This window comes from Arthrobacter sp. OAP107 (assembly GCF_040546765.1).
Classification (GTDB): domain Bacteria; phylum Actinomycetota; class Actinomycetes; order Actinomycetales; family Micrococcaceae; genus Arthrobacter.
This window is the reverse complement of record NZ_JBEPOK010000001.1, coordinates 739,334-849,670: the sequence shown is the minus strand read 5'-3', so window position 1 is coordinate 849,670 and position 110,337 is coordinate 739,334. Positions and strand designations below refer to the sequence as shown.

The 110,337-nt window shown below is 66.8% G+C and carries 114 protein-coding genes and 2 pseudogenes (2 of these 116 only partly in view); 68 read left to right on the top strand and 48 right to left on the bottom strand.

The genetic code is table 11. The annotated features are described in order from the left end of the window. On the bottom strand, positions 1 to 1,113 hold the 5' portion of the coding sequence (locus tag ABIE00_RS03970; protein WP_354257005.1) for an MFS transporter. Its footprint begins 135 nt before the window's first position; 1,113 of the gene's 1,248 nt are visible here — the first part of the coding sequence; the start codon lies at positions 1,111 to 1,113; the stop codon falls past the left edge of the window. 73 nt (positions 1,114 to 1,186) lie between these two features. Here ABIE00_RS03970 and ABIE00_RS03965 point away from each other — a divergent pair, with 73 nt between their 5' ends. Beyond that, positions 1,187 to 2,104: a LysR family transcriptional regulator gene (locus ABIE00_RS03965; protein WP_354257002.1), complete on the top strand. Its 918-nt coding sequence runs from the start codon at positions 1,187 to 1,189 to the stop codon at positions 2,102 to 2,104. Here ABIE00_RS03965 and ABIE00_RS03960 read toward each other — a convergent pair. From ABIE00_RS03960 to ABIE00_RS03950, 3 genes are all read right to left on the bottom strand, one after another. Continuing rightward, positions 2,101 to 3,078, bottom strand: coding sequence for an IS481 family transposase (locus ABIE00_RS03960; RefSeq protein ID WP_354256999.1), 978 nt, complete (start codon positions 3,076 to 3,078; stop codon positions 2,101 to 2,103). The genes ABIE00_RS03965 and ABIE00_RS03960 overlap by 4 nt on opposite strands. A gap of 125 nt (positions 3,079 to 3,203) precedes the next feature. Further along, positions 3,204 to 3,686, bottom strand: coding sequence for a DUF3592 domain-containing protein (locus ABIE00_RS03955; protein ID WP_354256996.1), 483 nt, complete (start codon positions 3,684 to 3,686; stop codon positions 3,204 to 3,206). 10 nt (positions 3,687 to 3,696) lie between these two features. Then, entirely contained in the window at positions 3,697 to 4,494 is a 798-nt protein-coding gene (locus tag ABIE00_RS03950; protein ID WP_354256993.1) for a helix-turn-helix domain-containing protein, read from the bottom strand. Between the two features lie 65 nt (positions 4,495 to 4,559). Between ABIE00_RS03950 and ABIE00_RS03945 the strand changes: the two genes are divergently transcribed. Next, entirely contained in the window at positions 4,560 to 5,072 is a 513-nt protein-coding gene (locus tag ABIE00_RS03945) for a VOC family protein (protein WP_354256990.1), read from the top strand. 7 nt (positions 5,073 to 5,079) lie between these two features. Here ABIE00_RS03945 and ABIE00_RS03940 read toward each other — a convergent pair whose 3' ends face one another. Continuing rightward, a complete protein-coding gene (locus ABIE00_RS03940; RefSeq protein ID WP_354256987.1) occupies positions 5,080 to 7,428 on the bottom strand; it encodes a multicopper oxidase domain-containing protein in 2,349 nt (782 codons plus the stop codon). A 204-nt stretch (positions 7,429 to 7,632) separates the two neighbouring features. Further along, entirely contained in the window at positions 7,633 to 8,745 is a 1,113-nt protein-coding gene (locus tag ABIE00_RS03935) for an EAL domain-containing protein (protein WP_354256984.1), read from the bottom strand. Between the two features lie 145 nt (positions 8,746 to 8,890). On the opposite strand from ABIE00_RS03935, the gene ABIE00_RS03930 reads away from it, so the two are divergent. The 3 genes and pseudogenes from ABIE00_RS03930 to ABIE00_RS03920 all read left to right on the top strand — a co-directional run. Continuing rightward, a complete protein-coding gene (locus ABIE00_RS03930) occupies positions 8,891 to 9,292 on the top strand; it encodes a YidH family protein (protein ID WP_354256982.1) in 402 nt (133 codons plus the stop codon). Positions 9,293 to 9,295: 3 nt separating this feature from the next. Next, a complete protein-coding gene (locus ABIE00_RS03925; RefSeq protein WP_354256980.1) occupies positions 9,296 to 9,667 on the top strand; it encodes a DUF202 domain-containing protein in 372 nt (123 codons plus the stop codon). Between the two features lie 140 nt (positions 9,668 to 9,807). Beyond that, positions 9,808 to 10,164 (top strand): annotated as a pseudogene (locus ABIE00_RS03920) (response regulator transcription factor); the annotation flags it as partial. Here ABIE00_RS03920 and ABIE00_RS03915 read toward each other — a convergent pair. Both ABIE00_RS03915 and ABIE00_RS03910 read right to left on the bottom strand, forming a co-directional pair. Beyond that, on the bottom strand, positions 10,112 to 10,543 hold the full coding sequence (locus tag ABIE00_RS03915) for an Hpt domain-containing protein (protein ID WP_502914269.1): 432 nt from the start codon (positions 10,541 to 10,543) through the stop codon (positions 10,112 to 10,114). The pseudogene ABIE00_RS03920 and the gene ABIE00_RS03915 sit on opposite strands and share 53 nt — an antisense overlap. A 796-nt stretch (positions 10,544 to 11,339) precedes the next feature. Then, a complete protein-coding gene (locus ABIE00_RS03910) occupies positions 11,340 to 12,791 on the bottom strand; it encodes an MFS transporter (RefSeq protein ID WP_354256974.1) in 1,452 nt (483 codons plus the stop codon). 97 nt (positions 12,792 to 12,888) lie between these two features. Here ABIE00_RS03910 and ABIE00_RS03905 point away from each other — a divergent pair, with 97 nt between their 5' ends. Then, the gene (locus tag ABIE00_RS03905; RefSeq protein WP_331574605.1) at positions 12,889 to 13,266 is read left to right on the top strand and encodes a MarR family winged helix-turn-helix transcriptional regulator; all 378 of its coding nucleotides are present in this window, start codon (positions 12,889 to 12,891) and stop codon (positions 13,264 to 13,266) included. A gap of 32 nt (positions 13,267 to 13,298) precedes the next feature. Here ABIE00_RS03905 and ABIE00_RS03900 read toward each other — a convergent pair whose 3' ends face one another. Continuing rightward, positions 13,299 to 13,964: a class I SAM-dependent methyltransferase gene (locus ABIE00_RS03900; RefSeq protein ID WP_354256971.1), complete on the bottom strand. Its 666-nt coding sequence runs from the start codon at positions 13,962 to 13,964 to the stop codon at positions 13,299 to 13,301. 267 nt (positions 13,965 to 14,231) lie between these two features. On the opposite strand from ABIE00_RS03900, the gene ABIE00_RS03895 reads away from it, so the two are divergent. From ABIE00_RS03895 to ABIE00_RS03875, 5 genes are all read left to right on the top strand, one after another. Next, positions 14,232 to 14,837 (top strand): helix-turn-helix domain-containing protein, encoded by a 606-nt coding sequence (locus tag ABIE00_RS03895; RefSeq protein WP_354256969.1) that lies wholly within the window; start codon positions 14,232 to 14,234, stop codon positions 14,835 to 14,837. Continuing rightward, positions 14,830 to 15,570, top strand: coding sequence for a B3/B4 domain-containing protein (locus ABIE00_RS03890; RefSeq protein ID WP_354256966.1), 741 nt, complete (start codon positions 14,830 to 14,832; stop codon positions 15,568 to 15,570). Before ABIE00_RS03895 ends, ABIE00_RS03890 begins: the two co-directional genes overlap by 8 nt. A gap of 2 nt (positions 15,571 to 15,572) precedes the next feature. Then, on the top strand, positions 15,573 to 16,481 hold the full coding sequence (locus ABIE00_RS03885; RefSeq protein ID WP_502914195.1) for an EamA family transporter: 909 nt from the start codon (positions 15,573 to 15,575) through the stop codon (positions 16,479 to 16,481). A gap of 138 nt (positions 16,482 to 16,619) precedes the next feature. Beyond that, complete coding sequence (locus tag ABIE00_RS03880; RefSeq protein ID WP_354256963.1) at positions 16,620 to 17,192, top strand: alanyl-tRNA editing protein; 573 nt, start codon at positions 16,620 to 16,622, stop codon at positions 17,190 to 17,192. Positions 17,193 to 17,250: 58 nt separating this feature from the next. Further along, complete coding sequence (locus ABIE00_RS03875) at positions 17,251 to 17,418, top strand: VOC family protein (protein ID WP_354256961.1); 168 nt, start codon at positions 17,251 to 17,253, stop codon at positions 17,416 to 17,418. A gap of 240 nt (positions 17,419 to 17,658) precedes the next feature. Here the strand turns inward: ABIE00_RS03875 and ABIE00_RS03870 are convergent, their stop codons facing one another. The 9 genes from ABIE00_RS03870 to ABIE00_RS03830 all read right to left on the bottom strand — a co-directional run bounded on the left by ABIE00_RS03870 (position 17,659) and on the right by ABIE00_RS03830 (position 26,660). Beyond that, complete coding sequence (locus ABIE00_RS03870) at positions 17,659 to 17,988, bottom strand: response regulator transcription factor (protein ID WP_354256958.1); 330 nt, start codon at positions 17,986 to 17,988, stop codon at positions 17,659 to 17,661. Between the two features lie 353 nt (positions 17,989 to 18,341). Further along, entirely contained in the window at positions 18,342 to 18,644 is a 303-nt protein-coding gene (locus ABIE00_RS03865) for a hypothetical protein (protein ID WP_354256956.1), read from the bottom strand. A gap of 807 nt (positions 18,645 to 19,451) precedes the next feature. Further along, complete coding sequence (locus tag ABIE00_RS03860; RefSeq protein WP_354256953.1) at positions 19,452 to 20,312, bottom strand: DUF2382 domain-containing protein; 861 nt, start codon at positions 20,310 to 20,312, stop codon at positions 19,452 to 19,454. A gap of 693 nt (positions 20,313 to 21,005) precedes the next feature. After that, positions 21,006 to 21,452: an arsenate-mycothiol transferase ArsC gene (locus ABIE00_RS03855; RefSeq protein WP_354256951.1), complete on the bottom strand. Its 447-nt coding sequence runs from the start codon at positions 21,450 to 21,452 to the stop codon at positions 21,006 to 21,008. 81 nt (positions 21,453 to 21,533) lie between these two features. Continuing rightward, on the bottom strand, positions 21,534 to 22,862 hold the full coding sequence (locus ABIE00_RS03850; protein WP_354256948.1) for an FAD-dependent oxidoreductase: 1,329 nt from the start codon (positions 22,860 to 22,862) through the stop codon (positions 21,534 to 21,536). Positions 22,863 to 23,047: 185 nt separating this feature from the next. After that, positions 23,048 to 23,458 carry an arsenate reductase ArsC gene (locus tag ABIE00_RS03845; protein ID WP_331574219.1) on the bottom strand — a complete coding sequence of 137 codons (411 nt, stop codon included), beginning with the start codon at positions 23,456 to 23,458 and terminating at the stop codon, positions 23,048 to 23,050. Then, the gene (locus ABIE00_RS03840) at positions 23,455 to 24,168 is read right to left on the bottom strand and encodes an aquaporin (RefSeq protein WP_354256945.1); all 714 of its coding nucleotides are present in this window, start codon (positions 24,166 to 24,168) and stop codon (positions 23,455 to 23,457) included. The genes ABIE00_RS03845 and ABIE00_RS03840 overlap by 4 nt, the downstream gene beginning before the upstream one ends. Then, positions 24,165 to 24,515, bottom strand: a complete 351-nt coding sequence (locus ABIE00_RS03835) for a metalloregulator ArsR/SmtB family transcription factor (protein WP_354256943.1) — start codon at positions 24,513 to 24,515, stop codon at positions 24,165 to 24,167. Before ABIE00_RS03835 ends, ABIE00_RS03840 begins: the two co-directional genes overlap by 4 nt. A gap of 195 nt (positions 24,516 to 24,710) precedes the next feature. Then, positions 24,711 to 26,660, bottom strand: coding sequence for a prealbumin-like fold domain-containing protein (locus ABIE00_RS03830; RefSeq protein WP_354256940.1), 1,950 nt, complete (start codon positions 26,658 to 26,660; stop codon positions 24,711 to 24,713). Positions 26,661 to 27,464: 804 nt separating this feature from the next. Between ABIE00_RS03830 and ABIE00_RS03825 the strand changes: the two genes are divergently transcribed. Then, positions 27,465 to 28,373, top strand: coding sequence for a trypsin-like serine protease (locus ABIE00_RS03825; RefSeq protein ID WP_354256937.1), 909 nt, complete (start codon positions 27,465 to 27,467; stop codon positions 28,371 to 28,373). Between the two features lie 66 nt (positions 28,374 to 28,439). Here the strand turns inward: ABIE00_RS03825 and ABIE00_RS03820 are convergent, their stop codons facing one another. Then, positions 28,440 to 29,249, bottom strand: coding sequence for an SGNH/GDSL hydrolase family protein (locus tag ABIE00_RS03820; protein WP_354263262.1), 810 nt, complete (start codon positions 29,247 to 29,249; stop codon positions 28,440 to 28,442). Between the two features lie 370 nt (positions 29,250 to 29,619). Here ABIE00_RS03820 and ABIE00_RS03815 point away from each other — a divergent pair, with 370 nt between their 5' ends. Beyond that, positions 29,620 to 30,591, top strand: a complete 972-nt coding sequence (locus ABIE00_RS03815; RefSeq protein WP_354256935.1) for a hypothetical protein — start codon at positions 29,620 to 29,622, stop codon at positions 30,589 to 30,591. A gap of 65 nt (positions 30,592 to 30,656) precedes the next feature. Further along, positions 30,657 to 31,130: a hypothetical protein gene (locus tag ABIE00_RS03810; protein WP_354256932.1), complete on the top strand. Its 474-nt coding sequence runs from the start codon at positions 30,657 to 30,659 to the stop codon at positions 31,128 to 31,130. Between the two features lie 381 nt (positions 31,131 to 31,511). Here the strand turns inward: ABIE00_RS03810 and ABIE00_RS03805 are convergent, their stop codons facing one another. After that, on the bottom strand, positions 31,512 to 31,721 hold the full coding sequence (locus ABIE00_RS03805; protein ID WP_354256929.1) for a hypothetical protein: 210 nt from the start codon (positions 31,719 to 31,721) through the stop codon (positions 31,512 to 31,514). 189 nt (positions 31,722 to 31,910) lie between these two features. Here ABIE00_RS03805 and ABIE00_RS03800 point away from each other — a divergent pair. Continuing rightward, a pseudogene (locus ABIE00_RS03800) lies at positions 31,911 to 32,066 on the top strand (UDP-glucose 6-dehydrogenase); the annotation flags it as partial. Positions 32,067 to 32,135: 69 nt separating this feature from the next. On the opposite strand, the gene ABIE00_RS03795 reads toward ABIE00_RS03800, so the two are convergent. Next, the gene (locus tag ABIE00_RS03795; RefSeq protein ID WP_354256927.1) at positions 32,136 to 32,702 is read right to left on the bottom strand and encodes a hypothetical protein; all 567 of its coding nucleotides are present in this window, start codon (positions 32,700 to 32,702) and stop codon (positions 32,136 to 32,138) included. Positions 32,703 to 32,715: 13 nt separating this feature from the next. Then, a complete protein-coding gene (locus tag ABIE00_RS03790) occupies positions 32,716 to 34,407 on the bottom strand; it encodes a hypothetical protein (protein WP_354256924.1) in 1,692 nt (563 codons plus the stop codon). Between the two features lie 393 nt (positions 34,408 to 34,800). Between ABIE00_RS03790 and ABIE00_RS03785 the strand changes: the two genes are divergently transcribed. Further along, positions 34,801 to 36,063, top strand: a complete 1,263-nt coding sequence (locus ABIE00_RS03785) for a multicopper oxidase domain-containing protein (RefSeq protein WP_354256921.1) — start codon at positions 34,801 to 34,803, stop codon at positions 36,061 to 36,063. A 128-nt stretch (positions 36,064 to 36,191) separates the two neighbouring features. Then, the gene (locus ABIE00_RS03780) at positions 36,192 to 38,801 is read left to right on the top strand and encodes a bifunctional lysylphosphatidylglycerol flippase/synthetase MprF (protein WP_354256918.1); all 2,610 of its coding nucleotides are present in this window, start codon (positions 36,192 to 36,194) and stop codon (positions 38,799 to 38,801) included. Positions 38,802 to 38,807: 6 nt separating this feature from the next. Here the strand turns inward: ABIE00_RS03780 and ABIE00_RS03775 are convergent, their stop codons facing one another. Beyond that, the gene (locus ABIE00_RS03775; protein WP_354256915.1) at positions 38,808 to 39,542 is read right to left on the bottom strand and encodes an SDR family NAD(P)-dependent oxidoreductase; all 735 of its coding nucleotides are present in this window, start codon (positions 39,540 to 39,542) and stop codon (positions 38,808 to 38,810) included. A gap of 325 nt (positions 39,543 to 39,867) precedes the next feature. On the opposite strand from ABIE00_RS03775, the gene ABIE00_RS03770 reads away from it, so the two are divergent. The 4 genes from ABIE00_RS03770 to ABIE00_RS03755 all read left to right on the top strand — a co-directional run bounded on the left by ABIE00_RS03770 (position 39,868) and on the right by ABIE00_RS03755 (position 44,131). Continuing rightward, positions 39,868 to 40,908 carry an NAD(P)-dependent alcohol dehydrogenase gene (locus tag ABIE00_RS03770; protein ID WP_354256912.1) on the top strand — a complete coding sequence of 347 codons (1,041 nt, stop codon included), beginning with the start codon at positions 39,868 to 39,870 and terminating at the stop codon, positions 40,906 to 40,908. Between the two features lie 112 nt (positions 40,909 to 41,020). Next, positions 41,021 to 42,295, top strand: a complete 1,275-nt coding sequence (locus ABIE00_RS03765; RefSeq protein ID WP_502914194.1) for an MFS transporter — start codon at positions 41,021 to 41,023, stop codon at positions 42,293 to 42,295. Between the two features lie 210 nt (positions 42,296 to 42,505). Further along, complete coding sequence (locus tag ABIE00_RS03760) at positions 42,506 to 43,549, top strand: hypothetical protein (RefSeq protein ID WP_354256908.1); 1,044 nt, start codon at positions 42,506 to 42,508, stop codon at positions 43,547 to 43,549. A 411-nt stretch (positions 43,550 to 43,960) separates the two neighbouring features. Then, complete coding sequence (locus ABIE00_RS03755; protein WP_354256905.1) at positions 43,961 to 44,131, top strand: hypothetical protein; 171 nt, start codon at positions 43,961 to 43,963, stop codon at positions 44,129 to 44,131. A gap of 53 nt (positions 44,132 to 44,184) precedes the next feature. Here ABIE00_RS03755 and trxB read toward each other — a convergent pair whose 3' ends face one another. Continuing rightward, entirely contained in the window at positions 44,185 to 45,147 is a 963-nt protein-coding gene (gene trxB / locus ABIE00_RS03750; RefSeq protein WP_354263260.1) for a thioredoxin-disulfide reductase, read from the bottom strand. A gap of 152 nt (positions 45,148 to 45,299) precedes the next feature. Next, complete coding sequence (locus tag ABIE00_RS03745; protein WP_354256901.1) at positions 45,300 to 45,734, bottom strand: arsenate reductase ArsC; 435 nt, start codon at positions 45,732 to 45,734, stop codon at positions 45,300 to 45,302. 239 nt (positions 45,735 to 45,973) lie between these two features. Here ABIE00_RS03745 and ABIE00_RS03740 point away from each other — a divergent pair, with 239 nt between their 5' ends. Next, complete coding sequence (locus tag ABIE00_RS03740) at positions 45,974 to 46,621, top strand: GDSL-type esterase/lipase family protein (RefSeq protein WP_354256898.1); 648 nt, start codon at positions 45,974 to 45,976, stop codon at positions 46,619 to 46,621. 38 nt (positions 46,622 to 46,659) lie between these two features. Here the strand turns inward: ABIE00_RS03740 and ABIE00_RS03735 are convergent, their stop codons facing one another. Beyond that, positions 46,660 to 47,667 carry a LacI family DNA-binding transcriptional regulator gene (locus tag ABIE00_RS03735; protein ID WP_354256895.1) on the bottom strand — a complete coding sequence of 336 codons (1,008 nt, stop codon included), beginning with the start codon at positions 47,665 to 47,667 and terminating at the stop codon, positions 46,660 to 46,662. Positions 47,668 to 47,803: 136 nt separating this feature from the next. Here ABIE00_RS03735 and ABIE00_RS03730 point away from each other — a divergent pair, with 136 nt between their 5' ends. Further along, positions 47,804 to 49,270 carry a sugar porter family MFS transporter gene (locus tag ABIE00_RS03730; RefSeq protein ID WP_354256892.1) on the top strand — a complete coding sequence of 489 codons (1,467 nt, stop codon included), beginning with the start codon at positions 47,804 to 47,806 and terminating at the stop codon, positions 49,268 to 49,270. A 106-nt stretch (positions 49,271 to 49,376) separates the two neighbouring features. Here ABIE00_RS03730 and ABIE00_RS03725 read toward each other — a convergent pair whose 3' ends face one another. From ABIE00_RS03725 to ABIE00_RS03715, 3 genes are all read right to left on the bottom strand, one after another. Next, the gene (locus ABIE00_RS03725) at positions 49,377 to 49,787 is read right to left on the bottom strand and encodes a VOC family protein (RefSeq protein ID WP_354256890.1); all 411 of its coding nucleotides are present in this window, start codon (positions 49,785 to 49,787) and stop codon (positions 49,377 to 49,379) included. A 30-nt stretch (positions 49,788 to 49,817) separates the two neighbouring features. Then, the gene (locus ABIE00_RS03720) at positions 49,818 to 50,186 is read right to left on the bottom strand and encodes a VOC family protein (protein WP_354256887.1); all 369 of its coding nucleotides are present in this window, start codon (positions 50,184 to 50,186) and stop codon (positions 49,818 to 49,820) included. Between the two features lie 113 nt (positions 50,187 to 50,299). Then, positions 50,300 to 50,545: a hypothetical protein gene (locus ABIE00_RS03715; RefSeq protein ID WP_354256883.1), complete on the bottom strand. Its 246-nt coding sequence runs from the start codon at positions 50,543 to 50,545 to the stop codon at positions 50,300 to 50,302. 489 nt (positions 50,546 to 51,034) lie between these two features. On the opposite strand from ABIE00_RS03715, the gene ABIE00_RS03710 reads away from it, so the two are divergent. The 6 genes from ABIE00_RS03710 to ABIE00_RS03685 all read left to right on the top strand — a co-directional run bounded on the left by ABIE00_RS03710 (position 51,035) and on the right by ABIE00_RS03685 (position 54,085). Next, the gene (locus ABIE00_RS03710; RefSeq protein WP_354256880.1) at positions 51,035 to 51,406 is read left to right on the top strand and encodes a DUF7793 family protein; all 372 of its coding nucleotides are present in this window, start codon (positions 51,035 to 51,037) and stop codon (positions 51,404 to 51,406) included. 48 nt (positions 51,407 to 51,454) lie between these two features. After that, positions 51,455 to 51,955, top strand: a complete 501-nt coding sequence (locus tag ABIE00_RS03705; RefSeq protein WP_354256877.1) for a hypothetical protein — start codon at positions 51,455 to 51,457, stop codon at positions 51,953 to 51,955. Between the two features lie 156 nt (positions 51,956 to 52,111). Further along, on the top strand, positions 52,112 to 52,369 hold the full coding sequence (locus ABIE00_RS03700) for a hypothetical protein (RefSeq protein WP_354256874.1): 258 nt from the start codon (positions 52,112 to 52,114) through the stop codon (positions 52,367 to 52,369). Positions 52,370 to 52,371: 2 nt separating this feature from the next. Then, positions 52,372 to 52,809: a hypothetical protein gene (locus ABIE00_RS03695; protein WP_354256872.1), complete on the top strand. Its 438-nt coding sequence runs from the start codon at positions 52,372 to 52,374 to the stop codon at positions 52,807 to 52,809. A 170-nt stretch (positions 52,810 to 52,979) separates the two neighbouring features. Beyond that, on the top strand, positions 52,980 to 53,411 hold the full coding sequence (locus ABIE00_RS03690) for a response regulator transcription factor (RefSeq protein ID WP_354256869.1): 432 nt from the start codon (positions 52,980 to 52,982) through the stop codon (positions 53,409 to 53,411). 293 nt (positions 53,412 to 53,704) lie between these two features. After that, complete coding sequence (locus ABIE00_RS03685) at positions 53,705 to 54,085, top strand: VOC family protein (RefSeq protein ID WP_354256866.1); 381 nt, start codon at positions 53,705 to 53,707, stop codon at positions 54,083 to 54,085. 304 nt (positions 54,086 to 54,389) lie between these two features. Here the strand turns inward: ABIE00_RS03685 and ABIE00_RS03680 are convergent, their stop codons facing one another. Then, positions 54,390 to 54,965, bottom strand: a complete 576-nt coding sequence (locus ABIE00_RS03680; protein WP_354256863.1) for an ArsR/SmtB family transcription factor — start codon at positions 54,963 to 54,965, stop codon at positions 54,390 to 54,392. A gap of 334 nt (positions 54,966 to 55,299) precedes the next feature. Here ABIE00_RS03680 and ABIE00_RS03675 point away from each other — a divergent pair, with 334 nt between their 5' ends. Both ABIE00_RS03675 and ABIE00_RS03670 read left to right on the top strand, forming a co-directional pair. Next, positions 55,300 to 56,013, top strand: a complete 714-nt coding sequence (locus ABIE00_RS03675; RefSeq protein ID WP_354256860.1) for a GAF domain-containing protein — start codon at positions 55,300 to 55,302, stop codon at positions 56,011 to 56,013. A 223-nt stretch (positions 56,014 to 56,236) separates the two neighbouring features. Next, on the top strand, positions 56,237 to 56,392 hold the full coding sequence (locus tag ABIE00_RS03670) for a hypothetical protein (RefSeq protein WP_003802478.1): 156 nt from the start codon (positions 56,237 to 56,239) through the stop codon (positions 56,390 to 56,392). Between the two features lie 5 nt (positions 56,393 to 56,397). Here ABIE00_RS03670 and ABIE00_RS03665 read toward each other — a convergent pair whose 3' ends face one another. Both ABIE00_RS03665 and ABIE00_RS03660 read right to left on the bottom strand, forming a co-directional pair. Further along, a complete protein-coding gene (locus ABIE00_RS03665) occupies positions 56,398 to 57,861 on the bottom strand; it encodes a protein adenylyltransferase SelO (protein WP_354256856.1) in 1,464 nt (487 codons plus the stop codon). Between the two features lie 33 nt (positions 57,862 to 57,894). Continuing rightward, the gene (locus tag ABIE00_RS03660) at positions 57,895 to 58,641 is read right to left on the bottom strand and encodes a GAF and ANTAR domain-containing protein (protein ID WP_354256854.1); all 747 of its coding nucleotides are present in this window, start codon (positions 58,639 to 58,641) and stop codon (positions 57,895 to 57,897) included. A gap of 180 nt (positions 58,642 to 58,821) precedes the next feature. Here ABIE00_RS03660 and ABIE00_RS03655 point away from each other — a divergent pair, with 180 nt between their 5' ends. The 9 genes from ABIE00_RS03655 to ABIE00_RS03615 all read left to right on the top strand — a co-directional run bounded on the left by ABIE00_RS03655 (position 58,822) and on the right by ABIE00_RS03615 (position 64,829). Next, positions 58,822 to 59,706, top strand: a complete 885-nt coding sequence (locus ABIE00_RS03655) for a hypothetical protein (RefSeq protein WP_354256851.1) — start codon at positions 58,822 to 58,824, stop codon at positions 59,704 to 59,706. Next, on the top strand, positions 59,703 to 60,134 hold the full coding sequence (locus tag ABIE00_RS03650; protein ID WP_354256849.1) for a phage holin family protein: 432 nt from the start codon (positions 59,703 to 59,705) through the stop codon (positions 60,132 to 60,134). The genes ABIE00_RS03655 and ABIE00_RS03650 overlap by 4 nt, the downstream gene beginning before the upstream one ends. Continuing rightward, positions 60,131 to 60,772: a DUF3618 domain-containing protein gene (locus ABIE00_RS03645; protein WP_354256846.1), complete on the top strand. Its 642-nt coding sequence runs from the start codon at positions 60,131 to 60,133 to the stop codon at positions 60,770 to 60,772. The genes ABIE00_RS03650 and ABIE00_RS03645 overlap by 4 nt, the downstream gene beginning before the upstream one ends. Positions 60,773 to 61,069: 297 nt before the next feature. After that, entirely contained in the window at positions 61,070 to 61,831 is a 762-nt protein-coding gene (locus ABIE00_RS03640; RefSeq protein WP_354256843.1) for a GAF and ANTAR domain-containing protein, read from the top strand. 122 nt (positions 61,832 to 61,953) lie between these two features. Further along, positions 61,954 to 62,688, top strand: a complete 735-nt coding sequence (locus ABIE00_RS03635) for a GAF domain-containing protein (RefSeq protein WP_354256841.1) — start codon at positions 61,954 to 61,956, stop codon at positions 62,686 to 62,688. Further along, on the top strand, positions 62,685 to 62,912 hold the full coding sequence (locus ABIE00_RS03630) for a hypothetical protein (RefSeq protein WP_354256838.1): 228 nt from the start codon (positions 62,685 to 62,687) through the stop codon (positions 62,910 to 62,912). Before ABIE00_RS03635 ends, ABIE00_RS03630 begins: the two co-directional genes overlap by 4 nt. Before the next feature lie 126 nt (positions 62,913 to 63,038). Then, positions 63,039 to 63,647: a Rho termination factor N-terminal domain-containing protein gene (locus ABIE00_RS03625; RefSeq protein WP_354256836.1), complete on the top strand. Its 609-nt coding sequence runs from the start codon at positions 63,039 to 63,041 to the stop codon at positions 63,645 to 63,647. Beyond that, on the top strand, positions 63,634 to 64,062 hold the full coding sequence (locus tag ABIE00_RS03620; protein ID WP_354256834.1) for a hypothetical protein: 429 nt from the start codon (positions 63,634 to 63,636) through the stop codon (positions 64,060 to 64,062). The genes ABIE00_RS03625 and ABIE00_RS03620 overlap by 14 nt, the downstream gene beginning before the upstream one ends. Positions 64,063 to 64,154: 92 nt before the next feature. Further along, on the top strand, positions 64,155 to 64,829 hold the full coding sequence (locus ABIE00_RS03615) for a DUF6766 family protein (RefSeq protein ID WP_354256832.1): 675 nt from the start codon (positions 64,155 to 64,157) through the stop codon (positions 64,827 to 64,829). A 14-nt stretch (positions 64,830 to 64,843) separates the two neighbouring features. On the opposite strand, the gene ABIE00_RS03610 is transcribed toward ABIE00_RS03615, so the two are convergent. Next, entirely contained in the window at positions 64,844 to 65,131 is a 288-nt protein-coding gene (locus ABIE00_RS03610) for a DUF6221 family protein (protein ID WP_331575978.1), read from the bottom strand. A gap of 102 nt (positions 65,132 to 65,233) precedes the next feature. After that, entirely contained in the window at positions 65,234 to 65,797 is a 564-nt protein-coding gene (locus tag ABIE00_RS03605) for a universal stress protein (protein ID WP_354256829.1), read from the bottom strand. 94 nt (positions 65,798 to 65,891) lie between these two features. Here ABIE00_RS03605 and ABIE00_RS03600 point away from each other — a divergent pair, with 94 nt between their 5' ends. Further along, positions 65,892 to 66,374: a hypothetical protein gene (locus tag ABIE00_RS03600; RefSeq protein ID WP_354256827.1), complete on the top strand. Its 483-nt coding sequence runs from the start codon at positions 65,892 to 65,894 to the stop codon at positions 66,372 to 66,374. On the opposite strand, the gene ABIE00_RS03595 is transcribed toward ABIE00_RS03600, so the two are convergent. Further along, positions 66,311 to 67,243, bottom strand: coding sequence for an alkaline phosphatase family protein (locus ABIE00_RS03595; protein WP_354256824.1), 933 nt, complete (start codon positions 67,241 to 67,243; stop codon positions 66,311 to 66,313). The genes ABIE00_RS03600 and ABIE00_RS03595 overlap by 64 nt on opposite strands. A gap of 442 nt (positions 67,244 to 67,685) precedes the next feature. Here ABIE00_RS03595 and ABIE00_RS03590 point away from each other — a divergent pair, with 442 nt between their 5' ends. The 5 genes from ABIE00_RS03590 (at position 67,686) to ABIE00_RS03570 (ending at position 71,735) form a co-directional block, all read left to right on the top strand. After that, the gene (locus ABIE00_RS03590) at positions 67,686 to 68,309 is read left to right on the top strand and encodes an arsenate reductase/protein-tyrosine-phosphatase family protein (RefSeq protein WP_354256821.1); all 624 of its coding nucleotides are present in this window, start codon (positions 67,686 to 67,688) and stop codon (positions 68,307 to 68,309) included. 54 nt (positions 68,310 to 68,363) lie between these two features. Beyond that, a complete protein-coding gene (locus ABIE00_RS03585) occupies positions 68,364 to 69,461 on the top strand; it encodes an LCP family protein (protein WP_354256819.1) in 1,098 nt (365 codons plus the stop codon). Positions 69,462 to 69,485: 24 nt separating this feature from the next. Beyond that, positions 69,486 to 69,650 (top strand): hypothetical protein, encoded by a 165-nt coding sequence (locus ABIE00_RS03580; RefSeq protein ID WP_354256816.1) that lies wholly within the window; start codon positions 69,486 to 69,488, stop codon positions 69,648 to 69,650. Positions 69,651 to 69,994: 344 nt separating this feature from the next. Next, positions 69,995 to 70,753 carry a histidine phosphatase family protein gene (locus ABIE00_RS03575; protein WP_354263259.1) on the top strand — a complete coding sequence of 253 codons (759 nt, stop codon included), beginning with the start codon at positions 69,995 to 69,997 and terminating at the stop codon, positions 70,751 to 70,753. After that, positions 70,737 to 71,735: an ADP-dependent NAD(P)H-hydrate dehydratase gene (locus ABIE00_RS03570; protein WP_354256813.1), complete on the top strand. Its 999-nt coding sequence runs from the start codon at positions 70,737 to 70,739 to the stop codon at positions 71,733 to 71,735. The genes ABIE00_RS03575 and ABIE00_RS03570 overlap by 17 nt, the downstream gene beginning before the upstream one ends. Positions 71,736 to 71,764: 29 nt before the next feature. Here the strand turns inward: ABIE00_RS03570 and ABIE00_RS03565 are convergent, their stop codons facing one another. Further along, positions 71,765 to 73,183 (bottom strand): ABC transporter substrate-binding protein, encoded by a 1,419-nt coding sequence (locus ABIE00_RS03565; RefSeq protein WP_354256811.1) that lies wholly within the window; start codon positions 73,181 to 73,183, stop codon positions 71,765 to 71,767. A 588-nt stretch (positions 73,184 to 73,771) separates the two neighbouring features. Here ABIE00_RS03565 and ABIE00_RS03560 point away from each other — a divergent pair. Both ABIE00_RS03560 and ABIE00_RS03555 read left to right on the top strand, forming a co-directional pair. After that, entirely contained in the window at positions 73,772 to 74,194 is a 423-nt protein-coding gene (locus ABIE00_RS03560) for a hypothetical protein (RefSeq protein WP_354256808.1), read from the top strand. A 90-nt stretch (positions 74,195 to 74,284) separates the two neighbouring features. Then, complete coding sequence (locus ABIE00_RS03555; protein WP_354256805.1) at positions 74,285 to 74,701, top strand: CBS domain-containing protein; 417 nt, start codon at positions 74,285 to 74,287, stop codon at positions 74,699 to 74,701. On the opposite strand, the gene ABIE00_RS03550 is transcribed toward ABIE00_RS03555, so the two are convergent. Further along, on the bottom strand, positions 74,653 to 75,621 hold the full coding sequence (locus ABIE00_RS03550; RefSeq protein WP_354256802.1) for an FRG domain-containing protein: 969 nt from the start codon (positions 75,619 to 75,621) through the stop codon (positions 74,653 to 74,655). The genes ABIE00_RS03555 and ABIE00_RS03550 overlap by 49 nt on opposite strands. Positions 75,622 to 75,725: 104 nt before the next feature. Here ABIE00_RS03550 and ABIE00_RS03545 point away from each other — a divergent pair, with 104 nt between their 5' ends. From ABIE00_RS03545 to ctaD, 3 genes are all read left to right on the top strand, one after another. Further along, complete coding sequence (locus ABIE00_RS03545; protein WP_354256799.1) at positions 75,726 to 76,091, top strand: LuxR family transcriptional regulator; 366 nt, start codon at positions 75,726 to 75,728, stop codon at positions 76,089 to 76,091. Positions 76,092 to 76,173: 82 nt separating this feature from the next. Then, positions 76,174 to 76,638 (top strand): DUF4383 domain-containing protein, encoded by a 465-nt coding sequence (locus tag ABIE00_RS03540; RefSeq protein ID WP_354256796.1) that lies wholly within the window; start codon positions 76,174 to 76,176, stop codon positions 76,636 to 76,638. Positions 76,639 to 76,768: 130 nt separating this feature from the next. Then, on the top strand, positions 76,769 to 78,520 hold the full coding sequence (ctaD, locus tag ABIE00_RS03535) for an aa3-type cytochrome oxidase subunit I (RefSeq protein WP_354256793.1): 1,752 nt from the start codon (positions 76,769 to 76,771) through the stop codon (positions 78,518 to 78,520). A 109-nt stretch (positions 78,521 to 78,629) separates the two neighbouring features. Here the strand turns inward: ctaD and ABIE00_RS03530 are convergent, their stop codons facing one another. Both ABIE00_RS03530 and ABIE00_RS03525 read right to left on the bottom strand, forming a co-directional pair. Further along, positions 78,630 to 78,968, bottom strand: coding sequence for a hypothetical protein (locus tag ABIE00_RS03530; protein WP_354256790.1), 339 nt, complete (start codon positions 78,966 to 78,968; stop codon positions 78,630 to 78,632). Positions 78,969 to 79,201: 233 nt separating this feature from the next. Then, positions 79,202 to 79,384, bottom strand: a complete 183-nt coding sequence (locus tag ABIE00_RS03525) for a hypothetical protein (RefSeq protein WP_354256788.1) — start codon at positions 79,382 to 79,384, stop codon at positions 79,202 to 79,204. A 217-nt stretch (positions 79,385 to 79,601) separates the two neighbouring features. On the opposite strand from ABIE00_RS03525, the gene ABIE00_RS03520 reads away from it, so the two are divergent. The 3 genes from ABIE00_RS03520 (at position 79,602) to ABIE00_RS03510 (ending at position 85,544) form a co-directional block, all read left to right on the top strand. Next, on the top strand, positions 79,602 to 81,842 hold the full coding sequence (locus ABIE00_RS03520) for a S9 family peptidase (RefSeq protein ID WP_354256785.1): 2,241 nt from the start codon (positions 79,602 to 79,604) through the stop codon (positions 81,840 to 81,842). A 245-nt stretch (positions 81,843 to 82,087) separates the two neighbouring features. Next, positions 82,088 to 82,894, top strand: a complete 807-nt coding sequence (locus ABIE00_RS03515) for a peptidoglycan-binding protein (RefSeq protein WP_354256782.1) — start codon at positions 82,088 to 82,090, stop codon at positions 82,892 to 82,894. Positions 82,895 to 82,901: 7 nt separating this feature from the next. Beyond that, positions 82,902 to 85,544 carry a hypothetical protein gene (locus ABIE00_RS03510; RefSeq protein WP_354256779.1) on the top strand — a complete coding sequence of 881 codons (2,643 nt, stop codon included), beginning with the start codon at positions 82,902 to 82,904 and terminating at the stop codon, positions 85,542 to 85,544. Positions 85,545 to 85,546: 2 nt separating this feature from the next. Here the strand turns inward: ABIE00_RS03510 and ABIE00_RS03505 are convergent, their stop codons facing one another. Continuing rightward, on the bottom strand, positions 85,547 to 86,353 hold the full coding sequence (locus tag ABIE00_RS03505; protein ID WP_354263258.1) for a methyltransferase domain-containing protein: 807 nt from the start codon (positions 86,351 to 86,353) through the stop codon (positions 85,547 to 85,549). A 55-nt stretch (positions 86,354 to 86,408) separates the two neighbouring features. After that, positions 86,409 to 86,783, bottom strand: coding sequence for a DUF7793 family protein (locus ABIE00_RS03500; RefSeq protein ID WP_354256777.1), 375 nt, complete (start codon positions 86,781 to 86,783; stop codon positions 86,409 to 86,411). 134 nt (positions 86,784 to 86,917) lie between these two features. Here ABIE00_RS03500 and ABIE00_RS03495 point away from each other — a divergent pair, with 134 nt between their 5' ends. Then, positions 86,918 to 88,642, top strand: a complete 1,725-nt coding sequence (locus tag ABIE00_RS03495; protein WP_354256774.1) for an ATP-binding response regulator — start codon at positions 86,918 to 86,920, stop codon at positions 88,640 to 88,642. 145 nt (positions 88,643 to 88,787) lie between these two features. On the opposite strand, the gene ABIE00_RS03490 is transcribed toward ABIE00_RS03495, so the two are convergent. After that, positions 88,788 to 88,946, bottom strand: a complete 159-nt coding sequence (locus ABIE00_RS03490) for a hypothetical protein (RefSeq protein WP_331572277.1) — start codon at positions 88,944 to 88,946, stop codon at positions 88,788 to 88,790. Between the two features lie 213 nt (positions 88,947 to 89,159). On the opposite strand from ABIE00_RS03490, the gene ABIE00_RS03485 reads away from it, so the two are divergent. Genes ABIE00_RS03485 through ABIE00_RS03475 form a run of 3 tightly spaced genes read left to right on the top strand, consistent with a single transcriptional unit; the run spans position 89,160 to position 92,184 of the window. Continuing rightward, the gene (locus ABIE00_RS03485; RefSeq protein WP_354256771.1) at positions 89,160 to 90,227 is read left to right on the top strand and encodes a tetratricopeptide repeat protein; all 1,068 of its coding nucleotides are present in this window, start codon (positions 89,160 to 89,162) and stop codon (positions 90,225 to 90,227) included. Next, entirely contained in the window at positions 90,228 to 90,659 is a 432-nt protein-coding gene (locus tag ABIE00_RS03480) for a DUF7793 family protein (RefSeq protein ID WP_354256768.1), read from the top strand. Continuing rightward, the gene (locus ABIE00_RS03475; protein WP_354263257.1) at positions 90,649 to 92,184 is read left to right on the top strand and encodes a putative bifunctional diguanylate cyclase/phosphodiesterase; all 1,536 of its coding nucleotides are present in this window, start codon (positions 90,649 to 90,651) and stop codon (positions 92,182 to 92,184) included. The genes ABIE00_RS03480 and ABIE00_RS03475 overlap by 11 nt, the downstream gene beginning before the upstream one ends. A 71-nt stretch (positions 92,185 to 92,255) precedes the next feature. On the opposite strand, the gene ABIE00_RS03470 is transcribed toward ABIE00_RS03475, so the two are convergent. Beyond that, on the bottom strand, positions 92,256 to 93,410 hold the full coding sequence (locus tag ABIE00_RS03470; protein ID WP_354256765.1) for an acetate kinase: 1,155 nt from the start codon (positions 93,408 to 93,410) through the stop codon (positions 92,256 to 92,258). Between the two features lie 8 nt (positions 93,411 to 93,418). Beyond that, complete coding sequence (pta, locus tag ABIE00_RS03465; RefSeq protein WP_354256762.1) at positions 93,419 to 95,560, bottom strand: phosphate acetyltransferase; 2,142 nt, start codon at positions 95,558 to 95,560, stop codon at positions 93,419 to 93,421. 267 nt (positions 95,561 to 95,827) lie between these two features. Here pta and ABIE00_RS03460 point away from each other — a divergent pair, with 267 nt between their 5' ends. Genes ABIE00_RS03460 through paaK form a run of 4 tightly spaced genes read left to right on the top strand, consistent with a single transcriptional unit; the run spans position 95,828 to position 98,518 of the window. Further along, positions 95,828 to 96,124, top strand: a complete 297-nt coding sequence (locus ABIE00_RS03460; protein WP_354256759.1) for a hypothetical protein — start codon at positions 95,828 to 95,830, stop codon at positions 96,122 to 96,124. After that, complete coding sequence (locus ABIE00_RS03455) at positions 96,100 to 96,660, top strand: CPBP family intramembrane glutamic endopeptidase (protein ID WP_354256756.1); 561 nt, start codon at positions 96,100 to 96,102, stop codon at positions 96,658 to 96,660. The genes ABIE00_RS03460 and ABIE00_RS03455 overlap by 25 nt, the downstream gene beginning before the upstream one ends. Before the next feature lie 36 nt (positions 96,661 to 96,696). Then, positions 96,697 to 97,140: a hydroxyphenylacetyl-CoA thioesterase PaaI gene (paaI, locus tag ABIE00_RS03450; RefSeq protein WP_331572265.1), complete on the top strand. Its 444-nt coding sequence runs from the start codon at positions 96,697 to 96,699 to the stop codon at positions 97,138 to 97,140. 10 nt (positions 97,141 to 97,150) lie between these two features. After that, positions 97,151 to 98,518: a phenylacetate--CoA ligase PaaK gene (paaK, locus tag ABIE00_RS03445; RefSeq protein ID WP_354256753.1), complete on the top strand. Its 1,368-nt coding sequence runs from the start codon at positions 97,151 to 97,153 to the stop codon at positions 98,516 to 98,518. Between the two features lie 90 nt (positions 98,519 to 98,608). Here the strand turns inward: paaK and ABIE00_RS03440 are convergent, their stop codons facing one another. Beyond that, complete coding sequence (locus ABIE00_RS03440) at positions 98,609 to 100,798, bottom strand: multicopper oxidase family protein (protein ID WP_354256749.1); 2,190 nt, start codon at positions 100,796 to 100,798, stop codon at positions 98,609 to 98,611. Positions 100,799 to 101,117: 319 nt separating this feature from the next. Between ABIE00_RS03440 and ABIE00_RS03435 the strand changes: the two genes are divergently transcribed. Both ABIE00_RS03435 and ABIE00_RS03430 read left to right on the top strand, forming a co-directional pair. Beyond that, complete coding sequence (locus ABIE00_RS03435) at positions 101,118 to 101,732, top strand: TetR/AcrR family transcriptional regulator (protein WP_354256746.1); 615 nt, start codon at positions 101,118 to 101,120, stop codon at positions 101,730 to 101,732. 66 nt (positions 101,733 to 101,798) lie between these two features. Beyond that, a complete protein-coding gene (locus ABIE00_RS03430) occupies positions 101,799 to 102,632 on the top strand; it encodes a DUF427 domain-containing protein (RefSeq protein WP_354256743.1) in 834 nt (277 codons plus the stop codon). 134 nt (positions 102,633 to 102,766) lie between these two features. Here the strand turns inward: ABIE00_RS03430 and ABIE00_RS03425 are convergent, their stop codons facing one another. Together ABIE00_RS03425 and paaZ are read right to left on the bottom strand one after the other, a co-directional pair. Further along, complete coding sequence (locus ABIE00_RS03425; protein WP_331572255.1) at positions 102,767 to 103,174, bottom strand: VOC family protein; 408 nt, start codon at positions 103,172 to 103,174, stop codon at positions 102,767 to 102,769. A 193-nt stretch (positions 103,175 to 103,367) separates the two neighbouring features. Next, a complete protein-coding gene (gene paaZ / locus ABIE00_RS03420) occupies positions 103,368 to 105,479 on the bottom strand; it encodes a phenylacetic acid degradation bifunctional protein PaaZ (RefSeq protein ID WP_354256738.1) in 2,112 nt (703 codons plus the stop codon). Positions 105,480 to 105,616: 137 nt separating this feature from the next. On the opposite strand from paaZ, the gene ABIE00_RS03415 reads away from it, so the two are divergent. The 4 genes from ABIE00_RS03415 to ABIE00_RS03400 all read left to right on the top strand — a co-directional run bounded on the left by ABIE00_RS03415 (position 105,617) and on the right by ABIE00_RS03400 (position 108,770). After that, complete coding sequence (locus ABIE00_RS03415; RefSeq protein ID WP_354256735.1) at positions 105,617 to 106,042, top strand: PaaI family thioesterase; 426 nt, start codon at positions 105,617 to 105,619, stop codon at positions 106,040 to 106,042. A gap of 93 nt (positions 106,043 to 106,135) precedes the next feature. Next, the gene (locus tag ABIE00_RS03410; protein ID WP_354256732.1) at positions 106,136 to 106,885 is read left to right on the top strand and encodes an ABC transporter permease; all 750 of its coding nucleotides are present in this window, start codon (positions 106,136 to 106,138) and stop codon (positions 106,883 to 106,885) included. Positions 106,886 to 107,060: 175 nt separating this feature from the next. Next, complete coding sequence (locus ABIE00_RS03405; RefSeq protein ID WP_354256729.1) at positions 107,061 to 108,389, top strand: choice-of-anchor Q domain-containing protein; 1,329 nt, start codon at positions 107,061 to 107,063, stop codon at positions 108,387 to 108,389. Positions 108,390 to 108,473: 84 nt separating this feature from the next. Further along, complete coding sequence (locus ABIE00_RS03400; RefSeq protein ID WP_354256726.1) at positions 108,474 to 108,770, top strand: antibiotic biosynthesis monooxygenase family protein; 297 nt, start codon at positions 108,474 to 108,476, stop codon at positions 108,768 to 108,770. Between the two features lie 17 nt (positions 108,771 to 108,787). On the opposite strand, the gene ABIE00_RS03395 is transcribed toward ABIE00_RS03400, so the two are convergent. After that, positions 108,788 to 110,337: the 3' portion of a S1 family peptidase gene (locus ABIE00_RS03395; RefSeq protein WP_354256723.1), read on the bottom strand. It continues 634 nt past the right edge of the window; only the last 1,550 of its 2,184 coding nucleotides appear in the window; its start codon lies beyond the right edge, outside the window; the stop codon is at positions 108,788 to 108,790.

Sequence of the window (110,337 nt, the reverse complement as noted above, 5' to 3'; positions counted from 1 at the left end):
AGTGCCAAGCGGGATCCAGGCGGTGAGCAGTCCGACGGCGATCGGCGGCGCGCCGGTGGCCAGGTAGAAGAAGATGTAGAGCGCTGCGTTGACTGCGCCGCGGTTGCGGTTGGTGGTCACCATATCGATAGAGGCAGTGGCGCCGGCGTACGCAAGGCCGTTCCCGAGACCCGACAGAACAGCGCAAACCAGGGTGGGCACGATCGATCCGCCGCCGTCGAAAGCAAGGCCGATGAGGCCGACGGAGAGCGCACACAGTCCGGCCAGCTGCATCTTCACGGCGGACACACGCACGGCGAGCAGCTGCGTCAGCAACGAGCACATGAGCATCGCGGCCAGCACGCCTGCACTGACCACCGGACTGGTGATGCCGGCCGAACGCGCAAGGAGGGCTGGAATCACAGAGAGAAACAGAGTCATGGCGATCCAGGCGGCCGAGCCCGACGCCGCGGCCAGGACGAATCTGGTGCGGATCTCGCGCGGCACCTGCGGCCTCACGGGCCGCCAGGCACGAAGCGGCATGGTGGGGAACGACTCGATGCGCGAGGCCCTGACCCATCCGATGGCCAGCAACACGAGGAGCAGCACATACGGCGCGTACCGCGGGAACGGCGCATACTCTACGATGACGCCCGACGCCAAGGTACCTATCACGGAGCCGCCAACGAAGGCCACAGTGGCAATGACGGAGGCCCACGCCCGCCGCTCCGGCGCGGTCCGCTCGACAATGAGCGCCAAGCCGGCTGCGGTGGCCGCGGCGATGGACAGGCCCTGCGCCACGCGCGCGATGAGCAGCCAGGCCGGGCCGGTCGCGAAGAGAAAGCACAAAGCGCCGACCGCGGAGAAGGCAATGCACAGGAGGATGACGAAGCGCTTGCCCAGCGCGTCCGACGCCGGCCCGAACAACAGCAGCGCAGGAGCACTCACAGCGGCGAAGGTCGCGTAGATCAACGTCATGACCAGGTCGCTGAAGCCGAAGAGCTGCTGATAGACGGGATACATCGGAGTCGGGATATACGCCCCGGCAGTCACAACCACAAGCAGCCCGATCGCCGTAGCGATGTCCCTGTCCAGCGGTAGGGACTTGGCGCTGGCTGCGGGCTGAGGTGTCATTGCATCAGTCTTCAGCGCTGTCACCGTTGACCACAAGCGAAGATTTTCTCCCATTACTGTGTACGGTAATTTCATGATCGATTCGCGGCTAAGGGTGCTGCAGCTTGTGGCCCACCACGGCACCGTGACAGCCGCGGCAGAGGCGCTGAGCTACACACCCTCGGCGGTCTCGCACCAGCTGCGCCAGCTCGCCAACGACCTCGGAGTGCAGCTGCTCGTTGCCGAGGGACGGGGCATCCGGCTGACCGAGCAGGCGAAGGTTGTGCTGCGGCACGCCGAGATCCTCTTCGCCCAGGCTGAGCGGGCCTACGCCGACCTTGCGACCGACACTGCACGCGGCACGTTCACCCTCTGCGGGTTCTCGACCGCGGCGAACTACCTGCTGCCCCCGGCCGCTGCCGGGGTGCGCGACGCCTTTCCGGGGCTGGACGTCCGGGTGATCGAAGCCGAGCCGTCCCGCTGCACGAACCTGCTGCTGACGGGCGAAGCCGACCTCGCACTGCTCACGGCCACCACCGGCATCCCTGCCCTCACCGACCACCGGTTCGACCAGCGCCGCCTGCTCGATGACCCGCTCGATCTGGTCGTCCCCAAGGACCATCCCCTGGCGCACCGGGCCCGCGTCACGCTCGCCGACGCCGCCGAGGAATCGTGGATCGTCGGCCGGCCGGACGGCCCGTACCACCCGTTGCTGGTCTCCGCCTGCCTGGCAGCGGGATTCTCACCAAACATTGCCCACTACGCCGACGAATGGGACACCGGCCTGGCCCTGATCGCCTACGGATTTGGCGTGTGCCTGATACCCAGGATGGCGCGCATCCACGGCGACTGGGACGTGATCCGGCTGCCGTTGAGCGGCAAGACCCGGCCGTCCCGCCGCATCCTGAGCCTCACCAGGATGGGCGCCCGCGAACGGCCAACCATCAAGGCTGCGCTGGAGCTGATCGAAGCGAGGGTCGCATCGATGTTCGCACCGGAGTATGAGCCTTAGGTGTAATTCCCACTGAGGTTGTGAACGCGGCTGATGGGGGTCTTGCCGCCGATGCCGGTATGGGTTCTGTGGTGATTGTAGTGGTGGAGCCAGGCCTCGTAGGTGGCGGCGCGCTCGGTTTCTGAGGTGTAGGGCCTGGCGTAGGCCCATTCACTGGCGAGGGTCCGGTTGAAGCGTTCGACCTTGCCGTTAGTCTGCGGCCGGTAGGGGCGGGTCCGCCGGTGCTTGACGTGCGGGCCCAGGGCAGCTGCGAAGGCCCGGGAGCGGTAGCAGGATCCGTTATCGGTGAGCACGGCCTTGACGGTGATTCCGTGCGCGGCGAAGAACGCGACGGCCCGGATCCAGAAAGCGGCAGCGGTTTCCTTTTTCTCATCGCCGAGGATTTCTGAGTACGCCAGACGCGAATGGTCATCGACGGCGTGGTGCAGATACGCGTACCCGGTCCCGGCACGGCGGTTCCGCCGACCCCTGGCACGTCCCAAGGCGCGGTGTCCGCCGCCATCGGGGATTCGTCCGAGCTTCTTGATGTCCACGTGGACCAGATCCCCGGCGTTCTCGTGTTCATAGCGTTGCGGCGCCGGCTTTCGGACGGGCAGTCCGGTGCCCTGGTCCAGGCAGGCCAGCCTCGGCATCCGGTACCTGGCCAGAACCTTGCCCACGGTCGAGCGGGCCAGGTGAAGGTGGGCAGCGATCCGGTGCGGTCCCCAGCGGCGTGTGAAACGCAGCGCCACAATCCGTCGCTCAGTGCGCGCGGGCGTGCGGTTCGGGCTCCGTCGAGGCCGGGACGACGCATCAGCCATGCCATCCTCACCCAAGGCCCGGTAGCGGTCCACCCATTTCTTGGCCGTTGCCGGCGAGCACTGGAACCGCTCCGCGGCCCGGCGCAGCGTCCAGCCCTGCTCGATGACCAAACAAGCGAGTTTCCCCCTGGCCTTAGGTGTCAGGTCGGCATTGGCATGGGTAACGTAGGACACGAGGGCCTCCTGGCGTCGAGATGAGTGTGGTAACCCAAATCGATACCGGAGGCCCTCGCCCTTTACATCACGCCACGCTGTTCACAACGTCCCTGGGAATTACACTTAGGACCTTCCAACCGCGGCTAGCCAGCCTGGTTTCGGGGCCCCTTTCCTCGGTTCGAAAATACGAGGAGGAGAACGATGGGGATGAAAATCATCGTCAGGACAGTGCCAATTCCCCGGACGGTGACGCCGTCACTCTCATACCCCAGCACCATTGCATTGCCGGGGTCCTCCTCGCGGTACACCACCGTAACTTCAGCGCCGTCCGCAGGCTGCTGGCCATGGCCCACGGTGGCCGAGGTGACACGGTCCGTCCCGTCCGCGGACGTGTACCTGACCCTGATGTCCCGCTGCGAAGCCCTCCTGGCATCGTTGAAGTCAACAATCGTTCCGGTGGTGGGCACACCCGTCCGCGCGAGATCCTCATGGGCATCAGCCATCCGGGAACCGACACCAATCATCACCGGCCCCACCAAGACCAGGACAACGGCCAGCACCACCTGAACGGCGCGGCCCAGGAGTGTTTTGGGCTTGCGGTTTTCAGCCGGATCCGGGGAACTCATGGCGCCCATTCTAGGATCCGTCCCCGGCAACCGCCCGCCGGTATGTGCTTGGTGTGAAACCGAGATACTTCTGAAAGTCATTCGTCAGGTGCGCGTGGTCAGCGTAACCCAGCTCGGCAGCTATCGCTGCCAGATCCGCCGACGGATCCAGGCGGGCCCGCTCGGCAGCGTCCTGAAGCCTTCGACGGCGGATCAGCGCGGCCGGGCTGAGGCCTATGTACTTCTTTGCCACGCGCTGCAGGGTCCGCTGCGAAACCGCCAAGAGAGATGCCGCATCCTCCACCCGGACCACCGAGGCATCCGAACCGATGACATCCATCAGCCGGTTGGCCAGCAACGCTTCCCCGGACACTTCATGCCCTGCAAAACATGCCAGCCACCCCGCAAAGGCGTCCACTGCCCGCTCACGGCGGGTACCGCCGTCGTACGCGTTCATAACCTCCGCGACGGAACGGTGCAGCGCTTCCGCGGCCACAGCCGTTTCCGTGTCCTGCAGGCTGGCCGGACTGTCGGTGAACAGCGGCACGGCTGCCGGCCGCAGCAGCGCACCGACCGCCCAGCCCCGTCCGGCCAGGTCCCGGTGGGCGGCGCGGGTTGTGGGGCCGGAGAAGACCACGCCACCCGGCTCCACCACAAGGTTGGAGCCCGGGTACGCGATCAGGTGCTGGCGGGAGGTGCGGCCGGGCTCGATGTCCCACTCGGGAATCCAGAACCACTGGACCAGCTCCGCCACGGAGGCCGGCGCCGGAAGGCGGTGGAAAGTGGGAAGCCTGGCTGGGTACAGGATCCCCTTGAACGAACTCTCCATCGGTCCCCTCAGACTGTCGCGAATCTCCAAGCGCCGCCTCGGGCGGGGCACGTAGCGTCATAGACATGACAGATACTACAAGCACCCACTCCACCACCGCCGCCCACGGAGAGCACACCACCCACGGGATTCCGAACGGCTTGACGAGCCTGACACCGTTCCTTGCCGTGACCAGCGCCCGGGAAGCGATCGCCTTCTACAAGGACGTGTTCGGCGCCCGTGTGGTCGGCGCCACGGAGATGCGCGGAGTGGTGGTCCACGCCGAACTCGACTTCGGCAACGGCCACCTCCAGCTCGGCGAACCCAACCCCGAGTACCACCTGGTTCCGGCGCCGGAGGGTGAAAACGACTGCTACTCCCTGGGCCTCTACTGCGCCGACGCCGACGCCCTGGTGCACCGCGCCGAACAGGCCGGAGCCACCATCCGCGAGCCGCTCACCACGTTCGTCTCCGGCGACCGGTACGCCAGCATCCGGGATCCCTTCGGCGTCCGCTGGTCCATCATGACCCGGGTGGAAGACCTCTCCGAGGAGGAAAGCAACCGCCGGGTCGAGGAGTGGGCGGCGCAGCAGGGCTAATCCCCGGTCAGGCGGCGGTTACCGTAACGGTGCGGGTGGCGAGCACCTCCGACGTGACCCAATGCAGGAAGCTTATGCTGATGGTGTACTTCCCCGGCGTCGGCGGATGGAGCAGGAAGTCGAACTTCTCCGCCGCGCCGGACTTGATGATGTTGGTCAGGAGCGGCTGGCCGGCAATGGACGGCTGTACCGCCGGGCCTGCCGGGTTCGAGGTGATCCAGAACGGCCGGCCGTCATGGGCGATCAGTTCTGCGATCCGGGCCGGTTTGCCTGCCGCGTCCGTGATCGTTGTCAGCGTGGGAAAGTAATCCACGTTCAGCAAGCGCACCAGCGTGGGGTACCTGCCGTTCCCGGCAACGTTGGCCCGCATCTGGGAGATAGCCCAGACCACGTCGTCGCCCCTCGGACGGTTAGGGATGTTGCCGCCGATGAGGAAGAAGTGCTTGGGCTCAAAGCGGTTCAGCCCCACATCCTCACCATTGAGCCCCGCCGCATGGTTCAGTTCGTGCCACCGCGGATCAAGGGAGTACGGCGCGATCAGGGTCTCGGTGGCGGCGTCATACAGCGGACCTTCGAACGAGTGGCGCCGGGTCCCGGCGGGCGCCGGCATGGCCGGGTTGGGCCGGGGATCGACGACGATGGGACCGAACATGCCCATCTGCACATGCAGCGGGGTATTGACATGGCAGTGGTAGAAGTACGTGCCCGCCGCACCGCGGTTAGGGTTGCCCCGTTCGCCGACGTCGGGCCTCCACTGGTACGTGTAATGCCCCGACACCTCGAAGGAGGTGTGGCCCACCCCGTCGTTGCGCGGGTCCGGTTCGATGCCGTGCCAGTGGATGGTGTGGACCCTCTTGCTGGGCTTCAGGGTGGCCTGGAACAGCTGCCCCTCCTGCATCCGCACCGTGGTCCCCGGAATCTGGCGGCCAAACTTGTTGCCCTCGAAGCTCCACATCTCATGCTCGGAGCCGTCCGGGAACACGAACTTCCTGTTGAAGAAGTCCATCTCAAGGAACACGTCCGGCTTGAGCGGGAACTCGGTCTTGGGACTGCCCTCGTGCGGCTGGTCGGATGAGAAGGCGACCTGGCTCGGGAACGTGTGGTGCGGATCCGCAGCGGTAGGTGGCGCCCCTTGCGCGGGGGCGGCTTGGGCGGCCAGCACCCAGTCCGCCACAAGCCCGCCCGGGTACATCCCGCCGCGCGCTGTCTGGGACGGCTCCGCGTGGCAGTGCATGGGATAAGTCCAGTCCTCGTTCCTGGCGTTCCACACCTGATCGACCGTGTCCGGCGGCCGCCGGACCGGGAGGACCGACTCCTTCCGTTCCAGGGGTTGCAGCTGGATGGTGTCCTCCCACTGCTGGAGCTGCACGTCGCCCTGCGGCGAGACCCGGCCGTTGGACCGGGGAAAGTCGATGCCGTTGGCGCGCACGGTCCAGACGTGGTTGCCGTGGTAGTGGAGCTGGTGGTCCACTACGCCTGCGTTGAGCATCCGCATGAGATGCCCGGTACGGACGGCCCCGGCGGAAGGGCTGGCGCTGAAGTTGCGCACGTCCGTCTCCCGCGGATGTCCCGAGGGCAGCGTGTCCTCGTGCCGGCGGTCGTTGAACGCCAGGTCAGTGGTGACGGCCAGGGACTGGAAACCGGAGAATCCGTTGATGGTGAAGTAGTTCGGCACGGCCGGAGTGGCGAGCGGGTCCACGGTCTGCCCCCTCGACGCGATCCGGGCCCAGTTGGAGTCGACGTCGTGGCACAGCCACAGCCACTGGCGCTCGAACTCAGCCTTACCCGGGGCCAGCCGCCACGCGTTGCGCGGATCGATCACCACCAGGCCGCCGTACAGGCCCAGAACCCGTTCCACGGGTTGGTTGCCCGGATCGGTATACACGTAGGTCCCGGGCAGCGGCGCCGGAAAGCGCAGCAGTTTCGTTTTTCCCGGCGCCACCGGACCGGATCCGATGTCCGCACCGCCCGGCCCGGCACGGTGGAACCGGATCTCGTGCGGCTGCGCCAGGTTGTTGTGCACCATGATCTCGATGGTGCTGCCGGTCTCCGCAATCAGGGTCCGGGGCGGAAAGAAGCTGGCCCAGTAGCCCCGCCGGGCAAGGAACTGCCGGGTGAAAGCAGGGTCCGGCCGCAGCGGTTGCGGCCTGCCGTGCGGCGGCACAGGTGCGCCCAGCGGATAGGTCCGGCTGGCCACCACCCGGCCGTTGGCGGTGATGACCCGCGGGCTCAGTGCCAGCGCCGGGTTCGGATCATTGACCGCAGTACGGCGGTCCCCGAATCCCCGGTGGTACACCAGTGAACCGTCCACCATGGGAACGAAACCGTCGTTGATGTGCACGTCTAGTACTGCCATGGCCGGCCTCCTGGGAATTGGAGACCGCGGTTAGATGAGAAACACAGGTCCATGTCGCCCCCAATTGCGATTTTCAGACAGGACTTGATGTTGCCGGGGGCAGCCTAGGGAAATCTTGGGGTTCTTTCGATAAAAGGGCATGTCTTGACATACGGCGCCGGCGGGCCGGCAGTACGTGCCGGTCCTTGGGCCTATCCGGAGCCGTTAATGTCCGTTCAGCTGTTCCGGCCCGGCGGCAGTGTGGCGTCCGTGTCCGCTTTGGCCGTTCGCCGAGGCGGGACCGGCCCAAGTGGCCCATTCCTTCACATGGACCGTGGGCTGCCCCAGGAAATGGCCCTGGCCGGCGGCCACTGCCAGCCGGGTGAGGACCGTAAGTTCGTCGGCGGTTTCGATGCCGACGGCGGCCAGCGCGGCTCCGGTCTGGCGTCCGAATTCAACCAGGTCTGCGACCAGGTACTGGCGGCCGGGATCGGCCTCGATCCCTCTGACCAGGGCGCGTCCGATCTTGATGACGTCAGGCCGGAGGGCCCGGATGTGCCGCATCGAGGCAGCATCCGTTCCCGCCTCGTCGACTGCCAGCCCCATGCCGGAACCGCGCAGTGGCGTCAGGACGTCCAGCAGGGGGCCCAGTTGCTCGGGCTGGAGCGGTTCGGTGAGTTCCAGCATGATCCGGGCGGGTTCCAGGGGCGCGTGTTCCAGGAACCCCGGCAGCCGGGGATCCAGGCAGACGGCCGGGGAGAGGTTTAACGCCACGACCAGCCCGGGCGGCAGGTTCTGCGCCGCGGCCACAGCCGCCTGCAGCGCTGAGAACTCCAGGTCCGCGCCCAAGCCGACGGCGGCGGCATTCTTGAACCAGGAGCCCGCACCGTCCCCGTCCGGCTCCCATAGGAAACGCGTCAGGGCTTCAGCGCCGATAACGCCGCCGCGGCGCAGGTCGTGGATCGGCTGGAACGCGGTGACCAGCATGCCGCCGTGCAGGACAGCCTCGATGGCCGCCTGGCCGTGGCCGGGGACACTGATCTGACTTTGGGCCGGGTGCCGGTGCACATCCTGATTGCCGGGGTTGGGCCTGTCACCGGCTTCCCGGGCGAGCGAGCGGGTGAAGACCAGGTGCTCATGGAGCGCTGCCTCCGGATTGCCGGGATGCGCTGCCACGTGCTCCCGCAGCCGGTCCCGGACCTTTGCCCCTTCCGGATCCGTTCCGGAGAGGACCGCGTCGATGATCTCGTAGGCCTGCTCGCGCACCAGCGGGGTCTCGGAAGCGGGCCCGTCGTCCTCCGGCCAGCTGTCGTCATCAGGGAACCGGGTGTTGTCCAATGGGCACTCCTCTGGTTCCGGGCAGCTGGCCGCTGGCTGGACTTTCTGCCTCCGCATGCATCATAAGCGCAGGTGAGCCGTCTTGACCCGTGTGTGACAAGAATTTCACAAAGCTGTTAACAACGGCACTGGCTAGACTGTGACGGTGCCGTCCACCCCCGCTCCCCCGCCCGGCCCCGACTCCCGCAGAAGCCGGTTCGCCGAGAAGCTCCTGCCCGGCGGCACCGAGCCTGATCCGCGCTTTACCCTGGCCAATGAGAGGACCTTCCTGGCCTGGATCCGTACGTCCCTGGCGCTCCTGGCCGGGGGCATCGCGGTGGAGGCCTTCACCACCGACGTCTTCCCCGAACCCATCCGCCGCGCGCTGTCAGTCCTGCTCCTTTTGTTAGGGATGCTGCTGAGCGCGGGCTCCGCCATCCGCTGGCTGCGGGTTGAATCCAGTCTGCGGTCGAACCGGCCGCTGCCCCTGCCGCTGATCGGTCCGTTGCTCGCCGCCGGCTGCGCCGTCGCGGCGGCGGTGGTGATCGCCGTCGTCGTCCTGTCCTGAACCATGGACGAAAACCCGGCCACCGCCCCCCTGCCCGGCGACGGTCCACACCGAATTGACGGACCGCTCGACGGCGACCCCGGGCTGCAGCCCGAACGCACCGCTTTGGCGTGGGGCCGGACGGTCCTGACCCTGATCGCCGCGAGCGCGGTGTGCCTGCGCTGGCTGCCGGACCAGGGACCGTTCGTGCTGGCGATGTTCGGCCTCACTGTCGCCGCCGGAACCGGCATCTACGCCACCCAGCGGCGGCGCTACCGGCGCAGCGTCGAAGGGGTCAGGGCAGGGCATCTGTCACCGGACATCGCAGCCGTTTTCTGGACCGCCGGCGCCTGCGTTGCGCTCGGAGCACTGGGCGTGTGGCTGGTGCTGTCCTAACCCGTCATGTGGCCGCTTTTTCCAACCCAGCAAATTTTATGCTGAAAAACGGCTCCAAGACTTGTAGCGTGTGGTGTGGGCGGTGAACTTGGAGTTGGTGCTGGGCCGGCTCAAGCACCCGCCAGACGTGGAGTTTGACCATGACCGGATTGGGAGTGGCAGTCGTCATTGAGGACGACGCCGATATGCGCAATCTTCTGCGCGCAGTCCTGGAACAGACGGGATTTGCCGTCTACACCGCGGCTAGCGGACTCGAGGGGGTGGACCTGGTGCGGTGCCGGCTTCCCCGTGTTGTGACTGTCGACGTCGGACTTCCGGACATTGACGGTTTCGAAGTCCTGCGGCGCATCCGGCCCTTCAGCGCCGCCCGGGCCGTGATGCTCACGGGCCGCGCCGACGAAGCCGATATCGAGGAAGCGCTCCACTGCGGGGCCGACGAGTACATCACGAAGCCGTTCCGTCCCCGTGAGCTGCGAACCCGGATAGAGGCGATGCTTGCCGCGGGAACCGCGGGCCCGGTTCACCATGCGGTGTAGCTGACCGGATCGCTCCCTGCTTCGTGTGGCCGGCAACGAGTTCGTTGACTGTCGCGCGCCCGCAGACACCGACGGCGGACAGCAGTTCCTCGCCCGCCGGAAAGTTTCCTGCCTGGATGGTTTCCTGCAGCTTCTGCGCGAGGCGTGCCAAGGAAGTGGCGCCCACCATGGACGAGGAAACTTTCAGGCTGATGGCGGCATCCAGCGCGGCCTCCGTATCCTGCCGTTCGATGGCGTCCGCCAGGGTCTCATGGCGCCGCTGCCACAGCGAGACGTAGTCATGAATGAACCGCTGGACAATCCAGGGTCCGGCGAACTGCTCCTCGAGGTCCCGCAGCACCTCGGCGTCGACCCACGCCACGGGGCCGGGCACATGGCTGCCGCCGGCCACGTTGGCCAGGCATCCGGGCAGCCGGGCAGTGAGTGGCTTCTCAGGCTCCTTGGAGGCCTGTTGGTCAGCGGTGGCGGTGGCAGGTGTTCTGGGCACATTCCAAGGCTAGGGTCCAAAACCCCGCAACGGTGGTTCCTCCGGGTGATCCTGTGCAAACCCTGCGTGTTCCCTACCAGGATCTGCTCCCACCCTGCGGAGAACGGGCTGAGACGGAGTCAGCGGCTGCAGCCTGCACGAGCCGTAGGGCCATGGGGTAGCCACCTTGGGCTCGTCGCAGGACTGCGGCGGCTTCCTGGTAGCCGGACCCGCCACGATTTGGAGTGCTGATGGTCCGGCCGTCCCGGGGTTCGGTTGGTGCGGGACCTCCCCGCCGGGACATGCCAATACTGATAGCCAGCCCTTGGAAAAACCTCGGGCTTCCCTATATAAGTTGCCCTAGGCCACCAGTTTGGGGGGTGCCCGGGCTCCTGCTCCCCTGCCCGGCGGCATCCCACACATGACACCATTTGTCTGCGCAGGCAGGTGGCTCCGGCCGCCAAAAGACAGGTAGCGGGCACTCGTTTTATATTGACGCACAGGGTGTTGACTGTTACATGGGCGGAATAATGTTGAAGCCCATGCTCAGGCCGCCGGCGTTACTGCGGGTTCCGGACGTGGTCATGCGAACCGGACGCAGCCGGCGGCGTGAGCGTCCTCGGCTGGCGCGGCCGGACCGGGTTCGCACGGCCCGGCACGCGCTTCAGACCTAGGCAGCCAGAGCGACCGCCTGCCGCCGGGCCGGCAGGGCCGCAACCAGCAGGGCGGCGATGGCGACGGCGGCACTCAGCACCAGCCCCGGGCGGTACTGCTCAAGCATGGCCGCAGCGCTTGGGACGGGGCCGCCGTCGGAATGCCCGCCGCTGACCATGGCCGTGGTGACGGCCAGGACCAGGGCGGCCCCCACCTGGGTGCTGGTCTGGATGAGCCCGGCCGCCAGGCCCTGCTCCGAGTCCCTGATGCCGGCGGTCGCCTGGACGTTGATGGACGGGAAAGCCAGGGCGAAGCCGATGCCCAGCAGGATGATCGAGGGCAGGATATCCAGGGCGTAGTTGGGCGTGGTACCCACCCGGAGGAACAGGACGTAACCAAGGCCCATCGAGACCAGACCCGCCAGGATCAGCCGGGTGGCGCCGAACACGTTGATCAGGCGGTCGGCGAACGGCGCGCTGGTGGCCACGATCAGTCCGGTGGGCAGCAGGGCCAGGGCCATCGCCAGCGGGCTCCAGCCCAGGGCGGACTGCAGGAACAGCGTGACGATGAACTGGAAGCTGAGGTAGGAGCCGAACAGCCCCACCGCGCTGAGATTGGCCCGCGCCACCCAGCCCTCGCGCAGGATGCCGAAGCGGATCAGCGGGTGCCTGACCTTGTTCTCGATGACGGCGAAGGCTGCCAGCACCGCGGCGGAGATGATGAATCCGGCGATTGTTGTCACAGATCCCCAGCCCCGTTCCGGTGCGGACACCAGCGTGTACACGAGACCCAGCATGCCCAGCGCGAGGGTGACGGCACCCCAGATGTCATGGCCGCTGTCCGTGGCGTCTGGCGTGTCCCGCGGGATGAAGCGGGCGCCCAGGATGACCACCAGGACGGCGATCGGCACGGAGACCAGGAAGGTCCAGCGCCAGCTCAGGCTGGTCATCAGGCCGCCGACGACGAGTCCCAGGGAGAAGCCGCTGGCACCGAACGTGGTGAAGATGGAGAGGGCCTTGTTGCGGTGGCGGCCCTCGGCGAAGTTGGTGGTGATGATGGAGAAGCCCGTGGGCGCGGTGAAGGCGGCGGCGAGGCCCTTCACGAACCGGGTGGCGATGAGGATTGCGGGGTCATCCACGAGTCCGCCCAGCAGGGACGCGGCCGCGAATACCGACAGGGCGATGAGGAAGATCCGGCGGCGGCCCAGGAGGTCGGCGAGCCGGCCGCCCAGCAGCAGCAGGCTGCCGTAGCCGAGGACGTAGGCGGAGACAATCCACTGCAGGGAGTCCGTGCCGAGGTTCAGTTCGTGCCCGATGGACGGCAGGGCCACGCCCACCATGGACACATCCAGGCCGTCCAGGGCCAGCACGGTGCAGACAACCATGAGCAGGAGCCACTGGGCGCGGGTCCAGCGTACGGCCGTGGCGAGAGGGCCGGCAGATCGTTCGAGGGTGGTGGGTGATGTCATGGTTGAAAATCTATATGACACGTCATTCAATGACAAGGAATATGACGCGGAATATTATGACGTGGACTTGAGTTCGTCTCTCGGGTAAAATCGGGGCATGGCTTCGACGACGGACCGCCTGCTGGTTGAGCAATGGCGCAGCATCCAGGACGCATACTTCCGCACTTCGTGCGCCCTCGACCGGGCGCTTGACGCCAAGTTCGACATCGGCCTGAACGAGTTCGAGATCCTGGACCTGGTGGCGGAGAACAGCAAGTCGTCGTGCCGGATGAAGGAACTCGGCGAGCGGACCCCCATGAGCCAGAGCGCGGTCTCCAAGGTGGTGGACCGGCTGGAGAAGGCCGGGCTGCTGACCCGCGAGTCCTGCGCCGACGACCGCCGCTCCCTCTACCTCAAGCTCACGGCGGCTGGCCGCAAGCTCCACCAGGCCGCCGCCGTCGAACACCGCGCGCTGCTGAAGGAAAACCTGGCGTAGCCGCTGGTTGAGCTTGCCGAAACCCCGCAGGCTCAGTCCCTGGTGGCGTGGCCCAGGATGTGAGCCACGGACGGCGTCATCGACTGGACCGCAAAGCCGAACCGCTGGTTGTCCTGGATGGTGAACCCCGCCTTCGTGATGGCTCCGAGGGTATCCCGGTTGGGGTGGCATCCGCCGGCCAGTCGCTGCCACACCGGCGTCAGCAGGTCTTCGGCCGCGGCCAGGACCGGTCTCTCAGAGCGGACGTGCTCGTAGTACGCAAGGGTCCCGCCCGGGCGGAGGACGCGCCGGATTTCCGCGAGCGCGGCAGCCTGGTCCGCGACGCTGCACAGCACGAGGCTGGCGGCGACGGCATCCGCACTGCCGTCGCCGGCCGGGATGCGCTCGGCTGCGGCAGCCCTCACCGTCACCGGGACGGCGGACGTGGCGGCGCGTTTCAGGGCGAGGCCTCTGAGGTAGTCATCGGGCTCCAGGGCCAGGACGTGGGTGACCGCCGGCGGGTAGAGCGCAAAGGCCGACCCGTCCCCCGCGCCGATCTCCACGACCGTCCCGCGCAGTCCGGCCAGCATGCGGCGCCGGTGTTCGGTGGCGCCGCGGCGGTTCATTTCCCCGACTGCACGCGCGTAGGCGCGGGCGAACCGTGGATGCTGGAGGTGCTTCAGCGCCTGGCTGCCGCTCTGGTCCGCATCGCTGTCCATGCCGTTCACTCCTTAGGGTGCCGCCCGAGCACGGCTGCGACTAATCCAAACATGCTTCCCCTGTGCATTTGGTGCTTGGCACAGCTTCTCATGGGAATGAGTGCGGGAGCATTCCAGGAATTCGGCGCCTGTCGCCCTCACAGTCGGCGCCCGTTGGGGAACCGCACCCGATGACCGCGGTCAGTCAGGTGGCGAATTGCAGGAAGCCGCGGAAATCCGAGGCCTGGAAAGGGGCACAGTGCACTCAGAGTGCACTATGATGCACTCATGGATAAGAGTACATCTGCCCTCGCGGTAGCGATTGGCGGCCGGGTTAAGCAGGAGCGGCAGTCGCGGGGGTGGACGCTTGATCAGCTGGCGGAGGCCGCGGGTGTTAGCCGCCGCATGGTGGTCAACGTCGAGCAGGGCGCAACGAATCCCAGTGTGGGGACGCTCCTGAGAATCAGTGACGCTCTGGGTATTGGACTGCCCGCGTTGGTTGAACTCCCGCGCCGCAGGCCAGTGACGGTCACCCGCCGCGGTGAGGGTGCTGCATTGTGGAGTTCGGACGCCGGTGGCCGCGGCGTGCTGGTGGCCGGGACAGAGACGCCCGATGTGGTTGAACTTTGGGACTGGACGATGGTTCCTGGGGATACGCACGGGAGCGAAGCGCATTCACCGGGGACCAAGGAGCTGCTGCAGGTCCAGGAGGGATCCATCTCCGTTGTGGTTGCCGGTGAGGTGTTCGTCCTCGAGGCCGGAGACGCTGTGTCCTTTCCCGGCGACGTGGTGCATTCGTATGGTGCAGTGGGCAAGGAACCGGCCCGTTTCTCCCTGGCGGTCTTTGAACCGGGCGTGGGATCCGGACACCGGCCGGAGGCGACCGATGCGTGACCTGGAAACGCTTCAGGAGTTTCTGAACGGCGCCGGGGTCGATGATGCAGTGTTCTCGCTGCGGCCGGACTACCGCGCTGTCCTGCTGGCCGTCGACGGGATTGTCCCGGGGCCAAGCGATCCGGTAAGTGACACGCTGCTCCAAGCAGCGGAGGCATCGGCCCGCGAAGCACTGGGCGCCCAGCCTGTGGAGGATCTGCCGCACGTGGCTGCGTGGCGCGAGGCTTACAGATCGTTCGGCGCCAAGCCGCAGCGCACCCGCAACAGCCTGGAGGCCCTGCTGCGCCGCGCGGCGTCCGGTCTGCCCCGGGTGAACCGGCTGACCGACCTCTACAACGCCGTCTCGGTGCTGCATCAGGTGCCGCTGGGTGGAGAGGACCTGGCGGGCTATGCCGGTGCGGCCCGGCTTCTCCGGGCCGCCGGCACGGAGGCGTTTGACACCGCCGCCGGGGGCGCTGAGGTGATCGAGCACCCGGATCCGGGCGAGGTGGTGTGGTGCGATGACGCCGGAGTGACCTGCCGGCGCTGGAACTGGCGCCAGGGCCGGAGAACCCAACTCCGCGAAGACACCACAACGGCTCTGTTCATCCTCGACGCCCTGCAGCCCATGACCGATGAGGCACTGGACGGCGCCGCCGACGACCTGGCGGCACGGCTGGCGGGGCTTGGTCCGGACGTCAGGACAGCCCGCCGTCGGATAGCACCGGCCCCTTCATTCCATGAAGGGAACTGACAATGGGCCGCCTGCGTAGCGCTTTGAACGTCCCGGTCCCGCCGTGGGGACTGGCCGTAACGGCGATCCTGTCAGTTCAGTTGGGGTCTGCCCTGTCGGTGGATCTGATTGAGACCGTGGGCCCGGCCGGAACAGCCTGGCTCAGGCTCAGCATGGGAGCCCTCATCCTGGTGTTGATTGCCCGCCCGCCGCTGCGCTCGGTCCGCCGCGGCGACGTGCTCCCGCTGCTCGGTCTGGGCATCACCACGGGGCTGGTGACGATCGGGTTCCTCGCCGCAATCGAGCACATACCGCTCGGCACCGCCGTCGCGATCGAGTTCCTGGGACCCCTGACGGTGGCCGCGGTGCGCAGCCACAACAGGAAGGCCCTCATCTGGCCGGCTGTGGCACTGCTCGGCGTCGTTCTGCTCACCGAACCGTGGCAGGGCGACTTCAACCTGACCGGCGTCACCTTCGCCGCGCTGGCAGCAATCGGCTGGGCCGCCTACATCCTGCTCACCCAGCGAATCGGGGACCGTTTCACCGGAATCGGGGCGCTCTCAATGACTGTGCCGATCGCTGCGGCCACGGCGGCCGTCGTCGGCATTCCGCAAGCCGCCGGCCACCTCACCTTCGGGATCCTGGCCGCCGCGGCCGGGCTCGCTATCCTGTTGCCCGTGCTGCCGTTCGCCCTGGAAATGCTCGCCCTGCGCAAGATGACGCCCACAGCGTTCGGCACCCTGATGGCCCTCGAGCCAGCCCTCGGGGTCCTCCTCGGACTGCTCATCCTGCACCAGCAGCCTTCTCCCATCCAGGCCCTGGGAATCCTGCTCGTCGTCCTCGCCGGCGCCGCGGCGCAGCGGGGCGGACGCCGCCGCCCGGCACACCCGGAGCAGAACCCCAGCCCTGCGGATCTCGACTTCGTCGGCTAACGGCCCGCAGCTGAACGTGACTCACGTGAACCATCACAGATTTCTCGACAATCCAGCCCCCCTCCTCCCCCAGACTCGAGCGAACGGACTAAGAAGCATGCCCCTGCCCACAGAACAGGAACCGAAGGATGGACCTTCGTGGTCGCCCACATCATCGAAGGCCCACCACCTGCGGTCGGCGAGTCCGCACAGATCGACGTCGACCAGAACCACCGTGCGGCCCTCTCCGCGGCACACACCGCCTGCCACCTCGCCGCGCTTGCCCTCGACGCCGCACTGTCAACAGCATGGAGCAAGCCCGCACCCACAGACGCACTGGGAAACCCCGCCTTCGACGCACTGGCCATCCAGCGTTCGCGCACCGACACCCACCGATCAACAGACACATACCGCATCGGAAAATCTCTCCGCCGCAAGGGATTCGCTCCCACCTCACTCGATGACCTCTCCGCCGTCGCTGAACGCGTCAACGCCCAGCTCACGCAGTGGATCAAGGCCGGCGGAGCCGTGCGGATCGAACGAGACGATCCTGCTCTTTCTGCCCGCCGCACCTGGGTCTGCGAACTCCCCCACGGACGCACCAACATCCCCTGCGGCGGCACCCACATCCACAACCTGGCCGAACTCTCCGACATCAACACATCGCTTACCACGGCCGAAATCGACGGCGGACTCGAACTGACCATGGAAACGGTTTCCGCCACGTACTGATAGATCCGTTGAAAACATTATCCTGAGGCTCTGGGAGTGCCCTATGGAGACTCCCGATATGAATCAACAGCACAAGCAGCCGGTAGACGAGGTGGACTCGGCAACGGATGCCGCCGTGGCCTTGGGCGCCACACCCACCAAACACCAGCCGGCACCGGAACAGTGGCACGTGCTGCTCGACCCCGTTGGTCACCCTTTCTGTCTCAACGCCGTACGTCCCGACTAAAGCGATAGCTCTCCGGAGGATTACGGGGGACCCAGCCCCCTCGAATGGGGGCGGGTTCCAGCGCCATTTGGCTCGCCGCCCCTCAAATTTGGTGCCCGCACCGGCTCTGGGCCCTGCCTGTCCCTGCTGACTCCAAAGGGCCTCTGGGAACATTCCAGCACCACAAGGGAGCAGTGATGGACATGCCGGATCATGAATTTCAGGCAACGATGCGGGACTGCCAAGGCAGAACAGAAGGCATCAGCCATGGCGAAAGCTAATCCGTTGACCCCGCCATCTGGCGGATGGATCATCCGACGGCAGGTTCGGTGCCTCATCAGCGAGGTCCTGAGTGACATAACCGTGGACGAGGAAGCCCGACTCTGACTGCGAGGCTCCGGAGGCCCTGCCGGCCATTTCATCGTCAGGATCGACTCGGGCTGTGATGCACAGCATCGGCGCCTCGGACCGTGTCCGGATATGCCGGGCGACGTCCAAGCCGGCCATGTCCGGCAGGTTTAGATCCACCGTGACCAGGACCGTGGCGATCCCATGCCGCAGCCACCCCGTGGCCGCCAGTGGCCACAGCATGAACATCGAAGCCTATTCGTATCAGGATCAGCTTGAGCAAATCCCGGATTGCCTGGTCATCCTCGATGACCAGGCAAGGCCGCCTGTACCAAAAACGACTCCGGCCTGCAGTACTGCCGCACAGTGTAGAAGGAAAACCACGGCGGGATAAAGGACCGACGACGGAGCTGGGGGCCGCTGGCGTGGGGGGGCACCAGTCGGCTGTCCGCCGCCGGCCGGTTACAACTTTACGCCGATGCAGGGGAAGGCGGCGGATTTGCCCTCATTCCCGGTCCTAGCCGCAAACCGCCGTTGGAGGGCGCCTGTTCAGACCAGGCGGTTGTGGTTCGGCTGGCGGGATCGCAGGGTTTCCTCTAGGCCCCGCAGGGTGGTAGGTCATCCGGGTTCTGGACGTCGCGGAGGTGCGCGAGCAGAGCCAGTTCCGGGTGACCGGGGTTCGCGACCAGATGCTCGAGCAGGGAGGCGTGCATCTCAGGATCCAGGTCCGGATCAGCGAGGATTTCGTTGATCAGTCGCGTGAGCTGAAACTGCAGAAGTCCGCCTTGGGAAGTCTCAACCGGAGCCGGTTGGGCTGGCTGATCCACATCCGGCACTGCCGGGGGTGGGGCGTGCCGCTGCCGGTACTCACCCAATGGGGGAAGCTCGAGAATAGTCATCAGTTCTGCCCCTTTCGCCTGCACCGCCGCCGTTCGGCTCTCCGGATGCCCCGTCGAAGGGGTTGCGGCCAGTCCGATCTCCACGGAGGAACACATTCTTCATCTGCCTTGCTCTAGTCTGCCGCCGTGTGGTGGAGCATTCCCGGCGAACCTTGGAGTTGTGGGGGTCGTCCATGTCCTCGTGCTCCCGCTGGCGCGGAGCACCCGCTTTTGTCGCAGCCCATTTCTGAGGGAGTGGTAGCGGTTCATAGCGCTCGTTGGGTTTCCTCAAGGTTCCGGTGCTCATAAGGGGTTCACAGAGACGCTGAGAGCGCGAAGAATGACTTCAAGCCCATCGTCCTGACGGCCTGGCGCCGAGGAAGGCGGGAGGCTGTCGGCCATTGGGGGAACCGCCTGACGGTTCCCGGCCCGTCCCACGTTCATCTCCTTCCAGATCACAGGCCGCAGGAGCCCTGGATGGGGAAGCCATACGGGCTGCGATCAGGGAGCCGCAACTTTTCAGGAGGCATCACAGTGACCATTCCGCCGCTGCCAGAACCCGAACCGTTTCCGTCGGAACCGGGGCCGGTCGTCCCTAACCCGCCGGACCCTTCGTCCCCAGAACCCGGGTCTCCGGATCCGATGTCTCCTGATCCCGGTCCTGTGCCTGGGCCGTTGCCGGAGCCGGGCCCGCGGCCGGAGGAGCCGGACCCGAGGCGCAGGTCCTGAGCCGTTCGCAACCCATCATCGGCATCTCGGGGGCTTGAACGGGACGCCCGGGGGCCACGGCTTGCCGCCGTGGCCCCTGGCGTGGAGGTGCTGAGGTTGCTACCTGCGGGTTTCGTCTATCCCGTCGGTCTCGATGCGTTCCTTGCGGACCTCTTCGGTAACGGTTTCCTCGTCGGTGACGGTGTCCTTGTCGAGGCGTACCCGCTCGACCGGAACGGTTTCCTTCTCCACCACGGGGCGTTCCTCGTGCAGGGTGACTTCGTGTTCTTCCTCGCTGAGTTCCGGGCCGGACAGGGCGGCGTCGCGATTGGCATCCGTGATGGGTTCACGCTCGATCCTGACCTCTTCGCGCTGAACAGGGACCGTCTGGGTGACATTCTCAGTGGCGACGTACTTGCGCAGCCGCGCCCGACCGGTCGCCTGCCGTTCGGTGCCGACGTTCAGTTGCTCCTCCGAGCGGGTCATCGCGTCATCGGTCGTTGGGCCGGAAGTATCCCTGCCTACCGTTCCGCGGGCGTCGTAGTCCCTGTCCGCCCGCGTGTCCGCGTCGTCCCGGTAGCCACCGGCGACGCCGGCGTCTGCATCACTCCGGTAGCCACCGCCGGCGGTGCCGCTTGTGGCGTCGGTGTAGGTGCGCTGGCCGCCGCTGAGGCTGTAGTGCTGGTAGAGCCGGTCCTCCTCGGAAGGGTCCAGGTGCCCGTCCGGGTCAACGCCCGGAGCGTCCTTGACCTGGTCCTTCGTGTAGGGGACCACGATGTCATCGCCGTCCACCCGGGCTCCCTCGAGGGGGACGAAGGATTCACGGGTACCGAACAGGCCCGTCTTGACGGTGACCCAGTTGGGCTGGCCGGTGTCGTCATCAGCGTAAACCTGGCCCACGCCGCCGATCTTTGCCCCGTCGGTGCCTACCACGTTGCCGTTACCGGCGAGCAGACGGTCGATATGTTCGTTGCTGATCATGGTTACTCCTTTGGTACTGGTCCAGCTTCTTGTGCAGACGTTCTACGTCCACCAGGAACGGCACAATGCCTCCCGTGCGTACAGGAGAGAAAGGATTCGCCCTGCCGGAGATCGTGCTCCGAGCCATCCACATAGCCACACACCCACAGAGAAAGCAAGCATACTTATTAATTTTCGACAGGGGAAAGTCGCATCAGGAATGTACAGAGGCCTTCACCACATGAAGAGAATGGGCTCCGCTCCGGGCGATGACCGGGCCCATTTTCCTGGCAGCATGGCCGATGGAGGGGAACAGTCACGGCATTTCGCTTGATCTCGCAAAATGCAGCTAACATGCCGAACCTTTTCGGGCGCTTACCGGATATGCGTCTCGGTGGATGGGGGTGCAACCCGCGCACGCCAGGGGACTATCGGGGGAAATTCATGGCCGGACTGACCTCGACCGGCAGGCTGTCCGGGGCCGAACGCGGGACGCTGCATGTCGATGGGCGCCATCCAGCTCGGCGCGCTCACCGCCGGCCCGGTCCGGTCCGGAGCTGAACTCCCGCCGTCGAACGGATACCCGGCGCCCGCCGGGTTCCCGCCGCACCACGCGCCGTCGGCGAGTTCCCGACGCCGGCCGGCCACCCGCCGTCGGACATTCAGCCCCCGCGCTGAGTGGGATCGGCAACGGCACAGCACAAATGCAGGCGGCTACCGGCCGGGCTGGAGCTCACCAACCAGCGCCTGAACGCGGTTTTTGATGTCGTCGCGGACGAGGCGCATGCGTTCCATGCCGTCGATGCCGCGATCTGAGGGTTCATCCGGTACCCAGAGTTCAAAGCGGGTGCCGTCCCGGGGTTCGAGCTTGGCTTCCGTGCCGAGCACGACGACGACGTCAACGCCGCCGATGACGCCGTCGGTGACCGGTTTGGGATGTTCGCCGGTGACGTCGATGCCGAGTTCGGTCAGGGATTCGACGGCGAGGGGGTTCAGGTCCTTGCCCGGCGTTGTGCCGGCAGAGTAGACGTCGACGCTGCCGCCGGCGAGCTGCCGCATGAGCCCGGCCGCGAGCTGGGATTTGCCGCCGTTCTTGCTACAGACGAACAGGACGGAGGGCTTCTTCTCGCTGGATTCGGGAGTGGGTGCGGTGTGGGTCATGAGGGAAATTCTTCCTTGTTTGGGTTCGGGAGGGATGCGGCCAGGGTTTTGACCGGTGTCCGTTCACCGTTGCCGGAGCGGTCAGTTTCCGGCGGAGCGGCCGTGTGCCAGCTCCGTGGGAAAGCCGGCGAGCACGGGCTCCGGGACGTCGCAGCTGGTGCCGGCGTCCGCGGAGCAGACGCCGGTTTCGGGAAGTTCGAGGCGGACGGTGCCGGCGGCCTCGCGGTCGCCGGCGAGGGCGGCCGCGACGGAGCGGACCTGTTCGTAACCGGTGGCCAGCAGGAAGGTAGGGGCCCTGCCGTAGGACTTCATGCCGACGATATAGAAGTCATTTTCGGGGTGGGCGAGGAGTTTGGCGCCGTGCGGCGGCACGGTGCCGCAGGAGTGGAATTCGGGATCGATCAGAGGGCCCAGCTTTACGGGCGCCTCGACGGCGGGGTCCAGGTTGAGCCGGACTTCGCGCAGCATGTCCAGGTCCGGGCGGAAACCGGTGCAGGGCACCACGATGTCGGCTTCCAGCCTGCGGCCGTCCACGGCTCCGACGGTGACGTGGGAATCCAGGGACTTGAACGAGCTGATACCAAAGCCGGTGTGCAGCTCGATGGTGCCGGCTTCGACGAGGCGGCGAAGCCGGGCGCCGAGCTGGCCGCGGGCAGGCAGCCCGTCGGAGTCCCCGCCGCCGTAGACCCTCTCGGCCGAGGCGCCCCGGACCGCCCACAGGATCCTTGTGCCTGGTTCCTCCCGGGCGAGCGCCGCCAGGATGATGAGGGTATTGGCGGCGGAATGCCCGGAGCCGACGACCAGGACGCGGCGCCCAGCGAATGCGTCGCGGTCGCGGCCAATGACGTCAGGAAGGGGTGTGGAGATCCGGGCGGCCGCCGCTTCTTCGCCGATGGCCGGCAGCCCGGAGCTGCCCAACGGGTTGCGCGTGGACCAGGTGCCAGAGGCATCGATGACCGCTGCCACGGTGTGGTCGCGGGTTTCGCCGTCCGGGTGTTCGACGCGGACGGTAAACGGTACTGTATCCCGGTCCCGGACGTGGGTCTTGTCCAGGCCCTGCCGGGTAACGGCCACCACGCGGGCGCCTGTCTGGAGCCTGGAGGCGATCCCCGGCAGCGCGGCCAGGGGCAGGAGGTAGTTGTCGATGAGTTCCCCGCCGTACGGAAGGGCAGTGAGGCGGGGCGCGTCCCAGCCGGAGGCTTCGAGGAGGCGGAGGGCGGCGTCGTCGAGGTTGTACCGCCACGGGGAGAAGAGGCGGATGTGGCGCCATTGTTCGATGGCGGCTCCGGCGGCGGGCCCGGCTTCCAGGATGAGGGGTTCCAGGCCGCGTTCGAGCAGGTGCGCCGCGGCGGCGAGCCCCACCGGGCCGGCGCCGATCACGGCGATGGGCAGGGCGCTGTGCTCATCCATGGCGTGTCCTCGTTTCATGCGGTGCCGGCCCCTGGATGCGGGGCCGGCTGTTCGGCCTGTCCGCCAGGTGGGCGGGCAGGTGGATATGGAGCGGGCGGTCAGCAGCAGTCCTGATCGTCGTCGCAGCAGTTGTCGTCGCAGCAGCCGGTGTTCATGCGTGTCACCTCCTCCCCTAGCGGGTTTGCTTATGCCGAGGCCGGGGTCAGGGAGGCGATCAGGGCCTCCACGCGGGTCTTGATCTCGTCGCGGATGGGGCGGACGGAGTCCACGCCTTTGCCGGCCGGATCCTCCAGGACCCAGTCCTCGTAGCGCTTGCCGGGGAAGTACGGGCATTCATCGCCGCAGCCCATGGTGATGACGACGTCGGACTCCTTGACGGCCTCGGTGGTGAGGACTTTGGGTATCTCCGCGGACATGTCGATGCCGACCTCGGCCATGGCCTCGACGGCGGACGGGTTGACCTTCTCCGCGGGCTGGGATCCGGCCGAGCGGACCTCGATGCCGCCCTGCGACAGGGTGGTGAGGAACGCGGCCGCCATCTGGGAGCGCCCGGCGTTGTGGACGCAGACGAAGAGGACGGAAGGCTTTCCGGTCATGAGGGCACCTTTCGGATGGCCGCTTCCGCGGCGGCTGTGGCAGTGGCCGGGACAAGTGTTGGGTACAGAAGGCGGACCAGGACGAACCCGGCGGCGCCGCCGAGCAGCTGCGCCAGGATGAAGCCGGGCGCGGAGGCCGGCGCGATCCCGGCGAAGGTATCGGTGATGGTCCGGGCGACCGTCACCGCGGGGTTGGCGAAGCTGGTGGAGCTGGTGAACCAGTACGCCGCGGTGATGTAGCCGCCGACGGCGAACGCCACCCGGTCCGCCCTGCCGGAGCGGACCGTGCCGAACACGATGAGCAGCAGCCCGACCGTGGCCATGACCTCACCGACCCAAAGACCGGCGCCGGTGCGTTCGTGGCTGGAGAAGGTGACGGGGCCGACATCGAACATCAGGTTCGCCAGTACTGTCCCGGCCAGGCCGCCGAGGAACTGCGCGGCGATCAGTGCCAGGGCAGCCCTCGAGTCGATCATGCCCAGTGCCCGGTCCGCCAGCGTCACCACCGGATTGAACGACGCCGAAACCGGCTGCAGCGCCACGATCAGCGCCACCAGGGCGGCGCCTGTGGCGAGGCTGTTCTGCAGGAGCTGCAGGCCGACGTCGTCCGGGGAAAGCCTGGACGCCATCACGCCGGACCCGACGATGGCCATGACCAGGAACGCCGTGCCGGCGAACTCTGCACCGGCCCGCCTCATCAGCACGGTCACTTCGCCTGTCCCCCGATCAGGGCTGCCAGGTTTTCCAGCGCCTCGGTACGCGCCCGGTAATAGACCCAGACACCCCGCTTCTCGCGGTCCAGTAGGCCCACTTCATGCAGCAGCTTCAGGTGGTGGCTGATGGTCGGCTGCGACAGCTCGAATGCGTCGTTCAGGTCGCAGACGCAGGCCTCGCCGCCCTCATGGGAGGCGACAAGTGACATCAGCCGGAGCCGCACGGGATCGGCCAGCGCCTTCAGCAGCGGGGCGATGCCTTCCGCCTCGGATGCGGAGAGCGGTTCCCGGGCCAGCGGGGAGCAGCACGCAACCGTTTGAACCGGAGTCAGTTCCATAGACATAGACACATGTAAATATTCACATTCATCTATGTCTGCGGTCAAGGTTGCGCGGGAGCCTGAACCTCCCTTCTCCCTTCCGGCGGATCGGATCCGGACCAAGCATGCCTGCGCACCGCCGTCGTGCTGGCCTGGACGCACGAACGGACCGCCAGCCAGGGCGGTCCGATCGTGATGGGCGATTACTGCGACGGCGCCTTACACCTGGCGACGGCGCCGTGGACGCACGGCCGCAACCAGCCCGCTGCCCGCCAGCAGCAGGGCCGCGGAGGGCCAGACCAGGTTGGTGGATTGTGCGCCGGTCAGCGGCAGTTCGCTGGTCTCGGCTTCAGCTTCCGGCTGTTCCGGCGCCTCGACCACGATTTCGGGTGATTCCGGCTGCTCAGGCTGCTCCGGGATATCGACGACAGGCACCTGCGGAACGGCTCCGCCGGATCCCTCATGGTCGTGCTTCTTCTGGTTCGAGAAGGTGCACGTCACCACATCGCCCGGCCCCAGATCCAGAACTGCAGTGGCGTTCCTGATGTCAGCGCCGTCGAAGTCCTCGCCGTCCTGCATGCAGGTGAGGTCGTCGAGGTTCCAACCGGAGCGCTCCAGCTCCGTAATCTGCCACTCCCGGTAGGGTGACAGCCCCTCGAAAACTTCGGGTTCCTGCCTGTCGGTGAGGGTGAATTCCTGAACGACCCTGCCGTCGCGCGACCAGTGAAAATCGAACTTCGTGGGGTCTTTCGCAGGATCGGTGACCTTGTCGATGATGACCTTTGCAGTCTGGATATTTTCAAAGGTGCAGGTCACGGTCTCCCCGCGGTCCAGGTCGATAACAACCCCGTGTTTGGACGTTCCCTCCCAGGCTTCGCCCTTGTGGGAGCCGGTGCAGGAGGGCGTACCGGCCACATAGTCCGGGTAGAAGTCCTTTTCTGCCACGCTGTACTTTCCCGGTTCGACGTCATTGAAGACTTTGCGGCCCTTGCCCTCCACAGTCCTGATGTCGAAGTCCTTGCCCGCTTCGGATGAGCCGCCCACCCGCGAGCCGGTGAAATGGAACGTTGCGTCGTCCCCGTCCACCGTCTTGACGATGACGATCCGGCCCTTTCGCTCCTTCTCGAGGGTGTTGGTTACAGCACATTTGATGTCATCACCGGCGTCGGCGGTGAAACTGGCATGGGCCCTTTCCGTTGACGCCTTGTCACGGCCGCCATATCCGTTTCCCTGCGCCTCGCACACGATTTTTCCGGCCGTCCAGCCCTGCGGCACCTTCTCGGTGATGGTGTAGCGCTGCCCGGCGAGCAGCCCGTCCCAGTGAATGCGGGGATCACTGCTGGTGGCGTACTTGGTTGCTTTGTCACCGTGGACTGAGGGCTCGATGGTGAAAGGGAACGACCATTTGTAATCCGCCCGGGCGCCGGCAACCTTCTTGGTAAGCGTCACCTCGCCGGCCCGGGCAGTGTTAGTGACCGTGCAGTAGATCTTTTCGCCGTGCCGAGGAAAGGCGAGCTGCATTCCCGCTGCATGGCTGTCCTTGTCAGCGACTCCGTCACAGTCCAGGTCTCCACCGGCCCAGCCGTCTTCACGGCCCTCCTGCAGGGTGTAGGTGCCGCCGGTATCCAGGCCGTCAAAGGTTACGGTGTCCTTCCCCGGTCCCGTGCCCGATGCCGTCCGTGACACACCGTCTTTGCCATGGTCCCGGGACAGGATGAAGTCAAAGGACCATTCGTAGCGGTCCGCCACGCCTTCAACCTTCTTTGTGACGATGATCGCCCCCTTCTTCGTCGAGTGCTCATTTTCGCCCTCGCGCTTACCCTTGCCCTCCGATGCAGAGCCGGAGGTTCCGGCGGAACTGGAACCGGCAGCAGGGCTCTCCACTTGGACGTCAGCTGTCGGGGGCGGGTCTGCGGCCGCACCGATACCAATTTCAGGTCGCTTAGCGGCGGCGGCCTCAGCCGCCGGATCTGCTATAGGAACGTCCGCCGGGTTGGCGCCGTCCGGCGTTGAAGGCAACGTGGCCACAGCGTCCGGAGCGGCAACGTCCTGAGCGGGCGCGGCCGGGGCTGCGATCTGCGGTGCGGCGACCTCGGGGGCGGCTACCTCCGGGGCGGACTCGGCGTCCGCGGGTGTCGTAGCGGGCTGCGCCGCGGGCGACCCCTGCACCTGCCCTTCCACTGCGGCGCCTGCCCCTGATAAGCCGGCTCCTTCGGCGGCAGCCGGAGGAGGGCTTGAGTGTGCCTCCCCTGGACCTGCAGTTTCGGCGAAGGCCGGTGCAAAGGTGGCCCACGAACCGCCAAGCGAAAGGGCAAGCGCGGTGAACAGAATCAACATGTGATGTCGGGTGGTTCTTCGTTGTGCTGACCGAAACATGGCATCTCCCGTTGGTGCGAACCCAAAGCGCCGCTACCACGTTGGTCCCAGCGCGCATGTCGGGCTGCCTGGGTGGCAACCGGCGCACCCTGGCAACCAGATTGAACGGGGACTCCCCAGCCACATGACCGTTCAGTTCAGAGGCTAGAAGAATCAGTTTCCTCAGGCAAGCAAATGCGATACCCGTTCTGGACTGCGGGACTTAATCGGGTACATGGATCCTCTGAACCAGTAGGGGTTTATTCAGAGGCAGGTACTCAAGGGCACAGACCCCCGTGTTGGTGTCGCGCCCGCTGAAGAAACCAGCGGAAAACCTCGGACTCCGGCAACAAAAGCAGGGGCTCAGGAGGGGCACGGTTCACCGAGGTTTTTGCAAGGTTCCCGCGCCACACTGGCATCCAGCCGTCGGCCCCGGCTTCCCCCCATCGCTGAGGCCGGCGGCGCAAGCCCAGCCGACGTCACCCAGGAGCACCGGGACACCCGTCCGGGTGGTATCTTGAGTCACCGTCCCGTTTAGGCGGTGACGAACACTTTGGCGGCCACCGCGTACACTGATGTGCGCTTCCTGGCGCTGTGCAAAAGGAAGCTGGGGCTTTTATGCGCATTTTGAAAAAGTTGCGGGCCACAAGCGGCGCGCTGGCCGTTGCCGCGATGCTGGCCATGACGTCGGCCGGTCCTGCCGGTGCGATCACCGGCGACTACGTCAAGGACACCGAGCATCCCTTCGTGGGGCTGATCGTCTTCTACGATTCCAATAGCGGATTCAACCACAGGTGCTCCGGCTCCCTGCTGACGCCGACGGTGTTCCTCACCGCGGGGCACTGCACGGCAGGCGCTTCCTCGGCACGGGTCTACTTCCAGCAGGACGCCGGCGTGGACTGGAGCCCGGCAACCGGGATTGATCCGGACACCGGCTACCCGAGCGCCTGCGCCGCGGGAACCGAGGGGACCCAGTGCGCCACCTCGCATGAGATGTACAACTACGGCTACACCAGCATGGACGCGGTGCCCGAAACCAAGGACGCCGGTCTGGTGATCCTGGACCAACCCATAGCGCTCAGCGAATATGGCCGCCTCGCGGCAGCCGGAACCCTCAACTCGCTGGCCTCCAAGCGCGGGCAGCGGGAGACGACCTTCACGTCCAGCGGCTTCGGAATCTCCGCTGCCAGTCCGTCAGCAGGCGAGACCTCCTTCCGGGAACGGCTCATGGCCGAGTCCAAGCTGACAAATCTCAACAGCGCCAGCGCCGACGGCTACAACGTCCAGACCAACGGCAACGGCAACGGCCTCGGCGGAACCTGCAACGCTGACTCCGGCGGCCCGCTGTTCTACGGCACCTCAGAGTCCAACATCATCACCGGCATCACGTCGTTCAACCACAACCGTTACTGCAAGGGGACGAACTTTTCCTACCGCACCGACCGGCAGGACGTGATCAACTGGATCAAAGCCAACACCACCGCAGAAGAGTTCGAGCAGATCGACCTCGCCCCCGCCGCAAGCTGACGCTGACGACGGCGGGTAACAACCCGCCGTCGTACGTTCACCTGCCTGCACCGCTGGTCCGCGCGGCTACGCCAGGAACTCAGCCGCCGCCTTAACCGCAACCGTCCGCACGGCGTACACCGGGGCGAACACCGGCCGCTTAGGCATCAGGGGTGCCGGCGCGGGGTCGTGGACGAGCGGCAGGGCGGCGCGTTGCATCGCGATCCGCTGCCATGCCCACGGCAGGAAGTAGTTCCGCGCCCAGGCGAGGTCCCCGGCCCGGGCGTCGCGCCAGCTGCTGTTCGGCAGCGCCTTCGGCTCCAGCGGCTGGAGCGAGTGCTGCACCTGCAGCGTGTTCAGCACCTGCATGGCGATGGTGTGGTGGCCCAGCGGCGAGAAGTGCAGCCGGTCCGGGTCCCACATCCGCGGATCACGGAGCCCCGGCAGGGTCCACAGATCCACCAGCAGGCAGTCATGGGCGGCGGCGACAATCCGGATGTTCTCGTTGAAGATGGCTATCCGGGAGCGGCTCCGCCCCAGGATAGGCGTCCGCCGCCAGTCCGGCCCGGCAAACAGCATGATGGTGGCCCCTGTGGCGCTGAGCCGTACGACGCCGGCTTCCAGCTTGGCCGCCAGCTTGTCCGGGTCGGTCCGGTGGAACACCATGTCATTGCCGCCGGCCGACAGCGTTATCAGATCCGGCTTCAGCTCCAGCGCCGGTTCGGTCTGCCGGTCAAGAATCTGGTCCAAGAGCAGGCCACGGATGGCCAGGTTGGCGTAGGCAAAGTCCTTCCGCTCAGCACTGAGCTCCTCTGCCACCCGGTCCGCCCAGCCCCGGAGCCCTCCGGCGCAGCGTTCTTCGGGATCGCCGACACCTTCGGTAAACGAATCTCCCATTGCCACATAACGGCTCCAGGGATGTGGTGCCGTTGCGTCCGCAGCGGAGTTTCGGGGTCCAAATCGGCCGATGTGTTTCATCGCCTCGTCCTCTCCCTTACGCCCCTGGCGCGGTACGCCTGTGGCGTTATCCAAGGAACGTTCGAGCGCTGCGGGAAATTCCTAAAAAGTTCCCCGGTTTGTGAAATATTTCCGGCAACTGAAGCTCGAACGGACACTTGTGGCCCCATTTGCCACCTTATTTGGGGCCGCAGCTGTCCGTTCGCGCCCGCTACCCGGCCGGATATATTAATCCATTCGGTGTATTATTATTCTTCCTGCCCGCAACTTGCGCGCTGTCCCCAACCGCCGATGCACGCAAGGAGCCACCATGAGCCTGCCGGAACAGACACGTCCCGTTGAGCAGGCAAGGCGGACGCCCGGCAAAGACGCGGTACTGGGCTGGCTGCTCGGAATCCTGGCAGGCCTGCTCGGCCTGGCGCCGTGGCTGATCACCGGGGCGCAGCTGCCGCTACAGAACCTGTGGGGCACCGAGGTCCTCCCGGACCGGATGCCGGTCTCGCTGCTGCCGCTGAGCCAGTACGAACTCACCACCCTCGTGGCGCTCCTCACCACCGGCGGCGCGGCGGCCGGACTCGCCGTGCGCATCTGGAACCCCGTCCGACGCCGGCTGACGGCATGGTGCGCAGCGTCCGGCGCGCTCGCGGTACAGTTCACGGCCGCGGTCCAGTCATTCACGGTGCTCGAGGGCGGCCTGGCGGACGAGACGATGGCGGGCATCTATTTCGCGGGGCTGCTGGCCGGCGTCATTGCGTGCATCGCCGCGGGCCTCGCGGCGTTCCTGCTCCTCGTTTCGAGGCGACGGGCACTGGTCGCCCTGGGCGCCGGACTGATGGCGGTGCCGGCCACGTCGTGGGCTGTTGAGTGGGTGGTCGGCTTCGTGGGGCACATCAATGTCCCCACCGCGGTGCCGACGGTGGCGCGGTGGATCCCGGCGCTCATCGTGGGCTGCGCCCTGGCGTGGTGCGGTCTGCGGCCCGCGCGTCGGGCCCTTGTGTGGCTCGCCGACCTGTCCCTGCTGTGGGTGGTCCCGGCCCTGTTCACCTCCGTCAGCTACGTCCTCGGGACACGCGTGCTGGCCGGCGACCTGCAGGAGATGCTGCTGATGAGCCGGCAGATCCTGGCGGCAACCCTCGGACCCGACGGCGGGGCGCTTCCCACAGTCCTGCTGGCACTGACAGTCGGGCTGGCCGGGTTGGGCATCCGGGCTCTGGCCGCACGCCGACGTTTAGGCAGTCCGGCCGGCAGTCGGGCCGGCACTTTGGCTGGCCCCACCCCATAGGTCACCGGCTCCCCCGGTGTTAGATTCAAGGTGCCCGCGCCCCTCTGACCTGCAAGGAGCATCCTTTGTTGCTGATCGGCGGCCTTCCGGCCCACATTCTCCTGGTCCACGGCGTCGTCGTCTTCGGGCCACTCGCCGGCCTGGGCGCCGTCATCTACGGCCTGGCCCGCCCGACCCGCCGGTACCTCGCCTGGCCGCTGGGCGCGCTGGCACTGATCCTGGCCCCGCTGACGCTGATCGCAGCCTCCGCAGGTGAGCAGCTGCAGGAAACACGGGGTGCTGCCGCCGCCATCCAGGCGCATGCCAGGCAGGGCGACATCCTGAAGGTGACCGCCGTCGTGTTTTTCTTCCTGGTGCTGCTGATGCTCGCCGCGACGTTCACGCCCCTGGCCGAGCGCATTCCGGCGCTGGCCGCACTCCAGCGGTCCCGCCCCGCCCGCGTCGCGGCACTGGCCCTGGGCGTGCTCGCCGGCCTGTTCGTCATCTACCAAAGCGTGATCACCGGGCACTCCGGCTCGTTCTCGGTGTGGGGCGGGTAGCCCTTCCGCAAAGGCGGGCCACCGTGGTGCTAAGCACGAGACCGACGACGGGCTGGGTGTGCCCTCTGGCATGGGGACCATCGGGCCGGTCCGCCGCCGGCCTCTTTCAGGTTACGCCTCCGGTCGGAGGGTGACAGATTTGTCGGACGCCGAACAGGCCGGCCGGAGCGAACCCCGGGGTACCACCAGTGCGTTGGCACGCCAAAGGTTTTTCCAAGGTGTACCCGGGAGAGTTTTGCTTGCCGGGCACTCGTCTGCCGCGCGACAACCGGCTGGCACCGGGAACGGCGAAGCCCTCCCCGGGCCCGGTGCCTTATGACAACAGGCGGCATACCTCTGCAGCGATGTGCGCCGTTTTAGGCCCCGGCCCAGCGCACACCCCTAATGGTTGACGGCGGCGATGGACCCCGACGACGGCGACGGGGGGAACGGCCGCGGTGCAGCCGTCGTCGGACCGGCGCCTGGCCCCAGTTCGCCGCTTGGTCCCGGGACGACGACGCCGGGCGAGGTGGTGTCCCCGGGTCCGCCATACACCTCACGGCAGACCTGGCCGCCGGCCACGGCAAGTACCGGAATCAACAGCAGCAGCAACAACAACTTCCTCACCATGCACCGCCCTCAGACTCGCACGTGCCTCACCAACACTGACTGCACTAACTCCCAGACTCGCGGCTGCACCATGGAAAAAAGGCACAGCGACCGACCCCCATTCCTTGCCGGCCAACCCATTTCGGGGGTGCCACCACAGGGTTTTCCTAGGCAGGCGCGGAAAGCCTCGAAGCTGCGGTATCCGGGGCCGAGGTGGTGGCCCTCCTCACCGAATGGGACATCTTCCGCCGCGCCGACCCCTCCGCCCTCGGCGCCCTGGTGCAGCGGCGGACCATCGTGGACGGCCGGCACGCGCTGGATGCCGACGCCTACCGCACCGCCGGCTGAGACTACCGCGCCCTCGGTGCTCCGAACAAGCCCTGGAGTTTTTGTCCGGATATTCGTCGCTAAAGTCGATTATCCGGACAAAAACTCCAAGGAGATGGTCAGGTCCGTCTGTGCCGCCGAGTGGTCCCGGTTCCTGGCCACCATCACCACCGAGTACGGCCCCCTCCGCAGCTGGCCGCTGCCCGTCCTGGTGAAGCCGTTCGACTCGTAGAAAGCCTCAGCCGACGCGAGCACCTCGTCCGCGCCGCCCGGGATCGTCAGCAGAATGGTCCACGCTCCGGCTGTGCCGCCCGATCCCTGCAGCCGGCCGGGCGGAACGGGAACGTCCGCCGGCCAGTCCGCGGGCAGGGCCGGCAGCGTGCGGGCGCCTTCTCCGCCCTCGCCGTCACCCCCGTTGCCTCCAGAACCACGACGCCGGCCGCCGGCCTGAACGGAAGCCGCGTCCGTCGTCGTGCCCCCGTTCATAGAGGACGACGGCGGGACAGCTGCCGGCGGCCGGCTCGCCGCCGCCGGCGTAGTTCCCAGGGATGCGGTGACAGGCGGCACTACCTGCGGCGGCTGGCTGCATGCTGCGAGCGCGGCAGCGGCGAGGACCGCCGAAGCGAGTCCCCGCCACAGCACCGACCGGTGGTTCATGAGAGCCGGCCGGTCACCACGGCGACGGCACCAGGGCGGCTGTGTTGCCGGTGCCCTCGCCGTTCACGAGGAACGGCAGGTGCCAGAGGTCGTTCGGCACAATCTGATCGCCCGGCTTCACATTCTCCGGGAAGATGTACTCGAACACGGGTGCAATGTACTGCCCCGGCTGCAGCCCGTTGGCCCGGGTGGGCGCGTTCTTGAAGCACGCGTCCAGGGCGGCCTGGTTGATCGTGGTGGTGGTGACGTTGACCGGCGTCGGCAGGCAGAGGCTGCGCACGCCCACCCGGACGGTCCGGTCCGGCTGGCTCAGCAGCCCGTTCGGCGCCTTGGTGGCCCGCAGGCGTGCCCGCTGCGGCTGGGCCCCGGTGTTCTGGGTGGTGATGCCGCCGGTGGGGCCGCTGATGGGAACACCGTTCTCGCCGGTCATTTCAAACGGCGTGATCCAGCGGTTGCGGACCGAGCCGTCCGGGTTGTGGTCCTCGTAGTAGATGTCGACGGCGGTCTTGACGTCCGTGGTTTCGGCCTCGAGGAAGATGCGGTCCTGGGTTTCCTGCGCTGCCCCGTTGACGCCCGTTGCCAGCGGATCTGCCGTGCCGACGCCGAACTCGCCGATCGCCAGGTAGCTGGGCTGGGTGCCCGGCTGGGTGTAGATGCCCAGGTTGGCCTCGATGGTGTGGGCCGAGATGTAGTCCTCGGTGCCGTGGAAGAGCGTGCCCGAGTAGTCCACGGTGTCCCCCACCTCAAACGGTGCCTGCTGCGACGGGTCCGGGCCCGTCGTCGGAAGTCCGGTGAAGGCCGGCATCACGTACTGCGAGCAGTACTTCTGCCCGGGCGCCGGGGCTGAGAGTTCGCCGCTGGCCGGCAAGGCGACGCCGGCGATGCTGAAGTTGCGGCAGCCCGGGGCGAGCGGCCGGTTCTTCTGCGGGCAGAGCGGATCGTCCTTCACGCCGGGATCCGTGCGCGGGATGCACATCGGGTATCCGGTGGCGGCGTGCACGGTGGGGTTGTCCTGGTCCACGCTGAAGCGGTTGTCGGGCGACTGGCCGTTGCTGAACCGGCCCGTGTCCGCGCCCGCGCTGTCGTGCAGGCCGGCGATTTTGGGGTCGTTCAGCTGCACGGTCACGGTGCCGCCGGCCGCGTTGGCGATCTTCAGGGCGCCGTTGGCGTAATCGATCCCGGTGATTTCGCCGCGGCCGGTGTTCGCCGACTGCTGGGAGACGAAGGCCAGGCCGGCGATGTGCTTCGCGCCGACGATGTTGCCCACGGCCCGCAGCTCCAGGCCGTCGGTGCCCAGCGGTGCGCTGCCGCCGGTGCCGTGGACGAAGTCTGCCCAGCTCAGCGTGTTGGCCGGCATCTGGACGATGAGGCTGCAGGGAATGGTGATGACGACGCCGTTGATGGTTACGCTGCCGCCGAAGTCTGATGGGTCCGCGGTGGGGCAGGCGCTGCCGTCGACGGTGGCGTTGCGGGCGAGGCCGGTGTCGTCGAAGCCGTGCAGCTGGGCTGCGGGGACGGATAAGGGCGGGGTGGGCAGCGTGGGAACCACCCACGGGGAGACGATCCCCTTGGGCGGCTTGGCTGTTCCGCCGCCGCCTCCCTTGGCCAGGGCGGTGCCGACCCCGCCGGTGGCGATCAGGCCGGCGGCGGCGCAGAGAATGGTGAGCTTTCGGATGGTGCCGGGCCGAACATTGCTGGTCCTCATGGCTGGTCCTTTCGGAGGTGCCGTTGTTCCTGGGCGGGACTTTTCCTGGGCGGAAGCGTTCCTGTGCGGGACGTGCAGGAACAGGGTTCCTGTACTCATGAGGGTGCGTTGCGTGCGGTGGTGACAGGCTCGGGTGCGCGGTCCGCGCGTGGTGCGGACCGACGTCGTACGTTCTTCTTTGCCGGGGCAGCAAAGGCAACATTTGGTTGCCGAGGCCAACCATCCACTCCGCCGGTTGGGAAAAGCCTGCGCCGCTTCCCGGGACTTCCCCCAGCTGGGTGGTGGTCCGCCCACCCGACTGAGGCCCCCAAGAATTTCACAAGCGGACGCACCTAGCGTCCTGTCCATCGAGCCGGCCGTTGCGGCAGGCAACCAATTCAGGGGAGGAACGCCATGGAGAACCATGGACTATTCAGGGCGCCACGGTCTCAAACGGTGCCGCCGGCTTGGGTCATCGGAACGATTCTTATGGGGATCCTGGCCGCGCTGGCGCCGCTGTTCTTTGCATCCGGTGCGACCGCCAAGGTCAGCACCGCCGCAACGTACGTCCCGCAGACCCGCACCTACTACATCGCCGCAGACGAGGTGGAGTGGAACTACGCACCCACCGGCAAGAACCAGATCACCGGCGAACCCTTCGACGGGGACGCCTCGGTGTTCACCAAGCAGGGGCCCAACCGGATCGGCAGCACGTACATCAAGTCGCTCTACCAGGCCTACACCGACGCCACGTTCAAGACCCTCAAGCAGCGGACCCCGGCCGAGGAGCACCTGGGCTTCCAGGGCCCGGTGATCCGCGGCGTCGTCGGGGACACGATCAAGGTGGTCTTCAAGAACAACCTGGACCGGCCGGCGTCGGTCCATGTCCACGGCGTGTTCTACGACAAGAGCAGCGAGGGCGCGCCGTACGCGGACGGCACGTCCGGCGCGGCGAAGAACGACGACGGCGTGGCCCCGGGTGCCACGTACACCTACAGCTACGAGGTGCCGGAGCGGGCGGGTCCGGGTCCGATGGACGGCAGCTCCGTGATGTGGATGTACCACTCGCACACGGACGAGGTGGCGGACGACTACTCGGGACTCGTCGGTCCGATGGTGATCACCCGGGCCAGCAATGCCCGAGCTGACGGCACCCCGAACGACGTCGACCGCGAGTTCTTCCTGCAGTTCAAGGTCAGCGACGAGAACGCCAGCCCGTACCTGCAGCGCAACATCGACAAGTTCGCCGGCAAGCCCTCCACCGTGAAGGTGGATGATGAGGAATTCCACGAGAGCAACCTCATGCACTCCATCAACGGCTACGTGTATGGCAACGAACCGCTGGAGGCCCTGACCATGAAGAAGGGCGAGCGCGTGCGCTGGTACCTGATGGGCATGGGCACCGAGGTGGACCTGCACACCCCGCACTGGCACGGCAACACGGTGACCGCTCTCGGCATGCGCACCGACGTGGTGAACCTCCTGCCGGCCAGCATGGTGGTGGCGGACATGGTCCCGGACGACGTGGGAACCTGGCTCTTCCACTGCCACGTCAACGACCACATCAGCGCCGGCATGATCACCCGCTACCGGGTCCTCAACGCCGACGGCACCGAAGGCGCCGTGACCGAGTCCGCCGCTACCGGGTCCACCGCGACGCACACCGCTGGCCACTAGGGTTTCTCCTGGCCCAACTGACTCGCAGTTAATGTCGTTTTGAAGGCTCATAACGACAACAACTGCGAGTCAGTTGGGCCTTCGCGTGTGGAACAATCGAATAGCCCTTTGAAAGGAGCCACTCACCCATGCGGCAGCCGGACCCGGGACGACAGGTACCCTCCGGCTACCGGACACCCGCGGGATGGGCCAGGGTTCTGCGCGGCTCCCCCGCCACCCTCAGCTTTGTTGTCCTTTTCTGGGCCACGGGCTCCCTGTCCGCCGGCATCCCCTCCGGCCTGCCGTTGTTGCCGCACGTTGCGGTGACTTCACGTTCGGTGCCGGACCACTGGTATGCCGTGCTGCTCTCCGCCTTCTGGGAGCGGGACCTTGCCGGGTACCTCGTGGGCACACTCGTGGTGCTTTTGGCCGGGCTCCCGTTGGAACGCCGCTTTGGATCCCGGAAGTTCGCCTCGGCGGCGCTGGCCGGGCACGTGCTGGGGATCGTGGCGACGCTCGGGTTCCTCGCTGTGGCCAGGGGACTGATGGGCAGCTGGATCCGTGACCTGAGCGGGCACTTCTTCCTCGGGCCGAGCGCCCTGGCCTGCGCGGCCGCGATGGCTGCCACGGCTTCTCTTTCCACTCTGTGGCGGCGGCGGATCCGCGTGGTCATCCTGGCCGTGCTGCTGCTGTTCGCGATGTATGCCGGTGGCTTCGAGGACCTGGTCCGGCTCGGCGCCGCCGCGGCAGGAGGGTTACTGGGCCCTGTGCTGCTGGGCCGCCGGCCGCGCTTCGGCAGGCCCGCCGTCTCCCGGCACGAGGCCCGGATTCTGGTGGCGCTGCTCCTGACGGTTGCGGCTATCGGGCCGGTGGTCGCGGGACTGGCACCGCACGCCGTCGGACCTCTTTCCGTGCTCAAATACTTGTTCACGAACATCCAGCCCGTGGACCCCGCGGCGCTGCAGGCGTCCTGCACCCGCCCGGCCGACCTCAGGGACTGCGCCGCCGCCCAGCTCCAACTACGGGCCGGGGCGGGCGGCATTTTCATGGCCATCCTGCCCTCGTTCCTGCTGCTCCTGTTCGCGGACGGGCTGCGGCGTGGCCGGCGGTTCGCCTGGGCCGGCGCGCTGCTGATCCAGGCCTCGCTGTCGCTGCTGGCGGCCGTCACGATTGCCGGGGTGCTCCTGCCGCCGCCGGGTCCTGGTTTGCCGTCACGCGAGGGTGTGGGCGGGATCGAGCTGTCCGGGTATTCGCACCCGCTCAGCCTGGTGCTGCCGATGCTCCTGCCCGTCTTCCTGACGCTGCTCCTGCTGGCCGGCAGGAACCTTTTCCCGGTACGGGCACCCCGCGGAACGTACTTGCGGCTGGTGCGCCGGGTTCTGAATGCCTTTATTCTGCTGAGCGTTGTGTATGTGGGCCTGGGCCTCCTGCTGGCCACCGGATTCACGCCCGCGCCCGGGCTGGTCCAGCTGCTGGCGGACGTCCCGGACAGGTTCCTTCCCCTCGGTTTCCTGGTGGACCGCTCACCGGCGTTTTTCCCCGAAAGCACCGCCGCCGTCGTGCTTTACGAAAGCATCGGCGTTGTGTTCTGGGCGTGGACCGGAGCACTGCTGCTCAGGACGTTCCTGCGTCCGGCCCACGGCCGGCACAGCGCGGACGAGGAGCGGGCGCGGAGGATCCTGAAGTCGCACGGCGGCGGCTCGCTCTCCTGGATGACCACGTGGGACGGGAACAGCTACTGGTTCTCCGGCTCGAGCTTCATCGCGTACCGGGTGCGCAGCGGGGTGGCCGTGGCGCTCGGGCCCCCCGTGGGTCCGCGCTCCGAGCGGGAGGAGGCGTTCACCGGATTCGCCCGGCATTGCAGGTTCAGCGGATGGACGCCGTGCTTCTACTTCGTGTCCGAGGAGCTGCGGGGCCTGGCCGGTTCCCTGGGCTGGGGCTCGGTGCAGGTGGCGCAGGAAACCGTGCTGCGGCTGGACGAGGTGTCCTTCCGGGGCAAGAAATTCCAGGATATCCGCACCGCGCTGAACCGGGCCGTCAAGGCGGGAATCCGCGCCGAATGGACCACGTTTGCGCGGGCGCCTCTTGCTGTCCAGGCGCAGATCGAGGCGATTTCAGAGGAGTGGGTGGCGGATAAGAAGGTCCCGGAGATGGGCTTCACGCTGGGCAGCCTGGATGAGCTGGACGACCCCGAGGTCCGCTGCCTGCTGGCGATCGACGCCGACCACACCGTCCACGCCGTGGCGTCGTGGCTGCCCGTCTACCGTAACGGATACGTGGTGGGCTGGACGCTGGACTTCATGCGGCGGCGCGGCGACGGCTTCCGCGCGAGCATCGACTTCCTCATCGCGTCTGCCGCGCTGAGCCTGCAGGACGAGGGGTGCGAGTTCATGAGCCTGTCCGGGGCGCCGCTGGCGCGGGTGCCTTCCGCTTCGGTTGCTGGCAGGGGTCCGGCTGGCCGTTCCGCTGCCGGGTCCGTTGGCGGCCATGCCGGGGGAACCGTCTCCGGGCCCGACGCGAGCGGCGGCCTGGACCGGATGCTCGACTGGCTCGGCGCCGCACTCGAACCGGTGTATGGGTTCCGGTCCCTGCTGGCGTTCAAGGCGAAGTTCAAGCCGGACTATGAGCCCATGTACCTGCTCTTTCCGGACGCGGCTGCCCTGCCCGCGATCGCCAACGCCATCACCCGCGCGTACCTGCCCTCGATCAACCTGGGCCAGGGCCTGACGCTGGTGCGCGGCCTCCTCACCCGCCGCTGACCGGGGCTACGGAAGCGCGACGCCCGTGTACCGCTCCAGCGCTTCGAGCAGTTCTGCCTGGAACGCCGCATCGTTCACGGCCTCATGCGGCTCGCGGCGCTGCTGGTGGAACCAATAGCCGCCGGACACGCGGTCCCCCGCAGAATCTCGGGTGGCGAGCCATACCTGCGTGACGTGCCCCAGCTCCAGGTCGTCGGGTGCGCTGCGCCCGCCCATCCGCGTGGGAACCCAGCCGGGGTCCACCGCGTTGCTTTCGGTGTCCGGCCAGCGGCTGGCCACCACGGCCGAGAGCGTCGTGACGTACAGCTTGCTGTCCGAGTAGGCCGCTGGCCGCCGCGCCGCGTTCCTCCAGTCGATTCCCCGCAGGTCAGGCGTGCCCCACCGGTGCATGCCGCTGCTGATGTACACCACGCGGCGCGGCCGGGCCATGAGCGCGGTCAGCACGTACGGCGCCACCGTGTTCACCGAAAAGATCTCATTGCCGCTGTACACCCCGGCGTTATGGATGACGGCATCGTACGGGCCGTACTGGGCTGCCTGTTCCGCCACCCGCACCGTCTCTGCGAGGCCGGCCAGATCACCGACGACGGTTCCGACGGCCTGGTCCCGGACCGCGCCGGCATCCGCGAAACGCGACTCATGACGTGCGTGCAGCACCACGTCGTGGCCCTGCTGAATCAGCGCCCTGGCAGCATTCAGGCCGAGTCCGCCGGCAGAACCGGTGATGAATATTCTCGCCACTCCGGTTGCTCCATTCCCTGCTTGTTGACCGGGACCATAAGGCCTGCTCCCACAGTAAAGGCGACACTCCGGCGCGTGACAGGCACTGACAGGGACTCCCACGTTTCACGGCAGTGTCCCTAGGGTAGATATCAACAAGTCCCCTCCCCGCGCGCCGGCAAATTGAAATTGCCGCGCGAAACAGGGAAGAGACTTGGGGGTTCCTGTGGTTACCCCTTACAGCAGGGTCTGCCTCACGCCACCGCGATGGGGTTCAGTAGATGAAGAGACGGCCGAACCCTTTCATCTGCGGCCCGTTCCACCCACACCGACACCTAGGAGAACCATGCCTACCGTCAACGCCTACGCCGCGCCCTCCGCTTCCGAAGACCTCATCCCCACCACCATCGAACGCCGCGACGTCGGCCCGCACGACGTTCTCATCGAAATCAAGTACGCCGGCATCTGCCACTCCGACATCCACACCGTCCGCGGCGACTGGGGCCCGCAGCAGTACCCGCTCGCACCCGGCCACGAGATCGCCGGCATCGTCACCGAGGTGGGCTCCGAGGTGACCCGCCACAAGGTCGGCGACCGGGTGGGCGTCGGCTGCATGGTCAACTCCTGCAAGGAGTGCGCCAACTGCCTCGCCGGCGAGGAGCAGTACTGCCTGAAGGGAATGGTCGGCACGTACGGCGCCGTCGACCGCGACGGCACCATCACCCAGGGCGGCTACTCCACCCACGTGGTGGTGGTCGAGGACTTCGTCGTCACCATTCCGGAGGGCATCGAGCTCGACGTCGCCGCTCCCCTTTTGTGCGCGGGCATCACCACCTTTTCCCCGCTGAAGCGCTGGGGTGCCGGCCCCGGCAAGAAGGTCGCCATCGTCGGGCTCGGCGGACTGGGCCACATGGCCGTCAAGCTCGCCCACGCCCTGGGCGCCGAGGTCACCGTCCTGTCCCAGTCGCTCAAGAAGCAGGAAGACGGACTGCGCCTCGGCGCGGACCACTACTACGCCACGAGCGACGCCGGCACGTTCGAAGCCCTCGCCGGCAGCTTCGACCTGATCATCAACACTGTCAGCGCCTCGATCGACATCAGCTCCTACCTGCAGCTGCTGTCCCTCGACGGCGCGCTGGTCAACGTCGGCGCCCCGGCCGAGCCGCTCCCGGTCAACGCGTTCGCGCTCATCGGCGGACGACGTTCCTTCGCCGGTTCCATGATCGGCGGCATCCGCGAAACCCAGGAGATGCTCGACTTCTGCGCCGAGCACGGCATCGGCGCCGAGATCGAGGTCATCCCCGCCGAGAAGATCAACGAAGCCTACGAGCGCGTCCTCGCCTCGGACGTGCGCTACCGCTTCGTGATTGACACCGCCACCCTCTAAGGCGGTTAACGCCCGACGGCGGGCCGGTCCCTTAAGGGGCCGGCCCGCCGTCGGCCATTCCAGCCGGGCAGGCGGACAGGCGACACCCATTACGAAACTTTCAGGAAGATACGTGACCCAAGAATTCTCCGCCCCCGGAACCCCGACGCAGGCCCCACGGGCCCAGTCCGCCGTCCCCTCCGATCTGCCGGCCCGCAGCGCCGGGATCCCGCGGGGAGGCCTGCTCATCCTGGCCATGGCCGGGTTCACCGCCGTCACCACCGAGCTCCTGCCGTCGGGGCTGCTGCCGCAGATCAGCCGCGACCTGGGCGTGGTGGAATCAGCCGTCGGCTCGCTGACCGCCGCCTACGCCGCCGTCATTGTGATCACGGCGCTGCCCCTGTCGAGGCTGCTCGGCGGCCGGATGCCGCGCAAGACCCTGCTGATCGCCACCGTGCTTGCCTTCGCGCTGAGCAACGTGCTGTTGGCCGCCAGCCCCACCCTGGGCCTGGCGGTTGCCGCCCGGCTCCTCGGCGGCGTGGCCCACGGCCTCCTCTGGTCCAGCATGGCCCCGTACGTTGCGAGGATCGTGCCGGCCCATTCTGTGGGCAAGGCGATGGCGATCGTGTTCAGCGGCAACAGCATCGCCCTGGCCGTCGGCGCCCCGCTCGGCACCATGATGGGGTCCGTGCTGTCCTGGCGCACATCCTTCCTTGTCCTGGCCGGGATCGCCGCGCTCCTCGCACTGCTGGCCATCCGTTTGCTGCCCCCGGCGTCCGACGCCGGCCGGGACGCGGCGCCGTCGCTGCGGGCTGCCATGGCGCTGCCCGGGGTCATTGCCGTCGCCACCGCCTGGCCGCTGCTGCTCCTGGGCCACTTCGCCCTGTTCACCTACATCGCCCCGTTCCTCCTCGCCGCGGGCCTGCCGGATAACGCCACCGGCATCTCGCTGTCCGTCATCGGCGTCGCCAGCCTGGTGGGCATCTGGATCGCCGGCCTCACGGCGGACGCCCGGCCGCGGGGCTCCATCCTGGCCGGCGTGGCACTGCTCCTGGCCAGCTTCGCCCTGCTGCCCGCGCTCGGCGGTACGTGGACCGGAAGCCTGGCCCTCCTGACCCTCTGGGGCATCACCTTCGGCGCCACCGGCATCTACAACCAGGCCGCAATCCTTCGCGCGGGCGGCGAGCACAAGGACGCTGCCAACGGGCTGGCCGTGGTGACCATCCAGCTGGGCATCGCCGTCGGTGCCGCCTATGGTGCGCTGGCCCTCAACGCGGTCGGCGCGCTGTTCGTGCCGCTTGCCGCGGCTGTTCCCCTGGCCGTGGCGCTTGTCATCATCTTCGCCAGCCGCCACCGCGGGTACCCGGCCGGTCCCCGCGAGGTTCGGCTCTCCCGTTCACCCAAGTAACTCGCAGTTGTTGTCGTTTTGAGGGCTGAAAACGACAACAACTGCGAGTCAGTTGGGCGCCCGGGACCCGGGACCCAGGCCCGGGGGTGCAGAGCTGGGGCTGAGTCTTGCGCTGAACCTGCGGCTACATTGCCTTCTTCTTGAGTCTGCGCCTGCATCATCCTTCAACAGGATTAGATGGCGCGAACACCGGAACGACGAGGAGGTCCGATGGAGTTGGTGCGGAAGCTGAACAAGGCAGCGGAGACGGAAGCGGTGGGCGCTTTCTGGCGCTGGTGGTCAGTGGCGGGAGCCGGCCTCATCACGGCAGCCGTCATGACCGGCGTCTACGGCGATCTCCCGGAAATGATCGGCGCCATGGTGATGGCGATCCACCCCGAGCTGCGCTGGGAGACCGGGCCCGGCTCCCGTTCACGGCACCGGCTCTGCGTCTCCGGCGGCGGGGATCCCCGGCTGCGGGTCCTGGCCGAACGGTGGCGGCGGGCTGCTCCCCCACCCACTGAGACCTGGGAATTCGCCGCGGCAAGGCAGGCCCAGCCGGACGTACTGACCGGCACCCTCGAAGGCCTGGGCGGGGAGGTGGACCTGGGGCTGGCCCGGATCGCAGTGGACTGGGACGACCGAAGCGCTTTGGCAGAACTCACCGTTTTCCACCCGGCGTTCAAGGATATGGGCACGAACGACTGCCGCCACGCGGCGCGTCTGCTGGTGGATTGGCTCCTCGGCGAAGACGGTGTCCAACGCTGGGTCGGCGCCATCCACGTGACCCGGACCGATCCCCGGGACAGCCAGCCCGCCGCCGTCGTTCCCGAATTCTTCCAGGCGGTGGCAACCCGAAACCCGGCCCCCCGCTGGACGATGCGGGAGGCCAAGACTTCCTCGGGGCACCGGGTGATCGTCTGCGCCCTGCGGCCCCTGCGATGGGTCGACCACCCGCTGCTGGACCTGCACACCTCTGTCCGGATCAGCTACCGGCGGACCGGGAGTGACGGACTGCCGGACGATGGATTGCCTGACGGGGAGGCGCTGATGGGACTGCTCCATCTCGAAAAGGACCTGGAGACGGCGCTCGGACCCCGCGGCACTGTCGTGGCATCGGAAACGTCCAGCGGACTCCGCGTGCTGCACTGCTACAGCGATTCCGAGGACCAGAACGGACGGGACAGCTTCGACCGTTTTGCCCGGACGCGGAACAACGTGGAGGTGGCCCACACGTACGATCCAGGCTGGGGGCGGGTGCGGAAGTTTGTCTAGACCGGGTGGCGCTGCCCGCATTAGCCGCGCGGGCGCATGGTGGGGGCGGCAGCCGGATCCGGCGGACTGGGGGGAATGCTGGCGGGTCCGGCTGCCATGCCCGCCGTCGGATAGGCGCTGTCCGCCGTCGGGACCCCCTGATTCTGTACGCACGGACTTGGGAAAAGCTGGTCCCCGCCACCGAACCGTTGCCTTACTGTTGCCCCAGGCCACCAGCTTGGGGGTGTGCAGTTTTTGCTAGCCAAGCGCCAACTCCCACTTCTTTTTGGATCGAGCGAGGATGATAATTAAGTCGACCACCGGGGCTGGGCCGGCGGCGGTGCCGCCTGTCTGAGACCAGGGCGGCCCCCCCAGCCGCCGCCGTCCCTTAAATGGCTCGACATGCCTGAAACCGCGTCCTATCGTGGGGGCATGAGCGATGTTCCCTCCGACGATGCTCCCGTTCCGGACAGCGACAAAAGCACTCCGGATCTGCTGGCCGACGCGTTTTCCCCCGTCATTGCCCCCGAATCCACGGACGAGGAGCGCCTCAAGGAGCCAACGGAAAACCAGCCACCAAACGAGGCCGAACCGGGGCACTGATCAGCGGGCACTGATCAGCGAGGCTGCGAACCGGCTGGCGGCGGCGGTACCGCTCAGGCGTGTGTGGGCTCCTCGACCAGCGCCGTAGCGATGCTGTCCGCGTCCTCCAGCGCGGCCAGGTAGCGCTCGGCGTCGAGGGCCGCGGCGCATCCGGTGCCGGCGGCGGTGATCGCCTGGCGGTAGCGGTGGTCCACGGCGTCCCCGCATGCGAACACGCCACTCAGATTGGTGCAGGTGGTGGGCGAATCCACCTTGATGTACCCCTCGCCGTCGAGCTCCACCTGCCCGGCCACCAGCTCGGTGCGCGGCACGTGCCCGATCGCCACGAACAGCCCGGTGGCTGGTTGCTTCCGGGTTTCGCCCGTGCGGGTGTCGGTCAGGGTGACGCCACTGACCTTGCCGTTGCCGTGGATCGCGGTGACGGCCGAGTTCCACGCGAATGCGATCTTCGGGTTGTCCTTGGCCCGCTGCGCCATGATGCGGGAGGCGCGCAGCTCGCCCTTGCGGACGACGACGGTCACGGACTTCCCGAAGCGGGTCAGGAACGTGGCCTCCTCCATCGCGGAATCACCGCCGCCCACCACGATGATGTCCTGGTCGCGGAAGAAGAACCCGTCGCAGGTGGCGCACCAGGAGACGCCGTGGCCGCTGAACTGTTTCTCCTCCGCCAGCCCGAGCTCCTTGTACGCCGAGCCGGTGGCCAGGATGACCGCCGGGGCCTCGTAGGTCTCGCCGCCGCCGGTGACCACACGCTTGAGGTGACCTTTGAGCTGAACGGACGTGGCGTCGTCGAACACCACCTGCGCACCGAACTTCTCCGCCTGCTGCTGCAGGCCGTCCATTAGCTCCGGGCCCTGGACACCCTCCGGGAAACCGGGGAAGTTCTCCACCTCGGTGGTGTTCATCAGCGCGCCGCCGGCCGTGACCGATCCCGCCAGGACCAGCGGTTTCAGGCCGGCCCGGGCGGCATAGATCGCGGCGGTGTAGCCGGCAGGCCCGGAGCCGACGATGATCAGCTGTTCGCTGGTGACCTTTGCACTGCTGGTTTCGGTGGTGCCGGCGTCCCCTGTGCTGGCGTCCCCTGTGCCGGCGTCCTCGGACTTGGCGTTCTTACTCACTGCTGGCTCCTTCTCTTCAGGCTTTTCTTCGGGCTTGTTTCCGGAAACTGTCACTGGGCGTCGGCGTGCCGGGCGGGCAGCAGTTCGGTGACCAGGGCCTCGACGCGCGTCCGGATTTCGTCGCGGATCGGGCGGACCGACTCGATGCCCTTGCCCGCGGGATCGGCGAGCTCCCAGTCTTCGTAGCGCTTGCCGGGGAACACCGGGCACTCGTCGCCGCAGCCCATGGTGATCACGACGTCGGCTTCCTGGACGGCATCGGTGGTGAGCTCCTTGGGGACCTCGCCGGAGATATCAATGCCGACGTCGGCCATGGCCTCGACGACGGACGGGCTCACCTCGTGCGACGGCTGGGTGCCGGCGGACCGGACCTCAATGGCTCCCCGGGCCAGGCTGGCGAGGAACCCGGCAGCCATCTGGGAGCGGCCGGCGTTGTGCACGCAGACGAAGAGGACGGAGGGCTTTTTGGCGGGGTCGGCGGTCATGGCGGTCTCCTGGGCTTGGCGGTCGGAGCACGGTGTCGCCGGAGGAAGCGGTGCGCGCCCACAGACCTGCGTACTCAAGTGCAACAAAGAGCGGGCAGTTTCATCAAGAGGCATTGCGTCCTGCAGGCAGGGCACGATGCACAGGCTGCACCTCGAAGACGTGGTGGAGGCGGTAAGGATCGAGCGCTGAGCCGGTCCCTGCCCTCGTCAGCACCTCGCCTTTCGTGGGACGATGCGGCATGGACACCAGCACGGCGGGCCACATTGTCCTGCTCGGGGACTCGATTTTCGATAACAAGGCGTACGTCGACGGCGGGCCCGACGTCGCCCAGCAGTTGCGTGATGCGCTGCCGCCCGGCTGGAAGGCAACGCTGCTGGCGCTGGACGGCGACCTCATCGCCGGGGTCAACCGCCAATTGGGTGCCCTTCCCGACGACGCCACCCACCTCGTGGTCAGCGCCGGCGGCAACGATGCGCTCGGGTTTGCCCACCTGCTCGAAGCGCCCGCACGATCCGTGGCGGAGTCGGTGACCATGTTCGCCGATGCCCAGGACCGGTTCGCCGCCGACTATGAGCTGATGGCCACGGCCCTTTCAGCGGCCGGGCTGCCCGCAGCGGTCTGCACCATCTACGACACACCCTCCGCCGGGCCTTTCTACCGGATCATCCGGACCGCCCTCACGGTTTTCAACGACTGCGTCACCAGGGCGGCGTTTTCCCGCGGCCTCAGCGTGCTCGACCTCCGGATCATCTGCACCGAGGACGGCGACTACGCGAATGCGCTGGAACCTTCCGTGCAGGGCGGGGCCAAGATCGCCGGAGCCATCGCCGCGCTGCTGGACCCGGGGCGCCAGGTGCCGAGGTCCACCGTCATCGGCGGCAGCTGACCCGTCCCGGGGCAACCCCAACCGACGGAGGCAGGGAGTTAGCGGAGCGGGGCCGTTGATGCGCGGACCACCAACTGCGGCGTGATGCACCTGTCCGCAATGGGGGCGCCGGGGTCTTCGAGCCGCTCCAGCGCCACGGTTCCGGCAATCTTCCCGAGCTCCACAGCGTGAAGGTCCACGGAGGTCAGGTCGATGCCGTGGAGCCGGGCTGTCCGCGAATCGTCGTAGCCCACCAGCGACAGGTCCCCGGGAATCGTCAGGCCCATCGCGTAGGCGGCTTCCCGCACACCCAGCGCGAACTGGTCATTGTGCGTGAAAACGGCCGTCGGACGGTCCGGCCCGGCCAGCAGCTCCGCCGCCACACGTTCCGCGGCGTCCTGGGTAAAATCATCGGCCGCCACGGTCTGCGGGGCCAGGCCCGCGGCCCGCATCATCCGCTCGTAGGTTTCGCGGCGGACGGTATGCCCGTCAATACGCGGCCCGGCCAGATGCGCGATCCGCGTATGCCCCAGCCCAAGAAGATGCTCGACGGCGGCCCGCGCACCCGCTCGGTCGTCCGGATACACGCTGTCCACGCCCTCCACCCGGCGCGTCACGCTGACCACCGGAACCAGCTGCGCCAGCTCCCGCACCCTCTCGTCGGGGTCCAGCAGCGCCGCGGCGATGATGATCCCCACCCGTGCCTCGATCAGCGAGTCAACGGCCCCCTGGTCCTCGCCGCCGACCGAGCGGGAGACGCTGAGGATGAGCCGGTTGCGCGCCTGCGGCAGCGCCAGGCTCACGCCGTTGAGAACATCGGAAAAGACCTCGTTCCGGAGGTCCAGAAGGTAAAGCCCGACGGCGGTGCGCTGCTTGCTTGCCAGGGCGGCGGCTGCCGCGTTCTGCCGGTACCCCAGACGCTTGGCGGCGTCGAAAATCGCCTGTTTGGTCTCGTCGCTCACGCCCGCAGCACCACGGAAGGCGAAGGACACGAGCGTCCGGGAAACGCCGACTTCGCGAGCAACATCGGCCTGCGTGGCCGGGCGATGCTGGCGCTGAATCGTCATACCGCCATCCTCCCACGAGGGGAAACAGCAGGCACGGGGATATTTGTAAGTTTGACCTTACATTTAAGCCTTTCGCGCGTTAGTCTAGATGTGACCGCGGGCACAGGCCCCGCAAACTTGAGACAAAGGAGTCCTTATGTCTGCTACCCAAGCCCAGCGCGACGGCGCGCATACGCCCTCGCTGCCGCCGCTCACGAACGGCCCGCACCGCAAGCGCCTCGGCATGGTCGCCATGGTGGCAACCTTCGGCGGCCTGCTGTTCGGCTATGACACGGGTGTCATCAACGGCGCACTCCGGCCAATGACCGCCGATCTCGGCCTCACCCCGATCACCGAGGGCATCGTCACCAGCTCCCTGCTGTTCGGCGCCGCGGCCGGTGCCGTCGGCGGCGGCCGGCTCTCCGACACCTGGGGCCGCCGGAAGACGATCATCCTGCTCGCCGTCCTGTTCCTCGTCGGCGCCCTGTCCTGCGTGTTCGCGCCGAACTTCGAGGTCATGGTGGTCGGCCGCGTGATCCTCGGCCTCGCCGTCGGCGGCGCCTCCTCCGTGGTCCCCGTGTACCTCGCAGAACTCGCTCCCTACGAGATCCGCGGCTCGCTTGCCGGCCGCAACGAACTCATGATCGTCATCGGCCAGCTCGCCGCATTCGTGGTCAACGCCATCATCGGCAACCTCTGGGGCGAGTTCGGCGGCGTCTGGCGCCTCATGCTCGCTGTTGCCGCGGTACCGGCCGTGGCACTGTTCCTCGGCATGCTCCGCATGCCGGAGTCCCCGCGCTGGCTCATCTCCCGGGGCCGCACCCAGGAAGCCCTGTCCGTACTCAAGACCATCCGCTCATCCGACCGCGCTGAAGCGGAGATGGCAGACGTCAAGCACCTTGCCGACGAGGAAAAGGAAATGAAGCTGTCCGGCTGGGGCGCCCTGAAGAACAAGTGGATCCTGCGCATCCTGCTCGTCGGCATCGGACTGGGCGTGGCGCAGCAGCTGACCGGCATCAACTCGATCATGTACTACGGCCAGTCCGTGCTGGTTGAGGCCGGCTTCAGCTCCAGCGGCGCCCTCATCGCCAACATCGCCCCCGGCGTCATCGCCGTCGTCGGTGGCGTCATTGCGCTCACCATGATGCAGCGCGTCAACCGCCGCACCACCCTGCTCCTCGGCTTCACGCTGACCACCATCTGCCACTTCCTGATCGGCATCGCCTCCATCGCCCTTCCCGTCGGCAACCCGGCACGGCCCTTTGTGATCCTCTTCCTGGTGGTTGCCTTCGTCGGCTCCATGCAGACGTTCCTCAACATCGCCGTCTGGGTGATGCTCTCGGAAATCTTCCCGCTGCACATCCGCGGCTTCGCGATCGGCGTCTCCATCTTCTGCCTCTGGATCGCCAACGCCTTCCTGGGCCTGTTCTTCCCGACCCTCGTGGCATCGGTGGGCATCACCGGAACGTTCTTCATGTTCGGTGTGGTGGGCATCCTGGCCCTGATCTTCATCTACACCCAGGTCCCGGAAACCCGCGGCCGCACCCTCGAGGCACTCGAGGAGGACGTCACCACCGGCGCCATCTACCTGGTCCACAAGACTCCGGCGACGGCAGCCCACTAACAGCTCCTTGCTTCGGCGCTATGGCCCGCCCGGAGCCTCCAGCCGCACAGCCCCGTCCGCTGGATTCACCCGAATCCAGCGGACGAGGCTTCGGCGCTATCGGCGCTTACGCATCTGCAGGCTGGAACAGCTCGACGACGTTGCCAGCCGGATCCTCCAGCAGGATCTGCTGGCCGCCCGGTCCCTTCACAATCTCGTTCCGGAAAGGAACGCCCGCGGACCGCAGCCTGTCCACCTCGGCTGCGATGTCCGCCACGATGAGATGGATCCGGTTCCATCCGCCCGGCGCCGGGACTGCGCCGTCGGGCATTGGCCTGCCCGCCGAGCTGGTGGGCCCGCTGAGCAGCAGGCGTAACTGGCCGCGCACGACGTCGGCAAACGCCGGTGCCGCGTTCATTCTTACGGTGAAGCCGAGGTGCTTCGTGTAGAACCCGACGGCGGCCTCGACGTCGTCCACCATGTACCGGACGCTGACAAAGTCCTTAACGCTGACCAGATCCTCAGGGTTATTGGACATTTCCCTTCTCCTCCATAGATGACATCCGGGTCAGACGTGCTGATCCACGATGACGGGGTTGCCGTCGGGGTCCACCACGATGAAGCTGCCCGGCCCCGCACCGCCGCCGGTTTCAGCAACGAAGGGGATGCCCCGGTCCTTCAGCTGGCGCTGGAGGTCCCGCACGTCGGTAAACGAGTCGAGCTGCTGCGCGTCCTGGTTCCAGCCTGGGTTGAAGGTCAGGGAGTTCTTCTCGAACATGCCCTGGAAGAGGCCGATCACCGTCTGCCCGTTCCGCAGGATCAGCCAGTTCTGGCCGATGTCGCCGCCGGACCTGGTGAATCCCAGCTTCTCGTAGAAAGCCGCGGAGGCCGCGATGTCCTTGACAGCGAGGCTGAGTGAGAAAGCGCCGAGTTGCATGTGCCGCTCCAGTCTCCGGAACTCTCCGGGCTCTGAATGTTTCCGATGGTACTCGCGAACCGGGTGATCCGTCCCAGTCGCTCCGGTGACACCGGGACCCGCTTGATGCAGCGTTAGTAGGCCTCCGTGTGCTCCAGTTCCGGCAGGACCACCAGCGGGTCTCCGGCAAAATGCAGCCCGCGGGACGACTGCCCATCGAGCCAGGCGAAGACGACCGAGCCGTCAAGGGGCACACTGCCGGCAAGTCCGGTTCGGGCCGGGCGGCCCGGTTTCCGGATCTCCGCCGCAGCCCCCGGGGTCAGCATTTCCCACAGCGCCGGAAGGTCGGCGTCGTGATCGTTGCCAGCGTTCGCGTCCATGTATCAATGGAACCAGCTCGGGGTGAACAGCCTGTGAACGTCGGCTCTAACACGCCCTGTCATTTTTCCACGCGTCTGGGGAGGGTTTTGCCGGGTCCAGCGCGTGAGGGGGGAGTGCGTCCGGACCCGGCAGTTCTGAAGGTTCGGGGCGCGGATTCCGTTTCCTTCAGGACACTGCCACTATGGCCCGCTGACATGGGGAAATAGCTGGGACACCTTGGAGCGATCCCCGCGGAACCCCCCGCTCCCCCGTGCCGGTCCAAGGGAACTCCAAAGTTCTTACAAGGACGAAAGCGGAAACTCTAATCAGGTCGGCGGCGGTGGCCCTTGGTCCACCCTCCGGGACCTGGCTGCCTAACCCAGTCCGCCGCCGGCCCCACAACAGCCAGGGCACCCATGTTTGCTATTCTCTTATGCACGTGAGGCCGCACGGTTGTTCCGTCGTGGCAAGGGGCCCATGTGTGCTTTCGTCCGGGGGGAGATGGGTTCGTGCGTCCACAGAGCGCCGCCGTTGAGCGGATCGACGACGGGCTGGTAGGGATCACGCTCCAGCCGGGAGTGCGGATTACCGCCGCACACAGTTCGATCGTCAGAAACCAGCTGATCACGGTCTTCAACGGACAGCCGGCGGGCGTGCTGCTGCGCCTGGCCGGAGTGGCCATGATCGACAGGGACGCCATGGTCCAGTACGCCCAGGCAGTCACCGTCACCGCCCTGGCCCTCGTGGGGCAATCCCCGGTGGACCGGCTCGTGGCCCACCGGCTCGTCGGGCTCACCTTGCCGAAATGCCCAAACCAGTACTTCACGGACACCGAGGAAGCACTCGACTGGCTCCGGACACGCCCGCAACCAGGAGCATAGCGTCCGCTCCTGCTGTACGTTATGGCCATGGAGCCTGGAGCAAGGGACATGCACAAGCGACTGGCTGAGGTAAGTTTGGCCGCCGCCGAATTCACGCACGCGCACTGGTTTTTCGGGAACCTCTACGAGGCCGTGGTCAAAGTTCCGCACCGCGTTTCCGGCTCGGGGGACGGTCTTGGGCTGCGCAGGTCCCCGCTGGGGACCGGCAGCCCCGGCCGCTACTACGCGCCGTTCGCTCCCGTGACTTTCCCGGCCGCCGCACTCGCACTTGCCGCAGGATGGAACCGCCCGGGCGGCCGGCCGTGGCTGGTCACGGCAGCGGCCGCCTCGGCAGCCGGCAGCGCGGCCACGGCTTACCTGCTCCGGTCCGTGAATCCACCGCTCTTCTTCGGCCCGAAGCCGCTCAGTGAGATGCGCCGCAAGCCGCTGCTGGCCCGGTGGTACCGCATCAATGCCCTCCGCCTCGCTGCCAGCGCGGTGGCACTCGTCGCGATTGACCGTGCTCGTCTGGCCGGCCCGCGGCCCCCGGAGTGCACGCCTGGGCCATGACGGTCCTATGTACAACCGAGCTACTGGGAGGTAAGTTCGTTTAAGGAACCTGCGCGATCTTTCCGCAGGGGACCCCTTCCGGTGTTGTGCAGCACCCGAAGGTTTTGCCGCTGCAGCCTCACGGCGGCCACCATGCACCTGAGGAAAGAGCCTGACATGGCCCCCTCGCATTTCCAGCAATTCCTTTCCGACGCCACCTCCCCCGCTCCCGACACCGACAGCCCGCTGGGGCCCGACTGCCTGTACGGGCTGTACACGAGCTGGTGCCTGATCCAGGGACTGCCGCCCAGATCCGACGCGTCCTTCCGGGCCGCCATGCGCCGGTGCAGGGTCAACCTCCGCGGCACCCGGCGCCGGATGAAGGGACGCGCCGCAGCCGACTACATCCTGGCCAGCTACCCGCTTGCGAGCTGACCATGTCACTCAGATCCCCCGACTTCCGCTCCGATGGCGCCGACGGCGCCAACCGGGCCCGCGTTTTGCCGGTGCGGTGCACCAACTGCGGCACCGACCGCTACCTGACCATCAGATCGGTGATGAATATCCCCGACTGTCCCACTGACGTCGTCCTGGTTGCCTACACCTGCAGCCGGTGCCGGCGCTTCAGCGAACATCCCGCGCAGGTGGCGGAGCTGTCCGCAGTCCTGGGCCGCCGCGAGCAGAAGGGGGACGTGCTGATCTTCGGCGGCCATTACATGCACTGCGGGCAGCCGATGGCCAAGGCCGAATCGGAGGTCCGCAGGCTGTCCGCGCCGCTGTCCACAGAAGGCGCGGCTGACGACACCCTGGATGTTTACCTGTCCACCCGGGTCCTCAGGTGTACGTGCGGTTTCCAGATGGAACTGCCCGAATAACGGGAATCGTACAGTTGAAGGACAAACCTACGCACGGGTAACTTTGTGCGGGGCCCCATCCTATTCCCCCATGCGGATGGTCGTCCCCGGAAAGCCCTGCACCGCCTTCACAATGGTGCGGGGCTTTTTCGTGCCCGGGCGTGCGCTTCTTGAGGTTGCCGCCTTACACTGTGCACACCTACTACCGGCCGGGGGGCACGTTGGGTTCACGGGGGCTCTGCCTGGTCATCGAGGATGACCAGGATATTCGCGATCTGCTCACACTGATTCTGACGCGGATCGGATTCGATGTTCATGCCGTGGGCAATGGTGCCGATGGGGTCGCCGCGGCGTGGGAACACCACCCCGCCCTGGTGACGGTGGACCTCAACCTGCCTGACATGGACGGACTGGAGGTGGCGCAGCATATCCGCGCCCGCTCCGACGCGCCGATGCTGTTCATCACCGCCCGGGCAGAGCTCGACGACGAGATGGCCGGCATGGCGTCGGGGGCCGCCGCCTACCTGATCAAGCCTTTCCGTCCGCGGCAACTCACGGAGACGGTCAACAAGCTCTGCCCCGTGGGTCCGCTGACGGCGCACGGCCTTGAGTCGCGCGCCTAGCACCTTCGCCGGCCGGGTGCCCGGCACCGCACGGCCCACGGCACCCGGCCGGCCGCCGTCGTGCTTTCCCGTCTCCGCGCCCTATATCCGCAGGTGGCACTTCGGTCCCATAATGTCCCCATGAACTTCGGGGACCTTCGCCCGGCGACGCAAGACGGGCACCGCAGGGTCCCAGGTGGCCGCCCGGTTGTCGGCGAAACGGGCGGCGACGCGGCCCCGGCACGAACGGCCAGTCCGTTCCCGGCACCGATCAGGGGAACCATCGCCATCAACTCAACGAGGAGTGAACTGTCATGCTCAAGGACATAGCAATCGCGGCCGTGCTTCCGGCGAAGGACGTGGGCAGGGCGAAGGATTTCTACCGGGACAAGCTGGGACTGGAGCCGATGGAACCCGCAGATGACAACGTGATGTACGAATGCGGCAACGGCACCAGGTTCCTGGTCTACCAAACGGACAACGCTGGCACCGCAAGGAACACCCAGATGGGCTGGGTAACGGACGACGTCGAGCGCGACGTTCAGGAATTGCGGAGCCGCGGCGTCGTGTTCGAGGAATACGATTTTCCGGGACTGAAAACGGAGAACGGGATTGCCACGGCCGACGGCGGCAAGGCCGCCTGGTTCCTGGACAGTGAAGGCAATATCTTGAGCCTGTTCGAACGCCCGCAGTGACGCAGTTGGGCCGCGCTGTATCCGCGTGGCAATCGGAAAGGGGACGGAACCACGCTGTTCCGGCCCCTTTCCGTCTACTCCGCGGCCCCCTGGACGGTGAAGTGATTTACCCGCCCCGCGACGCTCCGGCCCCTCTGCGCCTGCCCGGAGCAGAGGGCCCCCAATGGAGAGGATTGAAAAAATGATGAATTCATCAATTCCTCAATCACGAGTCTCGCCCAGTGCCGCCAGCCCGTCAAGAGCGCTAACCTTTAGTGCGTGAAACGTAGGCACCCGCACTTCTGGGCGCCGGGACCGCCTAACGTCACTCGCTCCGGCGGCCTGCCACGGTCTCGACGGAAACTTCAGTTAGGGTAAGGTTCCGTTCCCGGGCATCGGTCAGGAGTCCCGCCAGCGCTTCCTCGACGCTACGGCCGGTGCGAGCGCTGACGGAACGCAGTGCGTTGCTTATCAACGCCCGCCTGGCCAGGGACTCCTCCAGTACCGCCACGGACTCATCCGTCCGGATCACCTCATCAGCAGGTCCGGAACCTGCGCCAGGTACGCCGGTGCCGGAAAGGCCGTCCGCGTCAGCCGTAGCCCGCGCGTTAAGGACTGATCCAGCGGCCCAGAGCAGGTCTGCAATCTGGGGATAAGACAGCCAGTACTGCAGCTTGCCCTCTGAGCGGCGCCCGGTTACAAGGTGCTGGGCACGCAACTGGGCGAGTTGCCCGGCCAGGTGCGAGGGCTTGAGCCCGGTGGCCGAACACAGATCGGGCACCGACGCTGGCCCGGCCGTGAGCACAGCCAGGACCCGGACCCGGGCGGGATGCGCCAGCGCCTTGAACAACTCCGCTTCAGCGGCCGCGACCCGTTCCGCGGATCCAGTCAGTCCGAGCACCGTCGCTCCTATGTGGGGAAACACGTCCTTGTAAGCGATTATCCTCTCGCACAATGATTACAGAAGCTCGTGTTTGCCCGGTCAGTACGTTCCCGGTCGATCCGCTGCATATAAAAAGGCCCGCACCCCTCGCGGCGCGCGCCTTCCGCTGAGATAATCGTCTTATTACGTTCGCCGCTGCAGTCTGCCTCCCGGACGGCACTCGCGGCCCGGGAAAGGAACGAACGCGAGTGCCTCCTTCAGCAGCCTCCACCCTTGCACGGCCGGGAATTTTGCCGCCGTGCCGGCTCGGGCCCCGCGGGCCGTCCCGGCACCGAGTATCAGCCAGGTCCTGATGCGAGCCAACCTGCCCCTCGCCGACGAGCTGGCGGCCCTCACCGCCCGGATCGCCGACCTTTTACTGACCCACGAAACCGTCGACGAAGCAGTTTCGGCGCTCGCCCATGGCCTGAAGGAAGCCATCCCCGGGACCTGGGGTGCGGGAGTCAGCCTGATGGATACGCGCGGCCGGCGCACCAGCACAGCCTCCACCGATCCGGACGTCATGCAGGCAGACCAGCTCCAGTACGACCTTGGACAGGGCCCGTGCCTTACGGCCTGGGCCCAGCAGGCAACCGTTACGGTGGCGGACAGCCGTACCGATCACCGCTGGCCCGCCTGGAGCCGGGCCACCACCGATCTGCCGTTGCGCTCGGTGGTCAGCGCGCCGCTGTCCACTCCCGACGGCGCCATCGGCGCCCTGAAGGTTTACTCCCCCGTTCCCGATGGCTTCGATCCCCAAGCCGTCCGCCTGATTGAACTCTTGGCGCGTCCTGCTGCGCTGATGCTTGCCAACGCCCAGGCCCGCGACGCCGCAGAACGCCTCAGCGACGGGCTCATCGGCGCCCTCGGCGCCCGCGATGCCATCGGAACGGCCACCGGGATCATCATGGAGCGCCTCCACGTCAGCCGCGAACAGGCGCTGGCCACGCTCATCAGCGCCTCCCGGCGCCGCAACGAGCCGCTGCACCGACTCGCCCAGAACATCATCGACGGCGACGAGGTGTAACCGACCGTCACAAAACTGCCTCCGCCCTGGCCCTTTCGGCCTGCACATTAGGGGGTGCCGGCGTCGTCCATTCCCTTCCGCCGCACGCCCGGGACTGACACAATCCGGATCGGACTACACCAATCGCCTTCCCCGCGCAACTTTGGCACGCGCAACGTTTCCAAGGAAAATAGCGAGTCAGCACACAATGCACCGCCCCGCTCACTTCAGGAGACAGATAACCATGACTAACACCATCGCCCCGGGCGCCGGGTTGAACGCCGCCCCGATTGCAGCCATGACCGCTTTGGACGACCTGGACCTTACGCCGCAGGGACTGTCCGACGCGCCGGCGAGCGAGCTGGATCCGGACACGCTGGTGCACCCCGGCGCCAGCTAACCCACTCAGGTTCCGCAGAAGGTCCTGTAGGGGCCAAAGCTTTCCGGCGCGGCCTCTGCATAACGTTCGACGCCGGGACGCTCGCGATACGGGTCCGTCACCGCTTCGAGCAGCCGCCGGAGCGGATCAAGGTCGCCATTCGTCGCAGCGTCGAGTGCCTCCTCAACAAGGTGGTTGCGGGGTACATACGCCGGGTTGACCCGGTCCATCGTCTCCGCATCCGGATTCAGGGCCCGCCAGCGCCTGGCCCACGCCAGGAAGGCCTGCGGTTCAGGAAACAAGTTTCGCGCGGGCTCATCCTTGCCGCGGGCTGCGGTTCCGAGACGGCGGAAGAACGACGTGTAATCGACGCGCCCCTCCCGAAGAAGCCCGAGTATCTCGTCAATCAGGGGCGAAGCCACGTCGTCAACGACGCCGCTGTCGAGCCCGAGCTTCGCCTTCATGCCGGCCAGCCAGGCGGCGCTGTACTGCTCGCGGAAAGCACCCAGCGACTCCTGGGCAAGCGCGACCGCCCACTCCTCGTCCCCGTCGAACAGCGGCAGGATTGCCTCCGCCAGGCGTGTCAGGTTCCACTCTGCAATGAGCGGCTGGTTGGCGTAGGCGTAGCGGCCGGTCTCGTCGATCGAACTGTAGACGGTGGCCGGGTCAAAGGCGTCCATGAAGGCGCACGGTCCGTAGTCGATGGTCTCCCCCGAGATGGCCATGTTGTCCGTGTTCATGACGCCGTGGATGAAGCCCACCAGCATCCACTGGGCCAGCAGTGACGCCTGCGCGCTGATCACCGCTTCGAACAGGGCGAGATACGGATTCTCCGCCGCCGCCGCATCGGGATAGTGCCTTGCGATGGCATGGTCCGCAAGGCGCCGCAGGAGCCCTTCCTCGCCGGCAACGCGCGCATACTGGAAACTTCCCACCCGCAGATGGCTGCTTGCGACGCGTGTGAGCACCGCACCCGGCAGCACCGTCTCCCGCTGGACGGAACGGTCGGTGGCCACGACGGCGAGTGACCGTGTGGTGGGGATGCCCAGGGCGTGCATCGCTTCGCTGACGATGTATTCACGCAGCATAGGCCCCACAACGGCAAAACCGTCGCCGCCCCGGGCAAAGGGGGTGCGGCCGGAGCCCTTCAGGTGGATGTCGCGGAGGCGGCCTTCGACGTCGGAAATCTCACCGAGCAGGAGCGCGCGGCCGTCGCCCAGCCGCGGCGCAAACCAGCCGAACTGGTGGCCGGAGTATGCCTGCGCAACCGGAGTGGCGCCGTCGGGGACCGCGTTGCCGATCAGCAGCGGGAGCCCTTCCGGGCTCCGCAGGATCTCCGGGTCCAGGCCCAGCTCGGCGGCCAGCGGCTCGTTCAGGACGAGCAGCCTCGGGGCAGGCACCTCCTCCGCCTTCCAGGGGATGGCCATCTCTGCCAGCTCCGTGGCGAAGCGGCGCTCAAAGGTAACGGTTGATGCGGCTTTAGCGCTCATCTTTCAAGCATAAGGCGATGCCGACAGGCCAGCTCATTCATCGAAGTGGGTGGATAGCGCGGAATCGCCGCAGACCGAGGCGGCGACCGACACTGCGACGTCACGCAGTTTCACGTTCCTCAGGCTCGATGCCGTCTTAAGGACCTGCAGGGCGGCCTCTTGGCCGCACCTGTTCTCGGCCATGATGATTCCGGTAGCAATGTCTATTGCGGTGCGCGACCGCATGGCGGCAGTGAGGTTGTTTCTCGCCTCAGTCAGCTGGGCAATGTGGAGGGCAAGCCGAAGGCTCTTGGAGGCCTGGGCTGCGAATTCTTCCCCGCCGGTGATGTCCTCACCGCTGAATCCGTGCGGCCGGGGCGAAAAGAGGTTGAGCGCGGCCCGGGCTTCGCCCTCCAGCGCCAGCGGCACCGCGAGGATTGAACCCACACCATGGCCGGCCAGGGCCGACATATATGCAGGCCAACGGGATTCGGTGTCTACGTCCGGCACATGAACGGTAGACATCTCCTGCATGGCAACCAGGCAGGGACCTTCGCCAAACGCCAACTGGACTTCGTCAAGCATCCGGGCCTGCGCATCGCTGCTGGCCACCGTGGCCGATTTCTTCCTCCGGAGGACGGTGAAGGCGCACCGCACTTTGATCCCGGGTGCCGAGAAGAAGGCCGCGGCGTACTCAGCCAGTTCCCCAAGGAAATCTCCGACATCAAGGCTCTCCAGAACCAGTTCCTGGAGCCGTACCGCGACGTCCTGACGGTCCCACGCACGGGCTTGATCGCCCATAGCAGCCTCGTTTCAACAGACCAACTCCTACTGCCAGACTACGCCCCGCAAGGCTTTTCAACTCCGGTGCCAATTTTTCAACTCATGTAGGAAGTGTACTTACTATTGGATGGTAATCATGCTTACTATTGCTGAGTGCTGGTTCATCAGCAGCAGCTAACCCTCAAAGGAAAGAGAGCAATGATGACCGAGAACCCATTCGGCACCGAGACCACGGGCCTGGGCACCGCCGGCTCGGGCACCACGGACTACGGCACAACTGGAGCGGGCACCAACGGCTACGGAACCACCGGCGCGGGCACCACTGACTACACGGGCACCACCGGCTACCAGGATGGCGGTTCCGCAAAGAAGGACGTCGCGAAGGATGAGGCCGCGAACGTGGCCGGCCACGCCGCCGGGGCCGCCCAGAATGTGGCCGAGACGGCCAAGACCGAGGCGAAGAACGTGGCGTATGAAGCCAAGAACAGCGCCCGCGATCTGCTGCACCAGGCGAAGTCGGACCTCACCGACCAGGCCGGCACCCAGCAGGCCAAGGCCGCCGAAGGCATCCGCAACATCTCCTCGCAGCTGCGCACCATGGCCGACGCGCCGGACCAGCAGGGCGTGGCCGCGGACCTCATCCGCCAGGCAGCCGACCGCTCCGAATCTGTCGCATCCTGGCTGGACAACCGGGACCCGGGCTCACTGCTGAACGAGGTCAAGTCCTTCGCCCGCCAGCGCCCCGGCACCTTCCTGCTCCTCGCGGCAGGCGCCGGTCTCCTCGCCGGACGCCTCGGCCGCAGCCTGCAGGCCGGCGCCCCGGAAACCGGGACCGCAGCCGGCTACGGATCCACCGGCGGCACCCTGCCCCAGTACCCCGTCCAGCCGCCGGTCACGGAAAGCAGCCTGACGGCAGCACCGGCCGCTCCCCTCTATGACGCACCCCAGGCAACCCCGACCACTTATGCGGAGACCGTTTACGGTGAGCCGGCGCGTCCAGGCTTTGACGCACCGGGCTCGGCAGGCGTTCCGCTGCGGGATCCCGAGGACCCCTATACCGAGGGCGGGGGGCGTCCCCTGTGAGCAGCCAGATACCCGATGCCCCACAGACGGCCGCGCACGCCAAGGCCGACACCACCTCCCTCGGTGACCTCCTGGGCGAGGTCACCCGGGACCTGTCCACCCTGATCCGGCAGGAAATCGAACTCGCCAAGGCCGAACTCAAACAGTCCGGCACCCGCGCCGGCAAAAGCGGCGGCATGCTCGCCGGCGCCGGCATCGCCGGGCACTTCGTGCTCCTGTTCCTCTCCATCGCCCTCTGGTACGCCCTCGGCGAGCTCATGGGCCTGGGCTGGTCCGCCGTCGTCGTCGCCGTCCTCTGGGGCATCATCGCCGCGATCCTCGCCTCCATGGGACGCAAGGAACTCAAAACCATCAAAGGCATGCCCCAAACCGTCGAAACAGCACGGGAAATCCCGCCCACCCTCAAACCGAACGGAGACCACCGATGAGTGAGAACCCGGACGCCATCCGCGCCGACATCGAAGCCACCCGCGCCCGCCTCGGCACCAACGTGGACGCCGTCGCCGACAAAGTCACCCCCTCCAACATCGTCCACCGCCAGACCGGCAAAGTCAGGGACGCCGTCTTCGGAGTCAAGGAGAAAGTCATGGGCACCGCCGAGCACACCACCCACAGCGCCACCGGCAGCCTGCACCACGCCGCCCACTCCACCACCAGCGGAATGCACCAGGCCACCGACGCCGCCGGCAACGCTCTGCACGACGCCGGCGAGAAAATCGCCGACGCACCCCAGCAGGTCGCCGCCAAAACCCAGGGCAACCCCCTCGCCGCCGGGCTGATCGCGTTCGGCGCCGGGCTCCTCGTCTCCTCCCTCATCCCCCCGAGCGAAAAGGAACGCGAAGCCGCCGACGCCCTCAAGACCGCGGCCGAACCGGTCACCACCCAACTCACCGAAGCCGCCAAGGACATGGCCCAAGGCTGGAAAGAACCCGCCCAGGAAGCCATGGAAAACGTCAAGGCCACCGCCACCGACGCCGCCCAACACGTCAAAGACGAAGGCCAAACCGCCGCCCAGGACGTCAAAGCAACAGCCACCGACGCCAAAGACCGCGTCCAAAACACCTGAGCGGGCCTGAGCTTGGCCCATGCGACATCACCGGACCGCTACGCCCGTGACATACGGATGTAGCGGTCCGGCGTGTACCTACTGCAGTATCTTGGGCGGCCCATAGGGAGTAGGCTCGAAAGTGAAGGCGATGCGATATTCCGGCCAGGCATCCTGCGAGCCGGACACAGAGGTTGCGATCGGCCCGTTCATCACGTCATTGGCCGTGGAGGCAACCAGTCCACGATCGTTCCGGAGACAGCAATCCGGCGGTAAATACGGGCCGGTCATCCGGCTCCACGTGGATCGGGGCATCGCATGGCCGCTGAGTCAGGCCATCTGCCGACATCCGGGCAAAATCAGGCACCCACGCCCGAGCAGCTGCAGGACCTGCTGCTGAAAAGTCCCGGGTTTGACGAATTCCTGCTTGAGCTGACCGTTTTCTCGGCATCGAAGCTCGCAGCACCGGAACCGATGCTGTGTGCGATTACCGTCGAGCGCGACGGCCGGCCTGTCACCGTGGCCAGCAGCAGCGATAAAGCCAGGCAGATGGATGAAAAGCAGTACGGGTTCGACGACGGCCCCTGCCTGACGGCACTGAGGGAAGGCCGGACCGTTCTGGTCGAGGACCTTGGAACGTCGGCGAGGTGGCAGCGTTACTCACAGGCGGTGACCAATGAAGGGGTTCGGTCAGTCCTTGCAGTTCCCATTGACGCAGGGCCCAGCGCTGCAGCCGCCTTGAACTGCTACGCCCTGAGCACCTCCACGTTCGGCGCCGCGAATGTATCGGCAGTGGAATCCTACAGCGCGTCGCTGTCCCGTATCCTCCGCCTGGCGCTTCGCGTACACCGCCTACCCGCGCCTCAGGACGGCCTGCACACGGCCCTGCAGTCCCGGGCGGTAATCGACGCGGCCCTGAGCCTCGTCATGGCCCAGACCCGCGGGAGCAGGGAAGAAGCCGCCAAGCTACTGCATGAAATGGCACGGTCAAGCAAGCAGCAACTGAAACAGATCGCCAATGACATCCTCAACGGTGCCGCGCTCCCGGATCCCTCCGCTGATGGCGGGCCCCGTCAGTAAGTCCACCGGCGTCGTCGGTAAGGCCGGGATTAGTATGGAGATCACCTGCCGAATGTCTCCCCCAAGGGGATGTTCACAACACTGATGACTTGTGAGGCCAGCCCGTGACGCGAAAGCACCCAATGGCAGGCGAGCTGCCCGAGATCTTCGCCCGGGTCACGGGCCTGCTCCTCACGGAACCAGCGGTTGACCGGGCTGTGGCCAACATAGCCCAAGCCGCTCATGAAAGCCTGGCCGGCAGCGTGGGCGCAGGGGCTACACTCTTCGACGACCAGGGCCGGCCAACCAGCACAGCTTCCACAAACAGCCTTGTGAAGCAGGCGGACCAACTGCAGTACGACCTCGGAGAGGGACCATGCCTTGCAGCCTGGGCCAGCGCCCAAGCAGTCGTTGTGGATGACCTTCGCCGGGAGCACCGCTGGCAGGAGTGGGCCAGAGCCAGTGCCCCGCTCGGATTGCTGTCCTGTATCAGTGTCCCTCTCCTGCTGCCGGACGCCACAGGAAACGGAACTGCCGAGGCCATCGGAGCCCTGAAGGTCTACGCAGATACGGCCCACGCCTTTGATCAGCACAGCCAACAGGTCCTGGCACTCCTCGCCCAGCCCGCAGCACTCATGCTGTCCAACATCCACACCAGGGAACGGGCCGCGCAGCTCAGCGAATCCCTCAAGGGCGCACTGCACAGCCGGAGCCTGATCGACATGGCCAAGGGTGCCCTCATGGAACGGCTCCAGGTGAACGAAAGGGAAGCCATGCAGGCCATGATCAGCCGCGCCCGCACGGAAAACCTGCTGCTGAGCGAGCTGGCCCAAGGGATCATAGCTCCGGCAACGGACCTCGGCCCGCAGGCGCCATGACCTCCGAGTCTGATGGAGAGGCCCAAAGGGACCGGACAGCCCAGGCATTCCGGCAGTCCGACCTTGACGTCGATGAACTCTGGATACACTACTTCAGCATTGGCGGCGATGCCGGGGCAATGGAAATTGACGCCTACCTCCACGGCTCATACATGCTCCGCCCCATCCAGCGGGACCTGCTTGACCACGCAATCTACGAACTGGGCAATTCCGGCACGGACTGAACCTCCACAGCGTCAGGTTTTGGGCGGGCGCCCCGCAGGCGCGCCACCTTGACGTCACTCATTGCACGGGCTAGACAATAAGTACCCTTAGTAACTGGTGCTGTCCCTGCATGAGGAGGAATTGCCATGAGTGATGAGCCGGGTAACCAGACGCCGGACACCCCCAATGTCAGCGAAAGCGAGCTGCGGGAGATGAAGGTGGATCAGCTCCGCCAGGAGGCGAAGGACGAGAACATCAGCGGATCTTCCGGCATGCGGAAGGAGGAACTGGTGAGGGAAGTTGCCAACGCCCGGTCCCAGGGCGCAGACAACAGCGAAGGCGGCGCCGAATCCGACCCCGATGATCTGGGCGCCGGGCCGGAAGGCGGCAAGATCCGGCACGGGGACGCCTCATCCAGCTCACTGAAGTATTCGCAGGAGGTCACCTCCACTGAGGATGAACCCGAACGAGAGGGCCGCAGCCTCGCCACGACCCACCACGAGGTCATCAGGCAGTGGGCCGAAGAGCGCGGCGGAGTTCCGGCCACGGTTGAAGGTACGGAACACGGTGATCATCTGGGCGTGCTGCGGATAGATTTTGGCGGCGACGACACCAATCTGCGCCGTGTGAGCTGGGAGGAATGGTTCAAAACTTTTGACGGGCGTCATCTCAATTTCATCTACCAGGAACAGCGCACTGACGGAACGCAGTCCAACTTCTTCCGGCTAGAAAATCCGGAACGTGAAGACGCCTAGGGCTGGCAGGTGCCTGCGGTCCGGGCTCCTCGCTGTGCTCGCGCTTTCGGGCTGCCTGCTTTCCGGGTGTGCCGCCGCTGACGGAACGCAGGCGGCAGAGGCAGCCGAAGCGTTCCACCGGGACATGGCCGGCTCCAACATGACGGCGGCCTGCTCGCTGCTGCAGTCCGAGACGCGGAAGGAGACGGCGCGGTCCAGTGACGCCGGCACGTGCGAGAGCCAGCTCGAGAAGGCGAAGATCCCGGACCCGGGAAAGCTGCTGAGCACAGAGCAGTACGGCCGCGACGCCTTCGTTGAGTTCGAGCACGACACCGTCTTCCTGGCCCAATCCGAGGGCGGTTGGCGAGTTACGGGCGCAGGCTGCACCCCCAACGGGGAAGAAGCGCCGTACACCTGCGAAGTAGGAGGCAAATAGCATGCGCTGGAGTTTTGCGCTGTATCTCGTCCTGATCTTTGGCGGACTGGCCTATATGGTCGCCGTCGGGCTTGTCCGGGGATAGGCGGACCGTGAAAAAGGCACTCAGAAACAACGGCCTCAGCCTCTTCTTCGGCCTGATTTTCCTCCTGGCCCTGCTGGGTCAGGCACTCACCGGCCATGCCCTCTTTAACCAGGAGCAGGTGGCCTCCGGACTGGAGGAGATCAGCTTCGGACAGTACCTGACGTCGTCGAACTTCGCCGTGGACGTCTCGGAAAACTGGCAGTCCGAATACCTGCAGTTTCTGCTGTACATCTTCGCGACCATCTGGCTCGTACAGAAGGGATCCCCCGAGTCCAAGGAACTGAACGAGTCCGGCCCGGAGTCGGACAGGGAGCAGCTGGTGGGCGAGTTCAGCAACGCCAAGTCACCCAAGTGGGCCCGCGTTTCCGGCTGGCGGCGCACCGTCTACTCCAACTCGCTGGGGGTGACGATGGGGCTGATCTTCCTCCTGTCGTGGCTGGCCCAGTCCATCGCCGGAAGCAGCAACTACAACCAGGAGCAGATCAAGAACTTCCAGCAGCCCGTCAGCTGGGCGGAGTACATCGTCTCGCCTGAGTTCTGGAACCGTACCCTGCAGAACTGGCAGTCCGAGTTTCTCGCTGTCGGTTCCATGGTGGTCCTCTCGATCTACCTCCGCCAGCGCGGCTCACCCGAGTCCAAGCCCGTGGGTTCGGCGCACGACGACACGGGCACCACGGGCTAGCGCCGGTTCGAGCCTCACAGCCCGTCGACGGCCCAGCCTTCCTGGTAATCCGGATGGTCCTTGTAAACGGCAGCGAGGGACATCAGGACATACTCGCTCGTGGCACCGATGGCGGTGGGAACATCGGTGACCAGCGGGACGTTGCCCAGGATCTTCCGCTTGGCCGCGCATTCTGAAAGCACGCGTCCGGGATGGAACCACCCGACGGCGGGTCCCGCCGATCCCTCCGTCTCCAGCCCCCGCCGGGCATCCGCCTCGTCCTCAGCGATCCGCGCTTCCAGAAAATCGATCAGGTCGGCCATGGGAAGTCCCTCGCATTCATCTTGGTGGGTGGATGGTGTCGGTGCTCTGGACCGTCAGTCGCGTCGGTTCAGTCGCGTCAGTTCAGTCGCGTCGAAAAGGCGTCACGCGTCCTCCTTCGGGCGGTGCCGGCGCTGCGGGGCGAGCGGAACAACAACCACCGGCCGGGTCTGCCAGTGTGTCAGGTGGCCGGCCACCGAGCCGAGCAGCACCTGCTCCAGCCGGGCGCCCACGCTGCCTTCGCGCGTGCCCACCACAATGACCGAGGCATCCGCAGAATCGGCCAGCCGGGCCAGCGCCCGCGCGGGTTCGCCCACCAGGGTCAGCAGCGACCAGCGGATCCCGGCCTTGCCGAGGACAGCCTGCAGGTGCTCCCTGAGGCGTGCGCTGGTTTGCTCGACGTCGTCAACGGCTCCCTCCTGGCCCGCGGTTTGCAGAAGGTCCTGGTCGTCACGCTCGTTGCTGAGGTAGGAGGTGATGTCCACATAGGCACAAATGAGCTTGACGTTCAGGGAGTAGGCCAGCTGGGCGGCGCTTTGCACGACGGCGGGCGGTTGCCCGGGCACGACGCCGGCCACCACCGGGCCGGCAATCCGCTGGGGGACGAATTCGCCCTCACCGCCTGGAAGCCCGGCCTTCTTCGCTGGCTCGTTCATGAGTGCTGCCATTCCACGCTGTCCTTACGGCAGATAGGGAGAACTCTCATTGCCAGCCTACTAGGAGCCTCTGGCACCGGCGGGCAACCTGGTGGAGGATGGGCGCATGGCGGAACGTGGAGGTCGCACGCAATTTGCCGTTGCCGGCTGGCTCTTCGGGGCCGTCAGTGTTGTCCTGGGCCTGCTGATCCACGCTGTGTCCGGGCATCCCGTGCCTGCGGTGCCGATCGTCGTCGCCACCGCCGCGCTGCTGAGCCTGGCCGGCACGGTGGTCATCCGCATCGGTGTGCCGAACTGGGCGCTGCTGGTGCTGGCCGGCGTGGGACAGCAGGCCATTCACTGGGCTTTTGCCTTCTTCTCCGATCCGCTGGCCACCACGCTGGGCGGTGCCGTGGGCGGCCACGGACACGCGGAGCCCGTCCAGTTCACCGGCCCCGGCCTCCTGCTGGCCGGCGTCCCCACCCAGCCGCTGCACGTGCTGCTGTATGCGCACGTTGCGGCGGCGCTGCTGGTGTTTCTGCTGGTTCAGCGGCTGAAGACATCGGATCCGAAGCGGTTCAGCCCGGGCGCGGCGGCGTTCCCCAGGTAGGGCAGCCCGAAAGCATCCTCAATGCTGGCCAGCAGACTGTAGTGGTTGTACAGACGGTCCGAGGTGGTGCCGGCCCTGGCCAGCGGTGACAGCACCAGCGTCCCAATCAGTCCGCCCGCCGCTCCCCCGGGCAGCGCCGCATCCGCACTTTCCTTCCCTTCTGCCTCGTCGAAGGTGATGACCAGCATCCCGTCCTGCTTGTACGCCGGGGAAGCCATGATCTCCGGAACATGCTTGCGGAGCCATACGTCGGCCGAGACCAGACCGCCCTCCCGCCCGTCTACGCAGGGGCTGTCATGCCCGTCGTTGCACAGATTGGGGCTGATGTAGGACAGGTTCCGTGTTGTTGCCACGCTCTTGAGATCGGCGGCGAGATGGGAGAAGTCGACGTCGTTGCGCCGGCACTCGGGTGAGGACGTGATCGCGGTGAAGTACACGAACGGGTTGTGCCGCGTGGCGTACTGGTCGCCCTCTTGGGCAGCGTGGTCCTGATCCCTGGCGCCCGGATCCGGATGGCGGCAGGGATCGCCCATGTCCTCCATGTACGCTTTCCAGGTCTTGCCGGCGGCAGCCAACTGGCCCGCAACCGTCTGCACCGACCCGGGGTACACGCAGCCACTGCCCTGCTCCTGCCCCAGCGACCCAGTGCCGGCCGAGTCGAACGCCTTATACATGGGGCAGTCGCCTTCTGTGGCGGGGTTAGGGCCCTGCCCCGAGATCTGGGCGATGTAGTTGGGAAGGGACGAATGCCCGACGGCGTAATACCGGTTCAGCAGCACGCCCTGCGGACGCAGGGTCCGGGACAGATATTCCGCGTCAGACTGGTCGTTCCAGACGTCGCGGAAGGACTTGTTCTCCAGATTGATCACGAAGATGTGTCCCGGCCTTGTTGCCGCGGCCGGTGAAGCCGAGGGCGACGGCGGCGCGCCAGCTCCGCAGGCAGCAAGCCCGGTGAGTGCCACAGCCAGCAGCGCGGCGGGGAGCGCGGCCGGCAGGAACTTCCGCCCAGTGGGTCTGCGCTGATGGGAGCCGTGCCGGCGCAACCGATGCCAGTGCCACCTTTGAATCGGAGCAGCTCTCATTGGATCCAGCCTTCTGCAGCAATGTCGGTTCGCGGTCCCGGCTCAATAAGCCAGGCTCCGGGGGTCCAGGCTCCATGCTGGCACTGCCAGCCCGGCAGCAGCATGAAGGAAAGCTGGGAGTTGTTTGGGAGGGCGCACCAAGGCCCTGACGGAACACCGGGCGGCTCACATGTTAAGTTGAATCGGTGGGACAGACCTGTCCCGCGCACCAGCCTAAGAGAGCCAATACGTGGAATCGCCTTCGCCAGTCCGAATCCTGACCGTCTGCACGGGCAACATTTGCCGTTCCCCCGTGGCGGAGCGCCTGCTTCAGGCCGGCCTGGACCAGGTGCTTCCCGGCGGCTTCGAGGTGCGCAGCGCCGGAACCCGGGCCCTGGTGGGCGACCCCGTCCAGCCGCTCTCTGCGGACATCATCCACACCTTCGGCGGCACGGCGGACGGCTTCGCAGCACGACAGCTGTCCGGCAAGATCCTCCGGAACGTGGACCTGGTCCTCACCATGACCTCCGGTCACCGGGGCGAGGTGCTGCAGCTGGATGCTTCGCTGCTGAAGCGCACCTTCACCATCCGTGAGTTTGCCCGGATGCTCGACGTCCTGGAGGAGCGTGAAGGCCAGGCGCCCCAGGGCGGCCGCCTCAACGGCGAACGGCTCGCTGCCAACACCAGGCTCTGGCGCAAGCTTCCCGCCAGGGCAGCCTCGGTCCGCCATCTCGCGCTGGCCCCCGATGCCGCGGACAACGACGTCGTTGACCCCTACCGCCGCAGCGCGGACTATTACCGGCAAATGGAGGACGAACTGGCCCCGGCGATCATCTCCATCCTTCGTTTCGCCCGGCTGAACGCACCCTCATAAACTGGCCCGACCGCCGTCGTTCTCACGGGCAACTTTTGGTGGTACCGTCCGATCATGAAATCCCGGAACAGTCCGGGAGCCGGGGGCAACGGCGACCCCGCTCCAGGTGCCAATGGCGGCGCCAAACCCAAGAGGACCATACGCAACGTAGTTTTGGCGGCGCTGCTCGGGATTGCCCTGGTGGCCGGCGGCTTCCTGTTCAGCCTGGCCCAGATCTGGAATACCCAGACCGCCAAGACGGAAATCAGCGCGGCCCCCGAAAGTCCCACCCAGACGGCAACCACCAAGCCCCCGCCCACCAAGAAGCCGGCGCCCAAAGCGGTGCAACCGCCACCGCCGCCCGCGCTGCCCATGAACATCCTGCTGATCGGCAGCGATCACCGCAAGGGTGACGCCCCGGCGCCGAACGGCCTGCCGAACCAGCGCGCGGACGTCCTCATGCTGGTGCACCTGGCGGCCGACGGAAAGCACGCCTACGGCATCTCGCTCATGCGTGACCTATGGGTGACGGTCCCCGGGTACGGCGAAGCCAAGATCAACTCCTCGCTCGAGCAGGGCGGCATGCCGCTTGCGGTGAGGACCGTGGAATCCCTGTTCGGGCAGAGGATCCAGCACGCCGTCATGATCGATTTCGAAGGCTTTAGGGGCATCACAGAGGCGCTCGGCGGCGTGGACGTCAACAATCCGGTGGAGTTCACGGCCAGCTTCGACACGCACCAGCACTTCCCCGCCGGCATCAACAAACTGGAGGGCCAGCGTGCCCTCGAGTTCGTCCGCGAGCGCTACTCGTTTGCCGACGGCGACTTCCACCGCGTCGCGAACCAGCAGCTGTTCCTGCGCTCCACCCTGGCCAAGCTGCTCTCCGCCCGCACGCTGACCAACCCGGTGACGCTGTACAAGCTGGTCAATACGGCGTCGAAGTACATCACCGTGGACAAGGGGCTGAACGCGACCGCCCTGGCCAGCCTCGTGTACAGCCTGCGGAATGTCCGGATGCAGGACGCGGTGTTCTTCACGCTTCCGACGGCGGGATTCGGGACCAGCACCGACGGACAGTCGATCATCCTGCCGGACTACGGCGCCGCCGCCGCTGTGGGCGCTGCCCTGGGGAAGGACCGGGTGGGACAGTACGCCGCGACGCTTGGGAAGTGATGCCCGAAAAATGAGGGGAAGCTGATGAAGAAACTTTTATGGACCATCCTTGCGGTCGCGGTGGTGTTTTTCATCATGGGCGCCGTCATCAAGGCGGTGGCCTTCCTGCTGTGGGTGGCGCCGTTCCTCCTGCTGGCCGCCCTGCTGGTGTTCTTCCTCAACCGCTCGGGCGGCAAACGCATCCCCTGACGCCCTCCGCCAACGCTTCCTCACCTCCTGCAGGTTTTAGGCCAACGCTTCCTCACCTCCCGCAGGTTTTAGGCCAACGCTTCCTCCCCTCCCGCAGGTTTTATGCCAACGCTCTATCACCCAGTGAGAGAGGGTTTCCCTTTTACCGGCAGGAAGTGAGAGTGCGTTTGAACAAAGGCGACGAAATCTGAGGACGCGTCAGGGGTTCAGCGGCGGGCGGTTACTCTGCTGACATTCCGGGTACGGCACTAGTAACGTGGAAAATTCGCAGGCCTAGGCTGAACGGGAGTGCAATCGTGGGACACAACGGAACCTCCGCTGACGGAACGCACAAGGATGCCCCGGTGCCCGCGGCGTGGACCGCAGGCGCCGTCGAACTCATCCTCATCCGGCACGGCGAGAGCCAGGGCAACGTTGCCGCTACCGACGCCACGGTTTCCGGCGCCGAGGTGATCCCGGTCCCGGCCCGTGACGCCGACGTCGAGCTCTCCTCCACAGGCCGGGAGCAGGTGACGGCGCTGGGCCGCGCCCTGGCGGCGGTACCGGAGGACCGGCGGCCGGACGTCGTCATCTCCTCGCCCTACATGCGCGCCTACCAGACGGCCGAGATCGCGGTGGAGACGGCGGGCTGGCCCGTCCCCGTGCGCTCGGATGAGCGCCTCCGCGACCGTGAGCTGGGCATCCTGGACATGCTCACCGCCTTTGGCGTGGAAACCCGTCTTCCCCAGGAGGCAGAACGACGGCGGTGGCTGGGCAAGTTCTATTACCGCCCGCCGGGCGGGGAATCGTGGGCGGACGTGGCGCTGCGGCTCCGCTCGGTGATCGGCGAACTGAATGCGCTGGGCAGCGGCCACCGGGTGATGCTGGTGTGCCACGACGCCGTCGTCATGCTGTTCCGCTACATCCTCGAAGGCATGTCCGAACGGGAGCTCCTGGACGTGGCAGCCAGCACACCGGTCCTGAACGCATCGCTGACACGGTATGTGCGGCCGGAGGGTGTGGGGCCGTGGACACTGGAGAGCTTCAACGTGGCCGAGCACCTCATGGAGCAGGGCGTCGAAGTGACCGAACATGCCGGGGACGCCAATGTCCACCCGCGCTGAGCCCACTGACACTGCCGCCGACGACTCCGCCAAGACTGCCGCCACCCTGATCACGCCGACGCTCCTGCGTGGCTGGCCGCTGCCCTCGGCAGGGTCTGACAAATACTCCCGCGGCGCGGTGCTGGTCATCGGAGGCGGCCGGCGCACACCGGGTGCCGCGCTGCTCGCCGGCACAGCCGCACTTCGCGCCGGAGCGGGCCGGGTGACCCTGGCCGTGGCGGAATCGGTGGCCGTCCAGCTGGCCGTGACGCTGCCGGAAGCGGGGGTGATCGGGCTGCCCCAGTCCACGGGCGGTTCCGTGGGTGACGCCGGGCTCGAGAAGCTGCTGCCGGACTTCGATGCTGCAGATTCCGTGCTGGTCGGCCCCGGCCTGGACGACATCGGGCAGACCGAGGCGCTGCTCCGTGGATTGCTGCAGCATGAGTCCACACGGGATCCGGGCCAGGGTACTGGTCCGACTGTGTTGCTCGATGCCTATGCATTGGGCGCCCTCCCCCGGCTGGCTGATGAGCTGGTGCCGTGGGCGGGCCGGCTGATCCTCACGCCGAACCCCACCGAGGCCGCGATCCTGCTCGGACGGGACACCGGGGATTTGGCGGCCGACGTCGTCGAACTCGCCGCAAAGTACCGCGCCGTGGTGAGCTGCCAGGGCGTGATTGCCGGGCCACGCGCCGTGGGCAATCCCGACGGCGGTTCTCCCGACGGCGGCTCCCCCGCCGCTGATTTCCCGGACACTGGAGACCATTGGGAAATCACCACCGGCTACGGCGGGCTGGGAACTTCCGGTAGCGGGGACATTCTTGCCGGCGCAATCGCCGGGCTCCGGGCACGGGGAACCAGCGATGCCCAGGCCGCCTGCTGGGGCACCCACCTTCACGCAGCGGCGGGCGACAGGCTCGCAAGCCGGGTGGGCAGCCTCGGCTACCTGGCGCGGGAACTGGCCGACGAACTGCCGCCGCTCATGATGGAACTGGGCACGTAGGTCGGTTGGCCCCAGGCTCAACCAGCGGCTCACTTGAGCGACTTCAGGATGGAACGCAGCGACGCGGCGGCCTTCGTAACTGCGCCCTCCGGCTGGGCGCGGCCCGCTGCGACGTCGCTGACCGCCCTGGCGATGGGCAGCTCAGCCAGCGCAGCTCCGGCAAGGTCGCCGAGGCCCCGGGCAATCCCCCAGTGCTTCAGGTCATGGGATGCCTGCAGCAGGGTGGAGAGGTCATCCTTGGCATAGACGCTGTTGAGTTGCTCTGTCCTGCCGTTGGCCACGGGGGCGGACATCCAGGCCTCCGCATACTCGGCCGGCTTCGCAGTGCTGCCCGAGCGCACCGGCACGCGCTCCTCCGGGGCAATCGCGAGCCAGTCGGCATAGCCGTCGGTCAGGAAGTACTCCACGAAGCGGCGTGCGGGTTCGGCGTCGGAATCAGCCGTCACCGTCCACGACATCACTTCGCCGAAGTGTGCCGGCCGTTGCCCGTCCGGCCCCTGGAGGCCAGCCACAACTCCGGTGTTCCGCGCCAGGAACAGCGGGTCGTCGGCGCATTCGGGGCAGCTGGGCCGCGCATCGGTCCGGGTGCCGGCCAGCTCGTCCAGCATGTTCGTCGGCCAGACGGCCATGGCAGCCTTCCCGGCGAAGTAGGCGGACCGGACCGTATCGATGTCTTGTATGCCCGGCACGGAATAGTTTTTGAGCAGGTCGCGGTAGAAGCTGAGCGCCGCAACGCACTGGGGACTGTCGAACACGACGACGCCCTTGGGATCCACCATCTCGCAGCCGTTTCCCAGCGCAATGTGCTCAAAGGACTGCTGCGTGAATGTCTGGCCGGCCTTGTTGGCCGCAACAATTCCCGCCAGCTCCGGTGAATCCAGCTTCCCGGCCGCGGCAACGATGTCCGCATACGTCCGGGGTGCCTCCAACCCGGCTTGGGCGAAGAGGTCCTTGCGGTAGTAGATCAGCTGGTGCCATGCGGAACCCGGCACGGCCAGCTGCCGGCCGTTGTCGCGTGTCAGTTCGAGTGACCGCGCGGCCCACGTTTGCTCGCCCAGGCTTTGCACGATGGCCGCATTTGTCTTGTAGTCGATGTGGCCGGAAGTCGCCATGGTCCGGACCTGTCCCAGCGACAAGGAAGCCATCACGTCCGGAAGGTCTCCGGAGGCAGCCGAGGACGTCATGACCTGGTTGAAGCGGTGCGGAGGAACACCGACCAGGTCGGCGCTAACTCCTGTGGCCGCGGTGAAATCCTCGATTACGAGGCGAAGCTTGGCCATCCGGTCCGGGAGCGTCTCCATGGTCCAGACGGTGATGTTGTGGTGGTCGATGTCCTGTGTGGGCGCGGGTGGCTGGCCGTTGCCGGGCGTGCAGGACACCAGGAGGGCCGCTGCCAGGGACACCGCCGCTAGAACGCCCGCCCTGACCTGGCCTCTGGTCCCATTCACGTGGCGCTCCTGCCATACCGTGTCCGCAGTACGGAGTACGCAAGGCGTCAAACCCCGCGTACAGCTAGGAGACCTGTGGAACAAGCGTAGCCAATCGGTGCCGGGCTGTCAGCAGGCCGCGTGGACTGCAGGGCCGGCCCGCTCGCCCCTGGCATCGGCCGCGACGACTAAGGGGGAAACATGAAGGGACGGCCTCCGCTCGTTGAGCCGGAGACCGTCCGCGAGAGGAGCGGATGCTGCTGCCGTGCGCTGTTTGGCGCGGTGGCGTGCTCCCGGGCTAACCGCCCCTTCTGGCAGCCAAATTGAAGCCCCGGGTCCTCCCGTGCACCGCCAGCCGCATCGGCTGGCTGTAGATGTTTTATAGCACCGGCCGCACCCCGCCACAAGGCTTCCGCCGCGGTTTTTTCCCTCAACTTCCTGCCCCCAAAGGCATCGATTCGGGGACTTACGACGGCGGCCGGCCGCTGCTCGGCGGCGTCCCCGTACGGTGGGGGTGCTATTGCTTGCCGCATCCGGCCGGGAGTATTTTAAGCGTGGGATTGAGCTCAAGCAGCAGGGCGCCGATGCCCCCTATCCAGGAGCACGTCAATGACGACCATCTCCAACGCCCACCTTCCCGGCGAAGCGCAGCGTCCCTCCGGCGACCCCTTGTGGTGTTACCAGTGCCAGACGGATGAACACCTGATCGTTGAATCCATTGAGGCCCTTCATCCCCCCAGGGACGGGATGGTGGACGTCTCCTACACCTGCGTGGAATGCGATCAGTTCTATGCCCACCCGGCGGGCGTCCACGATGTGGCAGGCGTCCTCAACCGCCACGGCCAGGTGATGGGAGTGCTGCAGTTCGGCGGCGAGTACTTCCACTGCGGCACTCCGATGGCATCGGTCAGCGCAGGTACCAGCAGCATCTATGGCACAGAGCTCGGCAGGCACCGCACCATCCACGACGTGCACCTGCCCACCCGGCTGCTGCGCTGCGGCTGCGGATTCCAAATGGAAGTGCCCGACTGAACGAGATCCCTCTGACTGATCGGGAGGAGGGCGGGGAGTGGCGGCAGCCCGCCGTCGTACAAGCACGCACTGAAGGTGAGGAGAGCGGCAATGTCCATCCTGGCACGCGACATCATGACCGGCGGCGCCGAGTGCATCGGCGTCAATGAAACCCTTGAGCAGGCGGCCAGGAAGATGAAGGATCTCGACGTCGGCTCCCTCCCGATCTGCGGCGAGGACAACCGGCTTAAGGGGATGCTCACCGACCGGGACATCGTGGTCCGCTGCCTGGCCGACGGCGGGGACCCCAAGAGCACCAAGGCCGGCGATCTCGCCCAGGGCAAACCCGTCACCATCGGCGCCGATGACACCGTCGAGGAAGCCATCAGGACCATGCAGCAGCACCAGGTCAGGAGGCTGCCGGTGATCGACGGCCACGACCTGATCGGAATGCTCAGCCAGGCCGACATCGCCCGGAACTACCCGGAGGACCGGGTGGGCGAACTGGTGGAGTTCATCTCCTTCTGAGCGTCTTCCGGCTCGGCATCATCCGGCGGAACGCCGGTTGCCGCAGCGCCGGAATCAGCAGGCTCGGGTTCGGCGGCCTCGGTGGGCGAGATCTGGGCGTCAGGATACGCCTGCTCCGGGCGGTCGCCGTAGTAGCGGGCGAGCCAGCGGCAAAGTCCGTCGAGGCCGGGAAACAGCACGCGTTCGGTGACATTGGCCTGGTCAAGATGGTTCCGGATGGCCCATTTCAGCTCAGCCGGAAACACCACCTTGCGGTAGAGCTCCGGGTGCTCCCCAAGCCAGTCCGCCAGCGAGGCCTCCGGATCCGTCATGATCGAGAAAACGGCCGACTGGTTGACGATCCGGTCATCCAGCGACGGCGGTTCGAAGAACAGCGGGACGCCGCCGCCGTCGTCGGACCTGTATTCATCAAAGCCTTCCAACGATTCCGCGGCAGCCGTGAGGATTTCGGTGGTGAACAGGCCGTGCCCCAGCGGCTCCACGTGCGTGCGCAGTCCCGCAGGCAGCAGCTCGTGGGCCGCCACATAGTCAACGCACCAGACCACGCCGGGGCGGCCGTAGCCCCGGGGATTGGAGGTGGCGAAGTGAAGTGCGACGTACGGGGAAAACGTCCAGTCGAGCAGTCGGGTGGGAAGTCCGTGATGCTGCGCGACGCTCAGCCAATTCCACAGCGAATCGCCGGGGGTGGCATTCCGGTGGGCGTACTTCTTGAAATTGCGCAGCAGGTGCTGCTCCAAACTCCCGGCGGCTTCAGCCTGCAGCCTGGCGAGGCCGGTCTCGAGCGGGTAGTCATCCGAGGACAGTCCGCGGTATGCGACGTTGATGCGGTACTTGGCCTCCGACGGCTGCCACTGGTCCTGTGTCAGCGCAAAGATCAGCTCCTGAAGATCCCCGACATGGACTTCCTGTCCGCTTCCCACGAGACCGCCTCTTAGACTGGCACAAATTGCAAAGGGTACTTATGTTGAGATACTAATCATGCTTACTATATTCAGGCCAGCACTGGACAACTGCAGGAGAATCTATGCGCAGATTGCTAGCTACTTTCACCGCCGTACTTGCCCTTGCCGGTGCGGGGTTCTGGCTCGCAGCGCCGTCGTATGCAGCCTCTGCGCCGGGCTCATCGGCAGCAACCGCCGTCCCGGTGGCTGCCCTCGTGCCGGTTCAGGCGGGCACGTCCGTTGCGGCCGGTACACCGGCACCCACCGGAACATCTTCCCCGTCCGCAACCCCGTCCGAGCCTCCTGCCAACCCAGGCACGGGTGAACCGCAAGAGTCGGAAACAAACCGCCTCGAATATGCCCCGTACGTAATCGCGGCGGTACTTATCATCACACTCCTCATCGTCTTTGTCTGGCGACGCCGCCGCGGAAACAAAACCGTGGTCTAGGCGGCGCCGTAGACGGGCTTCTCAACAAGGCACAACACAGTCAGTTCCCGTTTCACCAATTCCACTTGAAGGAGTTGTCGCCATGACCACCATGGACAGCGCGGCCGGTGCAAGGTCCCGGCTGCAACGGGCCGCCCAAGCCGTCGGGGCAGTATTCGTGCTCGTCGGCATCCTGGGGTTCATTCCCGGTATCACCTCGAACTACGCGACGCTCGGCACGGCCGGGCCCGCCTCCGATGCCCTGCTTCTGGGCGTCTTCCAGGTATCCATCCTGCACAACATCGTCCATCTGCTCTTCGGCGTGGCCGGCCTGCTCATGGGACGGACGCCGGGCCAGGCACGGAGCTACCTGCTGTACGGCGGCGTCATCTATCTGGTCCTGTGGATCTACGGCCTGCTGATCGGCCACGAGACCGCGGCGAACTTCGTTCCGGTCAACACGGCTGACAACTGGCTGCACTTCCTGCTGGGCGTTGGCATGATCGGACTCGCCCTGCTGCTGTCCCGCGACACCCGGAGGGTCCACGGTCCCGCCACGGGCCATTAACCAGTAAACCTTTTGCGGGGGTGCCGCAGGCGCTATCCTGATGCCGTCGGTTCTGTGAACCGCTCACGGTCCGGCCGGCACCCTCGCCCTATACGGGGCGTCGAAGCGCGATGCCGGGGAGTGGCAGACAATGACCGCATATCAGCAACCAGCAACCACCACCACCGCTGAGGCTCCCTTGCTGGTGCCCCGCAAAAAAGGCAACATGGTGGTCAAGTGGATCACCTCCACGGACCACAAGACCATCGGGTACATGTACCTGATCGCGTCCTTCGTGTTCTTCTGCCTCGGCGGCGTGATGGCGTTGCTGATCCGTGCCGAGCTCTTCGAACCAGGCATGCAGGTGCTGGTGACGAAGGAGCAATACAACCAGCTGTTTACGATGCACGGCACCGTCATGCTCCTGATGTTCGCCACCCCGCTGTTCGCCGGCTTCACCAACGTGATCATGCCCTTGCAAATCGGTGCGCCGGACGTCGCGTTCCCGCGATTGAACGCGCTGGCCTTCTGGTTCTTCCTGTTCGGCTCGACGATTGCGGTATCGGGCTTCATCACCCCGCAGGGATCCGCTTCCTTCGGCTGGACGGTCTACGCGCCCCTCAACAACACGACGTTCACGCCGGGCATTGGCGGTGACCTGTGGGTCTTCGGCCTGGCACTGTCCGGTTTCGGCACCATCCTGGGCGCGGTCAACTTCATCACCACTGTGGTCTGCATGCGCGCCCCCGGCATGACCATGTGGCGCATGCCGATCTTCACCTGGAACGTCTTCATCACGTCAGTCCTGGTAATCATGGCCTTCCCGCCGCTGGCCGCAGCCCTCTTCGCCATCGGCGCGGACCGGCGTTTCGGCGCCCACATTTATGACCCCGAAAACGGCGGGGCGATATTGTTCCAGCACCTGTTCTGGTTCTTCGGGCATCCGGAGGTTTACATCATCGCACTGCCGTTCTTCGGCATTGTGTCCGAGATCTTCCCGGTCTTCAGCCGCAAGCCGATCTTCGGCTACAAGGGCCTGGTGTACGCGACCATCGCCATCGCCGCCCTGTCGGCCACGGTCTGGGCGCACCACATGTATGTCACCGGTTCGGTGCTGCTGCCGTTCTTTGCGCTCATGACCATGTTCATTGCGGTCCCGACAGGCGTGAAGTTCTTCAACTGGATCGGCACCATGTGGGGCGGCTCGCTGACCTTCGAGACCCCGATGCTGTGGGCCATCGGATTCCTCATCACGTTCCTCTTCGGCGGCCTGACCGGCATCATCCTGGCCTCCCCGCCGCTGGACTTCCACGTCTCGGACTCCTACTTCGTGGTGGCCCACTTCCATTACGTGGTGTTCGGCACCGTGGTGTTCGCGATGTTCGCCGGCTTCTACTTCTGGTGGCCGAAGTGGACGGGCAAGATGCTCAACGAGCGGCTCGGCAAGATCCACTTCTGGATGCTGCTGGTGGGCTTCCACGCCACGTTCCTGATCCAGCACTGGCTCGGCGTTGAAGGCATGCCCCGCCGTTACGCGGACTACCTGCCGCAGGACAACTTCACAGCCATGAACCAGTTCTCCACCTTTGGTTCATTCCTGCTGGGCGCCTCGCTCATTCCCTTCTTCTGGAACGTCTTCATCACGGCCCGCGGCAAGGAAAAGGTTGAGGTCGACGATCCCTGGGGCTTCGGCGCCTCGCTGGAATGGGCCACGTCCTGCCCGCCGCCGCGGCACAACTTCACCTCGCTGCCGCGCATCCGCTCCGAACGCCCGGCCCTGGACCTGCACCATCCAGAGTTGCGCGTCCGCGAACACGAGGCCGTGCACTCGCCGGCAGCCGGGGTTCTGGGCGCGGCGGACATCGGCGAGCGCGACGTTCGGGACCCGAACCCGGACAGGTAGCCCGGCGTAGCCCTTACCGGCTCCCGGAGGGAACTCCGGCATAACACTGCGGCCCCGGACTCCTTGGGGAGTCCGGGGCCGCAGTGTGTTCAGTTCTCTTAATTAGCCCTCAAGCAGCCGCGGCCACCGGGAAGCGGCCGGCTGCACCACCCATACCGCCGTCGGCGGGACCCAGGACGCGGAGATTGCATTCGGACTGCTGCGGGTCAATGGAACGCGGCAGGTGGTGCGTTTTGGAGCATTCCCGGAGCTGTTCAAGTGCGACGGGTTCGACCCGGGCGTGGCTGACATCAACGACGAGCTGCAGGCCCTCACGGAGGTGGTTGGCGCGCTTCATAACGACGTAAAGAGCTTGGATGCTTTGGGCGGTTACGTGTCCCTGGGCGGCGACCTGAGCTTCACCGCAGTCGAGGTCCACGCGGACCAGTACCTTGAGCTTCTGGTTCAAAACTTCTCCCCTCATGCACGGCCGCGACGCTGCGACCGGATCTAACCCTAGCCTGCATGTGACTCAGGTAACAGAAAAATTTTGAATGTTGCAGAAATGGGATATTTCGAGGCTGGGACCGGCCACCCGCCTGGGCCCGGACGCACCAACGGTCCGGGGACGCGTGGGTTCCGGCATCCCCGGACCATTTGCGCGCCGCATGTTCGACGGCGGCGGACGGTCGGGCGGCCGGCTCAGCTGCGGGTGGGGTCCGGGCGCAGCGGCGCTGGCCCTGGATCGGGCACCGGAAGCGGGCCGGGCGGCTGGGGCGTCGGAACGGGATTCGGCGGTGCGGGGCGGGACGGGTCCGGCCGCATGGGATCGGGCCCGGGCTCCGGCGGGAACGGCTCTGGTTCGTGCACTGGCGGGATGGTCATGCTTCCCCCTCGAAGGCTCGTGTGGGTTCCTTTTTGCTGACGCGAGTTCAGGATACGCCCGGCACCGGAGCGGGGACAGGCCCGGCAGCAGCACCGGCAAGGCCCCCGTCGGCGCCGGGGAGCATCAAAATGCCACCCTCTCCCCCGGTAGCGAACGCCGGCTCCCCCGGTAGCGAACGCCGGCCCAAATGTCAGAGCGGCTCTATATATTGAGGGAATGACCCACACTCCGCTGCAGCAGCCCGAAAGCTCCTCCGCCGTTGCCACGCCCCGGCCGCCCGTCGCAAAGAGGGTGCCCACCGAGCGCACGCACCACGGGGACACCTTCGTGGACCAGTACGAGTGGCTGCGGGACAAGGAGTCCGAGGAGGTCGTGGCGCACCTGAAGGCTGAGAACGCCTACCAGGAAGCCCTCACGGCACATCAGGAACCGCTGCGCGAGGCCATCTTCCAGGAGATCAAGGGCCGGACCAAAGAGACAGACCTGTCCGTTCCCAACCGCAAGGACGGCTGGTGGTACTTCAGCCGGTCCGTCGAGGGCAAGGAGTACGGCATCCAGTGCCGGGTCCGCGCCCAAAATACAGGAAATCCAGTGGCGGACTGGACTCCCCCGGCGGTGGAGGCCGGCGTCGAAATCCCCGGCGAGGAAGTCCTGCTGGACGGGAACGTCGAAGCGGAAGGCAAGCCCTTCTTCTCAGTGGGCGGCACGGCTGTGACCATCGACGGGAACCTGTACGCCTACGCGGTAGATAACGCCGGCGACGAGCGGTTCACCCTGCGGATCAAGGACCTGCGGACCGGCGAACTGCTGCCGGATGTCATCGAGAACGTCTTCTACGGAGTGTCGTTCTCCCCGGACGGAACGCGCATCTTTTACACCGTGGTGGATGACTCGTGGCGGCCGTACCAGGTCAAGTCCCACGTCCTGGGCACACCGGTCACCGACGATGAGGTGATTTACCAGGAGGACGACGCCGCCATGTGGCTGGGCTTCGAGCTCTCCGCGGACCGGCGCCACCTTGTGCTCGGCATTGGCTGCTCCGAGTACAGCGAGACGCGCCTGCTCCGCTTCGACCGCCCCGACGCCGGCCTGTCCACCGTCATTTCCCGCAACGAACGCGTGCTTTACGAGGCCGAGCCGTTCCTGCTCGAGGGCCCGGACGGGCAGAAAACTGAACGTATCCTCATCACCCACAACCGCAATGCGGTGAACTCGATGGTCTCGCTGGCGGAGCCAGCCGAACTGTCCAAGCCGCTGGCCGAGCAGCACTGGACCACCGTCGTCGAGCATTCCGACGACGTCAGGGTCAACGGGGCGGGGGTCACGGCCACGCACCTCGTGGTCTCGATCCGGAAGGACACCATCGAGCGGGTGCAGGTGATTCCGCTGACGGGGTTGGGAACCGCCGCCCAGCAGGCTCCGGTGGAGCCGGCGTTTGACGAGGAACTGTACACCGCGGGCGTCGGCGGTTCCGACTATGAGGCGCCGGTGATACGGCTGGGCTACACGTCCTACTTCACGCCGTCGCGGGTGTACGACTTCGTGCTGCCCACCGAGGAGCAGCCGGCGGGCGAATTGCTGCTGCGCAAGGAAAGCCCCGTCCTGGGCGGTTACGACGGCTCGGACTACGTGGCCACCCGCGAGTGGGCCGAGGCCGCCGACGGCACCCGCATTCCGCTCTCGGTGCTGCGGCATAAAGCCGTTAGGCAGGACTCGACGGCGGCAGGCCTGGTTTACGGCTACGGCTCGTATGAGCTGAGCATGGACCCCGGCTTCGGCATCGCCCGGCTTTCGCTGCTGGACCGCGGGGTGGTGTTCGTCATCGCCCACATCCGCGGCGGCGGCGAACTCGGCCGGCACTGGTACGAGGACGGCAAAAAGCTCAGGAAGAAAAACACCTTTACGGACTTCATCGCGGCCACCGACTGGCTGGCGGGATCCGGCTGGGTGGACCCGGACCGGATCGCCGCGCTGGGCGGTTCCGCCGGCGGGCTGCTCATGGGCGCCGTCGCCAACCTCGCCCCGGAGAAGTACGCCGCCATCGTGGCGCAGGTTCCGTTCGTGGACCCCCTCACCAGCATTCTGGACCCGGAACTGCCGCTGTCGGCCCTTGAGTGGGAGGAGTGGGGCAATCCCATCACCGATCCCGCGGTCTATGAGTACATGAAGTCGTACACGCCGTACGAGAACGTCCGCGAGGTTGCGTATCCCAAGATCGCCGCCGTGACATCCTTCAACGACACCAGGGTGCTCTACGTGGAGCCGGCCAAGTGGGTGCAGGAACTGCGCAACAAGACCAAGGGCAGCGAGCCGATCCTCATGAAGATCGAAATGGATGGCGGCCACGGCGGAGCGTCCGGCCGCTACGTCCAATGGCGCGAGCGGGCATGGGATTACGGCTTCATCGCGGACGCGCTCGGGGCCACGGAGCTGCTGCCCGGCGCCGGGCTGAAGTAGCCACCGGCTGCTGCGTCGGCCCCTGTTTTTGCCAAAAATGGCCGCCTGCCACCCGCGCAGGCGGCCATTTTTGGTGCATCGGCGGAGAGCGGAGGCCGCACCGCTGACGTGCGGGCAGATCTGACGCCCCTTCGGGGCGCGGCATTTCCAGAAAATAGTAATCCTGCTTACTATTGACAGGCATACGGGCTCGGTACACCTGTCCGCTGGGGGCTGGGAATCCGACGCCGGAACTGGAGCATAGCGTGAGCAATGAACAGGGATTGACCCCGCTTTCCGACGACGAACTGAATGCGCAGGCAGGCACCGCCCTGCCGGACAAGGAAGTCGCATCCGTACTCGACCTCAACGCCGACCTCGACCTGGGCATCAGCGCCGCCGCCCCGATCGACCTCGCCGTGGCCGCCAACGCCAACGTCGCAGCCCCCATCGATGCCGCCGCCTCGGCGAACGTGTTGTCCTTAGGCTCGGAGTCGCAGGCCCTCGCGGATCAGGGTGTCATCATCGACCAGGGCATCACCGCGGATGCCACGGCAGACTCCGTGCAGGACAGCACCATCACCCAGGGCGCTGACGCCGGAACTGTGGACGGCGGAAGTGTCGACGGCGTGACGTCTGACAGCGCCGCAGGCACCGGTACCGCGGCAACCGGAACGGAATCGGCCGGGGCCGGCACTGCCGATGCCACCGCGGTGCCTGACGCCACCGCCCTGCCGGACGGCGCAATCCCGGACGGCACGCTGCCCGATGGAACCCTCCCCGACGGAGCAGGTGTCGGCGCGCTTCCCGTCGATCCGTCCACCGCCCTCGACGGCGACCTGCTCAACGTCAACGTGGACCTTGCGGCCGACGCCGACATCGCGGCCCCGATCAACGGGGCAGTGGCTGCCAACGCCAACGTTGCCGCGCCGATCGACGCCGCCGTTGCAGCCAACATCGGCTCGATCGACAGCGACGCCTTCGCCGTTGCCCAGCAGGACGCCATCATCACGCAGGACATCGACGGCGAGGCCACCGCATCGGCGGATCAGCAGTCGGATCTGCAGCAGTAGTTCCTGAATGAGCGCCAAACACAGCGGGCCGTCCGGCATGGACGGCCCGCCGGTCTCCCCCACACCCTCATCCGGTCCGTCTCCGGAACCAAACCCGGCACAGGATCCGACGGCGGCAGGTCCGTTCCCTGCCCAAGGCTCCCGGGCCGCCGTCGTAATCAGCCCTGACACCAATCGCGGCGAGGTGCCGGTGAGGGCGGCGGGAATCCAGCTCATTGGCGAGGCCAAAGGGTCCGGCTACCGGGAGGCGCCTTCGCTGGTCCGCCGCGCCGACGGCCAGACCCTCCAGCTCACGCAGCTGCTTTTTCATGTCCTGGACTCCATCGATGGCGTACGGGATGTCGATGAGGTCGCCGCGGCGGCCAGTTCGCGTTCCGGCCGGCTCATCAGCGGAGACAACGTCAGGATGCTGATTGAGGGGCAGCTGCTGCCGCTCGGGCTCCTGCAGCTGGCGGACGGGTCGCAGCCGGAAGTGCGCCGGTCGAATCCGCTCCTCGGCATGCGGTTCCGGTACACCGTCACGGACCCCGAGCGTACCCGGAGGCTGACGGCACCCTTCGCCGTGCTGTTCAATCCGCTTATCGTGGCGGTGGTGGCCGCGGGATTCCTGGCCTCGTGCTGGTGGGTCCTGATGGTCAAAGGCTTGGCCTCCGCCACGCACGACGCCTTCGCGAATCCGTGGCTGCTCCTGCTGATTTTCGCCGTCACGGTCCTGTCAGCCGGCTTCCACGAGTTCGGCCATGCGGCTGCCGCCCGCCGTGGCGGCGCCACGCCCGGCGCGATGGGTGCAGGGCTCTACCTCGTCTGGCCCGCCTTTTACACGGACGTCACCGATTCCTACCGGCTGGGCCGTGGCGGCCGGCTGCGTACGGATACGGGCGGGCTGTATTTCAACGCCATCGTTGCCATCGCCACCATGGGCGTCTGGTGGGCCACGGGTTTTGACGCGCTGCTACTGGTGGTGCTCACGCAGATCCTTCAGATGGTGCGCCAGCTCCTTCCCCTGGTCCGCTTCGACGGCTACCACATTCTGGCCGACGCCACGGGCGTACCCGACCTGTTCCAGCGGATCCGCCCCACGCTGCTCGGGCTCCTGCCGTGGCGCTGGGGCAGGCCCGAACCGGAGGCGCAGGCCCTCAAGCCGTGGGCGCGCGCCGTCATCACGGTCTGGGTCCTGGTTACCGTCCCTCTGCTGCTGGTCAGCCTGGTGCTGATGGTCATCTCCTTCCCGCGGCTCCTGGGCACGGCGTGGGCGAGCCTGCAGCACCAGCAGGCCCTGCTCTCCGGCAGCCTCGGGCAGGGAAACTTCGCAGACGGTGCCGTGCGCCTCCTGGCGATTGCCGCCGTCGTCCTTCCCGTGGTGGGCCTCGTTTACATGCTGCTCCGGCTGGCCCGGCAGCTCATCACCGGGCTCTGGACCAAAACCCGGGGCAAGCCGCTGCAGCGCGCCACCGCGATCGCCGCGGTCGGCGCCGTCACCGCGGGACTGGCCTGGGCCTGGTGGCCGCTGCCTGACACCTATCGCCCGGTGCAGCCCTACGAACGCGGGACACTCGCCGACGCCACGGCCGCCGTCCTGCCCGCCATGGCTGGTGACGGGGGCACCCTGCGGGAAGGCCGGACGGGTCAGACCGTGGCACTCTGGCCCGACGGCACGGCACTGCCCACCCGGGAGCAGCCGCAGCTCAGCATGGTCCTCGTGCCACGGCAGGGGGCGGAATCGCCTCCCGCTCCGGGCCAGCCGGAGCAGAACCCTGCGGACCCGGCCCAAGTCCAGGGCGAGGCTGCAGTACCCCGCGGCACGCCGCCGTCGTGGGTCTTTCCGTTCGACAAGCCCCCGGCGCCGGAGGGGGACGGAAACCAGGCACTCGCGGTGAACGCCACTGACGGATCCGTCACCTACGACGTCGCGTTCGCGCTGGTGTGGGCCGAGGAGGGACCCGTGGACACCCGCAACGAGGCCTACGCATTCGCCAGTTGCGCCGACTGCGCGGCGGTGGCCGTGGGGTTCCAGGTGGTGCTGGTCGTGGGCCAGGCGGACGTTGTGGTGCCGGAGAACCTCTCCGCCGCTGCGAATTACAACTGCGTCCGCTGCCTGACCTACGCCCTCGCCAGCCAACTGGTGCTCACGCTGGACGGGCCGCTCAGCCCAGACGGCATGGCGCGGCTCAATGCGCTGTGGCAGGAAATCGCCGAGTTCGGCCGCACGCTGCAGGGCGTTCCGCTCTCCGAGATCGAGGGAAGGCTGACCGCCTACAAGGAACGGCTCATGGAAATCGTCCGGACCGATCCCAGTGCCACGCGCGGGACCGGACGTCCGTCGCCGGGCGCCTCTCCGTCGCCCGGGGCCAGTGGCGGAGCTGACCGGGGCTCGGGTTCCCGGCCGGGTTCGCCGTCGCCCGCTGTGCAGTCGCCCGCCGTGCAGTCGCCAGGTGCGCCGCCGCCAAGTGCACCGCCTGCTGTGCCCTCGGCTGCTGTGCCCTCGCCGGGAACCACGGCGGACCCCGCGGCGCCGACGCCCGGAATGGGAACGACGCCGGTCCCTGCCGTTCCTGCCCCGGCTCCCACAGGTGCGGCCCCTGCTCCTGCCACTACGAGTCCCGGCAGCGCAATGTCTGTGGACCCGGCCCCCGAGGCGGCCGCCCCATAGGTTCAGCGCGCCTGGAGCACCGCGAAGTAGCCCGGGATCTGTTCCGGGCGGTCAGCTGATGTGAGGGGCCGGGTTTCAATGGTCACTGCCCCGTCCTCCACCACGTCCCAGCTTGCCTCGGGAAACGCCCGCCGGCGCTGCTCGGTACCGAACCGGCCCGGCATGGGCAGCCCGCGGATGGCCTTCTCCAGTGGCTCGGGAATCGAGTGCAGCGTGGCTCCGAGGTGGCTGACGTACTGAATGGGATTCCCGCGGAAGTCCGTCTCTGCGAGGAACACGCGGCCCTGCGTGCCCACGAGCGGGTGCAGCTGCGCGGCCAGCGCTGCCTGCGCCGGTTTCTTGAGTACGTGCAGGACACCCCGGATGAAAATGTTGGCTTCATCGGGGAACCCGGCTGCTGCCAGGGCTTCGGTCACGGCGCGCGTGCCCGCGGGCGCCGTCATGTCGGCCGCCACGTAGGAGACCCGCTCCATTCCCTCGGATTCGGCGGCCGCCCGGGCGACGGCGTTGGCTGACACATCCACCCCCAGGACATACGGAAAGTGGGCCGCAAGTGCGCGGCTGAAGACCCCAGTGCCACACCCGACGTCAACGACCGGAAGGCTGGAGTCCAGCTGCCGCGTCAGGTGCTGCAGATACGTCTGCAGTTCATGGTCGCTGCCCGAATCCCACAGGACGTCGCCGCGCGCCCCGGTGGCCCCGACCCTGCCCCAGTACTGGTCCCAGGCCACCCTCGGGTCCTTGGGCGCATAGGAGGACAGCTTCACCAGTTTGGGAAGCAGCAGGTATTTCTTAAGCGCCGAGAGCATCATTCAAATATATGTTGCCTGGGACACATCCGCGTTCAGTGGTGCCGGCTGCGAACTAGCTGACCTTCAGCCAGGTGAGCGCCTCGGCCTCCGACGTGAAGAACTTCGTGGGGCACGGGAGCTTGTTCAGGCCCAGGAAGAAGTTGGCGATCACGCGGTCCACCGGCGACGCCCCGAGCAGCGCGATCCGTGAGGCCTGGCAGGGACGGCCGAACACGGCACGGGCTCCGCGGCTCACCTCCGAAGTGGTGGCCATGTCCACGAGCATGGGGTGGCGGCTGTCTCCGCAGAGCGCGTTGACCTTCCCCATGGCAGCCTCGGCGTCCCCCTCGGTGATGCTGGCGTCCCTGGCCCAGGTCAGCCTCAGCACGCCGTCGGCTTCCAATTCGAGGTTGAACAGCGTATTCCGTCCGGTGCTGTTGGAATTCAAATAAACCTCCTCGGTGGCAAATGTGGACAACTAACAAGGTACATCCCTCCGGGACGCAGCCACGGGCCCGCCTACTGATAATGTGAGTCCAAAATCACGGTAGCCTCAAAAGGCACTCGCAACACAGGGGGCACATGGTCCAGGCACCGGCGGAGTATGCCTCCGCACCTCGCGAGGCGGTGGTCGCGCTCACCGATGCCGCCCGCTTGGACGCCGTGGCGTCTGTGCTCACCCATGCGGGTTTTTCCGTCCGTAAAGCCCCCGACGCCGGATCCCTCACCCAGGAGCTGGAAGGCGGCCGGGCCGCCGTCGTACTTCTTGATGCGGTGCTCACGGACGGTTACCGGTGGGAGGGCACGCCCGTGCTGCTCCTGGTGGACCTCGGCGGGGACTTCGATCTTGCCCGGCTTGAGTCCTGGGGCATCGCGGATTACATCTCCCGGGACGCCCCCGCGCGCGAACTCACACGCCGCGTGGAGACCCTGATCGGCCGGACGCGGGAACGCCGCCGGATCCGGGCAAAAGCTGAGTTCCTGCGCGAAAGCCTGCGCAACGTCTCCGCCGCCATCCGCGGCACCAACAGCCCGCAGCAGATGGCCGGCCACCTCGTCCGCGGCTTTGGCGAATCCCTCGGCGTGGACCACGTTTGGTTCACTACCTTCCAGGATTCGCGCGTCCCGCGGATCAGTTCCCAGTGGTCCCTGCCCGGCCGGACCAAGCTGCCGGACACGCTCGGTGCCTTCGAGGACGAGGCCCGGGAGCAGACCACCTCGCTATGGTCGGCCGCCGAGGCGCTGGCGGTTCCGGATCACCAGACGGACCAGTCCGCGCCGCTGGCCGAGGGATTGCGGGAGTGGTCCGGCCTGGCCTCCGTCCGCGCGTCGGTTGCCTTGCCGGTGGGAGAGGGCGAGTCGGCGCTGGGAATCATCTGGATCGCGCAGCTGGACGGCAGGCGCGACTGGACCAGGGCAGAGATCGCGCTCATCCAGCACGTGGCCGGCAACCTGGCGCACAGCCTCATCCAGGGCCACCTGATCAGCGCGCAGCTCCAGGTGCTGCAGCAGCTCCGCGAGCTGGACAAGGCCAAGACAGACTTCCTCGCCACCGTCAACCACGAGCTCCGCACGCCCCTCACCTCCATCACGGCCTACCTCGACATGATCCGCGACGGCGCGGGCGGCCCCGTTCCGCCGGGAATCCTGTCCATGATGGACGTCATTTCGCGGAACTCGGACCGCCTTCGGAGGCTGATCGAGGACATGCTCACGGTCTCCCAGCAGGACACCTCCGGCAACCTGAACCTCAAGCAGGTGGAGCTTGGCCAGGTCCTGCGGATCGTCGTGGCCGCACTGCGTCCGCTCGCCGACTCGCGGAATGTCACCATCACCGGCGCCGACTCGCACGAGGACGTGAAGGTCCAGGCCGACGAGGCCCAGCTGGAGCAGGTCTTCACCAACATCGTGGCCAACGCCATCAAGTTCACCCCGAAAGGCGGGCGGATCAGCATCAGCTTCATGTCGGCAGCCTCCGAAGCCGGCAGCCCGGGCGCCATCGTCAACGTCGTGGACACCGGCGTCGGGATTCCTGAGCAGGAAATCGCCCAGGTTTTCACCCGTTTCTACCGGGCCTCCAATGCATCCTCCGCAGCCATCCCGGGCAGCGGACTCGGCCTGGCCATCGCGCACGACATTGTCCGCCGCCATGGCGGTTCGCTGGACCTGTCATCCGTGCTGGGTGTGGGAACCACCGTTTCCGTGACCCTCCCGGTCGACGGCCCCCAGAGGGAAGACGCCGCCGATGAAACGGACGATGACGAGGCCGACGGCGGCGAAGCGGCCAGCGCACCCCAAACCGACTGACCCTGCGCGCCCAACCGCCCGGCCGCCGTCGTCCGTCCCGCCCCAAACGACAACCTCCGCAAACGACAGCCGCCTCAAAACGTGAACCGCCCCGGACCAGCAGGTCCGGGGCGGTTCTCGCAATTCTGGCTGGTTTCTGCCAGCCCTAGTTGGGCCACCAGCCGATGGTGGCGTAGTTGACCTCGCTGTTCGAAGTGGAGGACGTGGTGGTGTCCTTCTCCTTCGGTGCCGCGTTTGCAGGAGCAGCGAAACCTGCCACTGCAAGGATGCCGGTCATAACAAGTGTTGCGGCAAGTTTCTTCATCCGCTGTCCCTTTCGTCGTTTGTAGCCGTGAACCGAATTGCACATTACGGGCGACAGTATACGGTCACTGGATCAAGGTTTGGTCAAGTCATTTCCTGTCAAATCCACAGGATTGACCATGTTTTTCCGCGGGCGTCTTGCAATCGCCGTAATAAGCAGAGTTCAGTCCTCCTGCACGGCCTACCAGGGGCAGGATTATGGATAATTGGGAGCATGCCTATGCAGCGCGACTTGTCACCCTTCGTGATCGCGGAGTTGGCTGCGCGCGAAAGCTGGAAGCGGCGGGACTACACCGCCGCATATGCCGGAGCCGGGCACGCCGCCGAACTGGCGCAGGAGGCCGGCGACGAGGTCCGCTGGTGGAAAATGGTCCTGCTGCAGGCCGAGTGCCTGCGGAACCAGGGGTCCATCCAGGAGTGCCAGGAACTCGCGGCCGGCCTGGCTGCCCATCCCGTTGCCGCCTCGGCCCCCGATCTTGGCGCCCGGGCGGCAACCTTGCTGGCCCATTCACTGCAGGGCCTGGGCCGTCTTCCCGAGGCGGTTGACGCCGCCTCAACCGCCGCCCGGCTCGTGGCCGGGGACTCTGAAAACGTGTACCTGCATATCCAGGCCCAGCAGGCACTGATCGCCGCCCTCGCGGAAAGCGGGCGGCACGAGGACGCCTGGCAGCAGTGCCTGGATCTGGAGTCGCTGCTCACCGACCACGTGGACGAGGACACCGCCGGCAAGGCCTACTGGGTCATCGGAAATGTCGCGTTCCTCAGCAACCGGGTCAACGAGGGCGGCCACTACCACGACCTGGCCGCGGGCAAACTCTCCCCCTCCCAGGACGTCGACCTGTGGGCACGCTTCAACCGCGCCTCCGCGGAAATGCGCCTGCAGGCCAAGCTGGGCGACGCCGCAACGCTGCGTTGCATCGAGCGCGCCGAGCTCGCCACCGAGGTGGTGGGCGGCAGCGAACGGGACATCCTGGAGATGTCCCTGGTACGCGCCCACTGGTATTACCTCACCGGGGACATGGAGACGGCGATCAGCCTGCTGACCCCGCTGCGCAGCAAGTTCCCCATCCTCGCCACCCAGACCGCGGCAGAGGCCACCTTCGTTCTGGGCAGGGCACTGATGGCGCAGGGACACGAAGCGGAATCACTGCAGATGCTTGACGAGGCCGCTACGCTGTTCGATACAGCTGCTGCACCGGAGCGTAGCGCCACCGTCCGTGGTTTCATCGCCTCAAGGGAGCCTTCGGACCGGCGCCAACAGCAATTTCTCCAGGGGGGGTAAATGCCAGAAGCGACAGTGTTTCCCGGTGCCGCACCGCTGCAGCCGGAGTCATCGACGCGCCCTGCTCCCGCGCCCGTCGTCACCTTCACCGTGCTGCCCGACCTCGCCGTCAAGGCGGTCCTCCCCCGCGGCGCCGACCTGAACGAGACCGCGGCCGCCCAGCTGTACCGCCGCCTGGGTGAGCTGGCCGGGGACCGGAGGGTCGCCGTCGTCCTTGAACTGTCCGGAGTGACGTCCGTAAACCGCGCCGCGCGGGCCGCCTACGCCGCGATCCCCTCGGTGTCCGCCTGGGCGATCCTCGGCGAAACTCCAGTGGACAGGCTGCTCGGGCACTTTCTGCTCGGCGGCGAATTCAGCTCGGTACCGGCCCGCTATTTCACCGCCGAAAACGACGCTCTCGACTGGTTGAGCCGCCTTGACGATGTTTTCTAACGAGGATCCCCGGCTCGGGAAGCTGCTGGACGGCATCGTCCGGCTGGCCGCCGGGGAACTCCACTCGCGCATTGAAATTTCCGAGGCCAGGGACGAGCTGGACGCGGTGATCATGGGCACCAACCTGCTGGCCGAGGACCTGCAGATCATCTACCAGGAGCTCGAGGAGCGTGTGGAATCCCGCACACGCATGCTCAACGCGGCGCACAAAGAGCTGCAGCAGATGGCGCTCACCGATTCCCTGACCGGACTGTACAACCGGTCGGCGCTGGTCAGTGCCGTCAATGATGCCCAGGCGGAGGCGTCCGACGGCGGGCTGCCGCCGGCGCTGCTGCTGCTGGACCTGGACGCCTTCAAGAGCATCAACGATTCACTGGGCCACTCCATGGGCGACCAGGTGCTGGCCACGGTGGGCGAACGGATCCGCTCCTGCGTGCGCGACGGCGACATGGTGGCCCGGCTGGGCGGCGACGAGTTCGCCGTTTTGCTCCCCGCCACAACGCCGGCCAAGGCGGCCGCCGTCGGAAACCGGATATTGGACGCCCTCAACGCGACCCTGGAGGTGGACGGCAAGACCATCCGCTGCGGGGCCAGCCTGGGGCTTCGGATTGCGGATCCCGGCGAGACGTCGGAGGAGCTGCTCATGGAGGCGGACATCGCGATGTACGCCTCCAAGGCCGACGCCCGCAACAAGCTGCGCGTGTTCGAACCGGCCATGCTGCACGCCCGGCAGCTCCGCAACCAGCTGGTGGGGGAACTGCGCGAGGCCATCGCCACCGACCAGCTGGTGCTGTACTACCAGCCGGTCATCGAACTCGCCTCAGGAAAAATCGAGGGCGTGGAGGCCCTGGTCCGCTGGAAACACCCCAAGCGCGGCCTGATCATGCCGGACGAATTCATTCCCATCGCCGAGGAGACGGGCCTCATATCGGAGCTCGGCAACTGGGTGCTCAAGAATTCCGTGGAACAGCTCCGGCGCTGGCGGAGCTCTCCCGAAACGGGCCGCCACAACTTCGACATGCGCATCAATGTTTCAGCGGCAGACCTGCAGCGGCTCGAGTTCATCGAGGACGTGCGGGATGCGCTCACCGCCGCCCAACTGGAGCCTGCCCTTCTGGTCCTGGAGCTGACCGAGAGTGACATCATCAAGGGCAACGAGCTCGACCGCTACACGCTCGCCAGCCTGCGGAAGCTTGGAGTGGGCCTGGAGATCGACGACTTCGGCACCGGGTACTCCTCCATCAGCTACCTGCGGCGGCTGCCCGTGGACCGGGTCAAGGTGGACCGGACACTCCTCACCGCCCTCGGCAGCGACCCTGCGCAGCCTGCCCTGATCGCGGCCATCCTGCAGCTCATCCGGGCCTGCGGGCTGGAGGCGGTGTGGGAGGGCGTGGAAAACGCGGAACAGGCCGAGCACCTGCGGAACACCGGCTGCATCAGCGGGCAGGGCTACTACTTCAGCCGCCCCCTCCCCGCGGCCGACTTCACCGAACGCCTCGCCTGGCAGGACATCTGGCCCGGCTGATTCCCATCGGTTGCTCCGTAAATGCCGTTTTGCGGACTCAAAAGGGCGCCTACGGAGCGCTCGCCGAGCAACTAACCGCCGACGACCGCTGCAGTGGCCTCGGCGATGGCGCGCTCCTCGTCAGTGGGCACCACCAGGACAGGGATGGCGGAGGCTTCGGTGGAAATCACCCGGGGTTCCTTGGACCGCTCACTGTTCAGCCCGGCGTCGAGCTCGATGCCCAGCGCACCCAGCCGCTCCCCCACCAGTGCACGGAACTGGTGCGAGTTCTCGCCAATCCCGGCCGTGAACACCAGCGCCTTGGCCCCGCCAACTGCCACGTGGTAACCGCCGATGTACTTTGCCAGCCGGTACGAGGTCACCGCGAGGGCGGTGGCCGCCCGGGAATCACCGGATTCGGCCGCCTCCACCACAGAGCGCATGTCGTTGTTGCCCGCGAGACCCTTGAGCCCGGACTCGCGGTTCAGCATCGAATCGAGGTCCTCGGCGTTCCAGCCGGTGCGGGCCAGGAACACGAGGATGGACGGGTCCAGGTCGCCGGAGCGGGTCCCCATGACCAGCCCCTCCAACGGCGTGAACCCCATGGACGTGTCCACGGATTTGCCGCCGTGGATCGCCGTGACGGAGGCGCCGTTGCCGAGGTGGGCGATCACGCCGTCGAACTCCTCCACCGGGATATCCAGCAGCGCGGCAGCCCGGTTGGTGACGTATTCGTGCGAGGTCCCGTGGAAGCCGTACCGGCGGATCCCGTGGCTGGTGTAGAGCTCGTCGGGAACGGCGTAGCGCCAGGCGTGCTCGGGCAGGCTGCGGTGGAAGGCTGTGTCGAACACGGCCACCTGCGGCATGTCCGGCCACTTCTTGGTGATGGCCCGGATGCCCAGCACGTTCGCGGGATTGTGCAACGGCGCCAGAGGGTTCAGCCGTTCGATGGCCCGGGTGATCTCGTTGTCGATCAGCACCGGCTCGCCGAACCGCTCGCCGCCGTGCACCACCCGGTGCCCCACCGCGTCCAGTTGCCTGCCGCCCAGCACCTCGTGGATGGCCGCGTCCACCTGCTCGAGTGCCTCGGCATGGTCCGCCGGGCCCACCACCTCGCCGTCGCCCTGGCCGCCGTTGGACACGCCGATCCGCTCGATCAGCCCTTCGGTGAGGACACTGCCTTCGGCGACGTCGCGCACCTGGTACTTGAGCGAGGACGAGCCGGAGTTGATGACGAGCACGAGCATGGGGCCTCCTAAGCCTGGGCTGCTGAAACGGCGGACGGTTCGGTACCGGATCCGGCGGCAGACGGTTCCGCCGGGGCGGCCAGGCTCTGCGCCTGGATGGCGGTGATGGCGACAGTGTTCACGATGTCCTCCACGGTGCAGCCGCGGGACAGGTCGTTGACGGGCTTGCGAAGCCCCTGCAGGACAGGCCCGACGGCGACCGCTCCGGAACTCTGCTGCACCGCCTTGTACGTGTTGTTGCCGGTGTTCAGGTCCGGGAAGATGAACACGGTCGCCTGCCCGGCCACGGACGAGCCCGGCATCTTGGACTCGGCGATGGAGGCGTCCACGGCGGCGTCGTACTGGATGGGGCCTTCGACGGCGAGATCCGGGCGGCGCTCACGCACCAGGTCGGTGGCCTGCCGGACCTCTTCCACCGCAGACCCCGAGCCGGAGCCGCCGGTGGAGTAGGACAGCATGGCAACCCGGGGCTCCACCCCAAACTGGGAAGCGGTCTCGGCCGAGGCCAGCGCGATGTCCGCGAGCTGCTCCACGTTCGGATCCGGGTTCACCGCACAGTCGCCGTAGACCAGTACCCGGTCCGGCATGAGCATCAGGAACACCGAGGAGACGATCTTCACGCCCTGCCGGGTCTTCACAAACTCCAAGGCCGGCCGGATGGTGTGGGCCGTGGTGTGTGCGGCGCCGGACACCATGCCGTCCACCACGCCCAGCTGCACCATCATGGTGCCGAAGTAGCTTTCGTCCTGCATGACCTCCAGTGCCCGGGCCAGGTCGACGCCCTTGTGGGCCCGGAGTTCGGCATACCTGGCGGCGAAGTCCTGGCGCAGCTCGGAGGTCGCGGGGTCCACGATGTTGATCCCGGAAAGGTCGATGCCCCGGCTGGCTGCAAGTTCCCGGATGTCGGCTTCCCGCCCCAGCAGCGTCAGGTCGCACACGTCCCGGCGGTGCAGGATCTCGGCGGCCTTCAGGATCCGGATGTCCTTGCCCTCCGGCAGCACGATGTGGCGGCGCTGCGAGCGGGCCCGCTCGATCAGGTCGTGCAGGAACCGCAGCGGGGTCATCCTCTCGGCGCGGGGCAGGTGCAGGCGCTCGAGCATCTCGGCCTCGTCCACCTGCCGGGACCACAGGCCCAGCGCGGAGGCCACCTTGCGCCGGTGGCCGCTCCAGATTTCGCTGCGCACCTCGGACACGCGCCGCGCCGTGGTGTACGTGTCATCGTCCGTGGCGAACACCGGGAACGGCGCGGAGGCCAGCAGCGGGTAGATGTTGGCGTCCGGGGCCAGGCCGCCAGTGAGGATCAGCCCGGACGGCACCGGGAACTCGGGCGAGAACGACGACGCCAGGCAGGCCACCATCACGTCCGCCCGGTCGCCGGGCACGATCACCAGCGCGCCGTCGTCGAGCACGTTCAAAAAGTTGCCCACATTCATGGCGGCGACCTTGACGTCACGGACGTCCCGCTCCATGTCCGCGCGGCCGGCGATCTGCCGCAGTGCCAGCGCGGTACCCACCTCGCCGGTGGTGGGCCGGGCGATGTCCTCCAGCTCCGGGAAGACGTAGACGGGCCGGCCGGACGCTCCCGGCTTCACGGCGGCAATGATGGCCTCCACGTCCGCCGGGTCGGCGCGGTTCACCATCATGGCCAGCAGCGAGCACTTCTCGGCGGCGAGCTCCTTGCGGGCGACGTCGACGGCGGCCGCGGCTTCCGCCACGGTGCGCCCCTTGGCGCCCACCACTGCGACGATGGGCGCGGCCAGGTTGTTCGCCAGGCGGGCGTTGAGGTCGAATTCGACGGCGGCGTCGTGGCCGGTAAGGTCCGTTCCCTCCACGATGATGACGTCGCAGTGCCGGCCCATCTCGGCGAAGATCTCCACGCAGCGGGAGTCAATGTCCTCGCGCCGGCCCTCGGCGAGCAGGCCGCGGACCTCGGTGAACGTCAGGCCGCCGCGGCAGCGCTGGTCGTCGAGGTCGAAGCGGGACTTCATGAGTGCCACCATGGGATCCGCTCCGGCCTCGTCGCCGTGGACCACGGGTTTGAAGAATCCGATCCGGTCCGCGTGCCGGTGGAGCGTGTCCGCCAGGCCCAGCGCTATGAGCGACTTCCCCGATCCCGGAGTGGTCGCGCTGACATATATCCCTTTGGCCATGATCTGTCCTCTGGTTGGAAGCTCCCGCGTGGAACGTGCTGCATTGGACGTGCCGGTGTTCTGAGTGGACGCGCCGAGGCGGTCCTCCCCCATACTTTCACTTGTTGCCGCGCTTCCGGGAGCACACAATGGTGTTGATTGCCACGTCGGCGCACCTTCGCCGTCCCGGACCCGGAGTGGGCCAGCGCCCCGGGACCGGCCCATCCGCAGCACGGCACCGAACAGCGGGGTCCCCGGCTGCAAACGTCCTGAACGATGGTGGTCCCGATGAACAGAGCTGGCCGCGCTGCCGCCGTTTCCGCAGGATCCGCCTGGCCCGCCGGCCACCGGCTTCCGCTGTTCTTCGTTTTGGCCTTCGCGATTTCATGGCTGGTGTGGCCGCTGACGCTCCTGAACCCGAACAGCTCGCCCCTGATCCCGTTCGGGCCCGCCGTGGCCGCGGCGATCACCGCCTTCCTCGCCGGCGGCAAGGCCGAGCTGCAGCAGCTGCTCCGGCAGCTGGCGCGCTGGCGCGTGGCAGCCGCTGGTACCTGGCCGCCTTGGGACTTCCGTGCCTGCTGGTGACGGTGGCGACGGGCCTCACGGTGTCCGGCGGCGCGCCCGCTCCGGAGCTCGGCCCGAACCCCGGCTGGTTCATGCTGCTCGGCTCCTTCGCGTTCACGCTGCTGACCGTGGGCCTCTTCGAGGAGCTGGGCTGGCGAGGCTATGCCCTTCCGCTGCTTCAACAGAACCGCCCGGCCCTGTCGGCGGCACTGCTCCTCGGGCTGGTGTGGGCGGCATGGCACCTGCCCGAGCTGCTGTCGGATCCCACCGGGCAGCGGCCGGCGCTGCCGTTCCTGCTGATGGTCCTGGCGCAGTCCGTACTGCTGGCCTGGCTCTACAACAGCAGTGGCAGCGTCCCCATCTGCATGGTCTTCCACGCCGCGTTCAACACCTCCGGGGCCCTCGTGTTTCCCGCCCTGCTGGGGCCCGATTACCTCACTCTGTGGTGGACCGTTGCGCTCCTGCACGTCCTGGCAGCACTGGTGGTCATCGCCGTCGCCGGGCCTGCCCGGCTGGCCCGCACCCTTGACACGACCCCCTCCCATGGGATTACCTAATGAACATTCGGTAAATAAAGCTGGAGGCAACGACGCATGGCTGAAACGGCAATCCCCGGTGTGGCCCACCACATCCTTGAGAACGACTACGCCTCGGAATGGATGGGCATAGAAGTCCTCACCCTCAGCGACGGCCACGCAACCATCCGGATGACCCTCCGGCAGGAAATGCTCAACGGCTTCGGAATGGCGCACGGCGGAATGATCTTCGCCTTCGCGGACTCCGCCTTCGCCCTGGCCTGCAACCCCGCGTCGCCCGCCGACCCTGACAGCATCACCGTTGCTGCCGGCGTCGACATCAACTTCCTCAAGCCGGCCTACCAGGGCCAGGTGATCACCGCCGTCGCAGACCGCCGCTCAAGTGCGGGCCGCAGTGGCCTCTACGACATCCAGATCTTCGCTGCCGATCCCGGAGCCCAGCTGCCGGGGGAACTCATTGCAGAGTTCCGTGGACGCAGCCGTACCATCCCCAAGAAGTAGGAAGCAGATCATGACCCTCCACGTCCCTGAACCCGCCGTCGCCGCTCCCACTGTCGCCACGCCCACCGACGCCGTCCTCGACCCCGAGGAAATGATGTCCCGGGACGAGCTCGAGACGCTGCAGCTCAGCCGGCTTCAGCACACCATCGCGTATGCCTACGACCGCGTTCCGCTGTACAAGCGCAAGTTCGACGATGCCGGCATCCACCCTTCAGACCTGCGTGAACTCGCCGACCTCGGCAACTTCCCCTTCACCACCAAGGAGGACCTGCGTCAGGAATACCCGTTCGGGATGTTCGCCGTCCCGCAGAGCGAGGTGGCGCGCGTGCATGCGAGTTCGGGGACCACGGGCCGGCCCACCGTCGTCGGGTACACCAAGCAGGACCTTGCCGACTGGGCCAAACTGGTGGCCCGCTGCCTGCGCGCGTCCGGTGTCCGCCCCGGCATGAAGGTCCACAACGCGTACGGGTACGGCCTGTTTACCGGCGGGCTGGGTGCCCACGCCGGCGCCGAGGCCCTCGGCTGCACCGTGATTCCGATGTCCGGCGGCCAGACCGAGCGCCAGATCCAGCTGATCCAGGACTTCAAGCCCGACGCCATCCTGGCCACGCCCACGTACCTGCTGACCATCGCCGATGCCATGGCCCACATGGGAATCGACCCCACGTCCACCTCGCTGAAGTACGCGGTGCTCGGCGCCGAGCCGTGGACGCAGGAGATGCGCCACGAGCTCGAGGTCACCATGAACATCAAGGCCTGTGATATTTACGGGCTCTCCGAGGTCATGGGCCCCGGTGTCGCGGGCGAATGTGTGGAGACCCAGGACGGCAGCCACATCTGGGAGGACCACTTCCGGCCGGAGATCATCGACCCCTTCAGCCCCGCACCGGGCAAGGAGAACGTGCTGGGCGACGGCGAGCACGGCGAACTGGTGTTCACCTCGCTCACGAAGGAAGCCCTGCCGATCATCCGCTACCGCACCAAGGACCTCACCCGCCTGCTTCCGGGCACCGCCCGCCCGGCGCACCGCCGGATGGGACGCATCACCGGCCGCAGCGACGACATGATCATCCTCCGCGGCGTGAACCTCTTCCCGTCCCAGATCGAGGAAATCGCGCTGCGCATCCCCGAGCTCAGCCCGCACTTCCAGCTCGAGCTCACCCGGCCCGAGGGCCAGCGGATGGACCAACTGACAGTAAAAATCGAGCGCCGTGACAATGTCACGGCCCAGGACAGCACGACGGCGGCCCGCACCCTGCGCGAACAGATCAAGATCCACGTGGGTTCTTCGTGCACCGTGGATGTGGTGGAACCCGGCTCGCTCGAGCGTTCCAACGGCAAGCTGCGCCGGATCTACGACCTGCGCCCGAAGGGGTAGGCCACCGGCCGCCGAGCACTGCAGGCCGGGATCCGTCCGAGGACGGGTCCCGGCCCGCACTTTTCTTGGCGCCCTGGTTCAGGTTCCCGGTCAGGGCGTGATCTCCCAGCCGAACATCATGGCGTGGTCCTCGTGGGCCAGGTTGTGGCAGTGCGCCACATACGGGCCCACGAAGTCGCGGAAGCCGCGATAGACGATCACCGACTCACCCGGATCCAGCGCTGTCAGGTCTTCCTTGGAGACGTCGTCCGGATGCCCCGGATCCACGGTGCGGGTCACGTCCCTGCCGTTGCGCATGACGGTCCGGTGCTCCTCCATGTGCAGGTGGAAGGGATGCACCCAGCCACCACCGCCGTTGCGGAGTTCCCAAAGATTGAAGCTGCCCGTCTTCTGCTGGGCCAACGGCGTGCGGCCTGCCCGGTTAGGAAGGCTCGCCAGCACCTTCGCGGGATCAAAGGGCTTGCCGTTGATCAGCCATTCGGTCTCCCCGGCCACGCTGCCGCGCTTCACCTCAAAGATCATGCGGTTGTCCAGCATGGTCTGCCAGTTGCTCGGCAGCGGCGGCAGTGGGCGGAGCGCCGTGGGGATCCTGCTGTCGTCCGGCGCCGTATCCCCGATCACGAACTTGAGCACCGGGACCCTGTACTTGGGATCGGGGAAGAACCGGGACGAGTTGCTCCACATGCGGCCGTTGGGCATCTTCATCACGTTGGTGAGGTAGATGACGTCGCCCTTGGTGGTGGGTGTCCCGTCCTGGTACTTCGTGAAGTCCACGATCACTTCACGTCGCTTGGCCGGCCACAGCTCAAAGGAATCGCGTTTGATCGGTACGGGCAACAGCCCGCCGTCGGACGCTATCTGGGTGAACTGCATGCACTGCTGCCCGTCCGGGATGCGGTACTGACCCTCCAGCTCGTCGTCCTGATAGCCGAGTGACGCCGACGATTTGGGGCCCTGCGTGGAGCTCATCAGCTTGAACTCGTAGATCCTGGAGACCGAGGCGTCAAGGAACCGGAAGCGGTATTTGCGCCGCTTCACCTCCATGACCGGAGAAGCGGTGCCGTTCACGGTGAAGATGTCGCCCACGAACCCGTGGTTGGGAAAGTGCTTGTAGAACGTCTTGCCCCACCATTCCGGATGTGTGGCCGGGTTTTTGGCCGCCGGAAATTCGCCCTGGACGTCGTGGATGTCCTTGTGGATGGTGACGCCGTCATCCAGCCGGCAGTCGTAGAAGACCAGCGGGACGTCGTACTTGACGTCGAATGACCCGTCCGGATTGTTTGTCCGGACACCGGGCAGCCGGAGGCCCTGGCGTTCGTCGCCCATGTCCGTGCCGTTCTTCGGGTCATAGATTGGATAGATGCCCACCATGCCCTTGTAGACGTTCGAGCCGGTGTGGTCCATGGTGTGGTCGTGGAACCAGAAGAAGCTTTGCTTCTCCCGGTCGTCGCCGCCGGCGGGCCAGTTCAGGTACAGGTTGTCGACGAACATCTGCGGCCGGAAGCCCGGATGCTTCGGCCCGGCCGTCATCGAGTAGTGCGGATTTCCGTCGCTCTCCGGCGCCGTGTGGCCGTTGTGCAGGTGGGTCAGGAAGGACCAGTCCGGTGAGCCGAAGTCCTGGCGGTCCAGATTGAGCGGGTTCTCATCCAGGTGGTTCTCGAACCGGACCAGCACCGGCTTGCCGTACTCAGCGTTGATCATGGGCCCGGGAAAGGTGCCGTTAAAACCGTAGATGGTGCTGAGCGGAAGCGTGCGCTTGATGCCCGCTTCGATCCTTCTGCCGAGCGCGTCGAACGACCGCGTCGGATTGCCGTCTGAGTCGATCGGCAGCACCTGCGACGTGGTGAATTTGTGGGTCCGGAGCAGCACGTTGATCTTGTAGACAATGGGATCCGGATAGCCGATCCGGCCTGGCCAGAGCTGGTGCTGCTCATTGCGCAGCGAGTTCTGCTGGCCCGGTCCGGGTCCGGGCGGATTGTTCCACGTATCCACCACCGATTTCGCTACCGGCGCCAGCGCTTTCGGGATCGGCAGCGGATCGCTGAACGGCGAAATGATCAACGGGCTTGTCGGGTACTTTTCAATGTAGAAGAGCTCATCACTCAGGGCTGTTGACGTGGCGGCGAATGCGCCGTCGGGCGACAGGAGCCCACTTCGGGCCAGCAGCGGGCTGGCCCAGGTGTGTGCTGCCGCGAGCGCGGCGCCGGCTCCTCCGGCCGCGCCCAGGCGTATCAGCGCGCGGCGTCTCAGCCCGTTGGTGTTCTCAGATTCATCAGACATAGTCTGCGCCTCCTTGGCATGGGGGCATGTGCCAACTCCACTGCCCCGGCGGTCAACCCAATATGTTTGGTTATGAGACCGAATCCCGGCCGCGGGGACCTCCTTGTCCTGCGGGCCAGCTTTTCCTGCCGCTACTCCCCTGGCGAAACTGTGGGGTCAGCACCTTGGGAAAATACTGATGGCCAACCGCGCAGACCCTCCGAATAGGCGGTCTGCCGACCGTCCTGGATGCCCGGGGCCGCACCACGAGCCCGCACTGTGGGGCGTGTTGTTTTCGCCCGTGCCGGGATTACCGAACGTTCATGAGAAAATAGCCCGTATGCCGAGTACAGCAGCCAGCACAGCACCCACCAAACGCGGCCGTCCGGGCTACGACCAGCAGTCCGTGCTGCTGATCGCCGTCGACGTCTTCAACCGCCACGGCTACGATGCCACATCCATGGGCATCCTCGCCGAAAACCTGGGCATCTCCAAGTCGGCCATCTACCATCACGTGCCGTCCAAGGGCGACCTGCTGAAGCTCGCCCTGGACCATGCGCTCGGCGGCCTGGAGGCCATCCTGGACCAGCCGGGGGCCACCTCGGGGGCGGCGGACGCGCGGCTGGAGTTCGTGCTGCGCCAGACCATCGCCGTGCTGGTGGAGCGGCTGCCCTTCGTCACGCTGCTGCTGCGGCTGCGCGGCAACACGGACATCGAGCGGAATGCCATGGAACGCCGCCGCGCCTTCGACCACAAGGTGGCGGGGCTGATCTCCGCCGCCCGCGACGAGGGATCGCTGCGCCAGGACATCGACCCCCGCACCGTCACACGGCTCCTGTTCGGAACCATCAACTCGATCGTTGAGTGGTACAAGCCCGGCGGTTCGCTCTCACCCGAAAAGCTGGCCGACGACGTCATCACCATGGCGTTCGACGGCCTGCACGCGAAGGCCTGAGCCCAGGGCTCCGGCCCTCAACAATTAGGCGTTGACGCCGGGCGTCCGGGTGCCCACCCTGAATGCATGGCCACCAAACTGTCGGAGCTGCTGTTCGGCGCATTTCCAGATCTGCGGTACCAGCCCACCTCCAAGAGGATCCGTGCAGGCATCGACGGAAGTCCCGTCGTCGACACCCAGGAAGCCCTCCTGGTCTGGGAACCGAAACGCGTCACCCCGGTGTACGCCGTGCCTGAGAAGGATCTGCTGGCGCGGCTCGAGCCGCCCGCGGCCGAGGGGGACGGCGGGGCGGATGAGCTTCCCGTCCGGCTGTCGGCCGACGCCCCGCAGGCGCTGGACCCGCGGACCGGGTTCCGGCGGCACACGGCGGACGGCGAGGAGCTCGACGTCGTGGCGTCCGCGTTCAGTGTGCCGCGGGCGGCGTTCCGGCCCTCTGATCCGGATCTCGAAGGGTACGTCATCCTGGACTTCGGCGCGTTTCACTGGCTCGAGGACCACGAGGAAATCATCGGCCACCCGCGGGACCCGTTCCACCGCGTGGACGTCCGCGCCACGCTCCGGCACATCGAAGTAAAGCTCGACGGCGTGGCGCTCGCCGACACCGTCGGCGCCCAGCTGCTGTATGAGACGCTGCTTCCCGTGCGGTACTACATCCCGCCCGAGGACGTCCGGCTGGACCTGCTGGAGGCCAGCCCGCACCGGACCATCTGCCCCTACAAGGGCGAGGCCAGGTACTGGAGTTACCCTGAATCGTCCAAGGGCAGGAACATCGCCTGGGCCTATGATTCGCGGTTCATTGACGCCCGGCAGATCCACGGCCTGGTCTGCTTCTTCAACGAGCGCGCCGACGTGTACGTGGACGGCGAGCGGCAGGACCACCCGGTCACCCCCTGGTCCTGACGCCGACCAAAACCAAACCCTTCCTCAGCTCTCGCCGGCTCCTCCCGGACGCCTCCTCACCTTTCGCCACTAAAAACCAAACCCTTCCTCAGCTAGGCGAGGAAGGGTTTGGGAACCTGCGGCGGTGCGGCGGATCAGAGCTGATACTCAGCCTGTGTTCCGAGCCTCTCGTGAATGCAGAGGATGTTGTTTTCGGTGTCCATGAACCAGGCGCATTTCTCGGCGTCGGTTGTACAGATGTGGTGATCGGTCCTTAGATCGGGGAGGTCATAGTCCTGGAACCGAACGCCCCTGGACTCCATGTCCTGAACGGTCCGCTCAATATCGGTGACCTCGAAACTCAAGGTGGTGTGCTCGGAGTGCTTTCCATCTTTCACAGGCATCAGCTGCAGCATCGGGCCGTCAGCGTTGCCAAATAAATCGCTTCCATCCTCAGCCTTGCCACGGTGTGGGAGGCCCAACGTTTCCGCGTAAAATCCGCGGGCGCGGTCCGGATCATCGACAGGCAGGACGGTTGTGGCTGTTCTAAGTGCTAGGGTCATTTCGCCACCTCCTACGGGGGTCATTTTACGCCCGGAAAACCCCGAAAGATCCGGCGAAATTCCGCCCCGCCCTGCAGGACCTGAGGACGCGTCCCCAAAAACCCGACAGGATGTGAGCGAGGGTCCGGGAAAGCCCTGCAGGACCTGAGGGAGGGTCCCGGAAAACCCTGCAGGATGTGAGCGAGGGTCCGGGTTACTTCTCCACGAGGGTGAGGACGTCGTAGGTAGCCACGATGTCGTCGTTCTGGTTGGTCAGGACGGCGTCCCAGGCCACCTCGCCGTACTCGTCGGTCTCGCGCGGGGTGATCTTCTTCGCGGTCAGCGTCACCCGGATGGAATCGCCCGCAGCCACAGGGGTGATGAAGCGCAGGTTCTCCAGGCCGTAGTTGGCCAGGACCGGGCCCGGCGCAGGCTCCACAAACAGCCCCGCGGCCCAGCTCAGCAGCAGGTAGCCGTGCGCCACGATGCCCGGGAAGAACGGGTTGGCCTCGGCGGCCTCCTGGTTGGTGTGGGCGTAGAACGTGTCGCCGGTTGAGTTGGCGAACGCGGAAATGTCCTCGAGCGCCACCTGCCGCAGGTCCGAGCGGACGGCGTCGCCGATGCGCAGGGTCTCCAGCGACTTGCGGAACGGGTGGGTGCCCTCGGTCTCCACGGTGAAGTTGCGGTCGGCGCCGGTGTGCCAGATCCCGGTCACGGCGGTCAGCATGTTGGGCGAGCCCTGGATGGCGGTGCGCTGCATGTGGTGCATCACGGAGCGGATGCCGCCCAGTTCCTCGCCGCCGCCGGCACGTCCCGGGCCGCCGTGGACCAGGTGCGGGACAGGAGAGCCATGGCCTGTGGACGAACGTGCGTCCTCGCGGTTCAGCATGAGCACGCGGCCGTGGTGGGCCGCGATGCCGGTGACCAGTTCCTGCGCCACGGACGGATCGTTCGTACAGACCGAGGCAACCAGGGACCCGCCGCCACGGGCGGCAAGCCGGACGGCGTCGGGAATGTCCTTGTATCCGATCACTGAGGAGACCGGCCCGAACGCCTCCAGGGAGTGGACCGGATCGGCCTCCGCGTCAGCCCAGCTAAGCACCACGGGAGACATGAAGGCGCCCCCTTCGATGACGCCAGTGGCGCCGTCCGCGCTGGTGACCGACGGCGAATCAAGCGTTCCGTACGCCAGCTCACCGCCGGCGTCGAGCATGGACTGCACGGCAGCCCGGACATCGGCGAGCTGCTCGAGGGAGGCAAGCGCACCCATGGTGACGCCCTCGGCCCGGGGATCGCCCAGCACCACGCGCTGCTCCACCCGGGCGCCGATGGCGGAAACCACGGCGGGCACCAGATCCTGCGGCACGATGGCGCGGCGGATCGCGGTGCACTTCTGGCCGGCCTTGACCGTCATCTCGGTGACGACGGACTTGATGAAGGCATCGAACTCCGGCGTGCCCTCCACGGCGTCCGGGCCCAGGATGGCGGCGTTGAGCGAGTCGGTCTCGGACGTGAACCGCACGCCGCCCAGCACCACGTTCGGGTGCGACCTGAGGGACTGCGAGGTGGCCGCCGAGCCCGTGAAGGCCACGAGGTCGCGGTAATCCAGCACGTCCAGCAGCCCGCGGACCGAGCCGGAGATCAGCTGCAGCGATCCCTTGGGCAGGATGTTGGATTCGATGATGGCCTTGACCACGGCCGCCGCGACATAGCCCGTGGGCGTGGCCGGCTTGACGATCGTGGGGACGCCGGCGAGGAACGCGGGGGCGAGCTTTTCCAGCATGCCCCAGACCGGGAAGTTGAACGCGTTGATCTGCACGGCGACGCCGGGGATGCGGGTGTAGATGTGCTCGCCGGCAAACGATCCGTCCTTGGACAGCACCTCCATGGGGCCGTCCACCACCACCTGGGCGTTGGGCAGCTCGCGCCGGCCCTTGGATCCGAAGGTGAACAGCACGCCGATGCCGCCGTCGATGTCGATCATCGAGTCGATCTTGGTGGCGCCGGTCTGCGCGGAGAACGCGTAAAAATGCTCGCGGCGCGCGTTCAGGTACTGGGCCAGTTCCTTGAGCTTGAGGGCACGCTGGTGGAAGGTCAGCTTGCCGAGTTCCGTCTGGCCCGTGGTGCGGCCGTAATCCACGACGGCGGCCAGGTCCAGCCCGTCGGTGCTCACCTTGGCCAGGATCTCCCCCGTGCTGGCATCTCGGACGGCGACAGCGGAAGCTGCCGAGCCGGCGTCGGGAGTCCACCAGGAATCCTGCACGAAACTGGGGACGGTTTCCACGGTGTCCAGGGTGGCTTCGGGGGCTGCGGCGGTGGTGGTCATCGTTGACGGGTCCTTCCAACGGGGGACTAATCTGATCCGGCCAGAACATTACTGACCGTCCGTTCGGTAATATGTCTACAGTACATGAATGTGCCCCGCTGCACACTAGAGGCACCGCACACTACCCAAGGAGAGCCATGAAGCCCGACGCCCCCGACACGGAACTGACAGACCTGTGGAAGATCACCCTCGGCGAGCTCGACGAGAAGATGGGCGTGAAGATCGTCGAGGAGTCCGTCGAGCGCGTCGTGGCCACCATGCCGGTGGAGGGAAACCGGCAATCGTTCGGCCTGCTGCACGGCGGCGCCTCGCTGGCGGTGGGTGAGGCGGTGGGTTCGTGGGCCGCGGTGATCCACGCCAGCACCCTCGGCAAGACCGCCGTCGGCGTCGATGTCTCCGCCACGCACCACCGGTCCGCACGGAGCGGCCTCATCACCATCACGGCGACGCCCATCCACCTTGGCGGCACCCTGACCACCCACGAGGTGCTGATCACCAATGAAGCGGGTCAGAGGCTGTGCACGCTGCGGATCACCAACATGCTGCTGGCCCCGCGGGCCTGACGCCCGCACCCGTCTCCGGCCGGACAGCCGCCCTCCGGGCAGCCTCCCTCCGGACAACAGCCTTCCGGACAGCCGCCCGGTTAGGCTGATCTGGTGACCGAGCTTGGCAGCCTGACGCCCACCCTGATCGCGGTGGGCCTCCTGATGGCGCTGACGGCCGCCGTCCTCAAAGGATTCCGGGTTCCGCACGCCTTCGCACCGGCCCTCGCCATCCTCCGCGGCGCCGCGCAACTCGCCGCCGTCAGCCTGATCCTCGGTGCCGTGATCGCCAGCGCCGAATGGGTGGCCGTGGCGCTGGGCGTCATGTTCACCGTCGCCGCCGTTACCGCCGCACGCCGCCTCGCCTGGTCCTGGCGGCGCCTCGCCGTTGTGGCCGGCTCGATGGCCGCCGGCATCCTCGCCGCACTGGTCATCGTGTTCGGCACCGGAGCCATCGAGTTCACCTCCCGCTACGCGCTGGCGATCGGCGGGATCGTCGTCGGCAATTCGATGGCGATTGCCGGGCTCGCGGGCCGCAGGTTCAATGAGGCCGTCATCGACCGCTGGGACCAGGTGGAGGGCTGGCTCGCGCTGGGTGCCACTCCGAGGCAGGCCACCCGCGAGATGGCCCGCGGCGCCGTGTACTCCGCGCTCATTCCGACCGTGGACCAGACCAAGACGACGGGCCTGGTGACACTGCCGGGAGCCTTCGTCGGAGCGATCTTCGGCGGCCTTTCACCGCTGGAGGCAGGCCGGTTCCAAATCGTGGTGCTGGCCTCGATCATGGCCGCGGGATCGGTCACTGCCATCCTGCTCATCAGCCTGCTGGCCCCGGTCCGGGTTCGACCCGCACCGCTCACCTAGGCGGCTGCAGTCCGGAGTACGACGGCGGCCCTCCCCGGGTGCCACCGCGCACCTTTCGATCCTGCCCCCGTTCCGTTGACATTGCGCCGGGCGCTCTATACTCTGGCCGCTCCGGACCAGAGGCAGCGGCACTCCTGGGCCGGGCCCTACTGTCCGCCTCCCGGCAGGTGCAATCATGAGCACACGTTCCACAAGGGCTGCCGCCGCAATGGCGGCTGTCCTCTTGCTGGTGCTGCTGGCGGGCTGCGTCTCGGCGACGAACCCCACAACCCCGTCTACCCACTACTATGTGAGTGCCGAGGGGAGCGACACCAACTCCGGGACATCCCCGGATTCGCCCTGGCAGTCGCTGATGAAAGTCAATGAAACGGCGTTCAAGCCCGGTGAGACCCTCAGTTTCCGCAGGGGTGATGAGTGGATCGGCAACGTCGTTTTGGAGGAAAGCGGAACACCGGCGTCGTCGATCAGGCTGAATGGCTACGGGAACGGGAGCCTGCCCACCATCACCAGCGGGGAGGGCGGAAACTGCTTCCGGCTGGACGGCGGCTACATCGAGGTGGACGGGCTGCGGGCCACCAACTGCGGGTACGCGGGCTTCAACGTCTACGGCGACCACGTGGTGGTGAAGAATTCCGAGGCCTCGGACAACACCGCCGGAATCAAGGTGGGCACGGGCTCCGACTTCGGCAACTACTCCAACAATGTCCTGACGGACAACAACGTCATGAACGTCAACACCCCGGGAACGAAGTGCGGCACTGCGGAGGCGGCCAACTGCACCGACGATTCGGGCGCATTCGGCGTGCTGATCAACGGGAACGATAACGAGTTCTCCGGCAACACTGTCACCGGCTCCACGGCATCCTCCTATGACTTCAGCCGGGACGGAAGCGCCTTCGAGATCTACAACGGCAGCCGCAACAACATCCACCACAACAAGGCCATCGACAACAACGTGTTCTCTGAGATCGGGCGCTCTGACGGGGCCGCCGACGGGAACGTCTTCCGCTACAACCTGATCCGTTCCTCGTGCGGCGCGGAGTGCGCCGAAGCCGCAGGCCTGATCATCCGCGGCCCGGACACAAAATTCGGACCCACGAACGGCACCATTTTCGAGTTCAACACGGTGTGGCTGGACGGCAGCCATTCGCGCGGCGTGGTGTGCCATGCAAACTGCCCCTCCTCGACCGTCATCCGGGCCAACATCCTCGTCGCCGTGCGGGACGCGCTGTGGCTGGACGGGTCGGGCTGGACGGAACAGGCCAACGTGATCAACGGCCCCAGCAACGTCCCGTTGGACAACAGTTCGACGACGGCTCCCGCAGAGTTCGTCAATCCCCCTGACGACCTCCACCTCACCGGCGGCAGCCCGGCGATCGACCGCGCGGGCAGCAGCCCTTCCGGGGTGGACCTGGACCAGGCTTCCGTTCCGCAGAACGGCCAATGCTCTGGATCCGGACAGGCCGACGCCGGCGCTTACGAATACAAGCCGTCCAACTGTTAGCGCAGGGTACGTCAGCCCTTCCGCCCGCCGTACGGCAGGCAGATAATCAGGTATCCGCTCTGCACACCAATGGAGGTGGTGGATGTGTCTGTGTACACAATGGGTATCTGGCTCATGAAGCCGGGGCGCGAGGACGACTTCGTGAAGGCCTGGAAGGACATGGCCGACAAAACCCACAAGGATTATCCGGGCGGCCGGGGCCTTCTGATGCGCGACCGCGATGTCCCTAACCGCTTCATCAGTACCGGGCCGTGGGCATCGCTCGAGCAGGTGGAACAGTGGCGGTCGTCGGCCACGTTCACCGAGGGACTGGCGTCGATCCGCGACATCATCGAGCACTTCGAGCCGCATACGCTGGACGAAGCCGCCACCATCGGCTGAGCTTCTCCTTGCCGGGGCTAACCCCTGCCGCGGCGGCGCACGACCACCAGCAATACGACGCCGAGCAGCAGAGCCGCTCCCGCCCCCGAAACGGCGGCCGTCAGGCCCGAGACCCCCGTGTCGGCAAGCATGGGCGGCACCGCATTAGGGTCCGGGACCGCAGCACCGTCGGGTCCTGCGGCTGCGGCGGGGCCGGCAGCAGGAAGAACGGCCACCACGGACGGCTCCGGTGCGGGCTCGAGTACCGCGGGCTCAAGTACCGCGGGCTCGCCGCCCTGTGCCGAGGCCGGCGGGGACGCAGCCGGCGACCCGGCGGGGTCCGGGGTGCCGGCGTCGGGACCTCCGTTGGTCTGCGTAGGAGCTGTGCTGAAGCTGCTCAGCTCGGAGCGGCTGAACCCATTCATCGTCTGCACAGTGAACTGTGTTGCGGAGCCGGGCGCGCTGAAGGCCCAATTCCCCGCGGCGTCGACGCCCACGTCGAAAGGTTCGCTGCCCCGGAAGCTGACCCGGACCCGGGTTCCGGCCGGAACATCGGTGGCCGGGGCAGTGGCCAGCCGGCCGGTGATCCGCTGACCCGGAGCGACCGGCCCTGCCGGAAGCGAACCCGCCAGGACCGGCCTGTTCAGGAACAGCCTGAGCTGCACGCCCGGGAGCACGGACATCGAATCCTGCAGCGTGGCCGCTACGGCGAAATTCTCGGTGGAGTCATTTGAGTTGCCCGCCGAGTGCGTGCCCACGGCGTAGTTTCCGCTGATCCACGGCCCGCCGGAATCACCACCGCTGGATTGCACGGACGTGGAGAGGAAGCCGCTGAAGGACCGCAGGTCGGCCGGGTCCCCAGAACCGCCGCCCACGATGTAGATCCCCACCTCATCCACGGTGCCGCACGACCAACCGGCGGTCCGCCCGGAACGGCAGACGGCCTGCCCCACAAAAGGCGACGCCATTCCCACGATCTTCACGGAACCGGTCCCGAGGCTGCTGGCGTTCTGCCAGGTGGTGGCGGCCGGGAGCGGGTCGAGGTCCGGCCGGATGGACCCGATGACCGCGATGTCGTTCCCCGGCGTGCCCGGATTCTCCGGGTCCGCGACCGTCGAGTTCCCGGGCCCGCCGAACTGGCTGAAGCCGAACGTCCCAAGTTCGCCGGTGACCGCATTGTCGGCGGCGAATCCGCCGGCAGGGTCCCCGGCCGGCAAGGTCACCTCGGCGAGCCGGGCGGCGCCGTCGTCGGCACAGTGGCCGGCGGTGAGGACCAGGGGCTTGCCATCGGGGCTGAACGCGCTGAAGCCGGCGGAGCAGACCACCCCGCCGTCGACCCGGTACCCCTGTCCGCCGAAAAAGTCCTCCTGCGGGGCCAGCGGTTCGCCGGACTCGAGGACCACGTTCGCATACTGCTCCACGAATTCCGACGGCGACAGCCGCCCGCCGTTCACCGGGCCGGCCGGCGCCGGAGCCTGGCTGGCCGTGGGATCGGCACCGTCTGATTGGGGCTCGTTTACCCCGCCGGTGCGGATGATGAACTTGCCGTTTGCCTCCGCCACAGCCTGGAGCCCCGCCGGCCCCACGT

Excerpts from the sequence above, each read along its gene's own strand:
- ABIE00_RS03795 (WP_354256927.1), bottom strand. The coding sequence starts at position 32,702 with ATGAACCACCGGTCGGTGCTGTGGCGGGGACTCGCTTCGGCGGTCCTC.
- ABIE00_RS03540 (WP_354256796.1), top strand. The coding sequence starts at position 76,174 with ATGACCACCATGGACAGCGCGGCCGGTGCAAGGTCCCGGCTGCAACGG.
- ABIE00_RS03490 (WP_331572277.1), bottom strand. The coding sequence starts at position 88,946 with ATGAAGAAACTTGCCGCAACACTTGTTATGACCGGCATCCTTGCAGTG.
- paaI (WP_331572265.1), top strand. The coding sequence starts at position 96,697 with ATGGCTGAAACGGCAATCCCCGGTGTGGCCCACCACATCCTTGAGAAC.
- ABIE00_RS03480 (WP_354256768.1), top strand. The coding sequence starts at position 90,228 with ATGCCAGAAGCGACAGTGTTTCCCGGTGCCGCACCGCTGCAGCCGGAG.
- ABIE00_RS03760 (WP_354256908.1), top strand. The coding sequence starts at position 42,506 with ATGGAGTTGGTGCGGAAGCTGAACAAGGCAGCGGAGACGGAAGCGGTG.
- ABIE00_RS03940 (WP_354256987.1), bottom strand. The coding sequence starts at position 7,428 with ATGGCAGTACTAGACGTGCACATCAACGACGGTTTCGTTCCCATGGTG.
- ABIE00_RS03820 (WP_354263262.1), bottom strand. The coding sequence starts at position 29,249 with ATGGGAGATTCGTTTACCGAAGGTGTCGGCGATCCCGAAGAACGCTGC.
- ABIE00_RS03825 (WP_354256937.1), top strand. The coding sequence starts at position 27,465 with ATGCGCATTTTGAAAAAGTTGCGGGCCACAAGCGGCGCGCTGGCCGTT.
- ABIE00_RS03955 (WP_354256996.1), bottom strand. The coding sequence starts at position 3,686 with ATGAGTTCCCCGGATCCGGCTGAAAACCGCAAGCCCAAAACACTCCTG.
- ABIE00_RS03545 (WP_354256799.1), top strand. The coding sequence starts at position 75,726 with ATGCGCAGATTGCTAGCTACTTTCACCGCCGTACTTGCCCTTGCCGGT.
- ABIE00_RS03665 (WP_354256856.1), bottom strand. The coding sequence starts at position 57,861 with ATGAGCGCTAAAGCCGCATCAACCGTTACCTTTGAGCGCCGCTTCGCC.
- ABIE00_RS03790 (WP_354256924.1), bottom strand. The coding sequence starts at position 34,407 with ATGAGGACCAGCAATGTTCGGCCCGGCACCATCCGAAAGCTCACCATT.
- ABIE00_RS03745 (WP_354256901.1), bottom strand. The coding sequence starts at position 45,734 with ATGACCGCCGACCCCGCCAAAAAGCCCTCCGTCCTCTTCGTCTGCGTG.
- ABIE00_RS03415 (WP_354256735.1), top strand. The coding sequence starts at position 105,617 with ATGAAGCCCGACGCCCCCGACACGGAACTGACAGACCTGTGGAAGATC.
- ABIE00_RS03475 (WP_354263257.1), top strand. The coding sequence starts at position 90,649 with ATGTTTTCTAACGAGGATCCCCGGCTCGGGAAGCTGCTGGACGGCATC.
- ABIE00_RS03950 (WP_354256993.1), bottom strand. The coding sequence starts at position 4,494 with ATGGAGAGTTCGTTCAAGGGGATCCTGTACCCAGCCAGGCTTCCCACT.
- ABIE00_RS03630 (WP_354256838.1), top strand. The coding sequence starts at position 62,685 with ATGACCTCCGAGTCTGATGGAGAGGCCCAAAGGGACCGGACAGCCCAG.
- ABIE00_RS03875 (WP_354256961.1), top strand. The coding sequence starts at position 17,251 with ATGAATCAACAGCACAAGCAGCCGGTAGACGAGGTGGACTCGGCAACG.
- ABIE00_RS03405 (WP_354256729.1), top strand. The coding sequence starts at position 107,061 with ATGAGCACACGTTCCACAAGGGCTGCCGCCGCAATGGCGGCTGTCCTC.
- ABIE00_RS03440 (WP_354256749.1), bottom strand. The coding sequence starts at position 100,798 with ATGTCTGATGAATCTGAGAACACCAACGGGCTGAGACGCCGCGCGCTG.
- ABIE00_RS03695 (WP_354256872.1), top strand. The coding sequence starts at position 52,372 with ATGTCACTCAGATCCCCCGACTTCCGCTCCGATGGCGCCGACGGCGCC.
- ABIE00_RS03905 (WP_331574605.1), top strand. The coding sequence starts at position 12,889 with ATGGCTTCGACGACGGACCGCCTGCTGGTTGAGCAATGGCGCAGCATC.
- ABIE00_RS03755 (WP_354256905.1), top strand. The coding sequence starts at position 43,961 with ATGAGCGATGTTCCCTCCGACGATGCTCCCGTTCCGGACAGCGACAAA.
- ABIE00_RS03660 (WP_354256854.1), bottom strand. The coding sequence starts at position 58,641 with ATGGGCGATCAAGCCCGTGCGTGGGACCGTCAGGACGTCGCGGTACGG.
- ABIE00_RS03850 (WP_354256948.1), bottom strand. The coding sequence starts at position 22,862 with ATGGATGAGCACAGCGCCCTGCCCATCGCCGTGATCGGCGCCGGCCCG.
- ABIE00_RS03890 (WP_354256966.1), top strand. The coding sequence starts at position 14,830 with ATGCGTGACCTGGAAACGCTTCAGGAGTTTCTGAACGGCGCCGGGGTC.
- ABIE00_RS03725 (WP_354256890.1), bottom strand. The coding sequence starts at position 49,787 with ATGTCCAATAACCCTGAGGATCTGGTCAGCGTTAAGGACTTTGTCAGC.
- ABIE00_RS03835 (WP_354256943.1), bottom strand. The coding sequence starts at position 24,515 with ATGTCTATGGAACTGACTCCGGTTCAAACGGTTGCGTGCTGCTCCCCG.
- ABIE00_RS03520 (WP_354256785.1), top strand. The coding sequence starts at position 79,602 with ATGACCCACACTCCGCTGCAGCAGCCCGAAAGCTCCTCCGCCGTTGCC.
- ABIE00_RS03525 (WP_354256788.1), bottom strand. The coding sequence starts at position 79,384 with ATGACCATCCCGCCAGTGCACGAACCAGAGCCGTTCCCGCCGGAGCCC.
- ctaD (WP_354256793.1), top strand. The coding sequence starts at position 76,769 with ATGACCGCATATCAGCAACCAGCAACCACCACCACCGCTGAGGCTCCC.
- paaK (WP_354256753.1), top strand. The coding sequence starts at position 97,151 with ATGACCCTCCACGTCCCTGAACCCGCCGTCGCCGCTCCCACTGTCGCC.
- ABIE00_RS03780 (WP_354256918.1), top strand. The coding sequence starts at position 36,192 with ATGCGGCAGCCGGACCCGGGACGACAGGTACCCTCCGGCTACCGGACA.
- ABIE00_RS03910 (WP_354256974.1), bottom strand. The coding sequence starts at position 12,791 with ATGACATCACCCACCACCCTCGAACGATCTGCCGGCCCTCTCGCCACG.
- ABIE00_RS03730 (WP_354256892.1), top strand. The coding sequence starts at position 47,804 with ATGTCTGCTACCCAAGCCCAGCGCGACGGCGCGCATACGCCCTCGCTG.
- ABIE00_RS03675 (WP_354256860.1), top strand. The coding sequence starts at position 55,300 with ATGCGAGCCAACCTGCCCCTCGCCGACGAGCTGGCGGCCCTCACCGCC.
- ABIE00_RS03655 (WP_354256851.1), top strand. The coding sequence starts at position 58,822 with ATGATGACCGAGAACCCATTCGGCACCGAGACCACGGGCCTGGGCACC.
- paaZ (WP_354256738.1), bottom strand. The coding sequence starts at position 105,479 with ATGACCACCACCGCCGCAGCCCCCGAAGCCACCCTGGACACCGTGGAA.
- ABIE00_RS03460 (WP_354256759.1), top strand. The coding sequence starts at position 95,828 with ATGAACAGAGCTGGCCGCGCTGCCGCCGTTTCCGCAGGATCCGCCTGG.
- ABIE00_RS03740 (WP_354256898.1), top strand. The coding sequence starts at position 45,974 with ATGGACACCAGCACGGCGGGCCACATTGTCCTGCTCGGGGACTCGATT.
- ABIE00_RS03685 (WP_354256866.1), top strand. The coding sequence starts at position 53,705 with ATGCTCAAGGACATAGCAATCGCGGCCGTGCTTCCGGCGAAGGACGTG.
- ABIE00_RS03560 (WP_354256808.1), top strand. The coding sequence starts at position 73,772 with ATGACGACCATCTCCAACGCCCACCTTCCCGGCGAAGCGCAGCGTCCC.
- ABIE00_RS03815 (WP_354256935.1), top strand. The coding sequence starts at position 29,620 with ATGAGCCTGCCGGAACAGACACGTCCCGTTGAGCAGGCAAGGCGGACG.
- ABIE00_RS03430 (WP_354256743.1), top strand. The coding sequence starts at position 101,799 with ATGGCCACCAAACTGTCGGAGCTGCTGTTCGGCGCATTTCCAGATCTG.
- ABIE00_RS03505 (WP_354263258.1), bottom strand. The coding sequence starts at position 86,353 with ATGCTCTCGGCGCTTAAGAAATACCTGCTGCTTCCCAAACTGGTGAAG.
- ABIE00_RS03470 (WP_354256765.1), bottom strand. The coding sequence starts at position 93,410 with ATGCTCGTGCTCGTCATCAACTCCGGCTCGTCCTCGCTCAAGTACCAG.
- ABIE00_RS03870 (WP_354256958.1), bottom strand. The coding sequence starts at position 17,988 with ATGCTGTGGCCACTGGCGGCCACGGGGTGGCTGCGGCATGGGATCGCC.
- ABIE00_RS03640 (WP_354256843.1), top strand. The coding sequence starts at position 61,070 with ATGGCCGCTGAGTCAGGCCATCTGCCGACATCCGGGCAAAATCAGGCA.
- ABIE00_RS03860 (WP_354256953.1), bottom strand. The coding sequence starts at position 20,312 with ATGATCAGCAACGAACATATCGACCGTCTGCTCGCCGGTAACGGCAAC.
- ABIE00_RS03720 (WP_354256887.1), bottom strand. The coding sequence starts at position 50,186 with ATGCAACTCGGCGCTTTCTCACTCAGCCTCGCTGTCAAGGACATCGCG.
- ABIE00_RS03865 (WP_354256956.1), bottom strand. The coding sequence starts at position 18,644 with ATGACTATTCTCGAGCTTCCCCCATTGGGTGAGTACCGGCAGCGGCAC.
- ABIE00_RS03425 (WP_331572255.1), bottom strand. The coding sequence starts at position 103,174 with ATGACCCTAGCACTTAGAACAGCCACAACCGTCCTGCCTGTCGATGAT.
- ABIE00_RS03645 (WP_354256846.1), top strand. The coding sequence starts at position 60,131 with ATGAGTGAGAACCCGGACGCCATCCGCGCCGACATCGAAGCCACCCGC.
- ABIE00_RS03855 (WP_354256951.1), bottom strand. The coding sequence starts at position 21,452 with ATGACCCACACCGCACCCACTCCCGAATCCAGCGAGAAGAAGCCCTCC.
- ABIE00_RS03705 (WP_354256877.1), top strand. The coding sequence starts at position 51,455 with ATGCACAAGCGACTGGCTGAGGTAAGTTTGGCCGCCGCCGAATTCACG.
- ABIE00_RS03600 (WP_354256827.1), top strand. The coding sequence starts at position 65,892 with ATGGCGGAACGTGGAGGTCGCACGCAATTTGCCGTTGCCGGCTGGCTC.
- ABIE00_RS03895 (WP_354256969.1), top strand. The coding sequence starts at position 14,232 with ATGGATAAGAGTACATCTGCCCTCGCGGTAGCGATTGGCGGCCGGGTT.
- ABIE00_RS03625 (WP_354256836.1), top strand. The coding sequence starts at position 63,039 with ATGAGTGATGAGCCGGGTAACCAGACGCCGGACACCCCCAATGTCAGC.
- pta (WP_354256762.1), bottom strand. The coding sequence starts at position 95,560 with ATGGCCAAAGGGATATATGTCAGCGCGACCACTCCGGGATCGGGGAAG.
- ABIE00_RS03435 (WP_354256746.1), top strand. The coding sequence starts at position 101,118 with ATGCCGAGTACAGCAGCCAGCACAGCACCCACCAAACGCGGCCGTCCG.
- ABIE00_RS03785 (WP_354256921.1), top strand. The coding sequence starts at position 34,801 with ATGGAGAACCATGGACTATTCAGGGCGCCACGGTCTCAAACGGTGCCG.
- ABIE00_RS03580 (WP_354256816.1), top strand. The coding sequence starts at position 69,486 with ATGAAGAAACTTTTATGGACCATCCTTGCGGTCGCGGTGGTGTTTTTC.
- ABIE00_RS03555 (WP_354256805.1), top strand. The coding sequence starts at position 74,285 with ATGTCCATCCTGGCACGCGACATCATGACCGGCGGCGCCGAGTGCATC.
- ABIE00_RS03495 (WP_354256774.1), top strand. The coding sequence starts at position 86,918 with ATGGTCCAGGCACCGGCGGAGTATGCCTCCGCACCTCGCGAGGCGGTG.
- ABIE00_RS03900 (WP_354256971.1), bottom strand. The coding sequence starts at position 13,964 with ATGGACAGCGATGCGGACCAGAGCGGCAGCCAGGCGCTGAAGCACCTC.
- ABIE00_RS03845 (WP_331574219.1), bottom strand. The coding sequence starts at position 23,458 with ATGACCGGAAAGCCTTCCGTCCTCTTCGTCTGCGTCCACAACGCCGGG.
- ABIE00_RS03735 (WP_354256895.1), bottom strand. The coding sequence starts at position 47,667 with ATGACGATTCAGCGCCAGCATCGCCCGGCCACGCAGGCCGATGTTGCT.
- ABIE00_RS03585 (WP_354256819.1), top strand. The coding sequence starts at position 68,364 with ATGAAATCCCGGAACAGTCCGGGAGCCGGGGGCAACGGCGACCCCGCT.
- ABIE00_RS03610 (WP_331575978.1), bottom strand. The coding sequence starts at position 65,131 with ATGGCCGACCTGATCGATTTTCTGGAAGCGCGGATCGCTGAGGACGAG.
- ABIE00_RS03485 (WP_354256771.1), top strand. The coding sequence starts at position 89,160 with ATGCCTATGCAGCGCGACTTGTCACCCTTCGTGATCGCGGAGTTGGCT.
- ABIE00_RS03605 (WP_354256829.1), bottom strand. The coding sequence starts at position 65,797 with ATGGCAGCACTCATGAACGAGCCAGCGAAGAAGGCCGGGCTTCCAGGC.
- ABIE00_RS03715 (WP_354256883.1), bottom strand. The coding sequence starts at position 50,545 with ATGGACGCGAACGCTGGCAACGATCACGACGCCGACCTTCCGGCGCTG.
- ABIE00_RS03885 (WP_502914195.1), top strand. The coding sequence starts at position 15,573 with ATGGGCCGCCTGCGTAGCGCTTTGAACGTCCCGGTCCCGCCGTGGGGA.
- ABIE00_RS03945 (WP_354256990.1), top strand. The coding sequence starts at position 4,560 with ATGACAGATACTACAAGCACCCACTCCACCACCGCCGCCCACGGAGAG.
- ABIE00_RS03570 (WP_354256813.1), top strand. The coding sequence starts at position 70,737 with ATGTCCACCCGCGCTGAGCCCACTGACACTGCCGCCGACGACTCCGCC.
- ABIE00_RS03700 (WP_354256874.1), top strand. The coding sequence starts at position 52,112 with ATGGCCCCCTCGCATTTCCAGCAATTCCTTTCCGACGCCACCTCCCCC.
- ABIE00_RS03670 (WP_003802478.1), top strand. The coding sequence starts at position 56,237 with ATGACTAACACCATCGCCCCGGGCGCCGGGTTGAACGCCGCCCCGATT.
- ABIE00_RS03635 (WP_354256841.1), top strand. The coding sequence starts at position 61,954 with ATGGCAGGCGAGCTGCCCGAGATCTTCGCCCGGGTCACGGGCCTGCTC.
- ABIE00_RS03925 (WP_354256980.1), top strand. The coding sequence starts at position 9,296 with ATGGACGAAAACCCGGCCACCGCCCCCCTGCCCGGCGACGGTCCACAC.
- ABIE00_RS03965 (WP_354257002.1), top strand. The coding sequence starts at position 1,187 with ATGATCGATTCGCGGCTAAGGGTGCTGCAGCTTGTGGCCCACCACGGC.
- ABIE00_RS03510 (WP_354256779.1), top strand. The coding sequence starts at position 82,902 with ATGAGCGCCAAACACAGCGGGCCGTCCGGCATGGACGGCCCGCCGGTC.
- ABIE00_RS03770 (WP_354256912.1), top strand. The coding sequence starts at position 39,868 with ATGCCTACCGTCAACGCCTACGCCGCGCCCTCCGCTTCCGAAGACCTC.